A 109,298-nucleotide genomic window follows, 5' to 3' on the forward strand; every position below is an offset into this window, starting at 1 on the left:
CACCGTCCTCGCGCGCCTCGCGACCGGCGAGGACGTCCACGCGCTCGTCGTCACCGACGGCGCGCAGGACGAGTCGGTCATCCCGGTCATCCGCTCGCGGATCCCCATCGACGGCGTCCGGCGCGTCGTCGTCCGACAGGCGCAGGACCTCGAATCGATGTACTACACGATCAAGCAGGTCCTCGACGACCCGGAGACCCGCGGCACTATCCTCGTCCCGATGGGGATCCTGCTGCTCATCTACCCGATGCTCGAACTCGCAGACCGGCTCAACATGCCGGGCGCGACCTTCGGCGTCGTCAGCGGGCTGCTCGGTCTCTACCTGCTTCTGCGCGGACTCGGGGCCGAACGCACGGTCGATCGGGCCGTCGAGCGCGTCCGCACCGGCCTCTACACCGGACGAGTCACGATCATCACCTACGTCGTCGCCGCCGCGCTCATCGTCATCGGCGGCGCGGACGGGATCGAGGAGGTCGCCCGCGCCGGCCGGGCGATGCCCATCGCGGGGACCGCCGGGGCCGCGAACGCGCTCGCCGCCCTCGTCTACGGGGCAGTGCAGTGGTTCGCCGCCGCGGGCGTCGTCGCCAGCCTCGGCCGCATCACCGACGAGTACCTCCACGACAGCTTCGAGTGGCGCTACTGCAACGCGCCCTTCTACGTCCTCGCGATCGCCGCCGTCCTCCACGGGATGAGCGCCTACTTCCTCGGCCTGCAGGGGGCGTCGTATCTCGCCGCCGCCCTCACCGTCGGGACGCTCCTCGGGGTGGTGAGCACGCTCGTGTTCGCCATCGCGGAGGCCCGGTTCCCCCGCGAGGCGGACGCCGCCGCCTGAATCCGGCCGCGTGATCGCGCGCCGGCCGTCCGGTGACCGCGTGGTGACCGCCTGATGATCGCGTGGTGGATCCCCGGACGCCGAGGTCGCGTCACTCCTCGACGTAGCGGAACCACTCGTCGTGGTCGTCGACGCGGCGCTCGACGAGGTCGAAGAAGACCGACTGCAGCTCCTCGGTGACGGGTCCGCGCGTGCCCTCGCCGATGGCGTTGTCGTCGACGGTCCGGATGGGCGTCACCTCGGCGGCGGTGCCCGTGAAGAACAGCTCGTCGGCGGTGTACAGTTCGCCGCGGCTGATCGTCGCCTCGTCGTGGACCGCGTAGCCCCGCTCGCGGGCCAGTTCGATGACGGTCTTGCGCGTGATGCCGTCGAGGATGGACTCCGCGAGGCCGGGCGTGTAGATCTCGCCGTCGTTCACCACGAAGATGTTCTCGCCGGGGCCCTCGGCGACGTTGCCCTCCTTGTTGAGGAGGATGGCCTCGACGTAGCCGTTCGAGCGGGCCTCCTCGCCGGCGAGGAGGCTGTTGATGTACGGCCCGGTCGCCTTCGCGTTCGTGGGGATCTGGCTGGAGGCGTGCTTGCGCCACGAGGAGACCATCACGTCGACGCCCTCCTCCAGCGCCTCGTCGCCGAGGTAGGTCCCCCACGGCCAGCAGGCGATCACCGTGCGCGTCGGGCACCCCCCGGGCGAGACGCCGAGGCTGTCGTACCCGTAGAACGCGAGCGGTCGGATGTAACACGACTCGAGGTCCTGCCGGCGGATGAGTTCGACCGTCGCCTCGGTCAGCTCTTCCCGCGAATGCTCGATCTCCAGTCCGTAGGGCTTCCCGGAGGCGTAGAACCGGTCTAAGTGCTCCTCCCAGCGGAAGATCGCCGGGCCGCGCTCGGTGTCGTAACACCGAACGCCCTCGAAGATACCCGTCCCGTAGTGCAACCCGTGGCTCAGGACGTGCACCTGCGCGTCGTCCCAGTCCAGGAACTCACCGTCCATCCAGATGGTGTCGACGTCCATGTCGGCGAATGCCATATGGGCCACTCCGTGCCGGTGGTATTGAGTCTTGGCGATTATTGCTCCGTTCGGAATCGCGGCGGGTCCACTCGATCCACTGCGTCTCGTTTCCTCACCGAACCTCGCGAACGCTCCGCGTTCGCTCAGTTCCGGCGAAACCGACCGACTCGATGGCGGACGGCCGCGCGGTATTACGCCATCGGGAAACGAGCATAACAAGGTTCAGGGCCGTCGCCTTCCTCCGTTCTGATATGTTCGACGGCTCGCTCTCGGTCTTCCTCGGCGCGGTCGTGCTCGGGCTGATCCACGGTGCCGAGCCGGGACACGGCTGGCCCATCGCCGCCGCGTATGCGCTCGACCGACGGCGGAAGTGGCTCGCTGGGCTCGCCGCGGGCGTCGTGATCGGCGTCGGCCACCTCGTCAGCTCGATCGCCGTCGTCGTCGCCTTCCTGCTGGCAGCGTCGTTCTTCGACCTCGGGAGCCTCGGGTGGGTGCGCTACGCCGCGGGGATACTGTTGATCCTGCTCGGGATCCGCGAGTATCGCCACGGGCAGCACCACGACGGGCACGGCCGCGACCACGGGGAGCACGGTGGCCGCGATCACGATCACGGGTACGACCACGGCCCCGACCACGATCACGACCACGCTCACTCGCACTCACACTCGCACGCTCAAGCACTCGACGCCGACGACGCCCGCGGGCTGTGGGGCATCGCGAGCGCCGCGTTCCTGCTCGGGTTCGCCCACGAGGAGGAGATCCAGATCCTCGGCTTCTGCACCGGCGCGGCCGATCACTGCCTGGGGCTGATGCTCACCTACGCGGTGACGGTCGTGGTCGCGCTCGTCGGACTGACGCTGCTGCTGGTCGCGGGGTTCGAGCGCTACGAGGAGCGCGTCGAGGGCTACGCGGCGTACTTCCCGACGATCTCGGCGGCCGTCCTGATCCTGATGGGGCTCGGGTTCGTCCTCGGCGTGCTCTGACCGCTCTACCCCAGGCGCTCGACGAGCGTCGCGCCCTCGATGTACCGCAGGTCGTGGCGCTCGGCGTAGGCCCGCGCCGCCCGCGGCGGGAGCGCCGCGCCCGTCTCGTCGTCCAGCATCTCGCAGACCACGACGGCGGGCGGCACTCCGGCCTCCCGGGCGAGCGCGATCCCGAGTTCGGTGTGCCCCCGACGGTCGTCGAGGAGGCCCGGGGCGGCCCGCAGCAGGTGGACGTGCCCCGGCGCGCGGAACGCCTCAGCGAAGTCGATCCGTTCGGGGTCGGCGGCGGCGCGGGCGAGTTCCGCGATCGTCAGCGCGCGGTCCTCGTCGGTGACGCCGGTGAACGTCCCGCGGTGGTTGACCGTCAGCGAGAACGAGGAGCGCTCGTCGTAGCGCAGGTCGTGACCGGCGCTCGCGGGGTGGTCGAGCACGTCCTGCATGAACGGGAGGTCGAACGCCTCGCACACGTCGTCGGAGAGCGCGACGCAGACCAGACCGCCCGCGTCGTTTCGCATGCGCGCGACCGCCGCGGCGTCGACGGCTCCGGCGGGGTAGACGAGATCGGTCTCGCCCTCGCGGTCGGCCGCGTCGTGGACGAGCACGGGTTCGCCGCGACGGAACGCCGCGATCACGTCCTCGACGGTGCTGGCTCGCTGCATCTCAGCCGTCCTCCTCCACGCGGACGGTCAGCCGGTCGCCGTCGGCCAGCCCGAGTTGGTCGCGCAGGCGATCCGGGGCGACGAGTTCGACCTTGTCCTGGCCGTGGTGGGTCCGCTCGGGGGCGATGACGTGCGCCCGGCCGTAGGTCGTGCCGTCGGCCTCGACGGTCGCGGGCCAGCAGAACGCCGGCCCGTAGGTGCGATCCTCGTCCTCCCAGCCGTCGATGCGGACGGGATCCAGCGCGTCCATCCCGGCGCGGGCCCGCGTCGAGTCGCGGTCCAGTTCGACGTTGAGCGTCCCCCGAAACGGCTCGTATCCCAGTTTCTCCTCGAACTGACGCATGTAGCCGGGCAGGGAGATGTAGTGTCTCCCCTCGCCCATCCCGCTCGTCACCGTCCCGGTGAGCGAGACAGAGCGGTCCGTCTCGAACAGCCGGCGGTAGTCGGCGTACTCGCGTTCGAGGACGCGCTCGCCCTCGTCGGTGGCGCGCACGAACTGTCCGTCGGCGAGGATCTCCCGCTCGACGAGGTCGGCGTCCTCCAGTTCCTGGAGTCGACGCGAGGCAGTCTGGGTCGACACGTCGAGGCGCTCGGCCAGCCCCGAACACGTGACGTGCGCGCGATCGACGAGCGCCCCCTGCAGCGCGAGGACCTTGAGCGTCTCGCGGGCGTCGGCACCCACCGCGAGCGATGGTTCGGCCATGCGCCCACTCGGGCCGTTATCCGCATAAGTGTACCGAAGGTGGGATTCGTCTCAAAATTGAGATGGTGGCGGGGGAGTGTTGAAACGCGTTTCCGGTCTCACTCCGGCCGGTCGGGTGGTAAGGCTGTCGCCGCACATGTCCGTCGCACGGTAAAGAAACCCCTTTACCGACCGCCGGGCAAGCCGGGGTATGTTCCTTTCCTTCCGCGACGAGGTCCGTACCGTCCTGACGGACGCGCTCTCGGCGCAGGGATACGAGACGGCGGACCTCGGCATCGAGGAACCGCCGGCGGACGTGGACGCCGTCCTGGCCTCGAGCGTCGCCTTCCGGCTGGCTGGCGAGGCGGGCGCGTCGCCGCCGCAGGTGGCCGCCGAACTCGTCGAGGCGATCGACCTCGGCGACTGTGAGTACGTCGACCTCGTCGAGAACCGGGGACCGTACGTCAATTTCCTGCCGAGCGAGGCGTACTTCGCCGGGACGCTCGAGTCGGCGCAGGGCGACGACTTCGGTCGCCTGCCCGACCGCGGGGAGTCGGTCGTCGTCGAGCACACCTCAGCCAACCCGACCGGGCCGGTCCACGTCGGGCGGGCGCGCAACCCGATCGTCGGCGACGCGGTCGCGAACGTCCTCGACTTCGCGGGCTACGACGTCGAACGCCACTACTACGTCAACGACGCCGGCCGGCAGATGGCCGTCTTCACGTGGGCCTACGAGACGTTCGACGAGGCGGACCTGCCCGCCCCCGAGCGCGACCGCGTCGAGTACGACCTCGTGCGCTACTACCGCAGGGGTAACGAGTTCCTGGAGGAGGCCGACCCGGAGGCCGTCGAGGAGGCCGAGGGCGAGATTCGGGAGATCCTACAGGGCCTTGAGGAGGGCGACGAGGCGACCTACGAGCGCATCGGGATGGTCGTCGATCGGGTGCTCTCGGGGATGCGCGAGTGTCTGGAGCGCCTGCCGGCGGAGTTCGACGAGTTCGTCAAGGAGACGCGGTTCATCCGCGACGGCGCGACCGAGGACGTCGCCAGGCGGCTCCGCGAGACCGAGTACGCCTTCCTCGAGGAGGGGGCGTGGCAGCTCGACCTCTCCGAGTGGGGATTCGACAAGGACCTCGTGTTCCTGCGCTCGGACGGCACCTCGCTGTACACGACGCGCGACCTCGCCCACCACGAGTGGAAGTTCGCGAACTACGACCGGGCGGTCACCGTCCTCGGCGAGGACCACCGCCTGCAGGCGGAGCAACTCGACCGGGCGCTGCGGATCCTCGGCAACGACACCGACGAACTCTCGCAGGTGTTCTACGGCTGGGTGAACCTCCCCGACGGCGGGAGCATGTCCACCCGCCGGGGGACGGGCGTGAACCTCGACGACCTGCTCGACGAGGCCATCGCCCGCGCCCGCGAGGAGGTCGAGTCGCGCCTCGACACCCGCATTCGCGACGACGACCTCTCCCCGGCCGACATCGACCGCATCGCCCACCAGGTCGGCATCGGCGCGGTGCGCTACGACATCGTCTCGAAGCAGCCCCAGAAGGCCATCACGTTCGAGTGGGACCGCGCGCTCGACTTCGAGGCGCAGTCCGCGCCGTACGTCCAGTACGTCCACGCCCGCGCCTGCGGCATCGTCGACGAGGCGACCGCGGCGGGCATCGAACCGGCCCTCGACGTCTCGCGGCTCGTGACCGAGGAGGAGCGCGACCTCCTGCGCGTCGTCGCGCGCTTCCCCGGCGCGATCGACCGCGCCGCCGCCGACCTCGAACCCCACCGGATCGCCACCTACACCCGCGAGTTCGCCGAGACGTTCAACGCCTTCTACCGGGAGTGCTCGGTGCTCAACGCCGAGGACGACGACGTGGCGGCGGCGCGGCTGGCGCTCGTCGCCGCCGCGCGCAACACGGTCGCCAACGCGCTCGCCGTGCTCGGCGTCTCCGCCCCGACCTCGATGTAGGTCAGTGGAGGAGAAGGGGGACGAGCGGGAGGAAGACGCCACCGCCGCCACCCCCGCCGCCGGGGAGCAACCCGCCGAGCGCGATGACGGCCGCCGCGCCGACGCCGAGCGCGAACAGGAGGAACAGGACGACCCAGCGCAGTGGCACTCTCTCGTCTGGCATGACACCCGACAGTTCACCAACCACCGCCATAGTGGTGTCGCCGACCGCCCCTTCCCTATCTCCTCCCCGCCGACTGCCCCCCGGCCGACGGTCACCTTCGCGCTGACGATCGCCTCCCCGCCGCCTGCTCTCCCGCCAGCGACCACGAACGACGGGACCGTCGTCCGTCGCGCGAACGACTGACGTATCGCCCCGCTGTGGTGCAAAGGGTACTTACCGCTGATTCGTCTACACTGGGTAATGAGCCAGCAGGAGGAGGAAGCGCAATCCGACCGTCAGAAGTACGAGTTCAAGAAGGTCATCGAGGACCTGAAGGAGTACAAGGGGTCAGGAACGCAACTCGTCTCGATCTACGTCCCCGAGGATCGACAGATTTCCGACGTGGTGGCGCACGTCACACAGGAGCACAGCGAGGCGTCGAACATCAAATCGAAGCAGACGCGCACCGCCGTCCAGGACGCGCTGACGAGCATCAAGGACCGACTGCGCTACTACAAGACGCCCCCCGAGAACGGGATGGTGCTGTTCTCCGGTGCCATCGACACCGGCGGCGGACAGACCGACATGGTGACGAAGGTGCTCGAGAACCCGCCCGAGCCGTTCCAGTCGTTCGTCTACCACTGCGACTCGGAGTTCCTCACCGAGCCGTTAGAGGAGATGCTCGGCGAGAAGGGCCTCTACGGGCTGGTCGTCCTCGACCGCCGCGAGGCGAACGTCGGCTGGCTGAAGGGAAAGCGCGTCGAACCGGTCAAGTCGGCGTCGTCGCTCGTCCCCGGCAAGCAGCGCAAGGGCGGACAGTCGGCCCAGCGGTTCCACCGCCTGCGCCTCGAGGCGATCGACAACTTCTATCAGGAGGTCGCGGAGATGGCGAACGAGCTGTTCGTCCCCAAGCGCCACGACATGGACGGCGTGCTCGTCGGCGGCCCCTCGCCCACCAAGGACGAGTTCCTCGACGGCGAGTACCTCCACCACGAGCTGCAGGACCAGGTGCTCGGCAAGTTCGACGTCTCCTACACGGACGAGTCCGGCCTCTACGACCTCGTCGACGCCGCCCAGGACGTGCTCGCGGAGACGGAGGTGATGAAGGACAAGCGGCAGATGGAGGACTTCTTCAAGCAGCTCCACGACGGCGACCTCGCCACCTACGGCTTCGAGGCCACCCGCAAGAACCTCGTGATGGGGTCGGTCGACCGCCTGCTCATCAGCGAGGACGTCCGCCGCGACGTCGTCACCTACACCTGCCCGAACGGCCACGAGGAGCGCGAGGTGATCGACCGACGCACGGAGACGCCTGACCACACCTGCGGGGAGTGCGGCGAGACGGTCAGCACCGACGAGGCCGAGCGCGAGGACCTCATCGAGCACCTCATGGCGATCGCCGACCAGCGCGGCACCGAGACGAAGTTCATCTCGACCGACTTCGAGAAGGGCGAACAGCTCTACACCGCCTTCGGCGGCATCGCGGGCATCCTCCGGTACGAGACCGGGATCTAAACCGCCACCTTTTGCCGCGGGAGCGGCCTTCGGCCGCTCCCTGGCAAAATCTGGACCAAAACCGCGCCTCACCTCCTTCGGAGGTTCAGCGCGTCCGCTCCTTCACTCGCTCCGCTCGCTCAGTCGCGGCGAGAATCGGAGTGCGACGATGAAAAAACACAGAGCGTCGACGTCTGCGTCTCGTCGTTATCCTCGGCACACTCATCGCGAACGAGTCACTTTCACGATCTTCGTCAGTAGGTCGAATCACGCCGTGAGATAGAGGTAGATACGACCCAGCGTGAAGACGACCGCCAGAACGACGAATCCGAGTGAGGCGACGGCTGGCGCGAACGAGACGAGGAGTCCGAGACCGATAGCGATGGGGAGTGCGGCGACGAGGCGGAGCCGAACACTCGTCCGCCAGCGCTCGCGCCAGACGGGGCGAGCGTGAATCGACAGCACGCGGACGCTCAGAATCGATCCGAGAACGATGCCACCTGCGTACTGCGGTGTCGAGAGGGTAGCGAGCGACTCCCGTGTCGCTCCGATCCCGACCCACCAGAAGAGCGCTGCGAGGACGTACGTGCTCACCGTCGACATCACGAGACCGGTGAGGCTCTCCGGATGCCACGTCCGTTCCGAGAAACTCCCGCTCGTCATCCGGTATCACCCGTACCGTTCGGTGTTTCCCACGGGGCGTAGCCGGACCGATAGAGGAGGACGACGCCGCTGAACGCGACGACGAGAACGGCAATTCTCCGCGCGAGCAACCCCGTTCGCGTCACGGGTTGGAAGCCGCCGTAGTACGCGAGCGCTCCAGCCATGAAAGACGGGGCTAGATGGCTCTCTCGAAAGCGACGCGAGACGCCGAGCAGCACCACGAGGGAGCCACTAGCGGCGAAAAACGCCAGAGTGAGCGGTGATGGGTCGGTGAACGGCCACTGCATCCCCCCGACCCCCAGGACAAAGATCGTGAGGACGGTTTGTGAGTGCCGCTGCAGGGACGTACGGTGGACCATCGTCACGGGCTACTAGCGATCGGAACGACTTAGTTTCCCGTCCGTAGATCCCGGACCCGGGAGAGCAAGCCGTGCGGGTTCTCTCGCCCGGCACGCGGGCGGGAAGTACAGAGTTCTGAGCGTGCTACGGGAACATGAACTGACACACCACGTCGATCAGTCCGACGTCACCCTGGAATACGTCACCCGGAACTGGCTGTAGATCCCGTTAGTTCGCTGCTGTTCTGTCGCTCACCGCTTGGCACGCCGGCGTGCCAAGCGGGCCAAGGAACCCGTGAGAGCCGAAGGCTCGAACGGTGACGCGGGCTTTTGGTCCTGATTTCGCCAGGGAGCGGCCGGAGGCCGCTCCCGCAGCAAAAGGTGGCTTAGATGACGCGGTTCTGGAGGTAGTCCAGGTGCTTCGCGTTGTAGACGATCCTGACCTCGTCGGCGGCGGGCGAGCCGATGCAGGTCAGGCGCACGTTCTTGTCCTCGACCTCCTCGTCGCTCAGGATCTGCTGCATGTCCATCTCGATCTCCCCCTCGAAGAGGATGGCGGCGCAGTTCGCGCAGGCCCCGGCGCGGCACGAGAACGGCCAGTCGTAGCCCTGTGCCTCGGCGGCCTCGAGGATGTACTCGCCCTCGTTTACGTCGAGCGAGCCGTAGTCCTCGTCGTCGAAGCCGGCGTCCGCGGCCTTGTCGAACAGGTCGTCGTCGTTGAGGTCCCAGCCCTGGTCGTCTAGCACTTCGTAGTTGAGGTATTCAACAGTGGGCATCACCGATGCGTTCGACCCCATGGGTGTTAGACCTTGCTGTTGAATCCGACCGCCGCGGGCCGTTAGAACGCGATGCGGTCAGAAGATCGGGAGGAACTCGAAGACGAGGAAGGCGGCTACGGCGGAGATCGTCGGGGTGAGCACCCAGAGCACGACGACCCGCGCGGTCGCCCGCGAGTCGAAGAGGTCGCCCGCGGTGAGCGCGTCGGGGTCCTCCTCGCCGATGCGCGGAATGTCGCTCACGCCCGTCGATCCGCCGCGACCGTCGGCGGCGAGCGCGTCGACCGAGAGCCCGGGGCCGTCCCGTCCCATCGCGGCGCTCGCGGCCTGCGAGGGCGTCATCGTCCGGCTCGCCCGCCCCCAGCCGAGCCCGACGATGCACATCGTCGCGCTCACGGCGAGGCTCGCGGGGATGCCGAGCACGGAGAGGAAGGTGATGATGCTCGCGCTGATCACCTCGACGACGAGCGCCGCGGTGAGCGGCAGATCGGTGAGGTCGTTGCCGACCGTGTCGAGGGTCCGGCGGGCGATGGTGAACGCGCCGAGGCCGATGGCGGCCCCCGCGAGGAGCACGCCGAAGTCGACGGAGATCGCGCCGCTCCCGACCAGCGGCGCGATGGCGTTCGCGGTGTTCGACGCGCCGGCCGAGAACGCCATGTAACAGCCGATGGCGACGACGAGCACCGTCCCCACGCGCTCGCGGAGCGTCACCTCGTCGCCGGGCGAGTCGAGTTGCAGGAAGGCGTCGAGGTAGGGGTAGAGGTAGCGACCGATGACGGCGCAGACCCAGAAGGCGAGGATGGGAGAGACGAGCCACCACGAGACGATCTGGCCCATCTTCGCCCAGTCGAGCGTCCCGGTGGCGACGCCCAGCCCCGCGATCGCGCCGACGGCGGTCATCGACGTCGAGGCGGGGACGCCGAACAGGTTCGAGATCAGCAGCGCGACGCCGACGAAGAAGAGGACGGCGACGCTGGCCGCGAGCGTGAACTGGCTCGACGGGACGATCTCGCCTCCCATCGTGGCGACCACGTTCCGACCCACGGTCCACCCGCCGAGGAGCGCGAAGCCGGTCATCAGCGCGGCGGCGACGATCTTCGAGACCGTCCCGCTCCCGACCGCGGGGCCGAACGCGACGCCCGTCGAGGAACCGCCGATGTTGAACCCGACGAAGACGGCGACCGCGAGACCGACGAGCAGGAGTAGTTCGAACACACCGAGACTTCGCGGCGGCGTGACTTAAACGACCGCTTGTCGTCGGGACGACCGACCCCGGTTCCCGTCGGGCGCGCACCGTCGCGCTTACCCTCGGGCCCCGCGAACCCCCGGACATGTTTCCGGAGTTCGAGGTGATCCCCGCGGTCGACATGCAGGACGGACGGGTGGTCCAGCTGGTCGGGGGGGAGCGCGGAACCGGGCGAACCTACGGCGACCCCGTCGACGCCGCCGAGCGGTGGGTCGGGGCGGGCGCGCGCACCCTCCACCTGGTGGACCTCGACGGGGCGTTCGAGGGAGAGCGGGTCAACGCGGAGGCCGTCGAGCGGATCGTCGAGACCGTCGACGTGGACGTCCAGCTCGGCGGGGGGATCAGGACCGCCGCCGACGCGACGGGTCTCCTCGACCGCGGCGTCGACCGGGTGATCCTCGGCACCGCCGCCGTCGAGACGCCCGAGATCGTCGAGGCGATCAGCGCCGACCACCCCGGGACGGTGATGGTGAGCCTCGACGCGCGCGGCGGCGAGGTCGTCGTCTCCGGCTGGACGGAGGGGACCGGCCTCGATCCGGCCGACGCCGCCGGACGCTACGAGGACCTCGGTGCGGGCGCGATCCTGTTCACCGACGTGGACGTGGAGGGACAACTGGAGGGGGTTCGGACGGCTCCCGTCGAACGCGTCGTGGAGGCCGTTGACGTCCCGGTCGTTGCCAGCGGCGGCGTCGCCACGCTCGACGACGTGCTCGCGCTCCGCGACGCTGGCGCGGCCGCAGTCGTCGTCGGGAGCGCGCTCTACGAGGGCCGATTCACGCTGGCGGACGCGTTCACCGCCGTGGCGTAGCGCCGGCGGGATCTCATCGTCTGGACGTGCGTGGCGATCGACCCCCGATTCTGGTCGTTCCTGCCTCGATCCCGGCACTCGGGTACACACGTGTAAACGTGACGTTATGTCGCGCCGGGTCGATTCCCGGCCATGCGCTCGTACAAGGCGAAGATGGTCGAGCCGATCCGTCTCCCCTCGCGCGAGGAGCGCTCGCGCAACCTGGCGGCGGCCGGGTACAACGCGTTCAACCTCGACGCCGCCGAGGTGTACGTCGACCTCCTCACCGACTCGGGGACCGGGACGATGAGCGACGCGCAGTGGGCGGCGCTCGTCCGCGGCGACGAGGCCTACGCCGGCAGTAAGAGCTTCCACCGCCTCGCGGCCGCCGTCGAGGACGTGATGGGCTTCGAGCACGTGATTCCAACGCACCAGGGCCGCGGCGCGGAGAACGTCCTCTACGGGGCGCTGCTGGAGGAGGGAGACGTGGTCCTCAACAACACGCACTTCGACACGACCCGCGCCCACGTCGTAAACCAGGGCGCTGAGGCCGTCGACTGCCCCGTCGAGGGGGCGTGGGACCGTTCGGTCGAGGGCGACTTCCTCGGGAACTTCTCGGTCGAGCGCGCCCGCGAGGTCGTCGACGAGGTGGGCGCGGAGCGCGTGCCCGTCGTCGTCCTCACGATCACGAACAACTCGGCGGCCGGCCAGCCCGTGAGCATGGCGAACGTCCGCGCGACCGCCGCGTTCGCCGAGGAGGTCGACGCCGCGTTCGTGATCGACGCCTGCCGGTTCGCGGAGAACGCCCACTTCATCGGGGAGCGCGAGCCCGGATTCGAGGATCGCACGCTCGCGTCGGTCGCGCGCGAACAGCTCTCCTACGCCGACGCGATCACGATGAGCGGGAAGAAGGACGGCCTCGTGAACATCGGCGGCTTCGCCGCCGTTCGGGACCCGGACCTCGCCGAGCTGGCCAAGCAGCGCGCGATCCTCTACGAGGGCTTTCCCACCTACGGTGGGATGGCCGGGCGCGACCTCGAGGCGCTCGCGGTGGGGCTGCGCGAGGCCGTCGAACCGCCGTACGTCGCGGAGCGCGTCGAGCAGGTGGCGACGCTCGGCGAACTGCTCTCGGAGGCCGACGTTCCCGTCGTCGCGCCGACCGGCGGCCACGCCGTTTACGTCGACGCGGGCGACCTCTTCCCGGGGATCCCCCCGGAGGAGTTTCCCGGCCAGCGCCTCGTCTGCGAACTCTACCGCGAGGGCGGGGTCAGGACGGTCGAACTCGGTTCCTTCGCCTTCCCCGGCGCGGACCGCCCGGACTACGTCCGCCTCGCGCTCCCGCGGCGCACCTACTGGCGCGAGCACCTCGAACACGTCGCGGAGACGGCCGCGACGGTGCGCGAGCGCGCCGACGAGTACGCCGGCCTGGAGATCGTGAGCGAACCGCCGATGAAGGAACTGCGCCACTTCACGGCGGAACTGCGGCCGCTCTGACTCGGAACGCGCGTTCCGAAACCGCAGAACGGCCCGATCAGGGCACGTCGCCGACGATCTCGCGGTACTCCTCCTCGGGGAACGCCCTGAGCGTCTCGGTGGTGACCGCGCCGCGCTTCCCGAGCGCGAGCGCGAACCGCGCCATGGCGTCGTCGTCGGGCATCTCGATCAGCGCCGCGATGTCGTGTCTGCCCATCGTCATGAAGAACTCCCGCACCTCCCCGTCCATCGACGCCGCGAGTTCGCGGGCGTCGTCGAGGCGGTTCGGACTCTCGGCGACCTCGGCTAACCCCTCGCCGGTCCAGTCGCTCAGTACGAGGTACGTTGGCATAGCACAACGAATATGCGGTCGCCGGCGATGAGCGTTTCGCCAACCGCTCGCGCGTCGTAGCGTCCCGCCAACGGGAGCCTTCCGGCCGTCTAGGTTTCGGGGTCGGCGAACGCGGGCGTGTCGCGGCGGCCGGATCGATTCGCCCGGCTACTCGCCGGCGATACGGTGGCCGACGTAGGCCAGTCCCGCTCCGAGGGCGGCACCGGTCGGCGTCGTCCCGGCGAGCGCGGGAGCGGTTCGCGCCACGGTCGAGAGTACCGACTCGCGGGTTCGAACCATCGTTCGCCGGATCCTGCGTGCGTCGGTCGGAAAAACGTTGTGCAGTCGCTCCGAGGAGCGCCGCCGCCCGACGCGCGATCGACGATCGGGCCGCACGCGTACCGACGCGCGGAGCGCAACGGGTTTGTCCGTGCCCCCGCTGGTCGTGGGTATGACCGACCGGAGCGCCACCGTCGCGCGCGAGACGAGCGAGACGGACGTCGAGGTGACGCTCGCAGTGGACGGCGCGGGCGAGGCGGACGTAGAGACGGGTATCGGCTTCTTCGACCACATGCTCGCGTCGTTCGCCAAGCACGGCCTGTTCGACCTCGCCGTCGCCTGCGACGGCGACCTGCACGTCGACGACCACCACACCGTCGAGGACGTGGCGATCGCGATCGGGCGGGCGTTCGACGAGGCGCTCGGGGACCGGCGCGGCATCGTCCGCTTCGCCGACCGGCGCGTCCCGCTCGACGAGGCCGTCGCGAGCACCGTCGTGGACGTGTCGGGCCGCCCCCTCTTTCGCTTCGAGGGCGCGTTCTCCCAGGAGCGCGTCGGGGAGTTCACCAGCCACATGGCGGAGCACTTCGCCCGCTCGCTGGCGACGAACGCCGGGCTGACCCTCCACGCGACCGTCGAGGGCGAGAACGCCCACCACGAGATCGAGGCCCTGTTCAAGTGCCTCGCGCGGACGCTCGACGACGCGACGCGGATCGACGAGCGCCGGAGCGACACCCCGAGCACGAAGGGGGCGCTCTAAGACCACCTTTTGCCGCGGGAGCGGCCTCCGGCCGCTCCCTGGCAAAACCTGGACCACCGCCGCGTCGCATCGCGACGCGGCGAGCAATCGGAACGCGAAGCGTTCCGATGACAAAACCGCGCCTCACCCCCTCGCTTCGCTCGGGGGATTCGACGCGTCCGCTCGCTCGGCGCTTCGCGCCTCGCTCACGGCCGGCGCTGCCGGCCGTTCGCGGTGTCCACGGGACTCGGAGAGTCCCGCGCTCCTCACGGGTGCTGCGCTGGTGCCGGCGATGGCGGTCGAGGATCCGGATCGTTCGGGCTATTCGCCTGGTCCGTACCTTTATAATAGAGGACGGGACCAGAGGCCCCGTGACCTGACGCTTGTCGCGGGGTGGCTGCGGTTGCGCGACGCCACGCCCCGCGAGCCGCCCGCGGCGTCGCCTGCACGCCCACGTTTTGCCGCGGTCGCTCGCTGCGCTCGCTCCCTGGCAAAACCTGGACCAAAACCGCGCCTCACCCCCTCGCTCCGCTCGGGGGATTCGACGCGTCCGCTCGCTCCGCTCGCGGTGCGAAACGGGATGTTCACGGTGGGCGGCCCGGCCGTAGCTCCGCGGTCGGTCCACGTATCCTCGCGCCCGACGCCCGGATGGGTACACCTTTCGCGGCGGGGGGACAACCGATGGTAGAGAAGGCGATCAGGGAGTGACTGGGAGACTATGACGAGCGATTTCGAGGGGATCATGGAGAAGTTCGAGAACAGCCCGAGCCAGCAGGCTGTCATCCGCCTGCTGCTCGAACGCGGGTTCTCCGTGAACGACGACGGCCGGGTCGTCTCCGGCGGCATCGGGATCCCGAACACGGGCATCGCCCGTGAGATCGACGTGGACCGGCGGGTCGTGGACGCGACGACGAACGCCATCCTCGCCGACGAGGAGCTGCGGCGCATCTTCCAGAACATCTCGGCCATCCCGAGCCTGAAGGACCTCGCGCCGGTGCTCGACCTGACCGTCCTCACCGTCTACGTCGACGACGCCGACGCGCCCGGCATCGTCGCCGAGGTGACCGGCCTGCTCGCCGACGCGGGCATCAGCATCCGCCAGACCATCAGCGAGGACCCGGAGTTCACCGACGAACCGAGCCTCACCGTCATCACCGACGAGGCGCTCCCCGGCGACCTCATCAACCAGGTCCGGGCGCTTCCGTTCGTCCGGAAGATCGAACTGGAGTGACTACGTCGCCGACCGCCGCGTGAGAGCGACGTAGGCGGCCCCACCGACCAGAATCGCTGCCGATGCGTCCGCCGGGATCCCGACGAACAGCGACGGCCACGCCCGCGTCGCGAGCAGTTCCGTCACGACGACGGTCGCCGCGAGGGAGGCGACGACCGCCATCGCCGCGCTCGCCAGGACCGACGTGTCGTCCACACGTTGTCGTCGTCGTGAACGGCCAAAAGGTCGTTCGACGCGCCCGCCGACACTCCCCGCCGGGCGCGAAAGCCGTTTCACCGCCCCCGTCGAAACCCGACCGTGCCAGGATCGTTTCGCACGCTCGCCGGTGCGGGCGAGGCGTCGTTCGTCGTCCGCGGTTCCGAGTTCATCGGCCACGCCGCGCCCGCGGACGACGTAGCCGAGGCCGAGGCGTTCGTCGAGGCGATCCGCGATCGCCACCCCGACGCGACACACAACGTCCCGGCCTACCGCGTTCGCGTGGGGGACCGCGCGGCGTCGAGCGCCGCGGATCGGACGGGCGGGCAGCGCCCGCGCGACGACACCTCCGGATCGGCGATGCTCCGCGAGTACCAGAACGACGACGGCGAGCCCTCCGGCTCCGCGGGTAAGCCGGTGCTGAACGTCCTGCAGGGACAGGACCTGGAGAACGTCGCCGTCGTGGTCACGCGCTACTACGGCGGGACGAACCTCGGCGTGGGGGGTCTCGTCCGCGCCTACTCCCGCGCGACGAAGGACGCGGTGGCGTCGGCGGGCACCGTCGAGTCGGTCCCCCACCGACGGGTGCGCGTGACCGTCGACTACGACGACTCGGGGACCGTCCGGGGGATCCTCGAGAGCGAGAGCGAGCGCGAGCGTGCGAGCGTCCAGTTCGACGCCGCCTACGAGGAGCGGGTGACGTTCGACGTGCGCGTCCCGGTCGCCGACGCCGACGCGCTCGTCGATCGGTTGCGAAGCGCGACGAGCGGACGCGCCGAGGTCGAGTGACGCGCCGGGATCGGTTCAGTATCCGCCGCCCTCGCCTTCGCCCTCGCCTTCACCGCCGCTTTCTCCCTCACCTTCGCCTTCGCCGCCGCCCTCACCTTCGCCGCCGCCCTCACCGCCCCCTTCACCCTCCCCTTCTCCCTCACCCTCTCCGCCGGGGGTGGTACAGCCGGCGAGCCACGCGAGCCCTCCCGTGCCCGCGAGCGCGACCCCGCGGAGCAGTCGTCGTCTGTCCATGTCTCCGTACACGTACCCAGCGTTCATAATGGTACAGTCTGTCACTCTGTGGCGCTCCCTCCCGCTCGCCACTGCTCCCGTCATCTATGGAGACGAACGGTGGTCGGTTTCGTCACGGGCGCGTGCGCCCTCGAATCGATCGCTCACCGGCGGTTTCCACCCGAAGCGAGAGGGTTCGGATTCGAACGCGAACTCAGTCGGTGCCGAACGCACGGTCGCCCGCGTCGCCGAGGCCGGGGACGATGTAGCCGTTCTCGTCGAGGTGATCGTCGATGGCGACCGTGAGCAGGTCTGCCTGGGGGAACTGCTCCGCCACGCGCAGGAGGCCGTCGGGCGCGCTCACCGCCGAGAGGACGAACAGCTTCGCGGGGTCGGGCTGGTCCGAGAGGACGTGATCGAGGACGACGCACATCGTGCTCCCCGTGGCGAGCATGGGATCGGCGACGATGACGGTGTCCTCGGGCGTGATCTGGGGGAGCTTCACGTAGTCGATGGTGATGGGGAACTCCCCGCGCTCGTTCATGCCCGCCTCCTCGTCGCGCCCGGCGCTGATGACGCCCTGTCGGGCGCGGGGGAAGGCCTTGAGCAACCCCTCGACGAACGGCGTCGCGGCGCGCAGGACGTTGATGATGACGACGTTCTCCAGTCCGGTGACGCGCTCGCCGGTCATCTCGGTGAGCGGCGTCCGAACGGGGACGTACTCCGTCTCCATCGCGCCGTCGATGATCTCGTAGCCGCAGATGCGGCCGAGCTTCACGAGGCCCTTCCGGAAGGACACCTGCTGGGTCTCCACGTCGCGGATGCGCGAGAGCGTGTCCCGGGCCAGCGCGTGGGTGACGAGCGACGCGTTCGTGCGCTCCTCGATGGTCATGCTTACCCGAAGCGAGTCGCCCCGGCGTAAAAAGTCAGCTATACCGTCGGCTGTAACCTCGCGGAGATGTTCGGCCCCCCGGTGTCGAACGGCCGCGACCGATCTCGGCCGACGGCGGACTTCACGTACTTCGTCCCGCGGTCCCTGGTCCACCCGTGAAGCCCCGGAACCGCCGCGGCACGCCGGTCGATCCGGTGCCGTTCCTGGTCGTGTGCGCGTTCGCCTTCCTGATCAGCTTCGCGATCGGACCGATCCTCTGCTACGAGTACGGCCTGCGCGGCCCCCTCGCGTTCGTCCCCCCGTCGATCGTCTTCCTCGTCGCCGTCGCCGCCGCCTACCACCGCCTCGTCTGGACCGCGCGCCCGTCACTGCTCGGCGAGGTGCCCGTCGAATCGCGCCTCCGGCGGCTGTTCTACGCCGTCCTCGTCGTCTTCCTCCTGCTCGGGGCGCTCTCCATACCGCTTTTGCTTCGCTAGCCCAACTCCGTGCTATGCCCGAGGTCACCGTCTCCCGGTTCGTCCGCGCCCCGCCGCGCGTCGTCCTGCGCCGCCTCACGCCCGGGGCGCTCGTCGCCTACGAGGGGAGCTTCGCCGTCCGCGAGGTCCACGAACGCGACGATGGGCGCTACGATGCGCGCGACGACGGGGGCGCGACGGTCGTCACCGCGGGCGCGCGCGGTCTCGAACTCGCCCTGCGCTTCGAGGAGCGACCGGACGGCTGGTACTACACCCAGGAGGGCGACGCGGGTCCCTTCGACGCGATGGAGACGTGGGTCACGGTCGAGGCGGAGGACGAGGGCTCGCGCGTGACGATGCGCTCCGCCGTGGACCTCGGACTGCCGATTCCCGCCCTCTCGGGGCGGGTGGCGGCCTGGAAGCGACGCGGGGAGCTGAACCGGGCGCTCTCGGCGCTGGCGGCGGACTGCTGACGGGCTATCGGAGCACCAGCGGGTCGTCGCCCGCGTCGGGGAACGGGTTCTCGCCGTACGTCCCCGAGTTCCACTCGTCGTCGGTCACGAGCGCGGCGTCGAGCGCCGCGACGATCGACTCCTCGTCCATTTCCGTTCCGATGAACACCAGTTGGGACTGGCGGTCGCCGTGCTCCTCGTCCCACTCGATCTCGGGGTGCATCCGCCGCTGCATCTCCCGGCGCGACTCGTCGAGGCTGGCGATCCACGCGCCCTGCACCTCGACGCGCGAGGACGGTCCGGCCTGCCCGTAGTGCAGCGAGACCTCGTCCCGCCCTGCGACCCACAGCAGGCCCTTCGACCGGACCACCGAGGAGGGGAGGTCCCGCAGCGCGTCGGCGAGGCGGCCGGGGTGGAAGGGCCTGCGGCGGCGGTAGGCGAAGGAGTCCACGCCGTACCGCGCGGCGGGGTGGTGCTCGGCGTGGTCGCGGTCGGCGTGGTCGGCGTGACCGTGCTCCGCGCTGTCGTCGTGTTCCTGCTCCTCGCCCTCGTCGCGGTGATGCTCCGCGTGTTCGAGCGCGCGCCGCCAGCCGTCGGTTTCGCTCACGGTGTCGAGGTCGAACCGCCCCGTCCCGACGATCGCCTCCGGTTCGAGGTCGCCGTGTACCGTCCTGACGATCCGGGCGCGGGGGTTGAGCGACCAGATCAGTTCCTCCGTCTCCGCCAGCGCCGCCTCGTCCGCGAGGTCGCACTTGTTCAGCACGACCACGCCCGCGCACTCGACCTGCGCGACGAGCAGCTCGGAGAGCGGACGCGGGCCGTCGTCGCCCCCGGCGCTCTCGACGGTTTCGGCGTTTCCGACGTTCTCGACGCGCCCGTCCGCCTCCGTGGTTTCCCTCCCCCCCTCTCCCTCCCCTTCCCCGTCCGCGAGCGTCCGACGGAACGCGGCGGCGTCCACGACCGTCGCGAGCGTGTCCAGTTCGTAGGCGGCGCTCGCCGCGCCGGTCGTGAAGAGCCGGGCGACCGGCGCGGGTTCGCTGATCCCGGAGGACTCGACGACGAGGTGGTCGAAGTCCCGTTCGCGGGCGAGGCGGGAGACCTCGATCTCCAGGTCGTCCCGGAGGTCGCAGCAGATGCAGCCGTTCGAGAGTTCGGCGACGCCGTCGGCGCGCGACTCCACGAGCGCCGCGTCGACGTTGATCTCGCCCACGTCGTTGACGAGGACGGCGAGTCGTCGGTCGGCGTGCTCGAGCAGGTGCGTGAGCGTCGTCGTCTTGCCCGCCCCCAGCGCGCCGCTCAGGACGGTCACGGGGGTTCCGTCGGTCGTGGTCATTGGGTGGGGTTTGTGACCGTTCGCACTTAGCGCATGCGACAGCAGCGTTTCGCGGCTGGTACTGAAATCACGTGATGGCGTGACTGAGGACTGCAAAGCCCTCGGCCCCTACGCTCGTGCGGCTCGCTGCGCGCTCACTCCGTTCGCGTGCTTAGCGGGCGAGACTCGCTCCGCTCGTCTCGCCGCCTTCCGCTCGCTCCGTCTGCTCACGGACGGCAAAGCCGTCCGTTCGCGTGACGCGCGGAACTCCAGAGGAGTCCCGCGCTACTCGCGGAAGCATCGCCGTACTTCGCGTAGGGACCTCGCCCTTTGCGATTCCGCCAGGACCGCCCCTGCCCTCCCCCGGGTCGCGCGGCCCTCGCTCCGCTCGGGCACGCGCTCCCGGCCGCGGTACGAGGTTGTGCCGCACGATGGGCGCGTTTCGTCGACATCCGGAGGGAGGACTGACCGCGCGGGTCCTGGCGGACTGAAAGGGCGTCCCCGTGAGTGAAGCGAGCGCGAGGGCTTTCCTCCCGTTCGGGCTATCGCCACTCTCCCGGCGCTCGCTCCAGCTACCCGACTGAGGAATCCGTCACGCCGCCCCGACACGCTTTTGCGCGCCCGTCCCCGTGATCCGTGCACATGGAACTGTGGGAACGCATCGCGGCCTACCGCGAGGTCGTCGAGGAGTGGCTCCGCGGCCTCTACCACGGGATGATCTCCCACCCGGCCTACGAGAAGATCGAGCAGGAGGCGGAGGACACGGAGGACGCCTTCCTGCTGGCGTGCTTCCCCGACGCCTTCGGCATCCCGAGTCCCGTCTCCTACTACACCGCCGAACTGCTCCCGTACCTCGCGACGGAGTTCGAGGCGTGGGAGCGGCGGATGTGGGACCGCGAGTCGCTGCTCGAACGCAAGGGCCACCAGTACCACTTCTGATGCGCAGGTTCGTCTTCTTCGGCGGGAAGGGCGGCGTCGGCAAGACCACCGTCTCCAGCGCCTACGCGCACGCGTGCGCCGAGGCGGGCCTGGAGACGCTCGTCGTCTCGACCGACCCGGCCCACAGCACCGCCGACGTGTTCGACCAGGCGTTCTCCGACGAACCGCGACCCGTCGAGGGGTACGACTCGCTGTCCGCCATGGAGATCGACCCCGACGAGGAGGTGACCCGCCACCTGATGGGCATCAAGCGGGCGATGGGCGACCAGGTGAGCCCGGCGATCGTCAACGAGATCGACCGGCAGGTCGAACTCGCCCACCAGACCCCCGGCGCGCACGAGGCGGCGCTGTTCGACCGCTTCATCGACGTGATGCGAAACAGCGACGGGTACGACCGCGTCGTCTTCGACACCTCGCCGACCGGCGGCACCCTCCGACTGCTCTCGCTGCCCGAGTACCTCGGCGGGTGGATAGACCGCCTCGTGGAGAAGCGCGAGCAGAGCATCGACCTCTTCGAGAAGGCGGCCATCGGCAACCGGGAACCGCGCCGGACGCAGGTCGGCGACCCCATCGTCGCCCGACTCCGCGAGCGCAAGGAGAACTTCGAGTTCGCGGGCGAGACGCTCCGAAACGAGGCGGCCTTCTTCCTCGTGCTCAACCCCGACGAACTCTCGATCCGGGAGACCCGCCGCGCCGTCGACAGCCTCGACGACTACGGTCTCACCGTCGCCGGCCTCGTCGTCAACCGACTCACGCCCGAACCGGAGGACCACGAGGAGGGCCGGGGAGCGCGGTTCCTCCGTCGGCGCTGCGCGACCGAGCGCGAGCGTCTCGCGGAGGTCCGGGAGTCGTTCGAGCACCCCGTCGCGGGGGTCATCGAGACGCGCGTCGCGGAGGTGAAGGGCGACTTCCTCGCGGACGTGGCCGACGAACTCGAGATCGAGGTGGCGCTCGACGGACCGCACGCGCGGTGATCACCACCTCTCGAAGAGCATCACACAGACACGTGACACGTTCGGACATCGATGTCCGAACGTGTACGACCGTCCCCGTCTCCCGACTGATCGTGCCCGCTCGGACCTATCACCCGCGATAATTGATAGGGAAGGTTTAAGCGTACGAGCCAGGGACCATACGAACTGATACCATGGTTCAGATAATATGGCTCGTCGTCACGGTACTCGCGCTGTTCAGCGTGGGGTACCTCGGGTACTCGCGATACCTGTCGCGGTTCGTGGAACTGGACGACAGCCGCGAGACCCCGGCGCACAAGTACGAGGACGGACAGGAGTACGTCCCGGCGAAGAAGCCGGTCCTCCTCGGTCACCACTACTCGAGCATCGCGGGCGGCGCGCCCATCGTCGGCCCGATCACGGCGGCCGTCGTCTGGGGCTGGCTGCCCGCGCTGCTCTGGATCGCCGTCGGCAACCCGCTGATGGGCGCGGTCCACGACTTCACCGCGCTGTCGGCCAGCCTCCGGCACGAGGGGAAGTCCGTCGGCTACATCATCGGCGAGTACGTCGGCGAGCGGGGCAAGAACATGCTCCTCTGGTTCGCCTTCCTCACCATCATCCTCGTCGTGGCCGTGTTCGCGCTCGTCGTCGGCATCGTCTTCGACGCCTACCCGCAGGCGGCGACCGCGAGCCTGCTGTACATCGGCCTCGCGTTCGTCTTCGGGATCTACCTCTACCAGCTCGACCTGCCGTTTCTCGCGGGGACGGTCGTGTTCGTGGCGGGCGTGTTCGCCAGCGTCTGGGTCGGTATCCAGTACCCGCTCGCGATCACGCCGGCGGTCGGCGAGGCCAGCTACCCGGCGGGCACCATCGTGCTCCTCTCGGGCGCGACGCCCCTCCCGACGGTCATCAACCCCAACGTCTCGGCGTGGATCCCGATCATCATGATCTACGCGGGGCTCGCGAGCGTTCTCCCGGTGTGGATGCTCCTCCAGCCCCGCGACTACCTCTCGTCGTTCCTGCTGTACGCGGGCGTCGGCGGCGCGCTGCTGGCGATCATCGTCGGCACGTTCTTCGGTGCCAGCCAGCCGCTCGTCATCTCCGAGAAGATCCCGGCGTTCGCCGGCTTCTGGGGGACGACCGGCGTGACGCCGCTGTTCCCGCTTCTGTTCATCACCATCGCCTGCGGGACCATCAGCGGCTTCCACTCGCTCGTCTCTTCGGGAACGACGGCGAAGCAGCTGAACCGGGAGTCCGACGCCCGGCTCATCGGCTACGGCGGCATGCTCGGCGAGGGGCTGCTCGCCGCGGTGGCGCTCTCGACGGTCGCCCTCGTCGGCATCACCGTCGAGGGGGGCGGCATCGGCCAGGCGCTCCCCAACTTCGCCACCGGCGGGGGCGTCATCCTCACCGCCTTCGGCATCCCGCCGGAGTTCGGCGCTCCCTTCATGGGTCTCGTGCTGGTGAGCTTCCTGCTGACCTCCACCGACACCGCCGTCCGCCTCGGGCGGTACATGATGGAGGAGATCGTCGGCACGCCCGAGAGCACCGTCGAGGAGGTCGCGGTCAACCGCTACGCCAACGCGGCCATCCAGTCCGTCCCGGCGTACCTCCTCATCACCAGCGGCTCGTGGCTCACCCTCTGGCAGCTGTTCGGCGGCGCGAACCAGCTGCTCGCCGCGCTTGCGCTCCTGACGGCGACCGTCTGGCTCGCGAACTGGGACCGCAGCAAGCAGCTCGTGAGCACCGGCCTGCCGATGGCGGTGATGGTCACGATCACCATCCTCGGTCTCAGTTGGCTCGCGTTCTACACGAACGTCTACCAGAAGTTCCTCGTCGGCAACCCCGCGGACCTGGGGCTGTTCGGCACGCTCTCCGCGTTCGTCCAGATCGCGCTCGCGCTCACTCTCATCGGCCTGGCGCTCTCGCTGGTCTACATGGGGATCGGTAACATCCGCGAGGCCCGCGAGCGGACGGGCCCGGCGGTCACCGACGGCGGCGAGTCGAGCGACGACTGACCGACCGCACGCTCCTTATTCGCGCCGCGCTCGGAGAGCGGCGCGTCCGCCGCCCGTCCCCCTACCGTCGGAGTCGGCCGATCAGCCGGCCGACCAGGCCGGCCGGTTCGGCGTCGGTCCCGTCGGATCGCCACAGCCGGAAGGCGTGTGCCACGTCCGCGTTCGCGCTGGCCGCGATGTCCTCGCGCTCGGGGGCGACGACGAGGAGGTTCACCTCGTAGTGGCCGAAGTAGCCTAACTTGATGAGGGTGCGATCCTTGAACCCCGCGACGAACTCGCGCACGTCGCTCGGGATCTCCGGGACGAGCAGGACGAACGTGAAGTCGGTGCTGAAGTGCTCCTCGTCGGCGTCGATCCACGCCGCCGCGAGGTCGTGGCCGAGGTCGACGAGCCGTTCTACGTCGTCGCGGGTCGCTCCGGTCGCGCGCCGGGCGAACAGGTGCTCGGTCGAGCCGTGGTTCGCGTAGTTGAGCGAGGGGTGGAAGAAGTGCTTCCGGCTCTCGACGCGCATCCGCCCGTAGAGGTCGAAGCGCTCGCCCCGCACGCGGTAGTCGTCCTCGAGGTCGTAGCTGTACATCAACCCGTCCGCGACCCGATCCAGGTACTCGTCGTCCCAGTCGGGGATCCCGAGGTCGGCGCGGGTGGGAGCCCCCCCGTCTGGTCCCCGCTCCGCGCTCGATCCGCGTTCCGGTTCCGGTTTCGATCCCACCTCGGGTTTCGCGTCCTGCTCCCGGTCGGAATCCGTGGGCGCGGTCATGCCCCGTCGTCGGGATCGTAGGCGTGCACGTCGTCCCGCACCGGCGGCGCGCCGATCGCGAGCACTTCCACCGCCTCGTCGGCGTCCTCGGGGTTGTACGCCCGCTGGGGGCTGCCCGGGTCGACGGCGAACAGCGACCCGGCGGGGACGGCGAGCGTCTCCGCCGGCGTCTCGACGTGGAGCGTGCCGCTGAGGACGTAGAACGCCTCCTCCTGTTCGTCGTGGTAGTGGTAGGCGAGGGGGAGCTGTTCGCCCGGTTCGGCGTCGAACCGGTTCACGGCGACGCGTTCGAGCCCCGCCGCCGGCGAGAGGCGACGGAGCGCACACGGGCGGTCCGGTTCCGGTTCGAGGTCGTCCGCACTGACGAGGCGGTAGCCCATACGCGTAGACGAGAGAAGCGAGCGGATAACAGTTACCCCCCGGCGGGCGGTCGTCTCTCGCCGTCCCGGTGGCGCGTGTTCCACCGGCTGAGCACAAAGTTCATGTCGGTGTGATAATTACGAGTTCGTGAATGAGCCATCGGTCGTCCGGTACCGACGGCCCGCTGCGGATCCTCTACGCGAACGCCGACGCGACGTTCGCGGCCCGCGTCGAGGCGTCGGTTCGACGCGTCGACGAGGACGTCCGGTTCGTTCGCGTCGACTCGGCGGATGCGGGGCTCGCGACGCTCGACGACGGACGGATCGACTGTGTCGTGGGATCCGATCGGCTGGCCGACTGCGACGGCGTGGCGTTCCTCCGGCGTGTCCGCGAGCGCGACCCGGAGGTCCCGTTCGTGTTGTTCCCGAAACGGGGGAGCGAGGAACTCGCGAGCGCGGCCATCGCCGCCGGTGTCTCCGGCTACGTCCCCGCCGGCGACGAGGACTCCTTCGATCTCCTGGTTCGCCGCGTACGGGCGCTGACGACGGCGTCGGGCGACGACGACCGAACCGCGCGGAACGGCGGGCGATTCGATCGGGCGCTCTCGCGCACCACCGACGGGGTGTACGCGCTCGACCCCGACTGGCGGATCACCCTCTGGAACGACCGTATCGTGGAGCGGACGGGTCGCCCCGCCGAGGAGGTGATCGGGGAGAACGTCTGGGAGGAGTTTCCGAGCGTCGCCGGCACCGAACTGGAGTCGCGCTACCGGGCGGCGATGGAGCGCGGCGAGCCGACGACGTTCGAGCAGTACATCGGCGGTCCGTACGACTACTGGGCGGAGATCCGGGCCTTCCCGGACGAGTCGGGGCTGTTGATCTACTCCCGGGACATCACCGAGCGCAAGCGGCGGGAGCACCGACTCCAGCGGTACGAGACCATCGTCCAGGGTATCCGCGACCCGACGGTCGTCGTCGACGAGCGCGCCCGGGTTCGCTTCGCCAACCGCGCCGCCGCGCTCCACCTGGACAGTGACCACGACGACGTCGTCGGGGCCTCGCTCGTCGCGTTCGTCCGTCGGGTGGCCGACGAGGAGACCGCGGAGCGGATCGAAACCGCGCTCCGACGGACGCTCTCGTCGGAGCGGACCGCCGGCGACGCGGGCGGCTTCTACGAGGAGCAGGTGTCTGCCGAACTCTCGCTCCCCCGCGGGACGGTCCACGCCGACTTCCGCTTCGCGCCGTTCTCGGTCGACGGGGCCCCCCGTGCCCTCATCGTCGTCCGGGACGTGAGCGAACGCGAGCGGGCCCAGCGGAGCCTTCGCCGCGAGCGGGAGTTCCTCCGAACGTTCCACCGGATCACGACCGACGCCGACCGCGAGTTCGACGAACAGATCGACGCCCTGCTGGAGCTGGGATGCGTACAGTTCGGGTTCGACAGGGGCGTCCTCTCCCGGATCGAGGGGGGTCGATACGAGGTGCGGGCCGTCCACGGGTCCCGCGGCGACGTCACGGCCGGGGCGACGTTCGACGTCGAGGACACCTACTGTCGACGCGTCGTCGCGACCGACGGGCCGAAGTGGTTCACGGACGCGGACGAGGTGGCGGTGATCGACTGGTTCACGAGCGCGGACGAGGTGGTGATGGGCGGCCCCTCCGTCCACCGGGCGTTCGATCTCAAGTCGTACCTCGGCGTTCCCGTCCGCCTCGGCGGCGAGTGCTACGGGACGCTCAGCTTCTCCAGCCCGTCGCCTCGGTCGGTCCCGATCGACGAGGACGAGGTGACGCGCGCGCAGCTGGTAGCCGAGTGGCTCGGCCGGGAACTGGCGCGAAAGCGCGCCGAACGGGACCTGCGGCGGACGAACAGCCGCCTCGAACGGCTCATCGAGACGACCCCGCTCGCCGTGATGGTCGTCGACGGCGACGGCATCGTGACCCTCTGGAACCGCGGTGCCGAGGAGCTGTTCGGCTGGCGGAAGGACGAGGTGATCGGCGAGTTCAGTCCGCTCGTGCCGGCGGAGAAGCTCGACGAATTCGCCGACCACCGACGGGAGGTCGCCGCGGGCAAACAGCACCGGGATCGGGAGATCGAGCGCCGGACGAAGGACGGCGAGACGCTCGATCTGCTCCTCTCGACGGCTCCCTTCCACGGCCCCGACGGCGACGAGGGGGTGCTCGCGGTGTTGACCGACATCACCGATCGCAAACGGTTCGAGCGCCGCCTGCGCGCGCTCCAGGAGACGGCGCGGCGGCTGAACGTCGCGTCGGACGCGGCGGCCATCGCCCGCCTCGCCGTCGAGGCCGCGGCCGACGTCCTCGACCTCGACAACTCGGGGTTCTGGCGGTACGACGAGCGCGCGGACGCGCTCGTCCCGGACGCGGTGACCGACGCCGCGAGCGCGTCCGTCGAGACGGTCCCCGCGTTCGAACGGAACGAGGGTCTCGCGTGGACGGCGTTCGAGTCGGGCGAGTTCGCGCTCTACGACGACGTCTCGACGGTCGAGGGGCGGTACAACGAATCGACCGCGTTCTGCGCCGAGATCATCGTACCGGTCGGGGAGTACGGCGTGATGTGTACCGGCGATACCGTCCCGAACGGGTTCGACGAGACCGACGTCGAACTGTTCCGGATCCTCGCCGCGGCCACCGAGGCGGCGCTGATCCGGGCGGATCGTGAGGCCGAACTCCGCCGGCAGAACGAGCGCCTCGACGAGTTCGCGAGCGTCGTCGCCCACGACCTCAGAAACCCCCTGTCGGTCGCGGTCGGGTACCTCGACATCGCCCTCGAGACGGGCGAGGAGACGCACTTCGACCGCGTCGAGGCGGCGTTACACCGGATGTCGACGCTCATCGAGGACGTCCTGACGCTGGCGCGGGGTGCCGAGACGGTCGCGGACGCGACCACGGTCGACCTCGAGCCGGTCGCCCGCGAGGCCTGGGACGCCGTCGGCCCGCCGGACGGTGTCGACCGGCTGGCGGTCGAGGGCGAACTCGGGAGCGTGCGCGGCGACGCCGGTCGGCTCTCACAGCTGTTCGGGAACCTGTTCCGGAACGCGGTCGAGCACGGCGAGGCGTGCTGGGCCTACCTGGACGAGCACCGCGCCGATCCGCCGGCGCTCGTCGTCCTCGACGTCATGATGCCGGGGCTCAACGGCTTTCGCGTGCTGCAGCGCATCGAGGCCGACGCGGACTTCGATCGCCTGCCGGTCGTCATGTTGACCTCCCGAGGGCAGGAAGACGACGTCGTTCGCGCGCTCGAGAGCGGCGCGACGGACTACGTGACGAAGCCCTTCGCGCCGAGCGAACTCCTCGCGCGCATCGAGCGGATACTCGGATGACGGCTCCCGCCGACGCGACGGTGACCTGGGGGGTACTCCTCCTCGGCGCGCTCCTGGTCTCGATGGGCGGTCTCACGCTCGCGCGCAGCGCCGCCACCGCCTCCGCGGCCCGCCGACGCACTCGCGCCGCCGCCGCCGTTCGGACGGACCTCCTCGATCGGTTGAACCGGGACGAACCGGCGTGGGACGAGTGGGTGGCGACGCTCGATCGGACCGAGCGGACGGCGCTCGAGGAGCGCCTCCTGGCGTTCTTCCGGCGATTGAGCGGCGGGGACAGGGAGCGACTGCGCGCGCTCGCCCGCGAACTGGACCTCGACGAACGGGCCGAACGGGCCCTCCGGGGCGGGACGCGAACCGAGCGGCTCCGCGGGTTGACGTGGCTCGCGTACCTCGACGTGGAGGTCGATCCCGAGGAGTTGCGGGCGCGCTGCGGCGATCACCCGACGACGCGCGCGGCCGCCGCGCGCGTCCTCCACGAGCGGGAGCACCCGGCGGCCGCCGAGGTCGGAACGGACCTGCTGCTCGGGGCCGGCGAACCGCTCCCGGTCCTCGGAATCGACACGCTGTATCAGCTTCACAAACTCGACCCGGAACGACTCGTGGACTACGCCGCGTCGCGGTACGGCGCGTGGTCGGAGTCGCTGCTCATCCAGGTCCTCGACGTCCTCGCGGAGTGTGACCCGGTCCCCTCCCCCGTCTCGCTCGACTGGGTGGCCGACTGCCTCGACGCGTCCTCCCCGCGGATTCGCGAGGCCGCGCTCCGCGCGCTGGCCGACTACGGCTGGCGGGCGGACGTCAGGCGGGCCGCCAACGTGGGGGTCCTGACCCGCGATCCGGCACCGAACGTCCGGATCGCGGCCTACCGTCTGCTCGGGGAGTGGGAGCCCGAGATCGCGGCCTCGCGCCTCGCGGACGGGTTGGCGACGGACGCGGACGCCCGCGCGCGCCTCGCCGCCGCGGAGGCGCTCTACGGGGCGCGCGAGGTCCGGGAGGACGGACGGCGCGGTGCGGAGCGCCCCGCGATCCCCGCCGGGGTCGAGGCCTGGGCGTGGGTCGTCGCGACCGAGGGGGGACGGTCGTGATTCACCGCGCGGTCGAGACGCTGCTCGTCGCGTCGGGCGCGTTCGTGCTCGGCTACTACCTGCTCGTCAACGGGACGTACCTCCTCGTTCACCTCGCGGCGCTGTTCAAGCTCCGCGACGACCTCCGCGATCGACGCTGGGGGCCGATGTACCAGCAGTTCTCCTCGCCGTTCCTGCCCGGAGTCGCGGTCGTCGTTCCGGCGTACAACGAGGCACCGGTCATCGTCGAGAGCGTCCAGTCGCTGCTGAACCTGAACTACCCCGACGTGGAGATACTCGTCGTAAACGACGGCTCCGACGACGGGACGCTGGACCGGCTCGCGTCGGCGTTCGACCTGACGGCGCTGGGGTCAGAGCCGCCGCTCGACGTCCCCACGGCTCCGATTCGAACCGTCTACCGCTCCCGGGATGCGGACGAACTGCTCGTCCTCGACAAGGAGAACGGCGGGAAGAGCGACGCGCTGAACGCGGGCGTCTGGCTCACCGACCAGCCGCTGTTCTGTGCGATCGACGCCGACTCGATCATCGAACGCGACGGGCTGCTCCAGGTCGTCCAGCCGTTCCTCGAACACCCCGAGGAGACCGTGGCGACCGGCGGCACGGTCCGCGTCGCGAACGGCTGTCGCATCGAACGCGGTCAGGTCCACGACGCCGGACTTCCGTCCGCGGCGCTCGGGCGGCTCCAGGTCGTCGAGTACCTCCGCGCGTTCTACGCCGGTCGGCTCGGCCTCGATCGGCTCGGCGGGCTGTTGCTCATCTCCGGCGCGTTCGGCGTGTTCCGCACGGACGTCGTCCGCGAGATCGGCGGCTACAGCACGGCGTGCGTCACCGAGGACTTCGAACTCGTGGTCCGCCTCCACCGCCGACTGGTCGAGACCGGGCGGTCATACCGGGTGCACTTCGTCCCCGAACCGGTCGTCTGGACGGAGGTGCCCGGCACGCTCTCGCAGCTCGCTCGCCAGCGCGCCCGATGGTATCGCGGCCTCGTCGACACGCTCTGGACCCACCGGACGCTGTTCGGCAACGCGCGCTACGGACGGGTAGGGCTGTTCGCCGTCCCGGCGTTCCTCCTGGTCGAGCTACTCGGTCCGCTCATCGAGGGAACCGGGTACGTGCTCGTCGCGGTCGGCCTCGCCCTGGGCCTCGTCGACCCCTCGTTCACCGCGACCTACCTGCTGGTGACGATCGGTCTCGGCCTCGTCCTCTCGTGGCTCGGCGTCTACAGCGAGGTCTGGAGCTTCCGGCGCTACGACGAACCGCGGCAGGTACTGTCGCTCCTCGCGGCCGGCGTTCTCGAGAACTTCGGCTACCGCCAGTGGAAGACGTTCGTCGCGTGGCGCGGTCTGGTGGAGTATCTCCGCGGCGTCGAGTCGTGGGGCGACCTGTCGCGCCGGGGGTTCGAGTGAGGCGGCTCGCCCCGTGCGAACGCTTAACCCGCTGGCGTCCGCACGCGTCGTACATGGGTGGAAAGAAGACGGAGGCGTGCGGCCGGTGTGCGATGACGTCCGTCGTCTCGGTCACGCTCGAGGACGAGGCCGACGACCGGGAGCGCGTCCGCGATCCCTTCGGCGACGCGCGCATCGAGGTCGACGACCGGGAGGCCCGCCTCGTCTCGCCCGGCGCGTGGCTCGGCGGGCTGAAGTCGCGACTGGACGAGGCGGCGACGCGACTCACGTACGGTCGGTAGAACCGCGTCGGCCGGTGCCGGGAGAGGTTTTTTATCCTCCACCGCGTAACCCCGTCCACTGATGGAAGAGAGCGTTTCGGGCTTCAGCGTCCGCGGTTCCTGGGGCGACGTCGTCGAACACGGCGAGCGCGTCTCCCGGGCGCTCATCGAACTCGGCCGCGACGGCGCGGACTTCGAGGAGTGGGACGACTGGCGACCGAAGAGTCACGAGCGCCTGGACGAGGACGTGAACGAGAAGACCGCAGAGCAGGCGAGCGTCGGCGAGGGGAAGGGCGAGCGGGCCGGGAAGGACCCGGACGAGGACCTCAAGACCGCCGGCGAGAAGCTCACCGAGTCCTACGAGCGCCTCGCCGACGACACCGACGAGGCGATGGACAAGTGGGGCGAGTCCATCGACTACGTCGCGCGGGCGGCCGACTCCGCCAGTCGGAAGGCGATTCGCCGGGTCGAGGGGGCCGTCTACCGGAACATGATGACGCAGATCGCGCCGTACTACTTCGACAACGACCTCGTCAGCGCGAACCTCCAGCGGGTCGGCCGCGGCGACGAGCGAACCTACGCCTTCGAGGTGAACGTCAACGACGACGACCTGAAGGAGCAGGTGTCGGATCGACTGGCCGACTACGAGGAGTCGGTCGACCGCTGGCACGTCGACACCGAGAAGGAGACGGAGGCGCTCGAGACCGTCGAAGGGGGCGACGGAGTGGACCTCCCGGAGAGCCCCGACGACGCGCGCCCGACGGCGAACTGATACCGTCCCGATCCCGGTTTCGAGCCTCCACTCCGGATCCGCACCGTACTCGCCGGCAAGCGAGGCCTTCATCACGGCATAGCGAGTAGACCGCTCAGATAGATGGTCTCCGCGCTCGTCGTCGTCACGCTCGTCGTCGCAAGCGTCGCCAGCCTGTTCATGGCGTGGGCCATCGGGGCGGGGTCCTCCGGATCGACGCCGTTCGCCCCGGCGGTCGGCGCGAACGCCATCTCGGTGATGCGGGCGGGGTTCGTCGTCGGCCTGCTGGGCCTGCTCGGTGCCGTCCTGCAGGGGGCGAACGTCTCCGAGGCGGTCGGACGCGGGCTCATCAGCGGCGTCACGCTCAGCCCGCTCGCGGCCACCATCGCCCTGCTGCTGGCGGCGGCGCTCGTCGCCATCGGCGTCTTCACGGGCTACCCCATCGCCACGGCCTTCACCGTCACCGGTGCGGTGATCGGCGTCGGCCTGGCACTGGGCGGCGACCCCGCCTGGGCGAAGTACCGGCAGATCGGGACCGTCTGGGTGCTCGTGCCGTTCGTCGGGGGCGGCGTCGCCTACGCGACCGCCCGCCTGCTCCGCAACGAGTCGGTCTCAGAGCGGGTCGCGATCCCCCTGCTCGGGGCCCTCGTGGGCGTCGTCCTCGCCAACATCCGCTTCACGATACTCGGCTCGTCCGGATCGCCGGCGTCGCTCGCGCAGGCGATCGGTTCCCGACTCGCCGTCCTCCCGGCGACCGCCGGCGAGGTCGCCGTCACCCTCCTCGTCGCCGCGCTGTTCGCGCTCCTGCTCGCGCGCGACCTCAGGAACGACGAGCTTCGGGGACAGCGTCACTTCCTGCTGACGCTCGGCGCGCTCGTGGCGTTCTCCGCCGGCGGGAGCCAGGTGGGGCTCGCCATCGGTCCTCTCCTCCCGCTACTCGAACAGTCCAGCGTGACCGTCTCGCTGATCCTCGTGCTCCTCTTCGGCGGGTTCGGCCTCCTGCTCGGGTCGTGGACCGGCGCGCCGCGGATGATCAAGGCGATCGCGCAGGACTACTCCTCGCTCGGCCCGCGGCGGTCGATCGCCGCGCTCATCCCCTCGTTCGTCATCGCGCAGGTGGCGGTCTTCCTCGGCGTCCCCATCTCGTTCAACGAGATCATCGTCAGCGCCGTCGTCGGGAGCGGCTACGCGGCCGGCGGCTCGGGCGTGAGCAGGGCGAAGATGGGAAAGACGGTCCTCGCGTGGCTGGTCTCGCTCGCCGGGGCGATCGCGCTCGGGTACGCGGCGTACGTCGTCGCCGAGGCCGCGCTGAGCGCGCTATTCGGGTGAGACGCCCTCCGGTTCGGGTTCCTCGTGCTCCGAGTCCTTCGAGAGGCGCGCCTTCATGATCCGGGTGTTGTCGACCTGTTCGACGCGGATGGTGACGTTCCGGTAGCTGATCTCCTCGCCCTCCTCGACGAGGCGGCCCGCGCGGTTGAAGATGAACCCGGCGATCGTCTCGAACTCCTCGCCCTCGGGGAGTTCGATCTCAAGGGCGTCGTTCACCTCGTCGATGTTGACCTCGCCGCGGACGAGCGCCGTGTCCTCGTCGACGAACTCGATCGGCTCCTCCTCCTCGCCCTCCAGGATCTCGCCGACGATCTCCTCGGTGATGTCTTCCATCGTCAACAGCCCCTCGGTCGTGCCGAACTCGTCTATGACGATCACCATGTGCATCCGGTTCTCGCGCATCTCGCGCAGGAGTTCGTCGACGTTCTTCGACTCGGGGACGTGGAGCGTGGGCTGGATGAGGTCGTTCAGGTCGAGCGTGCGCACCTCCCCGTAGTTGAGGTCGCGCACGAGGTCGCGGATGTGGACGACGCCCGCGACGTTGTCGAGGGAGTTCTCGTACACCGGGATGCGGGCGTGGCCGCTCTGGATGCACGTCTCGATCGCCTCCTCGATGGTCGCGTCCTTCGCGATGGCGGTCATGTCGAGCCGCGGGGTCATCACCTCCTTGGCGATGGTGTCGTTGAAGCGGAGGGTCCGCTGGAGCATCTCGCGTTCGTCCTCGTCGAGGACGCCCTCGCGCTCGCCCGTCTCGATGATGTCGCTGATCTCCTCGCGCGTGATGTAGGAGGTCTCGATGGCCGCCCGACCGCCGGTGACGCGGTTGACCGCCCGCGTCAGGAAGTCGAACGTCACGACCAGCGGTAGGAGGACGTACTCGCTGAGCTTCAGCGGCTGGGCGACGCGGAGCGCCCAGCTCTCCGTGTTCTCGATCGCGTAGGACTTCGGCGCGCTCTCGCCGAACAGCAGGACGACGGCGGTGATGGCGACCGTCGCGACGGCGACCGCCGCCCCGCCCGTGAGATAGAGGCCGAGCAACCCCGTCGCGATCGACGACATGGCGATGTTGACCAGGTTGTTCCCGACGAGGATGGTCACGAGCAGGCGGTGGGGGTCCTCCTTGAGTTGCTTGACCGTTGGCGCGCCCGGCCGCCCGTCCTCCGCGAGCTTCTCCACGCGGTGGGACGCGAGCGAGAACATGGCGATCTCCGACGACGAGAAGAACGCCGAGAGGACGATGAGCAGTACGATGACGCCGACACCGAGGAGGGTGAACTGGGTCTCGGACAGCACCACCGGTCCGATGTCGACCTGCAGGGCGGGGGTGAGAGAGAGGACTCCTGACGAACGATGGCCCATTGACGAATGCCCTTCTGTCCCATCGAGATTAAGCATTGTCATGGTCCGTCGAAGGGCTTAGGACGCCCACGCCCGAACGAACGGTCATGTCAGAACCGGCGATCACGCTCTATCGGCTCCAGGCGTGTCCGTACTGCGAGCGCGTCGTACGCGTCCTGCACGACCTCGATCTCCCGTACCGCTCGCGGTTCGTCGAACCGATGCACTCCGACCGAAACGTCGTGAAGCGGATCAGCGGCAAGCGCACCGTCCCGGCGATCGTCGACGAGAACACGGGCGTCACGATGTCCGAGAGCGCGAACATCGTCGAGTACCTCGAAACCGAGTACGGCGATCGGAGGGCCGCCTGATGGTGGACTTCGACGTGGTCGAACTCGGTCCCGCCGACCACCCCTCCGTCGGGGAGGAGGCCCCCGACTTCACCCGCCCGCTCGTCGACGACGAGTACTGGGAGGACGCCTCCCTCTCCGACCTCTACGCCGAGGGTCCCGTGCTGCTCGTCTTCCACACGATGGACGGCGCGTTCCCCTCGACGTACGTCTGGAACGAGATCCGCGACCGCGGCTGGGAGGAGCGGGTCGAGGTCGTCGGGTGCTCGATCTCCTCGCCCTACGAGCACAAGACGCTGATCGAGGAGCGCGGGATCGACTCGCGGCTGTTCAGCGACCCGCAGAACGGCGTCGCAGAGCGGTACGGCATCGCCAACGACCTCGACGGGATGGCCGGCGTGAGAGAACCTCGCCCCGCCGTCTTCCTGATCGACGGGGAGGGGACGATCCGGTACGCCTGGGTCGCGAGCGAGTGGCCGGACTTCCCCGACTACGACGAGGTCGAGGAGGCCATCGACTCGCTCGTCGGGTAGGCGAACCCGTCACGCTTTTTCGCGCCGCGCGCTCACCTCCGCCCGATGAGCGACGTGTCCGATTCCGACCTCGACGCGGCGGCCGCCGCCGTCCGCGACGGCGAGCCCGCCGTCTACCCCACGGAGACGGTCTACGGCCTCGGCGCGGACGCGCTCGACGCCGACGCCGTCGAGCGGGTGTTCGACCTGAAGGGGCGCGCCCGCGATAGGCCCGTCTCGCTGGCCGTCCCCGACGTGGCCGCCGCTCGCCGGTACACGCGCCCGACCGAGCGCGAACTGGCCTTCATGCGCGCGTTCCTCCCCGGCCCGGTGACGGTCGTGGTAGAGCGCCGCGCCGCTGTGCCGGACGCCCTCACCGCCGGTCGCGAGCGCGTCGGCGTGCGGATCCCCGACCACCCGGTGGCGCTCGACCTGCTCCGACGGGTCGCGCCCACGCCGATCACGGCCACGAGCGCGAACCGCAGCGGCGCGGGGAGCGCCCGGCGCGTCGCGGACGTCCACCCGACCGTCCGCGAGGGCGTCGCCGTCGTCCTCGACGACGGGGAGACGCCGGGGACCGAGAGCACCGTCGTGGACGTCTCCGCCGGGACGATCCACCGGCGCGGGGCGAACGCCGACGCGATCGAGGCGTGGCTGGCCGACCACCGGGGGTAGCGGTACCGCGCTACGGGTCGCGCGGCGCTCCTCGTCGGGACACGACCGCGGCGCTGGTCGCGTCGCGTCGTCTCGCGTCACCGCACGTCGCCCTACGCCGCCTCACGGCGCGTCGGACCGTCCCGCGAGCGACCGCAACGATCTGAGCGACCGCAACGATCGGGTTCGGACGCCACACTCCCCGCGGTGCTCGCAGGGCGTGCACTTATCCCGGTTGCGCGTCCGCGGCGGCGGTCCGTCGAGGCTCGCGGCGGTGCGCACCGCCCGCCGGTACAGCCTCGTGCGGCGGGCCGTCAGTTCCACCTCGCGGACCACCCCGTGGGTCGGGTACTCGACGTAGGCGCGCTCGACCGTCGTCTCGCGTTCCCAGGCGAGCGCCTTCGCGGCGGCCACCGCCCGGACGGTCTGTGGTCGCCAGACGCCGCGCTCCGGCGGCACGCCCGCCGAGACGACGCTCGGTGCGAGCGGCTCCTCGATCACCTTGTGGGCGATCCCGCGCGCACGCCGTCCTTCGAGGAACGCGTCCCGGACCGGGGGGTCAGCGAGCGCCTCGAACGCGTCGATCCGTGCCTTCGATCGCCCGAGCGCGATGCGGTAGCGCGTCGGCGGGACGGCGATCGGCTCCGCCGTGAGGTCGGTCGCCGGGTCCAGCAGTTCCTCGTACCGAAACGCCAGCGCGTGGCGCTCGTCGCGCTCGGGCGGGTCGGTGCCGTCCCGCCGGCGGTAGTACAGCTTCCGCGGGCAGTAGGCGGCCAGCGCGAGGTCGGTGAACGCGTGCACGGGGCTATCTGGTCCCGTTCCGGTACTTGAACCTACGCCGCGATCGCGTCGCGCCGGTCGGGGTCGTCGACCTCGTCCCGGACGCGACTGTCGCTATCGCGTCGCGTCGCATCGTCCCGAGTCGTCGCGCGAGTAGCGCGGGACTCGAAGAGTCCCGCGGACACCGCGAACGGCCGGCACTGCCGGCCGTGAGCGAACGAAGTGAGCGAGCGGACGCGCCGAACCCCCCGAGCGAAGCGAGGGGGTGAGGCGCGGTTTTGATCGAGCTTTTACCAGCGGATCGCCCGAAGGGCGATCCGCGCAGCAAAAGGTCGGCTAGAACGAAACGTCCGTCTCCATCCCGTCGGTCGCCTCCTCGAGGCCGTCCTCCTGGACCTCCTCGGTGTGGCCGGCGAGGTCGGCGTCGGTGAGCAGTTCCTCGAACTCGCTCCGGAAGCGGTCGTTGACGCTCCGCATCTCGATCCGCGTCTCCGCGACCGTCCGGTACTCTCGGACGGTCTCCTCGGAGACGTCGAGTTCCTCGGCGATCTCGGCGACGGTGTGCTCCTCGTCGACGAGTTCGCGCAGGCGGGGGAGTTCGAAGGGGACGTCCGTCTCGCGCTCGTGCAGGAGGTGCAGGTCGTGGCGCGCGCGCACGAGCGTCTCGCCGTCGACGCCGACGCTGTCGGCGAGCTGAGCGTCGTCCTCGCCGTCGAAGAACCCCCGGACGATCCGCCTGAGGTCGTCGGTCGAGAGGTCCGTCTCGAACGTGAACTGCTCGCGCATGCGCGCGATGAGTTCGCGCAGGCGGTCGTCGATTCGCTCCTCGTCCTCCGTCAGCGACCCGCGCGCCGCCTCCTGTTTCTCGGTCACCGTCTCCCCGTCGGTGACGTCGATGAAGATGTCGCGCAGTTCTGCGGTCTTCTCGTTCATTAGTGGCTAAAACGGAATGCTTGTGTGGTACTTGAATCTACTGCCTACCCGAGGTCGGTAAACCGACGAGTTAAATGCCGTTGACGGAGACGTGGGGGACGACATGGACACGAGAGACGAAACGGTGGACCTCGTCCCGGACGCGACCGTCGAGAACGTCGCGCGGGCGGCGCTGCTGGCGGCGCTCACGGGCGCGTTCGCCTACGTCGCGTTTCCGAACCCGGTGTCGCCGACCGACATCACGCTCCAGGTGCTCGGCGTGTTCCTCGCGGGGATCCTCCTCGGTCCCGTCTGGGGCGGTATCTCGATGACGCTGTACCTCGTCGCGGGGTTACTCGGCGCGCCCGTCTTCCTCGGCGGGTCGTCGGGCCTCGGGGCGTTCGTCGGCCCGACCGGCGGCTACCTCCTGTCGTACCCGATCGCCGCCGCCGCGATCGGGGCGATCGTCCACGGGGGGAGGGCGGCGCGCGACCCGAGTGCGGTCGGTCTGGCTCGCCTCGTGGGCGCGATGGTCGTCGGCACGGCGATCATCTACGCGCTCGGGACCATCGGGTTCGCCGTCGCGGCGAACGTCGGCCTCTACGAGGCGTTTCTCGTCTCGGCGGTGGCGTTCATCCCGGCGGAGGCGCTGAAGATGGCCGCCGCGGTCGGCGTGGTCAGGAGCGACGCCATCGCGGCGTCGTGAGCGCGTGATCCGAACCCGCGACCTCGTCCACCGCTACGGCGAGGCGCGCGCGCTCGACGGCGTCTCGCTCGCGATCGACGACGGCGAGTTCGTCGTCCTCGCGGGGGCCAACGGCTCCGGCAAGACGACGCTCGTCCGGCACTTCAACGGCCTGCTCGAACCCGATTCCGGGACGGTGTCAGTGAACGGTCGCGCCGTCGCGTCGGACGTGGTCGCCGCCCGCACCGCCGTGGCGATGGTCTTCCAGGACCCCCGCGAGTCGTTCGTCGCGGCGACGGTCGGCGCGGACGTTGCCTTCGGCCCGGAGAACCTCGGCCTGCCGCGCGAGGAGGTCGACCGCCGCGTTCGCGAAGCCCTCTCGGCGGTGCGGATGGACGGTCGGGACGACGAGCGCATCGACGCCCTCTCGGGTGGGGAGCAGGCCCGGGTCGCCATCGCCGGCGCGCTCGCCATGGAGCCGGACCACCTCGTGCTCGACGAACCGTTCGCGGGGCTAGACTGGCCGGCGCGCGAGGCCGTCCTCGACCGACTCGTCGCCCTCCACGCGGACGGGACGAGCGTCGTCGTCGTCACCCACGACCTCCGGGACGTGGCCGCGCACGCGGACCGCGTGGTGGCGCTCTCGGCGGGCCGCGTCGCGCTCGACGGGCCGCTCGACGCGGTCCGCGACCGCCTCGCCGACGTCGGCGTCAGACCGCCCTCGCGCCGGTCGCCCGCGGAGCCGTGACGACGTACGCGCCGGGCGCGTCGCTCGCCCACCGCCTCGATCCCCGGACGAAACTCGTCGTCCAGGCGGGCTTCGCCGCCGCCGCGGTCGCGCACACGACGCCGCGCGGGCTGGCGATCTGTACGGCGATCGCCGCGGTCGCCCTGGCGGCCGCGCGGCTCTCGCCGCTGGCCGCGCTTTCGGATCTCCGGGCGCTCCTCCCGCTCCTCGTCCTCGCGCCGCTGGTGCAGGCGCTCGCGCTCGGCCCGCCGTGGTTCGTCCCGGCGGACGCCTACGCCCCGGCGCTTGCGAGCTATCGCGTCCTGCTCGTCGTGCTCGTCAGCGCCGCCTACGTGCGGACGACGCCCGTGCGCGAGTCGCAGGCCGCGGTCCAGTGGCTGGTGCCCGGCAACCCCGGCCGCGTGCTCGCGCTGGGGGTCGGCCTCGTCTTCCGCCACGTCGCCGTCCTGCGGGGCGACCTCCGGCGGTCGCGGCGGGCGATGGCGGCCCGTCTCGGGAGCGAGCGACCGCTGTCGGATCGCATGCGCCTGCTGGCGACGGCCGGCCTCGCCCGGTCGCTGGATCGAACCGACGCGCTCTCGCTCGCGATGCGGGCGCGCTGTCTCTCGTGGAACCCCACGCTCCCCCCACTCGGCCTCGGCCCGCGCGACGTCCCCGCGCTCGTCCTCGCGTGTGGACTGTTCACCTGGGCGATCGTCTGAGGTAACGTCGGAAAAAAACTCGACGCGACGCGAATACCGTTGGTAAGACTTAACCCCGTGCTTCGTTGCTGATAGGGTATGACACACCCGTTACAGGCGGGGACGGAGGTGACGCGCGAGACCTTCTGGCTCATCGGGCCGGTCGGGGAGCTGCTGTTCTACTATCTCGCCGTCCTCACCATCGTCGTGTTCCTCTGGGGCGTCTACCGGCGCTTCGACCGCTACTCGCGGGGGAGCGCGGACGCCGTCGACCGCCTGAACGACCTGCCGGGGCGCGTCGCGCGCGCCGCGAAGGTCGTCGCGTCGAACGAGAAGCAGTTCAACCGCGACTTCGTCGGCGGGGTGATGCACGCGTTCGTCCTCTGGGGCTTCCTGACGCTGCTCATCGGGACGACCATCCTCGCCGTCGACATGGACCTCTGGACGAAGCTCCTCGGGCAGGAGTCGTTCTTCGTCGGTGACTTCTACCTGTCGTACTCGCTGGTGATGGACGCCATGGGCTTCCTGTTCGTCGTCGGCCTCGGGGTCGCCCTCTACCGCCGCTACGTGGTCACCATGGACCGCCTCTGGGGCAAACACACGAGCTGGGAGGACGACTTCCTCGTCTGGACGCTGTTCCTCCTCGGCGTCGGCGGCTACGTCGTCGAGGGGATCCGCATCCTGGGAACTGGCTTCCCGTCGTTCGAGACGGTGAGCTTCGTCGGCTGGTTCGTCGCGCTCTCCTTCCAGGGCGTCGGCGTGGACGGTGCGCTGGCGCGGGCGGTCTACCCCGTCGCCTGGTGGTCGCACGCGCTGCTGGCGTTCGTCTTCATCGCCGCGATCCCGTACGCGAAGCCGTTCCACATGATCTCGAGCTTCGCCAACGTGGTGACGCACGACGAGCGGGCGGGGAAGCGCCTGCCCGGCATCCCCGTGGACCTGGAGCACACGAACGCGGAGGACATCGACGACTTCAGCTGGAAGGAACTGCTCGACCAGGACGCCTGCACGAAGTGCGGTCGCTGTTCGTCGGTCTGCCCGGCGAAGGCGTCCGGCCGCCACCTCGACCCGCGCGACGTGATCCTCGACCTCAAGAGCTACCGCGAGTCCCTCGACGCGGGCGGCGAGGAGAAGCCGATCATCGCGGACGGCGGCGGCGTCATCGAGACGGAGACGATGGAGTCCTGCATGGCCTGCATGGCCTGCATGGACGCCTGCCCGGTGGACATCGAGCACCTCAACTCCTTCACCCGGCTGAACCGCCAGATGACCGACGAGGGGGCGATCAAGCCGAGCATGCAGGACGTCTTCCAGAACGTGATGCAGAAGGGCAACACGTTCGGCGACCCCGCACGCAAGCGCGCCGACTGGACCGAGGACCTCGACTTCGAGATCGCCGACGCCCGCGAGGAGGCCGTCGAGTACCTCTGGTACGTCGGCGACTACCCGAGCTTCGACGAGCGCAACAGGCGGGTCGCCCGGTCGCTCGCGACCCTCTTCGAGCACGCGGACGCCTCCGTCGGCATCCTCTACGACGACGAGGTGTACGACGGCAACGACATCCGGCGGGTCGGCGAGGAGTTCCTCTTTCTCGAACAGGCCGGGACGCTCGTCGAGTCCTTCGAGGCCTGCGAGTTCGAGACGCTCGTCTGCACCGACCCCCACTCCTACAACACGTTCAAGAACGAGTATCCGGACGTCGACTTCGAGGAGTTCGCGGACGACCCCATGATGGACTTCGACGTCGACGGGCGCTGGAACGCTGACGGCGAGGTCGAGGTCTATCACTACACGCAGGTCGTGGCGGAACTCGTCGCCGAGGGGCGGCTCCCCCTCGACGGGACGGAACTCGACTACACCGTCACCTACCACGACCCGTGTCACCTCGGCCGGTTCAACGACGTCTACGAGACCCCGCGAAACCTCGTCCGGGCGACCGGCTGCGACCTCCACGAGATGCCGCGCAACCGCGCCAACTCCTTCTGCTGTGGCGGCGGCGGCGGCGGCCTCTGGATGGACTTAGAGGAGGACTCGAAGCCGAGCGAGGAGCGCCTGCGCGAGGCGCTCTCGGACACCGACGCCGGCGCGGCCGTCGAGAAGTTCGTCGTCGCCTGTCCGATGTGCATGACGATGTACGAGGACGGACGCAAGACCGGCGGCTTCGAGGACGAGATCGAGATCGTCGGCCTCTCGGAACTGCTCGCGGAGGCCGTCTCGACGCACGACGGGGCGACCGCCGCCGACACGGAGGCGGACCGGTCGGCCGCGCCCGCCGACGACTGATCTCCCCGCCGTCGTTCGTCGCTCGGCCGCTACGACCGTCGGCGTCGGAGCACAGCGCCCGCGAGGACGCCGAGCAGGAACGCGCCCGCGAGACGCCGACGGTCCGCGAAGCGCACGAACCGCACCCCCTCGTCGGTCACCTCCACGACGCCCAGCGGTGTCACGCTGACGCCCCCGCCGCCGCCCCACCCCTCGACGGGAGTGCCCGCCGCGTCGCCTGCCGTCCCGCCCTCGCCGTGGTCCTCCCTCTCCCTCTCTCCCTCGCTACCGTCCCGTCCGCGCGTCGGCCCGTAGCCGCCGCCGAAGCCGAATACGACGCGGGCCACGGGGATGACCGTCCGGTCGCCGACCTCCACGGGGTCGGCGTAGACGGCCCTCGCGGTCGCCGAGTCGCTCAACCGTTCGACGAACCCGTCCAGGCGTTCGCGCAGGTCGGTCGCGCTGTCGCCCGCCGCGCTCCCCCTCTCTCCCATTCGTCATCTCACCGACGTGAATTGGCGGAGCCGACGGAAAACCGTTGCTCGACGGTGCCGATTCCCGTTCGGTCGCCTGTACCACCGGTCGAACGTACTGACGTACCCGACTTCGACACGTATCGTTCGTCGGTAACGTTTTGCCCGGACGAATCTATCGCTCTACCGATGACTGCCCTCCCGAGCGGTGATCGCGGACTACTCCTCCGGTTCGCGTCGTCCATCGCGATCGATCGACGTTCCCTCACACCGCCTCGACGAGCGACCGCACGCGCGAGGCGACCCTGATGCTGTCGTTCGTCGACCGCCTCGCGGCCGGCTGGGAGGACGCCCGAGCACACCTGCCGCTCGCGCTCGTGCCGTTGCTCACGGCGCTGCTTCACACGGACAAGATCGCCGCCGTACTCGCCGCCGACGGCACGCACTTCGGCGTCCGGCTCGGATTGCCCGCCACGGTCGTCGATCTCTGGGGGTTCGTGAGCGTCCCGAACGAAGGGGTGAACGTCGACCTCGGCGGGCCGGTGGGATTCCCGCTCGCGCTTATCGTCCTGCCGCTCGCCCTCGCGATCCGCGCCGGACTGGCCGCCGGCTACTTCGGGAGCGTTCGTGACGCGCTCGCGACCGGGTCGTACGACTTCGCCGCGAACGCCCGCCGGTACTTCGTCCCGTTCCTGGTGTACACGTTCGTTCCGGTGTTGCTCCTGCTCCCGCTGGTCCTGCTGGGGCTGAGCGGGGCGCGGGGGGTGCTCCTGCCGCTGGTCGTCGTTCTGGTCCCGGTCGTCGCCGTCGTCACGTACCTCTTCTACGCGACGCCGTACATCCTCGTCCTCCGGGAGACGGACCTCGTGTCCGCCGCCCGCGCCTCCTACGCGCTCGCGCTCGCCGGCGGCCCCTACCTGTACTTCGCGGTGGGATTCGCGGCGTTCGTCCTCCTCGTCTCGGCGGTCGCGACTGCCGTCGTGGTGAACCTCGGTGCCGTCGGAGTCGCGCTCGGCGCGATCGTCGCGGCCCCCGTCGGACTCGCGGCGAACGCGACCGCGATGCGGTTCGTCGCCGACGTCGATCCCGAATCGCCGCCGTTCGGAGCCGAGGCGTGAGGCAGGGCTAGCCCAACGCGCGACGCATGCGATAACGGCATGTTCCGGGAGCGTCGAGTTCCCTCATGGACCTCACCCGCCGGCCGCGCCGACTTCGCACAGACGGCGTCCGATCGCTGGTGCGCGAGACGACCCTCTCGCCGAGCGACCTGATCGCGCCCGTCTTCGTGGACGCGACGACCGACGAGCGCGTCCCGATCGACTCGATGCCCGGCCACGAGCGCGTCCCGGTCGAGGAGGCGGTCGCGCGCGTTCAGGAGATCCGGGAGACTGGCGTCGAGGCGGTCGTCCTGTTCGGCATCCCGGAGTCGAAGGACGCCCGGGGGTCGCGCGCGTGGGCCGAGGACGGCGTCGTCCAGCGTGCGGTCCGCGCGATCGGGGAGGAGACCGACGCCTACGTCATCACGGACGTCTGTCTCTGTGAGTACACGGACCACGGGCACTGCGGCGTCGTGGAGGCGTCCGCACGGGAGGACCCCACCCTCACCGTGCGGAACGACGAGACGCTCGATCTGCTCTCGCGGATCGCCGTCTCCCACGCCGAGGCGGGCGCGGACATGGTCGCGCCCTCTAGCATGACCGACGGGATGGTCGGGGCCAGCCGCGAGGGCTTGGACGGGGCGGGATTCGAGCGCGTGCCGATCATGAGCTACGCCGCGAAGTTCGAGTCGGCGTTCTACGGCCCGTTCCGCGACGCGGCGGACGGCGCACCCGCGTTCGGCGACCGTCGGCACTACCAGGTGGATCCCGCGAACGCCCGCGAGGCGATGCGCGAAGTGCGCCTCGACGTCGACCAGGGCGCGGACGTGCTGATGGTGAAACCCGCGCTCCCCTACCTCGACGTGGTGAGCGCGGTCCGACGGGAGTTCGACCACCCCGTCGCGGCCTACAACGTCAGCGGGGAGTACGCGATGCTCCACGCCGCCGCGGAGCGGGGCTGGCTCGACCTCGACGAGGTCGCCCGCGAGTCGCTGCTGTCGATCAAGCGCGCCGGTGCGGACCTGATCCTGACGTACTTCGCCGAGCGGATCGCGGAACGACTCCCCGCCGACCGCCGGCGGTAACGCGCGGCCGAGGCGAGCGGGGTAATCCCGGCGCGCGCGACCGCGAACCGACCGTCTGGCAATATTTGCGTTCGACGTTCGTTCGGAATTCTGGCCGACGAACGACTACTTTCTGAACGAAAGACAGCCTATTATCGATAATATTATTGGTAATTTTGGACGATCGTCCTCGACAACGGGGATAATTTTCCATATATCAAGCAAGCGTTTATGTATCGTGATTCCGTGTCACTTCAACGTGAATTCGAATCACGTATTCGCGGAATACGCGGCAAAGTTGGACGAAAGTCAACTCGGTAGTGCGGGGGTGATCGAATGACGCTCCTCCTCCAGGCCGACCTGGCGACGATCGCCGAGAGCGTCAACGGGATCTGGGTGCTGACGGTGACCTTCCTCATCTTCTTCATGCACGCGGGCTTCGCGATGCTGGAGGCGGGGCAGGTCCGCTCGAAGAACGTCGCCAACCAGTTGACGAAGAACATGCTCACGTGGTCGGTCGGCGTCACGGTGTTCTTCCTCGTCGGCCAGGGCGTCGCGAACGTCGTCGGCGCGGCGGGCGGCTTCGAGTACGTCAACGACCCGAACGCGTGGGTCGGCTGGCTGTTCGGCGCGGTGTTCGCCATGACGGCCGCCACCATCGTCTCGGGGGCGGTCGCGGGCCGCATGAAGCTCCGCGCGTACGTCACCTACACCGTCGTACTGGCGGCGGTCATCTACCCGGTCGTCCTCGGCTTCACGTGGGCCGGCGACGGCCTCCTCTCGGCGACCGGGGCGCTCGGCTTCGGTGTCGGCTTCTCCGACTTCGCCGGCGGCATGATCGTCCACGGCATGGGCGGCGTCGCCGGGCTCACCGCCGCGTGGATCCTCGGTCCCCGGATCGACCGCTACAACGCCGACGGAAGCGCGAACGTCATCCCCGGTCACTCGATCACGTTCGCGGTGCTGGGGACGCTCATCCTCTGCTTCGGCTGGTACGGGTTCAACGTCGGCACCCAGGCGACCGTCCTCGACGCCGCCAGCGGCGAGTACCTGGGCGCGGCGCTCGGTCGCGTCGCTCTCACGACCACCCTCGGGATGGCCGCCGGTGCCATCGGCGCGAGCGCCGTGTCGCTCGTCCGGACCCGGAAGGTCGACACGCTGTACGTCGCCAACGGGATGCTGGCGGGGCTCGTCGGCATCACGAGCAACACCGACGCCATCGTCTGGTGGGCCGCGCCCCTCATCGGGCTGCTCGCCGGGGCGCAGCTCCCCCTCGTCTTCGAGTTCGTCGAGAAGCGCCTGAAGATCGACGACGTGTGCGCCGTCTTCCCGGTCCACGGGAGTTCCGGCATCCTCGGCGCGCTCCTCCTGCCGTTCTTCACGGTGGGCGAGGCCGGCGGCTGGGTCGTCAGCACCGAACTCATCGTCCCGCAGGTCGTCGGCGTGGCCGTCATCGCCGGGTGGACGTTCCTCGCGACGGCGCTTGTCTTCGGCGGGCTGAAGGCGATCGATCAGCTCCGGGTCACCCGCGAGCACGAGATCGACGGCCTCGACATCTCCGAGCACGGCGTCGAGACCTACCCCGAGTTCAGTCTGGGCGACGAACCCGTCGTGGCCGACGGCGGACGGATCCGCACCGACGGCGGCGCGCTCCCGAACGACGGCGGCATCAAGCTCGTCATGGCGTACATCCGGCCGGACAAACTCGCCGACGTGAAGCGCGCGCTCGCCGAGGTGGCGGCCCCATCGCTCACCGTCACCAACGTGAGCGGGCGCGGCTCCCAGCCGGCGCGAAAGAGCCAGTGGCGCGGCGAGGAGTACGTCGTCGACCTCCACCAGAAGGTGAAGGTGGAGTGCGTCGTCGCGGAGATCCCCGCGGAGACGGTCGCGGAGGCGATCCGCGACGCGGCCCGCACCGGCGAACCCGGCGACGGCAAGGTCTTCGTCCTGCCCGTCGAGGACGCCTACCAGATCCGGACGGGCGAGACGGGCGTCGACGCAGTCTAAAGACCCACCGCTCACCACCCACCTTTTGAACTGCCACCTTTTGCTGCGCTCGTTCGCTTCGCTCACTCGCTGGCAAAATCTGGACCAAAACCCTCGTCACTCCCACCGCCGGACTCGCGGTGCTCGTCCGGCGTGCTCCCGCTCGCCGCCGGCTCGCGGGAACTCCGGTCGCTCCTCGGTCCGCTCCCTCGCTCACTGCGTTCGCTCGGTCGCGGCGGGGAATCGGAGTGCGACGGTGGAAATCGGGTCCGTCATCGCCGGACTGAATTTTTCGGTGTCGCCAGCGCGCTCATCGCGAGCGACCAGAGCGAGCGGACACACCGACCCCCCGGCGCTCCCACGAGCCGAATCCGAGCGGGAACACGTCTGATTTGTAGTCCTCGTCCGGCGGAGAACGTGAAACGCGATCCCCGTGCAGTGTTGCAACGCGCCGCCACTGACCGCGAAGCGTGTCGCTGACAAGCGCGCAGCAATACGGCCTAGCGAACAGGCGACGCCGCGCCGATGCTCGCGGGGCGTGGCGTCGCACAACCGCGAAGCGCCCCGTGACAAGCGTCAGGTCACGGGGGCCTCTGGTCCCGCTCTCGGATATAAAGGTACGCGACGGCAGACTATTTTTACCACCGCCGACGCCAGTGCGCTGTCCCGCGAGCGAACGTAGTGAGCGAGCGGACCGACGAACCCCCGAAGGGGGTGAGGAGGGTTTTGGTCCAGATTTTGCCAGCGGGCGGCGAAGCCGCCCGCGCAGCAAAAGGTGGTGGGGCAACGTCTTTCCCACCCCCGTCCGAATCCCCAGCTATGAACCGTGAGACGTCTCGTGACCTCTACGACCGGGCGCTGTCGGTCATGCCCGGCGGCGTCAACTCCTCCGTGCGAGCGATCCAGCCGTACCCGGCGTTCGTCCGGCGCGGCGACGGCGCACACGTCATCGACGTGGACGGCAACCGCTACGTCGACTACGTGATGGGCTACGGCCCGCTGCTGCTCGGCCACGACCTGCCCCAGCCCGTGGAGGCGGCGATCCAGCGCGCCGCGAGCGAGGGACCGATGTACGGCGCGCCGACCGAGGTCGAGGTCGACCTCGCGGAGTTCGTCGTCCGGCACGTCCCGAGCGTCGAGATGATCCGCTTTGTCAACTCCGGCACCGAGGCGACCGTCTCGGCCGTGCGCCTCGCGCGCGGGTACACCGGGCGGGACAAGATCGTCGTCATGCAGGGGGGCTACCACGGCGCACAGGAGTCGACGCTCGTCGAGGGCGACGCCGAGCACCCGCGACCGTCCACCAGCGGGGTGCCGGCGGCGTTCGCCCGCGAGACGATCCCCGTGCCGTTCAACGACGAGGAGGCCGCCCGGGAGGTGTTCGAGCGCCACGGCGAGGAGATCGCAGCGGTGCTCGTCGAGCCGATCCTCTGTAACACCGGCATCGTGATGCCCGTCGACGGCTACCACGCGACGCTGCGGGACCTCTGTGACGAGTACGGCTCGCTGCTGGTCTTCGACGAGGTGATCACCGGCTTCCGCGTCGGCGGCCTCGGGTGCGCCCAGGGGACGTTCGGCGTCACGCCCGACCTGACCACGTTCGGGAAGATCGTCGGCGGCGGGTTCCCCGTCGGCGCGATCGGCGGCCGCGCGGAGGTCGTCGAGCACTTCTCGCCGGCGGGTGACGTCTTCCAGTCCGGCACCTTCTCGGGGCACCCGGTCACCATGGCCGCCGGCCTGGAGACGCTGAAGTACGCCGCCGCCCACGACGTGTACGATCACGTGAACGCGCTCGGCGAGCGGCTGCGCGAGGGGCTGACCGAGATCGTCGCCGATCACGCGCCCGAGTACACCGTCGTCGGCACCGACAGCCTGTTCAAGGTGATCTTCACGCGCGCGAGCACGCCCGCCCAGGACCAGGCGTGCACCGCGGGTTGCGCGCAGGATCCCGACTGCGCCCGCTACGAGCAGTGCCCCAAGACCGGCGGCGACGTGCGCCGCGCCGAGACCGAGCGGTGGGAGCGCCTCTTCCGCCCGTTCATGGCGGAGCGCGGGATCATGCTGACGGCCAACCAGTTCGAGTCCCAGTTCGTGAGCTACGCCCACACCGAGGAGGACGTGGAGGAGACGCTCGCGGCGTACAGGGCGTTCTTCGAGTAGTCAGGCGAACAGCCTGAAGGGACGGGCGGCTCGACGGGCCGCGCGCACCGGCAGGCGTGCCAGTCCCCGACCGCCATCGCGGACGAACGCCCACGCTCCGAGCTTCGCCTCGTCGACGACGTAGCGATCGCCGCGGCGGTGGACGATACCGCCCGCCGCCGCCTCGAGCGCCTCTTCGACGCGCGACTCGGTGAGATCGCACGCCGCGGCGAGTTCCTCGATCGTTCTCGGCCCCCGCCGCAACTCCTGCACGACGAGGTTCGCGTGCGTCGCGTAGAGCATGAACTCGGACTGATCCACGTCGTCCAACGCGGACCGCCGCGAGCGGTCACGCGGACCGTAACGACGGTCGCACGCGGCGTCGAGGAGCAGCCAGAGCCCTCCCAGCGTCGTCAGGACGGGGAACCACGCTGCGCCGTCGCCGCCGCGCGCGACGTCGTACCCCATCACGGCGCTCCCGGCGAGGACGAGGACCCCGACGCCGACTTTCTCCTTCCACGGCGTCGGGTCCACGGTATCCCGGACGAGGAACCACAGTTCGATGCCGACGATCGAGATACCCAGCGTCGCGAGCCTGTCGATCGAGAAGTCGAACGCGAGGCGACAGACGCCGAGGACGGCGACGTAGCCCGCGAGATGGCGGAGCGTGTAGCGCTCGCGGACGGTGCGGAGGAGGGCGGCGAGCATACGGAAACGTACTTGCTGTGGAATAAGTAGGTTCGGATGGTCGAGTCACCAACACTTATCGCCTCGGAAGCGAGTGCTACCGATATGGAGCATCCCGTCAGGACCGCCGAACGCGCGACCGTTGAGTCGCGCTGGTGGCTCGTCGTCGCCGCGGCCGCCGTGTTCTGGGTACTCGCGTTCGTCGTCGGCGTGCTCGCCTTCCTCGTCGGCATGGCGGCGTTCGTCGGCGGGTTCTTCCTCGACCCGTCGTTCTTCCTGCCCGGCGCGTTCGGCCTCGCGTTCCTCGTCGTCGTCCCCCTCGTCCTCCTCGGTCTCGTCCTGGCGGTGGCGCTGCCCGTCGCGCTGTACTTCGACGCGAAGGCCGTCCGCGAGGCGGCGATCGGCTGGGAGCCGGATCCCGTGCTCTACGCGCTCGTCGCCGTCGTCGGGCTGTTCGCGCAGGGGGTGCCGATCCAGCCCGCGGTCGCGCTCTACTACCTCTACCGCCGACACCAGCACGTCGGCGAGCCGTAGGCGAGCGAGGACCGCGCCCCGAGGCGGTCATAGAACCGCTTTTCCCTCCCGACGGCCGAGAGACGGGTATGACTACACGCGGCCAGACGCTCCGCCTCGCCACGCGCGGGTCGACGCTCGCGCTCCGACAGGCGGGGGAGGTACGGGCCGCCCTCGAATCCCCTCGACGGACGGTCGAACTCGTCGAGGTGGAGACGCGGGGCGACCAGATCCGGGACGAACTCATCCACCGCCTCGGAAAGACCGGCGCGTTCGTCCGCAGCCTCGACGAGGAGGTGCTCGCGGGCGAGGTCGACGCCGCCGTCCACTCGATGAAGGACATGCCGACCGAGTTCCCCGAGGACCTCGTCGTCGCGGGCGTCCCTGCCCGGGCGAGCGCGCGCGACGTGCTCGTGACGCCGGACGGCACCGCGCTCGCGGACCTCCCCGACGGGGCGACCGTCGGGACGGGGAGCCTCCGTCGGAAGGCGCAACTGCTCGCCGCCCGACCGGACCTCGACGTGCGACCGCTCCGGGGCAACGTCGACACGCGCGCCGAGAAGTTGCTCGCGCCGTCGCTCCAGCGCGAACACGAGGCGCGCCTCGAAGCCGAGGAGGCGGAGGAGGGAGAAGAGGCGGACGGCACCGACGAGCGAACCACCGAGGAGTGGTTCGACGGTCTCTCCGAGCTGGAGCGGCGGGCGCTCGGCCGCGAGGTCGAGACGGCGTTCGACGCCGTCGTCCTGGCCGAGGCGGGGCTGTACCGCTCGGGGCTGACGAACCACCTCTCGTTCCAGCAGCTCTCGCCCACGACGTTCGTTCCGGCGGCGGGGCAGGGCGCGCTCGCCGTGACGGCCAGCGATCCGGACGTGATCGGACGCCTCCACGACGCGCTCGACCACCCGCCGACGCGCGTGACGACGACCGTCGAGCGCACGGTGCTGAAACACCTCGGCGGCGGCTGCATCGCCCCTATCGGCGTCCACGCGCGCCTACAGGGCGAGCACGTCGCCGTCGTCGTGCGCGTGCTCGCCCCCGACGGGAGCGAGGAGGTGCGCGAGACGCGATCGCTCTCCGTGGAGAAACACCCCGAGGAGGCCCGCCGCTTCGCCGAGGCGCTCCGCGAGCGCGGCGCGGCCGACCTGATCGAGGACGCCCGCCGGACGACGGCGGGCACCCGCGAGGAGTGAGATGAGCGACGATCCCCACGAACCCGACGCAGTCGGCCGCGTCTACCTCGTCGGCAGCGGTCCCGGCGACCCCGACCTGCTCACGGTGAAGGCCCGCCGACTACTGGAGGAGGCCGACGTCGTCCTCCACGACAAGCTACCGGGACCCGACGTGATCGACCTGATCCCCGAGGGACGGGACGAGGACGTCGGCAAGCGCGCCGGCGGCGAGCGCACCGCACAGGAGTACACCAACGAGCGACTGGTCGAACTCGCCCGCGAGGGGAAGACCGTCGTCCGGCTGAAGGGCGGCGACCCGTTCGTCTTCGGGCGCGGCGGCGAGGAGGCAGAGCACCTCGCGGCCAGCGGAATCCCCTTCGAGGTCGTCCCGGGGGTCACCAGCGCCGTCGCCGGGCCGGGGGTCGCGGGTATCCCCGTCACCCACCGCGATCACGCCTCGTCGGTGACGTTCGTGACGGGCCACGAGGACCCGACCAAGGCGGAGTCCGCGGTGAACTGGGAGGCGCTCGCGGCGACCGGCGGGACGCTCGTCGTGCTGATGGGCGTCGGGAGGCTCCCCGACTACGTCGGCGCGCTCCGAGCGGCCGGGATGGCCCCCGAGACGCCCGTCGCGCTGATCGAGCGGGCGACGTGGCCCGACCAGCGCGTCGCCGTCGGCACGCTCGCGACGATCGTCGAGGTGCGCGATCGCGAGGGGATCGAACCGCCCGCCATCACCGTCGTCGGCGAGGTCGCGGCGACCCGCGAGCGCGTTGCCGACTTCCTCGAAAACGAGGTGAACGATCGATGAACGCGCCGCTTGAACGAGTGAAGGAGCCGGGAGAGAGATCGAGAACGCCTTCGAAGCCCTCGCACTCTCGACTCGTGCGCCTCGCTGCGCGCGCTCGCTCGCTACGCTCGTTCGCGTGCTTGCGTCGGCGTACTTCGCCGAGAGCGCTCGCCCTTCGAGTCCGCCAGGGGTGCCGGACGCGGGGGATCGTACTGGCGGATGGCACGCCCGAGGTGATGTCCCGTGCATAGGGTAGCTGTCTTCCGACCCAACGACGAGCGTCTCGCGCGGGCGTGCGACCTCCTGTGCGACCTCGACGCCGTGCCCGTGGCCGATCCGATGCTCGCGGTCGAACCGACGGGCGCGACCCCCCGCGAGGACGCCGACTACGTCGTCCTCACGAGCAAGACCGGCGCGGAACTGGTCGCCGAGGCGGGGTGGCGTCCGGCCGACGACGCGACGGTCTGCGCCATCGGCGAGCGGACCGCCGACGCGCTCCGGCGGGCGGGCTACCGCGTCGACCTGGTCCCCGAGGAGTTCTCCTCCTCGGGCCTGGTGGCGGCGCTGCGCGACCGCGCGGCGGGGGCGCGCGTCGAGGTCGCCCGGAGCGACCACGGCTCGCCGGTGCTCACCGACGGCCTGAACGACGCCGGGGCGTACGTCCACGAGACGGTCCTCTACCGCCTCGTCCGACCCCCCGGATCGGGCGACTCGGCGGAACTCGCCGCCGCGGGCGACCTCGACGCGGCGCTCTTCACCTCCTCGCTCACCGTCGCGCACTTCCTCGACGCCGCCGCGGAGCGCGGCGTGCGCGAGGCGGCCGTGGCGGGCCTGAACGAAGCCGTCGTGGGGGCGATCGGGGAACCGACCCGCGACCGGGCCGCGGCGGCGGGCGTCGAGGTCGACGTGGTGCCGGAGACGGCGACGTTCGCCGCCCTCGCGCGCGCGGCGGTGGAGCGCCTCGACGGAGACGGGAACGCGGACGCGGACGCGGACGCGGGCGGCGCGTGAGGAACCCGCTACCGGGCGACCGCCGGAACTCGCCAGGGTTATCGGGCGGCGCTCTGTATCGGCGAGACGAGGTGTTTCTGGACTCCCGTGTCGGGTGAGGGTAGCTGGCGTTCGGTCGCGGCCGTGGCGGGGTGGCAGACCGCCGCGAGCCTCTGTTACTACAGCATATTCGCCGCGACGGGGTTCGTCCGCGAGGCGTTCGACCTCTCGGCGGCGCTCGTGGGCGTCTTCCTGACGGCGGCGCTGGTCGGGTACACGGTCGCGCTCTTCCCCAGCGGCGCGGCCGTCGACGCGCTGGGCGAGAAGCGCGTGATGCTCGTCGGGCTCGCGGGACTGGCGGTCGCCGCCGTCGGCGTGTCGTTCGCGCCCTCCTACGCGCTGTTGCTCCTCGCGGGCGCGGCGCTCGGCTCGGCCTACTCGACGGCGATGCCCGCCTCGAACCGAGGGGTCGTCGCCAGCGCGCCCGCGGGCCGCGAGAACCTCGCCATGGGGCTGAAGCAGGTCGGCGTCACCGCCGGGAGCGGGGCGGCCTCGCTGGTCGTCACCGGCGTCGCGGCGGTCGCGGCGTGGCAGGCGGGCTTCTGGGTGATCGCGGCGCTCGCGGGCGGCTACGCGCTCGGCTTCCTCGTCCTCTACGACGGAAGCGACGGGTCGGGTACCGTCGCGCCGCCCGACCTCTCGGGGCTGGGCGCGAACCGCGCGTACGTCCTGCTCGTCCTCGCGGGGTTCTTCGTCGGCGCGTCGATCTTCACCACCCTGGGGTACGTCATCCTCTACGTGGAGGACGTAGTCGGCGGGAGCGTCGCCGCGGGCGGGGTCGTCCTCGCGCTCGCGCAGGTGACCGGAAGCCTGGGCCGCGTCGGCGCGGGGGGCCTCGCCGACCGACTCGGCGGCGCGCGCGGGGCGGCCACCGTCGCGCTCGCCCAGGTCGGAGTCGCCGTCGGCCTGTTCACCCTTCTCGCGCTCGGGGTTGACTCGCTCCCCGTCGCGGTCGCGCTGTTCGCGGGTATCGGCGTCTCCGTCCTCGGGGCGACGGGCGTCTTCTACTCCTGCATGAGCGACCTCGTCGAGATCGACGACATCGGCGCGGCGACCGCGGGCGGCCAGACGGCCGTCAACGTCGGCGGCATCGTCGCGCCCCCGGCGTTCGGACTGCTCGCCGACTCCGCGGGCTACGCGGCGGGGTGGAGCCTGCTCGCCGGGTGCGCCCTGCTCGCGGCGCTGCTGCTCGCGGGCGTCCGACGGCGGACGTGAGACGCCCTGATCCCCCCGCTCGACGCGTGCGGGCGCATCGACCCACTCGCCGACTCCACCCGCGCGGACACGGTCGTCGGAACGAGAGTTTAAATCGGAGACGGGTCGTACCTCCTACCGTGACCGGTCCCGTCCCCGAACTCGCAGACCGCGCCGCCGCGTGCGCCGACCGACTGCGCGAGGCCGACTCGGTCCTGCTGGCCTCCCACATCGACGCCGACGGACTCACGAGCGCCGCGATCGCGAGCACCGCGCTCGCGCGGGCGGGCATCGACTTCGAGGCGGTGTTCAAGAAGCAACTCGACGCCCACGAGATCGCCACCATCGCGGCGGCCGACTACGACACCGTCCTGTTCACCGACTTCGGGAGCGGACAGCTCGACGACGTCGTCCGCCACGAGGAGCGCGGGGACTTCACCCCCGTCGTCGCGGACCACCACCAGCCCGCGGACGCGGACACCGAGTTCCACCTCAACCCGCTGCTCTTCGGCATCGACGGCGCGAGCGAACTCTCCGGGGCGGGCGCGGCGTACGTGCTCGCGCGGGCGCTGGGCGCATCGTCGTCCGGCGCAGGCTCGCCGACCGCCGCGCACCCGCCGACCGCCGCGCACCCGCCGAACGCTGACCTCGCCGCCCTCGCCGTCGTCGGCGCGGTCGGCGACATGCAGGCCGCGGACGGCGCGCTCTCCGGTGCGAACGAGGCAATCGTCCGCGAGGGCGTCGAGGCGGGCGTGCTGGGTGAGGCGACCGACCTCGCGCTCTACGGTCGGCAGACCCGTCCCCTCCCGAAGTTACTCGAGTACGCCGACGTTCCCATCCCCGGCATCGCCAACAGCCAGTCGGGCAGCGTCGCCTTCCTCTCGGATCTCGGGTTGGACCTGAAGGAGGACGGCGAGTGGCGGACGTGGGCCTCGCTCGACGACGAGGAGCGACGGACGGTCGTGAGCGCGCTGGTTCGCCGCGCCGTCACGCGCGGCGTCCCCGCCCACCGGATCGACGGACTCGTCGGCACCTCCTACACGCTCCTCGACGAACCGACGGGGACGGAACTCCGCGACGCGAGCGAGTTCTCCACGCTCCTCAACGCCACCGCGCGCTACGAACGCGCCGACGTGGGCCTCGCGGTCTGCCTCGGCAACCGGGACGGCGCGCTCGACCGCGCGCGCGACCTGCTTCGCAACCACCGGCGCAACCTCTCGGAGGGCCTGCGCTGGGTGCAGAACGAGGGCGTCACGCGCGAGGAGCACGTCCAGTGGTTCGACGCGGGCACGCGGATCCGCGAGACGATCGTCGGCATCGTCGCCGGGATGGCCGTCGGCACGGACGGCGTCGACCGGGACGTCCCTATCGTCGCCTTCGCCGAGAAGAGCGACGAGGAGACCAAGGTCTCCGCCCGCGGCACGCACGCGCTCGTCCGCCGGGGACTCGACCTCTCGCGCGCCATGAGCGAGGCGAGCGCGTCCGTCGGCGGCAAGGGCGGCGGACACGACGTCGCGGCGGGCGCGACGATCCCCGCAGGGAGCGAGCGGGCGTTCGTCGAGTGTGTGGACCGCGTCGTCGGCCAGCAACTCGAGTAACGACGCAGAGCGCCGATTCGAGCGATCCGTTTTCCGTGACCTCTCGAGAGGCGGTAGAACGATATAAATTACATTACGCTATATGGAATCGGAATTGTACCGGGTCAATCGAGCTAACTCGACAGTACCGTCGAAACGTACGCGGTATTTCTGAATACGTTACACCGGGACCGACGTTCGATGGACAACGTATCGGTGATGGCACGGATTACGCGCCGATACTTGCATATTCGGGGCGAGGCTTACCCGCGCCAGGGGCCAACCTACGTCCATGGCAACGAACGACTTCGGCACGCTCGGATGGTTCTCGGTCGCGGGAGCGATCATCATGGGTACGCTGTACGTCCTCGACGTGACGAACGTCGCCGACTCGATCCTGGCCCCGACGCTGACGCTCATCGTCGCGATCGTCGCGGCGCTCGGAGCGTTCCTGTTCTGGGTCGGCAACGATCCCTCCGCCGACTCGGACGCGGACTCCACGGAGACGATGTAACGACCGGGCAGAAACGATCGAACCGCCGATTCTCGGCCGAGACGTCTTCCCGTCGGAGAGCTACGCGTCCGGGTCGACGACCGACTCGCCGAGCCACTGCTGGGCCCACGCCTCGATTTCGTCGAAGACGGGACAGAGCGACCGTCCCTTCTCGGTGAGGCTGTAGTAGGTCGCGATCGGCGCGTCCTCCTCGATTCGGCGGTTGACGAACCCGAGTTCCTGGAGGTCGTCGAGCACGCGCGAGAGCGTCCGCGAACTCGCGCCCGTCGAACGTTTCAGTTCGTTGAACCGCTTCTCGTCCTCCTGGAGGTCGTGAAGGACGATCAGACGCCACTGCGAACCGATCTGCTGGAGCGAGTCGATCACGAAGCACGCCTCCTCGCTGTATCGTTCCTCTCTACCCGATGGCACGGACGTCACCTGGTGACGGCTACGTCCGCGAACGCATATAGCGGTTCGGATACGTATCTGGTAACGTCGTGAAACTACTCGCCGGCGCTACGCCGGCGAACGACGCATTAGATCCATCAGATCCATCATGACCGATACGATCCCTGGAATCCATCACGTGACGTCCATCGCGAGCGACCCGCAGGCGAACGTGGACTTCTACACCGAGGTCCTCGGCCTCCGACTCGTGAAGCGGACTGTCAACTTCGACGATAAGTTCACCTACCACCTGTACTACGGCGACGAGACGGGGACGCCGGGGACGATCCTGACGTTCTTCCCGTTCGTCGGGGCGACGAAGGGGAGCGTGGGGGCGGGACAGACGACCGCGACCGCGTTCGTCGTTCCGCCCGACGCGATCGACTACTGGCTCGATCGACTCGACGACCTCGGCGTCGACCGCGACGACCCCGAGGAGCGGTTCGGCGAGACGGTGCTCCCGTTCCGTGATCACGACGGCCAGCCGCTCGAACTGGTCGCCGGTGAGTCGCCCGTCGAACCGTGGGCCGAGGGCCCCGTCCCGGCTGAGTACGCGATCCGGGGATTCCACGGCGTGACGCTCCACACGACCGACCCCGAGTCGACCGCCGCCGTCCTCGAGACGATGGGGTTCGAGCGCGAGGCGGCCGACGGCGATCGAGTGCGGTACCGCGCGTCCGGCGACCGGGCGAGCGTCGTCGACCTGCTCGCGCGGGAGGGACCGCGCGGCCGCCAGGGCGTCGGTACCGTCCACCACGTCGCTTTCCGCACCCCCGACGACGAGCGTCAGCGGGCGTGGCGCGAGCGGCTGACCGACGCCGGGCTGTCCGTCACGCCGGTGAAGGACCGTCAGTACTTCCGGTCGATCTACTTCCGCGAACCCGGCGGCGTCCTCTTCGAGATCGCCACCGACCCGCCGGGGTTCACCCGCGACGAGGACGCGGCGGAACTGGGCTCCGCCCTGAAGCTCCCGCCGTGGCTGGAGGAGGAGCGCGAGATGATAGCGGAACAACTCCCGCCGATCTCGACGCCGGGTGAGACGGCGTGAGCGACCCGCCCGGTCCCCACCAGCGCCAGCCGCTCGCCAGCGGGGGCGCGCCGCTCGACGCCGCGGACGCCGCGGTCGTGCTCGTCCACGGCCGCGGGGCCACGGCCGAGAGCATCCTGGAGATGGCGGGGGAGTTCCAGGCTCGCGGCGTCGCCTACCTCGCGCCGCAGGCGGCGGGCAACAGCTGGTACCCCTACTCCTTCCTCGCGCCCACGGAGGAGAACGAGCCCGGCCTCTCGTCGGGACTGCGGGCGGTCGGGGACGCGGTAGAGACGGCGGCGGACGCCGGAATCCCGGCGGGGCGCGTCGTCCTCGTCGGGTTCTCCCAGGGGGCCTGCCTCGCCTCGGAGTTCGTCGCCCGAAACGCCCGGCGGTACGGCGGTCTCGCGGTCCTGAGCGGCGGGCTCATCGGTCCGGAGGGCACGCCGAGGGACTACGACGGCTCGCTCGACGGCACGCCCGTCTTCCTCGGTTGCAGCGACGCCGACCCGCACATCCCCCTCGAACGGGTGAAGGAGACGACGCGCGTCCTCGAGAGCCTGAACGGGGACGTGACGGAGCGCATCTACCCCGGAATGGGCCACGGGGTAAACCGGGAGGAACTCGACGCCGTGGGCGAGTTGGTCGCAGGCGTCGCCCCGGACTGAGTCCCTCCCTCACGAACTGGGAACGAGATGTACGATCACTTCCGCGAGAAGTCGTCTGCTTTCAACACTACCAGGGAATCTCCCTCACACGTTCCATCTTCGCCATCGCTATCGCCGGACTGGACATACCATTCATAATAATTGCCGTGATATTTAATATACGGCTTCTTGTCTGTCTCCTCGAGGAGAGCGACATCTGAGTCACAGTAGCCTACCTGTTCGATAGCTGATCTCACCTCTCGCTGGGCTTCCGGTGAGAGTTCGTCGAAGCGTAATCACTTTGTCCGGTTGTGGGGTCGCTTCACTCGGCGAGGTACCGATACAGCCACTCAGGAGGATAGACGTGATGACAAACATAAATACACTATCACGCATAGATTTGAATTGTTCCTCGTTCTAAATAGATCTCTGGGATGATCGTTGTAGACGATCGACCCCTCGCTTAGCGGCAGGTCAGGGTCGTGCACGGATTCACCGGCGTTCACGACTCCACGACCTCGGCGTTTGGCCGGGTAATGCGCGCCTTCTTTTCACGCTGTTCACGATGAATTAGGTCACGTCTGTCCTTTCTCCCGTCGAACAATCCCCCACATATCTCGCCGGTAGGCGCGCATCAGGGCCTTACCCTCCGAAACTGTGGGACTCCGACTGGGGGATTTCCTATAGCGACATACGATACACAGCGGGCGACCGCCCGGTTTTTATCCCTCTCCGGACGACCATCCGCCATGACCGAGTTCGACCCGGAGCGGTTCGAGGACAAGTACGTCCACTACATGACGGAGTTGCAGGAGGCGTACAAGCGGGCGTTCGACGTGATGAACGAGGAGTACGACTCGACGCTCGTCCACGCGATCGACCAGCAGATCCTGAACGAGTCCGAACCGTTCTACCGGGACGGCGAGTTCCGCATCGAACTCCCGCCGAACCCTCACGATCGCGTGCACGGGGTCGTCGTCGAGCCCGACCGCCTCGACGCCGTCCTCGACCGCTACGTCGAGGAACTGCGTGCGCAGCTCCGGCGGGTGTTCGGACTCGAGGAGCGATAGCGCGGGACGGCCGTCGCGGTCCAAAGCCCTAAGGCGATAGACCCGATACGGAGAGGTATGAGCACGGAATCCGCCAAGACCGAGGACGACCTGCGCGAGGAGGTAACGAACTTCCTGCGGCGCAACTTCCCGCAGATTCAGATGCACGGGGGGAGCGCGGCCATCACGAACCTCGACGTGGAGTCGGGGTCGGTCTCCCTCCAGCTCGGCGGGGCCTGCAGCGGTTGTGGCATCTCGCCCATGACGATCCAGGCGATCAAGACCCGCATGACGAAGGAGATCCCCGAGATCACCCAGGTCCACGCCGACACCGGGATGGGCGGCGGAGGCGGCATGGGCGGCACGTCCCCGTCGTTCCCCGGCGAGTCGCGGGGGGGCGACCTCGACAGCGACGACGACGAGGGACCAAAGGCCCCGTTCTAAACGACCGGTTCTCACCTTCTCGCGTTTTTCTCGCCGGTAAGCTCCGGCTACCGCAGTCCGCGCTCCCGCTCCCACGCCCGCACGAGCGCCGCGAGCGTCGCGTTCACGGGCGCGTCGACCCCGGCGACGACCCCGTTGATGTGATCGACCTCCGTCCGTCGTCCGCGCTCGACGTCCTGGAGCATCGAGGAGGCGTTTCCCGCGGTGTCCGCCGCGACGCGCTCGACGCTCGCGACGGCCGTCTCGTCCGCGAGGTCGACGCCCCGCCGACGGGCCGCCCGGGCGACCTCGCGGGCGGCCGTTCGCATCGCCTCGCGGGCGGGACCGTCCAGCAGCGCGCCGTTGGGAATCCGGGCGAGCGCGGTCGGGGCGTTGATGCCGGCGTTCACCGCGAGCTTTTCCCACTGACGTCGCGGCATGTCGTCGGCGACGACCGTGACGAGTCCCGCCCGCTCGAACGCCTTCCCGACCCGATCGGCGAGCGCGGAGCGCCCCCCCTCGCGAGGGCCGAGGACGATCTCGCCGACCCCGGTGCACTCGACCCGGCCGGATTCGAGGAGGCGCGCGCCGTAGGTGCACGTCCCGGCGAGGACGGGCGCGTCGAGGTGCTCGGCGAGCGTCTCCTCGTTGCCGAGGCCGTTCTGGAGTGAGAGCGCGCCGCCGAGGTCGCAGGCGGCGAGCGCACGTCCGGCGTCGTCGGTGTCGAACGCCTTCACCGTCACGACGGCGAGGTCGGCCCGCCGGGGCGGACTCGTGTCGGCCGCGGGGGAGACGCTCGCCTCGACGGCCCCCTCGATCCGGAGGCCGGCGTCCCTGACCCGTTGGACGTGCGGGTCGCGTCCGACCAGCGTCACGCGGTGCTCGCGTGCGAGTAGCCCGCCGACGAGGCTCCCGAGGCTCCCCGCGCCGAACACGACCACGTCCATGCTCCCCCTTTCCGAGGTGGACACATCAGTACTCCGTCCTTGCGCCCACCGTCCTTACGTCCGCCGCCCTCGCGTCCGACGTGCACCGCGTGCGACGTGCGAGGACGCCACCGACCACCGGTCACCGGGCGTTCGCGGTGCCCCGCTTCTCCGCCGGGCGTGGAGGTCTCGGGCGACGATCGCGTTGCGGGAACACCCCATCGTTATAGTGGAGGCGTTCGTACCTGTACGTATGCCGGAATGCCAGAACTGCGGTTCCTTCGTGACGACTGCGTACGCGCGAGTCTTCACCCCGGACGGTGTCGAGAACCCGCGGGTCTGCCCCAACTGCGAGGACAAGATCCGCGAGGGTGCGGGCGTCCGCGAGGCCCGGTCCACCCGTCGCGCCTGACGTCCCGTTAGAGCAGTTCCCTCGCCTCCTCGAAGACCTCCTCCGTCCGTTCCTCGTCGCGGGCCTCGGCAGTGACGCGCACCAGCGGCTGGGTCCCGCTGGCCCGGAGGAGGAACCAGGCGTCCCCGAGGTCGACGCGCACGCCGTCGAGCGTCGTCACGTCGTCGTAGCGGGCCGTCACCCGCTCGCGGACGTCGTCCATCGTCGCCCGCTTGTCCGCGACCTCGACGCTCGCCCGGCGGATCGGGTAGCTGGGGACGTCCGCGACGCGCTCGCTCAGGGGGCGCTCGGCGGCCAGTTCCGCGAGGCGGAGGGCGGCGAGCGGACCGTCGGGACAGAGCGTCTGCTCCGCCCAGATCCACGCCCCGCTGGGCTCGCCGCCGAAGGTCACGTCGCCGCCGAGGGCCTCGGCGACGTAGACGTCGCCCACGGGCGTACGCTCCACGCCCACGTCGTGCTCGGCGAGGTAGTCCTCGACCGCCAGGCTGGTGTCGACGGGGAAGGCCACGCGCTCGCCCGGCGCGGCGCTCTCGACCGCCAGCAGCGCGAGCAGGGCGTCCTTCGGGACGAAGGTCCCCGTCTCGTCAACCGCGACCATGCGGTCTGCGTCCCCGTCGTGGGCGACGCCGAGGTCGGCGTCGGTCGCCCCCACGAGCGCGCACAGCGAGGTGAGCGTCTCCTCGTTGGGTTCGCTCGGCCGACCGGGGAAGCGCCCGTCCGGCTGGGCGTTGAGCGTCTCGACGGAACAGCCCTGCTCGAGCAGCGCGTCGATCGTGACGCCGCCCGCGCCGTTGCCGAGGTCGACGACGACCGACAGCGGCGTCTCGATCGAGACCGCGTCGGAGAGCGCCTCGACGTGTCGTGCGTCGGCGTCGGACACGGCGGTTCGCGTTCCCTGTCCGTCCCACGCCCGGAGGTCGACCTCGTCGGCGCGGACGCGCTCCTCGACGGTCGCGCGCATGTCCTCGTCGAACGCCTGCCCGCTCGGTTGCCAGAGCTTAAGCCCGTTGTCCTCCGCGGGGTTGTGGCTCGCGGTGACCGCGACGCCCGCGTCGGCGTCGTACCACCCGACGCCCCGGGCGACCGTCGGCGTCGCCGCGCCGCCGAGGTCGATCACGTCCGTCCCCACCTCGCGCAGGCCCGCGGAGAGGGCGTCGACGAGCAGGCGGCCGCTCTCCCGTGGATCGCGACCGACGACGACGCGCTCCGCGTCGACGCCCACCGCGCGCCCGACGGTGAGCGCGAGTTCCGCCGTCACGACGTCACCGACCGGTCCTCGAATACCGCTGGTGCCGAACATATCTCAGCAGAGAGCGACCTGGATAATAGCTACTGCGACCGCGCCGGCTCCCGACCTGCTCCGACCCGACCCGAGCCGACCCGACACAAACGGAGACACACCGATCCGGCTCGGTCTGATTCGACTCGTCCTACCTGGGCTGGATCGATTCGATTCGATTCGATTCGATTCGATCGTTCCCGTCCGACCGACTCGACTTGCCCCGGTCGGATTCCGGTCCGGACCGCCCGGATCGGACTGCTCCGCCGATCTTCCCCGGACACCGGATCGCCCGGGGATCGGAGGAACGCGCTTTTGTCCCCCCTCGCTGAACCCCCGCGCATGAAGGCAACGGACGGGAGCGACGAGGCGAAGCGTCGGGCCGGCGAGTCCGCCGCCGAACTCGTCGAGGACGGCGCAGTCGTCGGACTCGGGACCGGGAGCACGACCGCCCACGCGATCCGCGCACTGGGTGAGGCCGTCGCCGAGGGCCTGGACGTTCGGGGCGTCCCCACGTCCTACCAGTCGGGCGCGCTCGCCCGCGAGGTCGGCGTCCCGGTCGTCGCCCTGGCGGACGCGACGCCGGATCTCGCCATCGACGGGGCGGACCAGTTCGCGGGCGGCGACCTCGTGAAGGGAGGCGGGGCCGCCCACGCGCGCGAGAAGGTGATCGACGCGAGCGCCGCCCGGTTCGTCGTCGTCGCCGACGAGACGAAGCGCGCCGACGCGCTCGACCGCCCCGTCCCCGTGGAGGTGCTCCCCGACGCCGTCCCCGTCGCCGAGGCGCGGGTTCGCGACCTCGGCGGCGATCCGACGCTCCGCGACGCCAACCGCAAGGACGGGCCCGTCGTCACGGAGAACGGCAACCTCGTGCTCGACTGCGCGTTCGGGCGGATCGACGCGCCCGCCGACCTCGCGGCGACGCTCTCCGCGGTGCCCGGCGTCGTCGAACACGGGCTGTTCGTCGGTCTCGCGGACGAGGTGCACGTCGGGAGCGAGACGGGCGTCTCGGTCGAGCGGTTCTGAGCCGCGGCGAGCGGCGCACGCCGGCGTAATCACTCGCGAGCGAAAAACAAAGAGGAACGTGAAGCCGTCAGCCCGTCTGCCTTACAGGTCGCGGGGCTGGACGGTCTTTCGGTCGTTCTCGGATGCACGACGTGCAGCGTCGTCGAGCAGTTCCTGGACTTCCTGATCGAGCGCGTCGTAGAAGTCCGAGGCGACGTTCATGTCCTGCAGCGAGTCCTTAACGGCCGCTTTGACGATTAGGTCTGCCATGCAAGAGGCCCGTTCTCGGACATACTTTATAAACTTTCTCAATATTGGCCCCTCTCGGCGGGGTTCTCGGGCTTTTCAGGCCGATAGATTCATGAGAGAAAGTCGCGAGGTGCGGTGACGTGAGGTAAATGGTGCCGATTCGATGGGTACGTGAGGCTCGGGCGCGGAGGCGGCCGTATGCGCGAACTACTGGAAGCGGTCGCGGCCGGGGACCTCTCGGTCGACGCCGCCGAGGCCGAAGCCGTCGGGTACGTGACCGGTGAAGCGGGGCGCTTCGACGCCGCCCGTACCGACCGCGTCGGCGTTCCCGAGGGCATCCTCGCCGCTGGAAAGACGCCGGAGGAGGTGGCGGAACTCGTCTCGCTCGCCGTGGAGACGACGGGTCACGCGCTCGTCACACGGTCCGACGAGCGGACCGTCGACGCTGTCCGCTCCCGCGTCGACGAGGCGTTCCCCGAGGCGACCGTCACCGCAGACGACCGCGCGCGCACCGTCGTGGTCCACGGATCGGCGTACGAACCGCCGTCGCTCGACGCGCGCGTGGGCGTCGTCACCGCCGGCACCTCCGATGCGATGCCGGCGGGGGAGGCGGCGGTCGTTCTCCGGGAGTCCGGGGTGTCGGTGACGCGGATCGACGACGTGGGAGTCGCGGGACTCGCTCGACTGGTCGATCAACTGGAGACGCTGCGCGCGCAGGACGCGCTCGTCGTCGCGGCGGGGCGCGAGGGCGCGCTCCCGACGGTGCTCGCCGGACTGGTCGACGTCCCCCTCATCGGCGTCCCCGTGTCGACGGGGTACGGCTACGGCGGCGAGGGCGAGGCGGCGCTCGCGGGGATGCTCCAGTCCTGCGCGCCGATCGCGGTGGTCAACATCGACGCCGGGTTCGCCGCCGGCGTACAGGCGACGCTCGTCGCCCGGGGGATCGACGCGGCCCGAACCGGGGAGGGCAGTTAATTTCTCTCCCCAACCCGATGGTCTAATGACGAGAGTATATTATCGCCGAGTGAGTACCGACCCGTGCCGACACGTCGCTTGTCGGTAGAGCAATGGCCAAGTGCGACCACTGTAAGGCGCACGTCTCGGAGCGCTTCGCGCGCGTCTTCGCCGACGAATACGACCGGATCCTCGCGTGTCCGAGTTGTTCGGCGAACGCCGGCATCGCGGAGGCCTCTCGAGACCGCGCCCGTGACCCGTGATGGCGATGGACCATCGGACCGTGGCGTAACCACCACGCGAAGCCCACTTTCGCCCCATGACCGACTGCCACTACGTCTACGTGCTGCGCTGCGGCGACGGGACGCTCTACACCGGCTACACGACCGACGTCGAGCGCCGCCTGCGCGAGCACCGGGCGGGGCGGGGCGCGAAGTACACCCGCGGTCGGGGACCGCTCGAGGTCGTCCACGTGGAGACGCACGGGAGTAAATCCGCGGCGATGTCCCGCGAGTACGAGATCAAACGGTTCTCTCGCGCCCGCAAGGAGCGCCTCGTCGGGTGACCCGTTCCCGTCGCCTCTCGTCCCCTCGAGGCACGGGGCCTGTTGGTTTTTTACTCTCCGCCGTCGCGCCTCACGTATGGAGCACATCTCGTTCGGCACCGACGGCTGGCGGGCGACCCTCGAGACGTTCACCGAGCCCCGCGTCCGGATGGTCGGGCAGGCGGTCGCAGATCACCTCCACGCCGATGGGCGGGAGGGGACCGTCGCCGTCGGCTACGACGCCCGCGACACGTCGCGCGGGTTCGCCGACGCGGTCGCCGAGGTGCTCGCGGACAACGGGTTCGACGTCCTCGTGAGCGAGCGGGACTGCCCGACGCCGGTGCTCGCGTGGACCGTCCGCGACCGCGGTCTCGACGGCGGCCTCGTGATCACCGCGAGCCACAACCCGCCGGAGTACAACGGCGTGAAGTTCCTCCCGAGCGCGGGCGCGCCTGCACTCCCGGACGTGACCGGCGACCTCGAAGCGCGCCTCGCGGAGCCGACGGCACGCCCCGCAGCCGAGCGCGGCACCGTGCGCGAGGACACGTTCACGACCGCCTACTGTCAGCACGCGCTCGCGTTCACCGACAACCCGGACGTCTCGGGTATCCGGATCGCCTACGACGCGATGCACGGGAGCGGCCGCGGCGTCACCGACGACCTCCTCGAAGCCGCCGGCGCGACGGTCGAGTCCCTCCGGACGGAGCGCGACCCGGAGTTCGGCGGCACCCCCCCGGAGCCGACGGCCGAACGGCTCCAGTCGCTCGTCGAGCGGGTCACCGAGGGCGGCGCGGACCTAGGGTTCGCCAACGACGGCGACGCGGACCGCCTGGCGGTCGTCACGCCGGGGCGGGGGTACCTCGATCCGAACCTCCTCTACGCGGTGCTCTACGACTACCTCCTCGAATCCGGCGAGGGACCCGCCGTGCGCACCGTCTCGACGACGTTCGTCGTCGACAAGCTCGCGGCCGCCCACGGCGAGGCGGCCGTGGAGGTGCCCGTCGGATTCAAGTGGGTCGCCGAGGCGATGCGCGAGCACGACGCGCTCGTCGGCGGGGAGGAGTCGGGCGGCTTCGGCATCACCGAGCACCTCCGCAACAAGGACGGCGTCCTCCTGGCGCTCGTGCTCGCCGCCGCGCACGCGGAGCGGCCGCTCGACGAGCGCGCCGACGCAATCGAGGCCGAGTACGGCGAGATCCACCAGGGGCGCACGAGCCTCGACTGTCCCGAAGACCGGAAAGCGGCCGTCCTCGACTCGCTCGACGGGGATCTCCCGGAGACGGTGGCGGGCGTCGACGTCGTCGACGTCGGTACCGAGGACGGGTTCAAGGTCTTCCTGGAGGACGGGACGTGGCTCCTCGTCCGTCCGAGCGGCACGGAGCCGAAGCTCCGCGTCTACGCGGAGGCCACCAGCGCCGAGCGGGTGGAGGAGTTGCTCGCGGCCGGACGCGACCTCGTCGACCCCCGGATCTGAGCACCGTCTCTCCCCTCCCTCTCCGCCCCCCAACTCTGCGAACCTTTTTATCGGAGGGCGGGACCAGCGTCCCCGTGCGCTGACTCCCGCCACGGGTCGTCCTGCGGTTGCGCGGCACAGCGGCCCGTGGAGCGACCGTGCCGCCTGTTCGCCCTTCACGCTTCGCGTTCGCTTTCGCCCGCCTCGTCCTCGCCGCGGACGCCCCACAGCCGGCCGTCGCGCTCCTCGACGGCGAAGCCGAGCGTCTCGTAGAACGGTCGCACCTCCGCTCGGAAGTCGGCGGTCAGCCGCCCGCGGCGCTCGCTCGCCGCCTCGACCAGCGCCGTTCCGATCCCCCGTCCGCGCCGCCGTCGCCGTACGGCCACCGCCTCGACGCGGTCGCCGTCGAGCACGAGCGCGCCGAGCACCCGCTCCGTCTCGGTCGCCCGGCACTCTCGCCCCGCCTCGACGGCGACCAGCACCTCGCCGCGGTCGATCGCCGTCGCCACGTCGCCGACCTCCAGGAGCGCCGCGTCGAGCACGCGCCGCACGGCGAGGTGATCGTCGGGTCGCGCCGTCCGTACCCCCACGTTCACCACGGCGCTCACCCGCCCTTGATGAGCCGCAGCACCCGCACCGACTCGGCCTCGACGGGGGCGTCCTCGGGCACGGGTCGACCGTCGACCAGCACTGACGCCTCGTGGTGGTTCAGTCCGACCTCGCACAGGAGGTCGCCGTAGGTGGATTCCGTGGGATCGTCCAGTTCGACGGCGTGGGTCCCCTCCCCGACGACCTCGACGGTAACGCGCATATCCGAGGGAGGGGAGAACGGGCTTTCAGCCTGTCGAGGTCCTCTCGCCGTTCGGCGCTCGGTTTCAGACTGCGCCGGGGCGCTCCTCGCCCTCCGGCTCCGCCGGTGGGCCGGTCGCCTCGCGTTCCTCGCCGCGACCGCGGTAGGCGGCGTAGGCGACGAGCGCGAGCGCGCCCAGCCCGAGCAGCGCGACGACCGCCCGAACGATGCCGCCGAGGACGGGCACGAGCGTCAGCAGGCCGACGACGACGAACCCGACGAGCAGCGCCGCCCAGCGGTTCTCCACGTCGGCGTACCGCAGCAGCCACGCGCCGACGGCCACGCGACCGTAGACGCTTCCGATCCAGACGGCGAACGCGAACAGCAGCGCCCCCAGGATCGTGATCGGGATGCCGACGACGGTGACGGCGAACAGGACGAGGACGACGGGAACCGCGATAAGCGCGAGCAGCCCCGTACCGCCCGATCGGAGGGGTTCGGCCACGGCGGTCGCCGCGACTCGATCGGAGATTCCGGGCAGGACGAGCAGCAGGACCGCACCGAGCAGCAGCGACGCGAAGAACGCGTAGACCGCGCCGGCCGTACCGAATGCCCGCGGATCGACGGGCCCCGCGTCGACGTTCGGCTCGTCGGTCTGCGTGACGGTCCCACCGACGCTCGCACCCTCTGCGCGTTCGAGCGTGCCGTCGTACTCCAGGTTGCCGCCGATGACCGCGCCCTCTGTCAGGCGGATCGTCTCCGCGCCGACGGTCGCGTCGCCGGCGACTCGCCCGGCGACGGTCACCTCCCCGCCGGCCGCGTCGAGGTTCCCGCCGACGACCGCGTTCGGGCCGAGGTCGACGGTACCCGCGAAGGCGTTCACGTCGCCGCCGACCTCGCCGTCGATCAGGACCGACCCGGCGAAGGCGTTCACGTCACCGGTGACGGTGCCGCGGACGACCGCCGACCCGGCGAAGACGTCGAGGTCGCCCCGGACGACCTCGCCCTCTGCGACGACGACGGAGCCGCCGGTCCGGGTTTCGGCCGCGGCGAGGCCGGGGAGCCCCGCCAGCAGGACGACGAGCGCGAGGAGCACCGCCGCTGTCCGTCTCTGTGAGAGGTGGTGCATGACGGTAGCTCTAAGAGTGTCAACGGTATTAAACGTGGACACGGGTCCCGCGAGGAGAGAGTCGGGTCGGGGGACGCTCGATCCGGGCGGATCGGGGGTAGGACGGATCGCAGCGAACCGCCGTCGGTCGCACTGCTCTCGCGGTAGTTAAGTGACGAGGGGGACTGGTGTCGGTATGAGCGAGGCCGAACCGCAGGAGCGCGGGCGCGAGGTCTGGATCGAGAAGTATCGGCCGCAGTCGCTCGACGAGGTCTTCGGCCAGGAGGAGATCGTCAGCCGACTGCAGAGCTACATCGCGAAGGACGACCTGCCGCACCTTCTTTTCTCTGGCCCGGCGGGTGTAGGGAAGACGACGTCGGCCACGGCCATCGCCAAGGAGATCTACGGCGACGACTGGCGGGAGAACTTCCTCGAACTGAACGCCTCCGACGAGCGCGGCATCGACGTGGTGCGCGACCGAATCAAGAACTTCGCGCGCTCGTCGTTCGGCGGGCACGACTACCGCGTTATCTTCCTCGACGAGGCGGACGCGCTCACGAGCGACGCCCAGTCCGCGCTCCGGCGCACGATGGAGCAGTTCTCCAACAACACGCGTTTCATCCTCTCGTGTAACTACTCGAGTCGGATCATCGACCCGATCCAGTCCCGGTGTGCGGTCTTCCGGTTCGCGCCGCTGGCCGACGAGGCGATCGCGGGTCAGCTCCGCGTCATCGCCGAGAACGAGGGCATCGAGGTGACCGAGGACGGCCTCGACGCGCTCGTCTACGCCGCCGCGGGCGACATGCGAAAGGCCATAAACGGGTTGCAGGCGGCGAGCGTGCTCGGCGGGACGGTCGACGAGGAGGCCGTCTTCGCCATCACCTCCACCGCCCGCCCGGAGGTGATCGAGGAGATGGTCCGCACGGCCCTCGACGGCGACTTCATCGCCGCCCGCTCGAAGCTCGACACCCTGCTCACCGAGGAGGGGATCGCCGGGGGCGACGTCATCGACCAGCTCCACCGCTCGGTGTGGGAGTTCGGCCTGTCCGATCGCGAGGCCGTGCGCCTGATGGACCGCATCGGGGAGGCCGACTACCGCATCACGGTGGGCGCGAACGAGCAGGTGCAACTGGAGGCGTTGCTCGCCTCGTTGGCGTTAGAGAACGAGTAACGACGCTTCGTAGGACCGGCAACGCCGCGCTTCGAGCGGCGTTCGGACGTGACTCCGTCGCGTCTCTTTTTCGTGGAGGGTTTTACCGCGAGTGGCGGCCGCAGCGAAGCGAGGACACCCGAGCGGTAAAACGGTCCACGTCAGCAGGTGCAGCTGGAGGCGTTGCTCGCCTCGTCGGCGTTAGAGGGTGAGGACTGAGATCGAGTTCTGGCTTTCGGTTATCTTGGTGGAGTACGAGGGATTTGGTTTCGTATAGACGTCTGGAATTTTTTTCGTGTACAATCGGAGAGACAGTGACCACCTCGAAAGCCCTCGGGCGGACGACTCGCGCGAACCACGCTGCGCTCCTCGGCTCGCTCCCACCGCTGGACTCGCTGCGCTCGTCCAGCGTGCTCCCGCTCACTTCACTCGCGGGAACTCCGGTCGCTCGCCTGCGGTGCTTACGGGTTCGTGCCTCGCGAGACTCGCGTCGCTCGTCTCGCTGGCCTCCGCCCTCGCCCTTTCAGTCCACCAGGAGACTCATCCTACTCGGTTCCTGAGCCCCCGCTCGCTCGCCTGACGGCTCGCTCACGGAGACGCCAGGCGACCGCACCTCGCCGTCCCGCACAGTACGCCTGCCGTCCCCCGGATCGGGCGACGAGACGCCCTCTCGGCCACGCGGCTGGGCGCGCTTCTATGCGCGCCCGACGGAGTCGGGTAGGCAGCCTGGCGGACTGAAAGGGCGAGCGGTCTCGGGGAAGTCCGACACCGCAAGCACCGGAGCCGAGCGAGCGGCGCGAGCGAGGTGAGGAGCGCAGCGTGTGGCGCACGACCCGAGACCGCGAGGGCTTTCGAGGTGCTCTCGATACCGTTCACAGCGTGTTGAGGGCGTTCGGGGGAGTCTTGAAGGATTTCGTAGCGCCCGAGGGCGTTCGAGCTATCCTCAGTGGTGTTCGTAGCGCACGAGTGTTGTCGAGACGATCACGCCCCTCCTAGCGTCAGTTCAGCACCCAGAACCCGTAGTTCAGGTACGTGGCGAACGCGACCCACGCGAGGTAGGGGACCATGAGGTAGGTCGCGCGGCGGTCGATGCGCCAGAACGCGCCCATCGTGGCGACGATGGCGAGCAGCAGGGCGACGATGACGGCGAGCGCGCCGAGGATCTCCCCCGCGCCGAAGAAGACGAACGACCAGGCGAAGTTGAGCGCGAGCTGGAGGGCGAACAGGCCGACCGCGACGGTCCGCGCGCGACCGCGCCCGTTGCGCCAGGCGAGCCAGACGGCCGCGCCCATCAGCGCGTACAGCGTCGTCCAGACCGGCCCGAACACCCAGTTCGGCGGGGCGAGGTCGGGGCGGACGAGCGACTGGTACCACGTACTGAGGCCGGTCTGCGTGAACACCGCGGCGGTGATGCCGACGAGTTCGCAGACGAGGACGGCGACGAGGAGGCCCACGATCGACCGGAGGTCGGGCAGCCGACGGGAGGAGATCGCTTCCATATCGGTGGGAAGGAGTCGCATCCGGATAACGCTAGTCCACGACCTCCATCGGGGATAAACGGCGATCGTGACTGTCCGCTCGGAGTTCGAACCCGTTCGTTCGGAAGGGTTTTAGGCGCACGTTGGCCAAAGTGAAGGCAATGAGCGAACTCGACGAGGAGTACCGACTTGCGTACTTCGAGGAGGAGGGATTCACGCGACGGGAGTGCCCCTCCTGCGGGGCGCACTTCTGGAGTCGCGACCCCGACCGCGAGACCTGCGGCGAACCCCCCTGCGCGGAGTACGACTTCATCGACGCGCCGGGCTTCGACGGGGAGTACACGCTGGAGGAGATGCGCGAGGCCTTCCTCTCGTTCTTCGAGGAGCACGGCCACGAGCGCATCGACCCCTACCCCGTCGCGGCGAACCGCTGGCGCGACGACGTGCTGCTCACGCAGGCGTCGATCTACGACTTCCAGCCGCTGGTGACCTCGGGGCAGGCCCCGCCGCCGGCGAACCCGCTGTGCATCAGCCAGCCGTGCATCCGCATGCAGGACATCGACAACGTCGGCAAGACGGGCCGGCACACGATGGCCTTCGAGATGATGGCCCACCACGCGTTCAACACCCGGGAGGACGCCGAGGGCTACGCCTACCACGGCGAGGTCTACTGGAAGGACCAGACGGTGCGCTACTGCGATCAGTTCTTCGACTCGCTGGGCGCGAACGTCGAGGAGATCACCTACATCGAGGACCCGTGGGTCGGCGGCGGCAACGCCGGGCCCGCCATCGAGGTCATCTACCGCGGCGTCGAACTGGCGACGCTCGTCTTCATGTCGATGGAGCAGGACCCCGACGGCGAGTACCTGATGAAGGACGGCAACCGGTACTCGAAGATGGACACGTACATCGTCGACACCGGCTACGGCCTGGAGCGCTGGACGTGGGTCAGCCAGGGGACGCCGACGGTGTACGAGGCGGTCTACCCCGACACCATCGCGTTCCTCAAGCGCAACGCCGGGATCGAACTGACCGACGACGAGGAGCGCCTCGTCCACGACGCCGCCAAGCTGGCGGGCAACCTCGACATCGACGAGGCCGAGGACATGGAAACTGCGCGCGCGGACATCGCGGCGCAGCTCGGCGTCGATTCCGACGAACTCGAGGCGCTGATGGAGCCCCTGGAGACGATCTACGCCGTCGCGGACCACTGCCGGACGCTCGCGTACATGCTCGGCGACGGCATCGTCCCCTCCAGCGTCGGCTCGGGCTACCTCGTGCGGATGGTCCTGCGCCGGACCAAGCGCCTCGTGGACGAGGTGGGCGTGGACGCGCCGCTCGACGAGCTGGTCGACATGCAGGCCGAGCGACTGGGCTACCGCAACCGCGACACCATCCGCGACATGGTGCGCACCGAGGTGGGGAAGTACCGCGAGACGCTCGAGCGCGGCGGCCGCCGGGTGCGGCAACTGGCCGACGAGTACGCCGACCGCGACGAGCCGATCCCGCTCTCCGCGGTCATCGAGCTGTACGACTCCCACGGCATCCAGCCGGACATGGTCGAGGAGATCGCCGCGGAGCGGGGCGCGCGAGTCGACATCCCGGACGACTTCCACGCGCAGGTGGCCGCGCGCCACGGCAGCGAGGACGCGGGCGCGCCCGAGCGCACGGAGGCGGACGAGCGCATCGCCGGCCTGCCGGAGACCGACCGGCTCTACTACGACGACCAGGATCGCACCGAGTTCGAGGCGGTCGTCCTCGACGTCATCGAGCGCGAGGGGGGCGAGGCCTACGACGTCGTCCTCGATCAGACGATGTTCTACCCCGAGGGCGGGGGTCAACCCGCCGACTACGGGACGCTCTCGACGGACGACCGGACGGCCGAGGTCGAGGACGTCCAGCGACAGGACGGGGTGATCCTCCACCGCACGGACGAACCGCTCGGGAAGGGCGAGTTCGTCCGCGGCCGGATCGACGCGACGCGACGCCGACGCCTGATGGCCCACCACACCGCGACCCACATCGTCGTCCACGCCGCCCGGCAGGTGCTCGGCGAGCACATCCGCCAGGCCGGCGCGCAGAAGGGCGTCGACAGCTCCCGCATCGACGTCCAGCACTACGAGCGCATCTCCCGCGAGCAGGTGCGACGCATCGAACTCGTCGCGAACTCGATCGTGACCGACAACACGCCGGTCCTCCAGGAGTGGCCCGACCGCCACGAGGCCGAGGAGAAGTACGGCTTCGACCTCTACCAGGGCGGCATCCCGCCGGGGACGAACATCCGGCTGATCCACGTCGACGAGGACGTCCAGGCCTGCGGAGGGACCCACGTCGGGCGGACCGGCGACGTGGGCGCGATCAAGATCCTCTCGACCGAGCGTGTCCAGGACGGCGTCGAGCGCATCGTCTTCGCCGCGGGCGACGCGGCCATCGAGGCCACCCAGCGCACCGAGGACGCCCTCCGCGAGGCGGCAGAGGTGCTCGACGTTTCACCGATGGAGGTACCTGACACCGCCGCGCGCTTCTTCGAGGAGTGGAAGGACCGCGGCAAGCGGATCGAGGACCTGAAGGAGGAACTCGCCGAGGCCCGCGCCGAAGCCGGCGGCGGCGAGGAGGTCGAGGTCGGTGACAGCGTCGCCGTCGTCCGGCGGCTCGACGCCGACATGGACGAACTCCGCGCGACGGCCAACGCCATCGCCGAGGAGGGCAAGATCGCCGTGCTCGGAAGCGGTCGCGGGAGCGCGCAGTTCGTCGTCGCGGTCCCCGACGGCGTCGCCGTCAACGCGGGCGAAGTCGTCGGCGAACTCGCGGGCCGCGTCGGCGGCGGCGGCGGCGGCCCCGCCGACTTCGCGCAGGGCGGCGGCCCCGACGTGGACGCGCTCGACGACGCGCTCGACGACGCCCCCGAGGTCCTCCGGCACGTGCTGAACGCCTGAGGACCGACGTCCGTTTCACCGACCGGCTGTCGTTCGCAACGGGCAACGGGCAACGACGAGCCGCGTCGAGGCGTCTCGACGCGGCTACCGACAGTTCTATGAGGTCCGTCCGTGGCCCACGACCGTGAGCCGCGACTACGACAAGCTCGTGCGCGACCGGATCCCCTCGATCGTCGAGGAGAACGGCGAACGGCCGGTCACGCACGTCGCCGATCGAGCGGAGTACCGACGACGGCTACACGCCAAGCTCGACGAGGAGGTCCGCGAGTTCCACGAGGACGAATCGCCCGAGGAACTCGCGGACGTGCTGGAGGTCGTCTTCGCGCTCGCCGCGACGCTCGACGTGGACGAGTCGGATCTGCGGCGACTGCGGGAGGCGAAGGCCGCCGACCGCGGGCGGTTCGCGGAGCGTATCGTCCTCGACCGCGTCGAGGACGGGTCGGAGTAGCTACCCGCCGATCCGCCGAGGCGTACGCCCCCGCCGGGATCGAGCGAACGCTTCGGATTCGCGGGGGGCGGCGTCGCCAGCGGAGCGGTTTCGCCCTTCGGCATCGAACTGGGGATACCGGCGTCTCACCGACCGACAGGGATCTCGTGACGTGAGAGGGGTCGAACGGGGAGAGCGCGATCCTACGCGCGGACCGTCGTGTCACGAGATAACTACAATCGGTCGTGGATCCAACGGCCGTTCATGTCCCACCGGAACACCTCCAACCGGACCGAAACCGACGTAGAAGTCACGACGACCGCAACCCCTCACCCGGACGTGCAGGCGATACTCGATGGGCGGGCGGAACTGGGGATACCGCGCCTGAGTTCGCTGTCGGTCGGCGGGATGCGACAGCTCCTCGAGGAGCTGTGGGCTCCGCCCGCGGATCCCGAACCCGTCGCGGCGGTGCGGGACGTCTCGATCGACGGTCCCGCCGGCGACGTTCCGATCCGGATCTACACGCCCGACGGCTCCGGACCGTTTCCGGTCCTCGTCTACTTCCACGGCGGGGGCTGGGTAGCGGGCGGCATCGAACTCGACGACGGGATCTGCCGCGCGCTGACGAACGCGGCCGGGTGCGCGGTCGCCTCGATCGGGTATCGCCACGCGCCCGAACACCCGTTCCCGGCACCCCTGGAGGACTGCTACGCGGCGACGGAGTGGGTCGTCGAGCACTCCGAAGTCGCTCACGGCGATCCCGATCGGATCGCGGTCGTCGGCGAGAGCGCGGGCGGGAACCTGGCCGCCGCGGTCGCGCAGGTCGCCCGGGATCGCGGCGGCCCGGCCCTGGCCCATCAGGTGCTCGTCACCCCCGTCCTCGATCGCTCGTTCGACAGGCCGTCGTACGACATCGATCCGTCGCAACTCGTGATAACGAGAGCGGACGTGGAGTGGGTCTGGGATCGCTACCTCGAGAGCGACCTCGACGCCAACAACCCGTACGCGTCGCCGCTGCGGGCGCGCGACCTGAGCGGGCTTCCGTCCGCGACGATTGTGACCGCCGGCTTCGACGTGCTGCGCGACGAGGGACTCGCGTACGCGGAACGGCTCGAGGACGCCGGCGTTCGGGTCACGTACCGCGAGTACGACGACGTGATCCACGGCTTCCTCGGCATGCTCGACGATCCGGCGCTCGAACGGGCGCGCGAGGTGATCGACGCCGTCGCCCGGGACCTGCGAGACTCGTTCGGGGGGTAGTCGTTCGATCACATTCGTCGCGGACGACCCGCCGTCCCGTCGCGCGACACCGGTCGATTCGCCGAGTGCCATCCCCGGTCGAAGTAGCTAACCGCTCCCCGACCCGACCGACGGGTATGCCCTTCGCCGAGAACGACGGCGTCGCGCTCCACTACGAGGCGGTCGGTTCGGGTCCGACCGTCGCGTTCCTGAACGAGGTCGGGTACGGCGCGTGGCTCTGGGGGTGGCAGCACGCCGCCCTCGCGGGGCCGTTCGAGGCGCTCGTGCTCGATCCGCGAGGCACGGGCCGGTCCGACGCCCCGCCGGGGCCGTACGCCGTCGAGACGCTGGCGGACGACCTCGAGGCCGTCCTCCGCGAGCACGGGGCGCGCCGCGCCCACCTCGTCGGGGCCGGCCTCGGGGGGATGGTCGCGCTCGACTACGCCCGGCGGTACGGTCGCGCCCGCTCGCTCGTCCTCCTCGGGACGGCCCTCGACGGCGGGTCGGTGGACGCGGAGGCGCTCGACGCGATGGGAGGACGAGGCCCCCGGTCGCTGTCGCCGTGTCTCTCGCCGGACTTCGTCGAGCGTCAGCGCGAGGTCGTCGAGGGGATCCGGTCGTGGAGAGAGACCGACGACGCCGCTCCCGAGGCGCGGGCGGCGCAGGCGGCGGCGATGCTGGCCTTCGAGTGCGACGCCCCCTACGAGGTGACGGCCCCGGCGCTCGTGTTGCACGGCGCGGACGACCCGGTCGTTCCCCCCGCGGCGGGCGAGGCGCTCGCCGAGGCGCTCCCCCGGGGGCGGTTCCAGGCGCTCCCCGGCCGCCACCTCGCGTTCGTCGAGGCGTCCCGTCCGGCGAACGACGCCATCGTCGGCTTCCTCGAGTCGGTCGAGTGAAGGGTTCGGGTTCGGATGACCATCTGCGATCGCCCACCCTCACGAGACCGGAAGTACCCCACCCGTCTTACTGTACGTATCTCGATGTTTTCAGCTCGTCCTTACACTAATAGTCTCCGAATAACCCGGCTCCGTCCGCTGGTTTCGATTGTCATCCCGGACGGACGGTTTCGGCCGACTGACCCTCTCGAATATGATTCATAACTAACACCCTTCGTTCTGATTACAGAATCGTATGGTCTTGAGAAAACTATCGTCGAAAGACGATGCGCAATTCACAGCACAGCTGTATCGCACGGAAAAGCCATGAGACGGGGACTCCTCGCGGTGTTCGCCGTCTTCCTGGTGCTCACCTCCTCGGTCGCCGTCGCGGGCGTCACGCTCGCGCCGTCGGGCGTGGCGAACGCCCAGGAGGGGGTCGCCCCCGAGACGGCGTCCGGTCTGACGCTCACGGCGGTCTGCACCGACCAGGCGAACGGTACCGCCACCTACCGTATCGATAGCGAGCGGGAGAACGACACGGTCGTCGCCTTCCTCGCGCTCGAAACCAACGAAAACGGTGCCGTCACCGTCCCGGCCGGCGGTAGCGCGACGTTCACCGTCGACCTGAACCCCGACGGGTCCACCACGGTCGTCGCGGCCCTGCAGTCCGAGGCGGTCGTCGGAATCGCACCCGCGGCCGACGAACCGTGCGCGGACGACGGTGACGGGGCTGACGAGGGCGACGAGAACGAGACGGACGAGAACGGTACCGACGAGAACGAGACGGACGAGAACGGTACCGACGAGAACGAGACGGACGAGAACGGTACCGAGGGCGATCTCCCCGGCGACCTCCCCGACCTCCCGGTCAACGAGGAGGTGACGATCTGTGAGGAGACGAAGAACAGCGCAGAGCAGCTGTTCGTTCCCGGTCAGTACTCCGTCGACGGGTTCACGCTCAACGTCAGCGGGACCCTCGACGACGGCACCGTCGAGGTCGTACAGGACGGCACCGTCGTCGCGGTTCTGACCACCTCGTTCGACGAGGACTCCGGTACCGTCACGCTCGAGTACCAGGGTAGCACCGTCGCGACCGTCGACGTCACGCTCGTCGACTGTGACGAGGGCGACAACGGTGACGGCGACGATGGCGACGAAGGAGACGAAGGCGATGAAGGAGACGAGGGAGACGACGGTACCGACAACGGTGACAACGGTGCCGAACAGCCGATGGACGCCTACCAGGTCGACCTCGTCTTCGGCGAACCCATCGAGAACCTGGGCGACTCCGAGGACGCCTTCTACGGAACCCAGGGTCGGCTCATCGCGGCCGCCTCGATGACCGAGGACGGCGAACTCACTCGCACGTTCAAGACGGCTCACGGCGAGCACCGTACGGTCGAACACGGCGAGTGTTCGGTCTCCTACGGCGAGTACGAGTACGACCCGGAGACGGGCGTCCTCACCGTGGACGTCTCGGTCGCCGAGGACTGCGGTTGCGGCTGTGACGGCGTGACGCTCTCGCTCGCGGGCTACGAACTGCCCGACGGGACGCAGGAGTTCGTCCGCGACCGCGCGGACGAACAGCAGCTCGTCGACAGTCGGACGGTCGAACTCGACGCGGGCGAGAACGCCACGCTCGAGATCGATCTCGACGGCTAGACGTCGACATCGACCGCTCGACGAACGACGTTTTCCGCTTTTTCTTCGCCGTGCCGGCAGGGATCTCGCCGAACGTAATCCACAAAGGGTCGACCCGCGTAGGTCGAGCAATGGCACGGTTGCGGCTCGCGTTACTGAACGCGTCGCTCGATGGCACGCGAGCGGACACCAGCAGGAACTTCCGACGGGAACTGAACGCCGACCTCGCCGAGTTCACGGTCAGCGACGGGCGGTTCCCGCCGCCGGTCGGCGTCGAGGGCTTCGATGGCGTCGTCGTCACGGGGTCGGGCGCGTCGACCTACTGGGACGCCCCGTGGATCGACGAGGTTCGCGAGTGGCTCCGGGAGGCGTACGAGCGGGGCCTCCCGATCCTCGGCGTCTGTTTCGGACACCAGTTGCTCGCGAGCGCCCTCGGCGGCACTGTCGAGGCGATGGGCGACTTCGAGATCGGCTACCGGGAAGTACGGCACGTCGGGGAGACGCCGCTGTTCGAGGGGATCGACGAGCGGTTCACCGTCTTCACGACCCACGGCGACACCGTGACCGCGCTCCCCGAGGGCGCGACGGTCATCGCGGAGAACGACTACGGACTCCACGGCTTCCGTATCGGGCACGCCTTCGGCGTGCAGTTCCACCCCGAGTACGACGCGGAGACCGCCAGTACGGTGACGCGCTCCAAGGAGTTCCTCGGCGAGGAACGCATCGAGCGGGTGCTCGCCGGGATCACCGATGAGAACTACGCCCGCGCCTGCGAGGCCAAGCGGCTGTTCGAGAACTTCACCGAGCACGTCCGGCGGGTGCGCCCGCGGGCGTAGCGGGACGGGGAACGCGGACGTTCGCCCCGAGTTTGAAGTGGGGTTACGTGGTATCGATACGCGTGGTGTACGAGACGATCCTCGTTCCGACGGACGGGTCCGGAGGGGTCGCGCCGGCGATCGAGCACGCCCTCCAGCTCGCGACCACGTACGGTGCGACCGTCCACGCGCTGTACGTCGTCGACGAGACCGAGAGCGGCGCGGCCATCATCGGATCGGACGCCGGCGGAGGGACCCGTCGTCAGCGGGAGTCGATCGGCACGGAGGCGACGGAGGCGATCGCCGACGCCGCAGACGACGCAGGCGTCGAGTGCACGCAGGCGGTCCGCGAGGGGACGCCGTACCGGGTCATCACGCAGTACGCCGACGAACACGACGCGGACGTCGTCGTCATGAGCACGCGCGGGCGAACCGGCGTCAGCCGAGTGCTCCTCGGGAGCGTCACGGAGCAGGTTGTCCGGACGACCGACCGTCCCGTGCTCGCGGTCAGCCGCGGTACGGAAACGTAAGTCAGTACTGCCCGCCCCTCCGACCCGGCGGTAATGAACCGTCGGCAGTACTATCGACTCCTCGTCGTCGCCGCCGTCCTCGGCGTCCTCGTCGGTCTCTTCGCGACGGTCTTCCGCCTGACGTGGAACGCGGCCGACCACTTCCTCTGGTCGACGCTCGACGAGCGGTACTGGCGCGTCGTCGTCAGCACCGTCGCGGGGGTCCTCATCGGCGGCATCATCTACGCGACGTTCTACCCGGGTACGCTCTCGACGCTCGTCCGACAGTTCCACCTCGACGGGGCGGTCCCCGCGGACGACAACATCCCGGTCATCCCGTCGGGACTCGTCGGTCTCGTGGCCGGGCAGAGCGCCGGACCGGAGGGAGTGATGAGCGTCGTCGGTGGCTCGGCCGGCACGAAGATCGCGTCACTCCTCGGCGTGGAGGACGCGACGCGGTTGCTCACCCTGGCCGGGATGGGTGCCGGGTTCGGGTCGATACTCGGCGCGCCGATCGGCGGGGCATTGCTCTGGCTGGAACTCCCGCACGACCGGGGGATCGAGTACTACGAGGCGATCATCCCGACGCTCGTGGCGAGCTTCGCGGGCTACCTCACGATGGTCTCGATCGGCGGACTCTCGCTGTTTCCCATCTGGAAGGCTTCCCCCACCTTCCCGCTGACGACGACCCACCTGCTCGTCGCCATCGGCGTCGGGTTACTCTGTATCCCGTTCGCGCTCCTCTACACGCAAGTGTTCGGTCTCGTCGGCGCGCTGTTCAACCGCTACTCGCCCCGTCCGTTCGTCCGGACGACCGTCGCGGGACTCGGTATCGGCCTGCTCGGGTTCTACCTCCCGCTGACGTACTTCTACGGCGGAAAGCAGATAAACGAGGTGCTCGCGGGCGAGTTCACGCTCGCGGCGCTCCTCGCGCTCGTCGTCGGGGAGATGCTCGCCGCCGCGCTCACGATCAACGGGAACTGGCAGGGCGGGCTCATCATCCCGCACATGTTCATGGGGGCGGCGATCGGCCGCGCGGCCGCGCTGGTCGTCCCCGGGGTCGATCCGGTACTCGCCATGCTCGGCGGGATGGCGGCGTTCAATTCCACCGTCACGGGGACGCCGCTCTCGTCGGCGCTCATCGCCATCGCGCTCACCGACGGCGCGAGCGTCGTACCGGTCTTCCTCGCCAGCCTCTGTGCGTTCGTCGCAAGCCCGGTCGTCCGCTTCGTCGAGACGACCGCCTCGCGGACGGAGCCTGCGGGGTTCTACCTCGGTGAGAGCGACGACTGACCACGACGCGGTGGCGTTCGAATCTCGGGCGTGCCGTCGTCGAGGGGAGTGCTTTTACCCTCACACTCCGGAACACTATCATGCTCGATTACGTAGAACTCGAAGCCGACCTCGCGGGGGAGGAGCGGATGATCCGGGACACGGCGCGGGAGTTCGTCGAGGAACAGGTGCGCCCCGGCATCGGCGAGCACTGGATCGAGGGGACGTTCCCCACCGACCTGATCCCCGAACTGGGCGAGATGGGTTTCTATGCGCCGAATCTGGAGGGCTACGGCCTGCCCGGCGTGAGCGAGACCGCCTACGGCCTCCTCATGCAGGAACTCGAGGCCTGCGACTCGGGGCTGCGCTCGATGGCCAGCGTCCAGGGCGCGCTCGTGATGTACCCGATCCACGCCTTCGGCTCAGAAGCGCAGAAGGAGGAGTGGTTGCCGGCGCTCGGTGCGGGCGAGGCGGTGGGCTGTTTCGGCCTCACGGAACCCCAGCACGGCTCGAACCCCACCGCGATGGAGACGCGCGCCGAGCGCGACGGCGACGGGTACGTGCTGAACGGCTCGAAGACTTGGATCACCAACTCGCCGATCGCGGACGTGGCGATCGTCTGGGCCAGGGACCGCTCGACCGACGAGACGCCCGTCCGGGGCTTCCTCGTCGAGACGGACCGCGACGGCGTCAGCACGAACGAGATCGAGGAGAAGCTGTCGCTCAGGGCGTCGATCACGGGGGAGATCGGCCTGAACGACGTCCGCGTCCCCGAGGAGAACGTCCTGCCAGGCGTGAGTGGGATGAAGGGGCCGCTGTCGTGTCTCACCCAGGCGCGCTACGGCATCGCCTGGGGGGCGATCGGCGCGGCGCGCGACTGCTTCGAGACGGCGCGGCAGTACGCGCTCGATCGCGACCAGTTCGGCGGTCCCATCGCCCGCTTCCAGCTCCAGCAGGCGAAGCTCGCGGAGATGGCGACCCAGATCACGACCGCCCAGCTGCTCGCCCACCGCCTCGCCGAGCTGAAGGAGCGCGGCGACCTCCGCCCGCAGCACGTCTCGATGGCCAAGCGCAACAACGTGCGGATGGCGCGCGACCAGTCGCGGATCGCCCGCGAGATGCTCGGCGGTAACGGGATCACCGCCGACTACTCGCCGATGCGCCACATGGCCAACCTGGAGACGGTCTACACCTACGAGGGCACCCACGACATTCACACCCTCATCCTCGGGCAGGATCTGACGGGGATCCCCGCCTTCGAGTGACCGTGACCGTCCGAGGCCGTATGTGTCGGTTTCGTCGGCGTTCCCCGCCGCCGCTCGATAGGCTCCGCTCGCGTGCGTCACGGAGGACGGCACGAGTCGGCGAGACCCCCCCCGCCGGCGACGAGACGTTCCGCCGCTCTCCTCCTCGTTCGCACCGCTCCGGGGAACGCTCGCGTCCACCTGCCGGAACACCGAACACCGAACGCACGGCTCGCGGACGTTTTCACCGCCACCGTCGGCGGAGCGACGGCGCGACGTTCGTGGCGTGCAGGCGACGCCGCGGCGGGATCTGGTTCGCGGGGTGTGGCGTCGCACACTCGCTGAGCGCCCCGCGACGGCTCTCACGTCACACGGACGCTGGTCCCGTTCTCCGGTATAAACGTACGGACGGTAGACCCGACAGCCACCGCCGGCACCAAGTGCGGCACCCGCGAGTAGCGCGGACAACGCGAACGGCCGGCGTTACCGGCCGTGAGCGAGTGTAACGAGCGAGCGGAGCGAGCGCGCCGGCATTCCCGCGAGCCGGAGGCGGGCGAGAGCACGCCGGACTCGCGGTGCTCGTCCGGCAGTGGGAGCGACGAGGGTGGTAGTCCTTCCAGACCCGCGCGGCGGTTCTGGAAGCCTGCGAGACGCGAAGCGTCTCGCAGTGCAGGTTTTGCCAGGGAGCCGCCGGCGACCGCGAAGCGTGTCGTCGCCATGCGACTGCGGCAAAACGTGGTGGTCCAAAAAGTGAGTCGTTAGACCGCGCGGCGCTCCTTCGCCTTCGGGCGGAGGTGCTTGTAGCCGCACTTGCGACAGCGCTTCGCGCGCGGCGAGTTGCGGGCGTTACAGCGCATACAGATCTGCTTCTGGAGGAGCCGCTTCTCTGCTTCCGGGAAACTGGCCATGTGCGAACGTCTCGATACTCGCGGTTAAGGATTGCGAGTCGCCCCACCGACCGGACGTGGCCAGCTAAGGGGCTGGACGCCGTCCCCACGGTATGGCGCTGTTCGACCGTCTCGCCGACCTTTCGCTGGTGATCGAGGACCACGACCGCTCGACGCGGACCCGGGCGACCTCGTCGGGGTTCGACCGCACGACGACCACGTTCGCGCTCCGCGGCGGCGGCGAGACGGGGATGGGCGAGGACGTGACCTACGACGCCGAGGACCACGAACGCCTCTCCGAGCGAGGCCTCGACGCGGACTTCACGGGCGAGTACACGTTCGCGGAGTTCTCCGCCTCGCTCGACGACGAGGCGCTCTTTCCCGAGCCGCCGGAGCGGGAGACGGGCTATCACTACCGCCGGTGGGCGGTCGAGAGCGCGGCGCTCGACCTGGCGCTCCGGCAGGCCGACACCGACCTGGCGAGCGCGCTCGACCGGACGTACGCCCCGGTCCGGTTCGTCGTGAGCACCCGCCTCGGCGAACCGCCCTCCGCCGCCCGCGTCGAGGCCCTCCTCGACGCGTATCCCGACACGGAGTTCAAACTCGACCCGACGAGCGACTGGGGCGACGACCTCGTGGACGCGCTGGCGGCCACGGGGCGGGTTCGCATCGTCGACCTGAAGGGGCAGTACCACGGGACGGAGGTCGATCAGACGCCGGACCCGGCGCTCTACCGGCGGGTGGTCGAGGGGTTCCCCGAGGCGGTCGTCGAGGACCCGGCGCTCGTCGAGGGGACGGAGCCCATCGTGCGGGACGCCGCGGACCGCGTCTCGTGGGACGCGCCGATCACGGGCGTCGAGAGCGTCCGCGACCTCCCGTTCGAACCCTCGTGGCTCAACGTCAAGCCCTCCCGGTTCGGTACCGTCGAGTCGCTGCTCGACACCGTCGAGTACGCCCTCGACCGGGAGATGGCGCTCTACGGCGGCGGGCAGTTCGAACTCGGCGTGGGGCGCGGGCAGGTGCAGGCGCTCGCGTCGATCCTCTACCCCGACGGGCCGAACGACGTCGCCCCCGGCGCGTACAACGACCCCGACGTTCCCGGGGGCCTGCCGACCAGCCCCCTCGCGCCGCCCGACGAGCCGAGCGGCTTCCGGTGGTAGCCCGGCACTCCCCGAAATCGCCGCCGATTGGCGGCCTATCGGCGGTATGCCGGCGGTGCGTTCATATCCGCGAGCGCCGTATCTCTGGTATGAGTATCGACGCCAATCTAGATTCTTCCTCGCGCATCGAGGAGGTCATCGGCGAGGTCTCCCGCTGGCCGGGGATCGCCGTCGCCGACCACCGCTACGGCGGCCGCGAGTTCCGCCTCGGCGCGCGCGAGGTCGGACACGTCCACTACACGGGGATCGTCGACATCGCCTTCCCGAAGCTCGTCCACGACGCCCTCGTGGACGCGGGCTGGACCGAGCCCCACCACGTCGTCCCGCACTCGACGTGGACCACGTTCCGCGTTCGGTCCGACGCCGACGTCGAGCGCGCGCTCCACCTCCTCCGTCTGTCGTACCTCTACCACGCGCTGAGCAGGATCGATACGCCCGAGGGTGCGGCGGCGCTCGAGGCCGTCGACTTCGACGCGGAACTCGACCGCATCGCCCCACCGAAGGCCGTCCGCGGGCGCTTCGCCGCCCTTCGCGAGCGGGCGGGGTACTGATCCCGGCCCCCTTCCGCGGTTCGCTATCGCTCCTCGCCCGCCGCCAGGTACTCCCCTTGCACCGCCACCACCTCCGAGGAGTCCGCACAGTCGGCGTAGCGTCGGAGGGGTTCGTCGTTGAGTTCGAGGAAGGTGTGCCCCCATCGGAACTTCGAGAGGATCCGCTCTGCGTGCTCGCGCTCGCCCAGGATACACAGCGCGCCGGCGAACGCCTCGACGGTGTTGAGGCGGAAGGGCGTCCCGTAGCTGACGGGGTTCGCCGCGACGAGGAAGGGGAGCGCGCGGTGGTCGCCGCGCAGTCGGAACGCCTCCGCCTCGGCCGTCTCCCAGGAGCAGTCGAGCGCGACGAGGGTCGGACCCTCGTCGGCGGGCGAGAGCGCCCGCTCCGCGAACGGGTTCAGGACGACGCCCGGGGGCGTGTCGCGCGAGGAGCGGTGTAACTCGGCGAGGTCGAAGCGCGCGAGCTTCCGCGCGCTGCACTTGTCCGGGTCGTCGTCGCCCTCGTAGCGGACGTGGAGCTGCACGTCCCGAGGTAGCGAACGGGGGGAGAAAAGCACCCCGTCCGGGCGTCGGGCCGGCTCGCGTTCGACGAGTCGGGCCCCCCTCGCCCCGACGAGCCCCCGGATTCATCACTCGGGGGGTCCTTCCGCGACCATGGACGCCGCCGACCTCGCCCGCGAATACTACCGCGCCATCGACGAGGCCGACTACGACGCGCTCGCGACCGTCCTCGCCCCAGATTTCGTCCACGACCGCCCCGACCGGACCATCGAGGGGCGCGACGCGTTCGTCCGGTTCATGCGCGAGGAGCGTCCCGACCCGGACACGACGCACGAACTCGACGCGGTCTTTCTCGACGGGGAACGGGACGAACGTGAGGAGGGACGCGACGCGCGCGGGGAGGGACGCGACGGGCGAGAGAAGAGACACGACGGGCGCGGGGCGGGCGTCGCCTGCGAGGGGCGCGTCCTCCGCGCCGACGGCGGGGAGTGGTTCCGCTTCGTGGACGTGTTCGCGGTCGAGGACGGTGCGCTCGCGGGGCTGACGACGTACGCGCGGTAGCGCGTCACGCCGTCCACGGGCAGCGCGGGAGGTCGGCGACGGCGACGTCCGCCTCCAGTCCGCCTCCGGTGACGAACACGTTCGGATCGCCCCACCGCTCCCCGACGTGCCACCGGAACGTCCCCTCGAAGCCGTCCTCGCCGCGCACGCGGAGCGTGTAGGTCCCGATGGCGCTCTCCTGAAACGACGTGATCGCCCCGGGTTCGACGGCCGTCGGGCCGGCGACGACGCGGCCGTCCTCGAGGAGGGAGACGGTGATCGGCTCCTCGCGGCCGTTGTTGACGGTGAGCGTCCGGCCGGTGGGGAGCGTCGGGCGCTCCTCGACGACGACGCGCAGGATCGCCTTCCCGGACTCCTGGCGCACCACCGGGCGGTAGTAGGTGCCGTCGCGTTCGACGTACGAGACGGAGGGATCGAGCGCCTGGACGAGCAGGAGCGGCCCGTCGGTCACGTACGGTCCGTTCCGTAGCGCGGCGTCGAACTCCGCGCGAACGTCGGCCGGGAGGGATTCGTACGCGACGGCGACCCGGTCGCACCGCTCGTACCGTCGCGTCGGGCTGACGCCGCTCGCGTTGGCGGTGTCGTTCGATCCCCCCGTCGACCCGCTCGACTCCGGCGTCGCGTCCTCGCCACCCGCCCCGTCGAACAGCCCGTCGAGACACCCGGCGGTCGCGCCGGCGACGAACGTAGCGAGAAAAGTGCGGCGGCGCATACCCCGGACCTCTCCGTCGACCGGTAAGTACTTTCTACCCGGACGGCCCGCGCGAGGACCGTCGAATCGGTCCGGGTCGGGAATCGATCCGGGTCGGGAATCGATCCGGGGCCGGGAATCAGTCCGGGCCGGCCGGATCAACCGGGCCGGTCCGGGTCGGCTACGCGCCGCCGAGGCGTTCCCGGCGGCGCTCGTACTCCTCGTCGGTGAGGTCGCCGCGCGCGTACGCGCGCCGGAGTTCGACGAGCGCCGAATCCTCGCCCTCCCCGCCCGCGCCGCGGAGCACGCCGGACGCCAGGGCGACGACGGCGATCAGGCCGAGCAGCCAGAGGAGGCCGCCGAGCCACCACCACGCACCGCCACCGCCGGTGCCCATCATCCACCCGCCGGGGCCGCCCCAGCCACCGCCGGGACCCATCATCCATCCACCCGTCGTCGGCCAGCCGCCGAGCAGCATCGCGAGCAGCATCACGACCAGCGGCGCGAGCAGGAGCACCGCGAGCGCGACGAGCGCGAGGCGGACGAGCCTGTCTGTCGTCTCGTTCATGTGTGAAGATAGCCCGCGCCCGGCTATCTCCCTGTCGGCGATTCCCCCGCGGCGGGGACGGCTCGTTGGCTCGCCGACTCGTCTACTCGCCGTTCGCGCCGAGCGCGCTCTCGCCGACCGGCTCGTGGCCCTCGATGACCGCCCGGCCGCCTATGTACGGGCGCAGCGCCTCGGGCACCGTGACCGTGCCGTCGTCGTTCTGGTAGTACTCGAGGACGGCGACCATCACCCGCGGGAGGGCGAGCCCCGAGGCGTTGAGGGTGTGGAGGTACGCCGCCGACTCGTGGCGCTCGGGGCGGTAGCGCAGGCCGGCGCGTCGGGCCTGGTAGTCCTCGAAGTTCGAGACCGACGACACCTCGAGCCAGCGGCCGCCCTCCTCCGGACCGTCGGCCATGTCGTCGCCGGGTGCCCACACCTCCAGGTCGACCTGCTTCGACTGCTTGTCGCCGATGTCGCCCGCGCAGATCTCGAGGACGCGGTAGGGGAGGCCGAGCCGTCTGAGGGTCTCCTCGGCCTCGTCGAGGAGGCCGTCGAAGCGGTCGTAGCTCTCCTCCGGTTCGACGAAGTTGACGAGTTCGACCTTGTTGAACTGGTGGACGCGGACGATCCCCCTGGTCTCGGTACCGTGCTCGCCCGCCTCGCGGCGGAAGTTCGGCGTGTACGCCTGGTGCTTGAGCGGGAGGTCCTCGCGCAGGAGGATCTCGTCCGCGTACATGTTCGTGACGGGCACCTCCGCCGTCGGGCAGAGCCAGAGGTCCTCGCCCTCGAGCCGGTAGGCGTCCTCCGCGAACTTCGGCAGTTGCCCCGTACCCGTCATCGACTTCGAGTTGATCGGGATCGGCGGGAAGACGTCGACGTAGCCCTGCTCGCGGTGGAGGTCGAGCATGAACTGGATCAGCGCGTGCTCGAGGCGCGCGCCGTCGCCCGTCAGGAAGTAGAAGCCGCTCCCGCTCACCTTCGCGCCGCGCGCCTCGTCGATGATCCGGAGGCGCTCGCCGAGTTCGTAGTGCGGCACGACGGGGTCGGGGAGGTCGCGCAGGTCGTCGAACCCCTCTCGACGGAGTTCGACGTTGTCCGCCTCGCTCTCCCCCGGCGGCACGCTCTCGTGGAGTACCTGTGGCAGTTCGAGGAGGGCGGCCTCCAGGTCGGCCTCGAGTTCGTCGGAGCGCGCCTCCACCTCCTCCAGTTCCGCCTTGAGCTCCTGCGAGCGGTCGATGGCCTCTTGCGCCGCCTCCTCGTCACCCTCGCGCTTGAGGTCGCCGATGCGCTGGCTGACCTCGTTGCGCTCGTGGCGGAGGTCGTCGCCGCGCGCCTTCAGCGAGCGCCACTCCTCGTCGATCGCGAGGATCGCGTCGAGGTCCACCTCGTCTTCCATCCCTCGCTTCTCGAGGGTCTCGCGGACGACGTCCGGGTGGTCCCGGACGAACTGCCTGCTCAACATGCCCCTCGATTCCCCCGGACGCGACTAAGGCGTGTCGCATCCCCGCCTCCCTCTCGCACGGCGCGCCTCGCAGCGGCGCGTTTCTTGTCGCTGGGGAACCAAGTCCGGGCGACCATGACGGCACTCCCCGACCTGTTCGATCTGACGGGCAAGACGGCGTTCGTGACCGGTGCGGGCAGCGGCATCGGCCGCGCGTACGCGGAGGGACTCGCGGAGGCGGGCGCGTCGGTCGCGTGCGTCGACGTCGACGGGAACGCGGCGACCGAGACCGCCGACTCACTCCCGACCGACGCCGTCGCCGTCCCGGCGGACGTCACGAGCGAGGAGGACGTCGCCGCCGCCGTCGAGCAGACGGCGAACGAACTCGGCGGTCTCGACGCGGTCTTCCCCAACGCGGGGGTCGGCGGCGCGATCGCGCCCCTCGCGGAGCACGACCTCGACGACTGGCGGCGGGTCGTCGAGGTGAACCTCACGGGCGTGTTCCTCACGGCGCGCGCGGCGGCCCAGCATTTCGTCGAATCGGAAGAGGGCGGCACCATCACGAGCACGGCCTCGATCTACGGGCTGGTCGGGAGCTTCAACGGCGCGTCGCCGGCGTACACCGCGGCCAAGGGCGGCGTGGTCAACCTCACGCGCGACATGGCCGTCTCGCTCGCACCTCACGGCGTCCGCGTGAACGCCATCGCCCCCGGCTTCGTCGAGACGGCGCTGTTCGCCAACGCCGACGTCTCGGAGGAGGAGATGGCCGCGTTCACGGAGGAGATCGAGCGTCGGACCCTCCTCGGGCGGCTCGCCCGGTCGGCGGAGCTGAAGGGGATCGCGGTGTTCCTCGCCTCGGACGCCGCGAGCTACGTCACCGGGCAGACGTACCCCGTCGACGGCGGCTGGCTCTCGGTCTGAGCCCCGCCGAACCGCTTTTGCCCCGCCGGGACGCCCCCTCACGTATGGCGATCGGCGACCTGCACGAAGTCGGAGCGGCGGGGTGCGAGGACTGCTATTACGTCGACGTGGGAATGTACGACACGCCGGAGTACGGCGCGGTCTACCTCGTCGACGCGGAGCGCCCCGCGGTCGTCGACACCGGCATGGGGACGCGCTACGGGGACGTCCTCGCCGCGTTGGAGCGCGTCGGTATCGCGCCCGAGGACCTCGCGGTCGTCGCGCCGACGCACGTCCACCTCGACCACGCGGGCGGCGCGGGCTACCTCGCCCGCGAGTGCCCGAACGCGACGGTCTACGTCCACGAGATCGGCGCGCCGCACCTGATCGACCCGGAACGACTCGTCGAGGGGACGAAGCGTGCCGTCGGCGACCAGTGGGAGTTCTACGCCGAACCGGTGCCCGTCCCCGAGGAGCGCGTCGCGACGCTCGCCGACGGCGACGCGATCGACCTCGGCGACCGCGAACTGCGCGTCCACCACGCGCCGGGACACGCCCCCCATCAGGCGGTGTTCGAACTCCCCGACGCGAGCGCCGTCTTCACGGCCGACGCCGCCGGTATCTACGTCCCGGCGATCGACGCGGTCGAGCCGACCACCCCGCCGCCGAACTTCGACCTGGAGCGGAGCCTCGCCGACGTGGCGACGATCGAATCGCTCGACCCCGATACGCTGCTCTACGCCCACTACGGTCCCGCCCCGGCCGACGACCGCCTCGCGGCGTACGCCGACCTGCTGGCCGAGTGGGCGGCGGAGGTCGAGGCGGTCCGCGCGGACCTCGGCGACGACGCGGCCGTCGTCGAGCACTTCGCCGACGCGACCGCGGCGCGCATGGGCGACGTCTGGGGCGAGCGCAAGGCCCGGGCGGAGGGGAAGCTGAACGCGCGCGGCGTCCTCCGGTACCTCAACGTTCGCGACCGGTGAACCGCCGGTCCGATCGACGCGCCCCCTCGAACCGACCGCGACCGGCCGTCGCGCGCCATGACGGTCAGCGGCGATCCGTGACGATGACCGACCGTACTCGGGCTCGACTGGCATAGTGTTTGTGAATGTAATCGTTTTACGCGCTATTGTGGCGACGGATCGGTGTTCTTTAAGCGTATGGGAACATCAGCCGCTCGTAGAGAGGACACCGTGTCGAGCGAGCTAATCCCACTTGTAGCGGTCATCATCACCGTCGGCGTGGTCGCCCAGATACTCGGCGATCGGTTCCGAATACCCAGCATCATCTTCCTCATCCTCGCCGGTATCCTCCTCGGGCCCGAGGGGATCGGGTTCATCTCCCGGGGGGCGTTCGGCGACGCGCTCCCGGCCATCGTCGGCCTCTCGGTCGCGATCATCGTCTTCGAGGGGGCGTTCCACCTCCGCGTCGAGAAGCTTCGCGAGGCCCCGCGGGAGACGATACGGCTCGTGACCGTCGGTGCCGTGATCGCCCTGGTCGGGACGGCGCTCGTCGTCCGCTACGCGCTCGCGGCACCCTGGGACGTCTCCTTTCTCATCGGGGCGCTGCTGGTCGCGACGGGACCGACGGTCATCACGCCGATCCTGGAGGTGGTGCCCGCGCGCGACCGGGTCGAGGCGGCGCTCGAGACGGAAGGGATCGTCAACGACGTGACGGCGGCCATCGTCGCCGTCGTCGTCTTCGAGGCGGTCGTCCTGGAGGACGTCACGCGAACGGCGCTGCTCGAGGACTTCGTCGTCCGCCTCGGGGTGGGCGTGCTCGTCGGCATCGCCGTGGCCGGGTTGCTCTGGGTCGGCCTCCGGTACGTCGACCTCTCGCCGGGGAACGCCCCGCAGAACGCCCGACTGCTCGTGCTCTCGGGGGCGCTGGTCGCCTTCGGCGTGGCCGACGCCGTCCGCAGCGAGGCGGGCATCGCGGCGGTCGCGACCGCCGGCATCATCCTCGGGAACCTCGACGTCCCCTACGAGGAGGACATCGCCGCGTTCAAGGGCGACATCACCCTCCTGGTCCTGTCGTTCGTGTTCATCGCGCTCGCGGCGCTGCTGCGGTTCGACGACATCGCCCAGCTCGGGCTGGGCGGGATCGCCGTCGTCGCGGCGGTCGCGCTCGTCATCCGACCGGCGCTCGTGTTCCTGTCGACGATCGGCGGCCGCTTCACCACGAACGAACGGGTGTTCATGAGCCTCGTCGGGCCGCGGGGCATCATCCCGGCGTCGGTCGCCACGCTGTTCGCGGTGCAGTTGCAGGCGGAGGGGCAGGCCGGCGTGGCGACGCTCATCGCCGGCACGGTCTTTCTCGTCATCCTCGCGACGGTCCTCTTCGAGGGGGGACTCTCGCGGTACATCGCGGAATACCTCGACATCATACCCATGCGCGTACTCATCATCGGCGGCGGGACCGTGGGCCGTGCGCTCGCGGACCGCCTCGAAGACAGGGGAGAGAACGTCATCGTCATCGAACAGGACGAGGAGATGGTCGAACGCGCCCGAAACGCGGGCCACACCGTCCACATCGGCGACGGCACCGACACCGACGTCCTGCAGGCCGCGGGTGCCGGAAACGCGAAGACGCTCGTGGCCGCGACCGGCGACGACGACGTGAACCTCCTCGTGGCACAGCTCGCCAACTCCCGCTTCGAGATCGAGACGGTCATCGCCCGGGTGAACAACCCGAACAACGTCGAGGCGTTCGAGGACCTCGGGGTGAAGACGATCTCCCCGACCATGGCGACGGCGCAGGCGCTCGACGACCTCATCGAGCGGCCCGCGCTCGCCAACTGGATCTCCGGCATCGGCGACACGGGTGACGTCCAGGAGATCGAGGTGACCGCGGACGAACTCGTCGGCCGGACCGTCCGCGAGGTCGGCCCCGAACTCCCCGGCGGCTGTCTCATCGCACTGGTCAGCCGCGACGGCGACGCCCAGGTGCCGGACGCCGACTTCGAACTCGAGTACGGCGACCGGATCACGCTCCTCGGCGGACACGACGCCGTCCGCGAGGCGATGACGTTCTGCCACCCGGACGAGCGCTGAGATCGGCGTCGCCTACGCCCTCGCGGACACCGTCGCCGGAGCGGCCGTCGTGGAACTCACGGAGTCGGTGACGCCGACCATCGACATGCGCTCGACTACCTCACATCCGCCACGGGCGAGCGACTGGTCGCCGAGGTCCGCGGCGTCTACGAGACCGGCGACGTGACCGACGAGACGCCGTGGACCGCCGGCGTCGAGGAGGCTCAGTCGAGGATCGACCGGTAGAGGGCTTCCTCCCGGTCCGCGAGCGCCTCGATGGCCTCGCCCGCCGCCGCGAGCCCCCTCGATAGCTCCGCCTCGTCCGCCTCGCTCGCCTCCCGAAGCGTCAGGGCCGCGTCGGTCCAGGCGTCCGCGATCGCGGCCGTCTCCTCGGTCACGTGCTCGCCGTATGGGTGCCCGACGGTCCGGAGGAAGTCGCGCTGGAGGCCGCGGAACGCCCCGCCGCCCGTGCCGCGCCGCTCGACGTTCTGGTAGGCGAAGCGCGTCGTCCAGGCGGGATCGGGGAGCGCGGTCCACCCCGGGAGGTCGGCGGCGAGCGCCCGGACGCCGTCGAGTCCGTGGACGCCGAACGCGCCCACGTCGTGGACCGCGTCGCGCGGGTCGAGCATGTAGCGCGCCGTCGCCTCCGTGGCGGTCGCGACGGCCTCCTCGACGGGCACCCGGATCTCGGGGTCAGTCACGACGAGATAACGGTTGCGAGTCGGGTAACTCAGGTCGGGCGGGACGGTCATCGCCGCCCGCAGGGACTCGACGGGCACGCGCTGCGGTTCCGGAAATTCGCTGTCGGAGAGGACGACGTACTCCGTCCCGCTCCCGTGGCTCCCTCCGTCACCCTCCTCGCTCCCGTGGCCCCCTCCGTCTCCCTCGCTCCCGTCACCCTCGTCTTCCGCCCCCTCCTCCTCTCTCTCGCGCTCGTACTCACGCCCGTATCCCACGACGAGCAGCGCGTGCGGCGAGAAGTGCGTGTCCGTCCCGAAGTAGTCGAGGTGGTAGATGTCGGCGAAGACCAGCGCGGGGTCGCCCGCATCCACGCGCGCCCGGATCTCGCCCCACGCCGTCGCCCAGTCCTCGCCCGACCGCTCCTCGTACCCGATCCCGAGGTTCTCGAAGAACGCGCGTTCGAGGTACGGCGGTCGGCCGAAGAACGCGCGGTGCGGCGGGTTCGGCAGTTCGAAGTAGGTGAACCCGAGCCCCGAGGCGAGGCCGAAGCAGGTCGGCTCGTCGAACCCCCAGCCGTAGTAGGTAGCGAGGTTGCGCAGGGACGTAGAGCCGCAGTGGCGTCCCGGCGCGTGCTCGTAGTCGGGGATGTGCATGGCCGTCCATGCGGCGTCGTCGGAGTAAGTCGTTCCGTCCGGGCGACGGACGCGGCGAGCATTCGGGCGTTCCCGGCGACCGCTCGCCCGTACGCTACGCCCCCTCGCCGTCCTCGATCTCCTTCAGCTGCTCGGCCTCGGTGAAGACGTACTTCCCGATCAGGAGGCTGCTGGTCATGCTCGTCAGGCCGCCCGCGCCGAAGATCATCGCCATGATGACGAACTGGTAGAGGGCGGCGTAGATCGGGTTCTCCCCGCCGAGGATCATCCCGGCCATGATCCCCGGGATCCACACCCATCCCAGGCTCTTCAGCGAGTCGACGACGGGGATGAGCGACGCCCGGACGCCCGTCTCGACGTGCCGGGAGATTACGGCGGCGGGCGGCGCGCCGAGGGCGAGGCCCGCCTCGATCTCGGCGCGGTTGGACGCGATCTCGCCCTTGAACCGATCGAGCGCGAGCGAGTTGATCTGCATCGCGTTCGCGATGATCATGCTCCCGACGGGCACGAGGTTGCGGACCGTCGCCTCGATCGCGCCCGCGAGCGTCATCGTCACGATCACCAGCCCCGAGCCGAGGGCGATCGCGACGAAGGAGACGCGGACCACGCCGGGGAGCCCCTCGCCGCGCTCCTTCGAGATCCACGTCGCCCCGCCCATCATGAACAGCAGGACGAGGCCGCTCCAGACGAGGTCGACGGTCAGCAGGATCCCGACGATCGACCCCATCGCGACGATCTGCACCAGTCCCCGGGCCAGCGCGACGCCGAGTTCGCGCTCCAGCGCGAGCCCGCGGAATCGCGAGATCCCGACGACGATCGCCGCGAGCGCGCCCGCGGCGGCGACCTGCGCCACCCCGGTGAGGAGCACGGGATCGGAGAGCTGTTCGAGGAGCCGCTCGACGACCGCCTGCATCACGGGAGCACCTCCTCGACCGGGCCGACCCGCTCGAGGCGTCCCGCCCGCAGCACCATGGCGTGGTCGCCCATCCGTCGCGCCTGGTCCTCGTCGTGGGTGACCATCACGACGGTGAGGTCGAGGTCGGCGATCAGCTCCGAGAGGAGCGATTCGACGCGCGCTTCGGCCGCCGAGTCGAGGTGGGAGGTCGGCTCGTCGAGCAACAGGACGTCCGGGTCGTTCAGCAGGGTGCGGGCGATCGCGACCCGCTGTTTCTCGCCGCCCGAGAGGTCCTCGACGTCGCGGTCGCAGTACCCGGCGAGGCCGAGGCGCTCGAGGAGTTCCTCGACGTGCGCTTCGTCTATCGGGTCGCCTCGAAGCCGCGGGCCGCGGGCGACGTTCTCGAACACCGTGCCGGGGACGAGCGCGGGGTCCTGCGGGACGAGGCCGACCCGCCTGCGGAGGTCCCGTGGCGGGATCGCCCGGTAGTCCTCGCCCTCGATCAGCACCGTCCCCTCGGTCGGCTCGTCGAGCCGGTCGAGCAGGCGGAGGAACGACGACTTCCCGGACCCCGACGGCCCGACGACGACGAGCACCGTCGACTCGGGGATCGCGACGGAGACGTCGTCGACGATGCGCTCGCCGTCGACGGTCCGCGAGAGGTTTCGCGTCTCGAGTATCGGCGTCATCTTACTACAGGTAGGACACCTGCACTGTTCACTCCGACTATCGAAAGTACTTCTCATCAAGAAACGGGCAGCCGAGGACGGTTCGAATCGAACTGTGCGTATTCGGAACACTGTTCACGTTAGGAAACGCGCGTCGTCGCTCCCGTCGGAGCGCTCACTCCGTTCGCGCTCCGGTGGTCGCTCCTCGGCCCGCTCGCTCCGCTCGCGGTACGACGAAAAGATAGAGGAGTGAGGGTGTCTATCGGAAGAACTCGATCGCCGCACCCTGCCCGAAGCCGACGCACTCGGTGGCGATGCCCGCGTTCGCGTCCCGCTGCCCCATCTCGTGGACGAGCGCGACGGGGAGGCGCGCGCCGCTCGCGCCGAGCGGGTGGCCGATGGCGATCGCGCCGCCGTTGACGTTGTACCTCTCGTCGTCGATGCCGAGTTCGCGCTGGCAGTAGAGCGTCTGGGAGGCGAACGCCTCGTTGAGTTCGACGAGGTCGTAGTCGTCGATCGTGCGGTCGGTGCGTTCGAGCAGCTTCCGGACGGCGGGGACCGGGCCGATCCCCATGACCGTCGGATCGACGCCCGCGACGCTGTTGTTGCCCACCTCGGCCATGATCTCGAGGCCGCGCTCCTCGGCGAAGGCCTCGCTCGTGACGAGCAGGCCCGCCGCGCCGTCGGAGATCTGCGAGGCGTTGCCGGGCGTGACCGTGCCGTTCGACTTGAACACCGTCGGGAGTTTCCCGAGGGCCTCGAGCGAGGTGTCGCGTCGGATTCCCTCGTCCTCCGTGACCAGTTCCTCGCCGTTGTCGATCGGGACGATCTGGTCCTCGAAGCGCCCGGAGTCGGTCGCCTCGGCGGCGCGCCGCTGGCTGCGCAGGGCGTACTCGTCCTGCGCCTCGCGGGAGATGTCGAACTCCTCTGCGACCTTCTCCGCGGTCATCCCCATCGAGAGTTCGGCGACGTTGTAGTACTCGTTCATCCGGGGGTGGACGCTCCCCGTGTTCTCGCCCATCTTCACGCGGGACATGTTCTCGACGCCGCCCGCGATGATCGCGTCGCGCTGGCCGGCGCGGATGGCGTCGGACGCGCTGATGACCGCCTGCGCGGAGGACGCACACCAGCGGTTGATCGTCGTGGCCGGGACGGACTCGCCGAGGTCCGACAGGAGCGCGATGACCCGCGCCAGGTTGTTGCCCTGCTCGCCGCGCTGCTGGGCGCACCCCCACATCAGGTCGTCCACGTCCTCGCCGGAGAGGCCCGTCTCGGCGAGTATCTCGTCGACGAGCGGGATCGAGAGGTCCTCGCTGCGGACGTCGGCGAAGACGCCGTCTTCCTTCCCCTGCGGGGTGCGGTACGCGCGGACGACGACCGGTGTCGAATCTGCCATACTCGAACGAGTGGCTTCACAGTGTTAAACTTCACCGTACGAATTGCTAACAACTGCTGACCACCGGCGAGGCGTTTGTGTCCCTCGAATCGGAACGTGGACGCTCAGACGGTCTTCGACGGTCTTATACCCCTCGCAGATCAAATAATCGGGAAATGACCGGCCCGGCGCTCGACATTGTCGAATTCATGCTCACCGCGCGTGTCTACTCCGACAACCGTGAGCTCGACCCCGGTGACCTGCCCCCGCCCTATCGGCGCGCCTTCTGGAACGCCGACGCCGAGCCAGACGAGTCGACGGGCCGGCCAGCGCCCGGCGGCATCGAACGGCCGCTCACGGTCACGGCGACGACCATCACGGAGGCGACGGGCTACGGCCACCCGTGGGACGCCATCTCCGGACTGATGTTCACCGGGAAGAAGGACTTCTCCGGGGCGATCGAGTTCACGGACCTCGGGATGGCCGAGAAGTGGTACCGCGAGCGGACCTCCGCCGAGCGGTTGCTCGACAACCCGACGCTCGCGCTCTACTTCGAGGAGGACTTCGAGGGCGTCGACTACGAGACGGCCCGCGCGCGCAACCGCCCGATCCACGCCGACCGCGTCTGGATCGACAGCCTGCTCGAACAGATGTTCGACGAGGAGGACGAGGAGATGCTCGACCTCGTCGAGGTGCGCGCGCCCGAGGAGGTCGAGATGACCCTCGACGACCTCGTGCTCACCGCCGACCAGGAGGGGGAGATCCTGAAGATCGTGAAGGCCATCGAGCACCGCGACTACCTCGCCAGCATCGGCCTGCGCGAGATCGGGAAGCTGCTGTTCGTCGGCCCGCCGGGGACCGGGAAGACGACCAGCGCCCGCGCGCTCGCCCACGACCTCGACCTGCCGTTCGTCGAGGTGAAGCTGTCGATGATCACGAGCCAGTACCTCGGCGAGACGGCGAAGAACGTCGACAAGGCCTTCGAGGTGGCCAAACGGCTCGCCCCCTGCATCTTCTTCATGGACGAGTTCGACTTCGTGGCGAAGACGCGCGCCTCTGACGAGCACGCGGCGATCAAGCGCGCCGTCAACACGCTGCTCAAGAGCATCGACGAGATCTCGCTCATCCAGGACGAGGTGCTCCTCATCGGCGCGACGAACCACCCCGACCAGCTCGACGCGGCCGCCTGGCGGCGCTTCGACGAGATCGTCAACTTCCCGAAGCCGGACCACCAGATGCGCGCCGACATCCTCCGGGTCATCACCCGGCAGATGGAGATCGTGGACTTCGACCCCGAGGCGCTGGCCGACGAGACGGAGGGGCTCACCGGCAGCGACCTCCGGCTCGTCCTCAGGGAGGCGGTCCTCGACGCGCTCACCGAGGAGCGCACGACGCTCACCCAGGGGGACCTGGAGGACGCCGTCGCCGGGTTCGAGGAGCGCGACAACCTGAAGAACATGGACATGATGAACGGCGACCCCGACGCGCTCATCGCGGGTAACGGCCACGACGCCGGCGGACGCTCCCACGATCACGATCACGATCACGATCACGACCACGACCACGACCACGCGCACGATCGCCCCGCGGACGGGGTCTGACGGATGCGCGTCACCCTCCTCGGGACGGGCGACACCACCGGCACCCCGACGGTCGGCTGCGCGTGCGATACCTGCGAGGCGGCCCGCGAGCGCGGCGTCGAGCGCTCGCGCTTCTCCGTCCACGTCGAGAACGAACGGCGCGGCGAGTCGCTGCTCGTCGACGCGAGCCCAGACTTCCGACACCAGTTTCTCACCCAGGAGACGCCGCTTCCGGACGCGGTCGTCGTCACGCACGTCCACTTCGACCACCTCGACGGCCTCGGCAACGCCTACCGCCTGCTCGGCGACCTCCCGGTCCACGCCGCGGACGAGACGGACCCGGAGACCGGCGAGAGCGTCGCCGAGACGGTCGCCTCGAAGTTCGACTACCTCGACCAGCTCGACGTGCACCCCGAGACGCCGTTCGAGCCGTTCGAGGCGTGCGGGCTCCGGGTGACGCTCGTCCCGGTTGACCACCCGCCGCTGCTGTGCTACGGCCTGGCGATCGAGGACCCCGAGACGGGCGCGAAGCTCTCGCTGTCGGGGGACACGAGCTACGGGATCCCCGACGACTCCCGCGCGGTGCTCGCCGACCCCGACCTCCTGCTCGCGGACGCGATCGTCCCCGCCCGCCTCTGCGAGTACCACCCTATCGGCGGGAGACACGAAGACGAGGAGGGGGTGTCGCGCACGTTCGGCACGAAGCACATGACCACCGAGGGGGCGCTCGCGCTCGCCGACGACCTCCGGGCGGACGAGGTGCGCCTCGTCCACGTCTCGCACTTCCCGACCCCGGAGGAGGCGTTCGGCGACCCCGCGGCGGTCGACGGCGAGCGGTACGTGCTGTAGACGATGGACTACGCGTACTACTACGAGCGTATGAACACCGAGGCCGTCGGCCGCTACGACGTGAGCCCGCTGCTCGCCGACGGGGACGTGTTCGCGAATCTCGTCGCGGACCTGCTCGACCCGCTCGCCGACGACTACACCCGCGTCGTCGGTATCGAGGCGCTCGGATTCGTCCTCGGCGGTGCCGCCGCCCGCGAGGCCGGCGTCGGCTTCGTCCCCGTTCGGAAGGGCGGGAAGCTACCGCTCCGCGACGACGAGGTGCTCCGGCGCGAGGTGACGGACTACTCCGGGGAGGGGAAGACGCTCGAACTCGCCGTGGGCGCGCTCAACGGCGATGATCGGGTGCTCGTCGTCGACGACTGGATAGAGACCGGCGCGCAGATGCGCGCAGCGTGCGATCTCGTGGAGTCGGCGGACGGCGAGATCGCGGGAGTCAGCGTCCTCCGCGCGCACCGCGACGAGCGGACGCGCGACCTCTTCGAACGGTACGACGTGTACTCGCTCGGCTGAACGGCTACGAGAACCGATCCAGCCCCGCCTGCTCGCGCCGCGCGCCAGCCGGGTCGCGCACCCACGGCGAGTGTTCGTCGCGGTGGGCGTCGAGGTCGACGTTGGGGACCGCGACGCTCCCGGCCTCGCCGCTCCCGCCTTCGCCCTCGCCCTCCGCGCAGTCGCAGGGGTTCGACGGGCCGACGACGCGCCCCTCGCGGGCGCAGTACGGGATCCCACCGACGCCCGCGATCGGTCGGTCCTCGACGTGCGGGCAATCGGGGAAGGTGACGCGCCAGCCCTTGCCGTAGGCGCGCTCGGCGAGGCGGCGGCGCAGGCGAGCCTTCTCGGCGGCGCTGACGACGCGCACCCGCGTCCGGCTCGGGCGCTCTTCCAGCACGTCGATCCCGTCCTCGGAGGCGGCGAGCGGCGTCGGCTCGCGCACCACCTCGTACGCGCCGGTCTCCCCATGGACCCGCCAGACGCCCACCGCCTCGGGGATGCGGTTGAGGTGCGCCCGCGTCACGTAGGACTCGGTGGCGAGGACGATCTCGTCCACGACGGCGAGGCTCACGTCCTTCCGGAGTTGCGTCTCCAGGTCGCCGGGTCGCCCGAGGTCTGGCTTGTTCTCGATCCCGACGAGGCGCGAGAACCAGTCGGGGTAGCGCGCGGTCTGTCTGACGTACGTGCGCCCCGAGCGCCGCTCGCGCTCGAAGAAGCCGACCTCGCAGGCGCGCTCGACGGCGCTCCGCGCGCGGTCGGGGTGACAGTCGAAGCAGTCCTTCCAGTAGCGGGCGCGCCCGGTGCCGACGTCGGCCTCGATGGCCGCGTCGGGGATGCGATCGGGCGTGATGCGCGTCCGGGCGTCGAACTCGGGGCCGGGTTCGACGAGCAGCGCGTCGAGCACGCGCCGGCCGCGCGTGCTCGTCCCGAGCTGTCGGCTGACGAGGTGCCCCCCGCTCTCCAGGCGGGCGCACAGCGCCATCTCGAACGCGAACTCGCGCACGGTCGTCGTTGGACGAGCGACGAGAAAAGTCACGCGGGCGCGGTGCTCGCGGTCGCTCTACCTACCGTCGGCGGTCGTCGCGACCGAACGTCGACGCTCGGGCCCCCCTCGACCGGGGGCGGCCGGCCGGCGGCGTCACTCCTCTCGCTCCTCCGTGACGGGGATCTCCCGGCCGTCGAGGTCGTCGCGCGACGAGCGACGGGTCAGCCCGGCCAGGTTCGTGACGAGCAGGTCGGGGAGGTGTCGCCAGCGTAGCATGGCGCGAACGTCGGGGAGCGCCGGTAAAGGCGTTTCGTAGCCGTCTGACGGTCGTTCGACGCGCGTCAGCCGTCGACTCGCCCGCGGCGCGCTACCGTGAGCGGTGCGCGCGGGAGACCCGCGCGCAGGGCGGTCGTCCGCACGTGGGCCCCCTATCCTACGCGGGGGGTTTCCTGCTCGCGGGTGCCTCCGAGGAGGCGTCGCCCGCGACCACGGTCTGGACGTACTCGATCCCCGTGCCGTACGCCCCGCTGTGCTCCTTGACGACGTCGAGCGTCGCGGCGTACGTCTCCTCGCGCGCCCAGTCGCGCTGGAACTCGAGGAGGACCTGCTGCCAGGTGACCGGGACGACGCCCGCCTGGATCATGCGTTCGACCGCCATCTCGTGGGCCTCTTTCGTGGTTCCGCCACACGCGTCGGTGACGACGTACACGTCGTAGCCGTCCGCCAGCGCGTCGAGCGCCGGGTAGCAGACGCACACCTCGGTCCACAGCCCCGCCAGCACGAGCTTCCGTCGACCGGTGGCGGTCACGGCGGCGACGAAGGCCTCGTCCTCCCAGGGGTTCATCGTCGTCCGCTCGATCGGCTCGGCGTCGGGAGCGGCGGCCGACAGCTCCGGCCAGAGGTCGCCGCTGTACGCCGGGTTGATCGACGTGAGGACGACGGGCACCTCGAACGCGCGCGCCGCCTTCGCGAGCGCGATCGTGTTGTTCTTCAGCGTCTGCCCGTCGATCGAGCCGATCCCGAACACCATCAGGGGCTGATGGTCGACGAACGCGACGGTGCAGTTGTCGGGGGCGAGGAGTTCGAGCCTCGTGTCGAGTGACGACATAGCACGTACCCGTACGCCCCCCGAACGCATAACGAAGTCGACAGTTCGGTCCGCGCGCCGACCGGTCTCGGAACGGGGCGGACGGGCGTGGGTGGCGTCGGCGGCCGGATTCACGTCCTGCCGCCCGTCGCTCTGTGGACGCGTTTCCGTCGTTCGCGCGGCGGCGATGGGTTCGGAGTCGGCGTTCGACCGGGTCGGGAGGAGGGCGAGCGAGCGAGGCGCGGTGAACCGCCAAGGTTAAATCCGCGACGCGGCGATATCACGCTATTACTTCATGACAGGGAACCACCGTCAACCGGAGGTGAATATCGGACTCGTCGGCCACGTCGACCACGGCAAGACGACGCTGGTCCAGGCGCTCAGCGGCGAGTGGACCGATCAGCACTCCGAGGAGATGAAGCGGGGTATCTCCATCCGTCTCGGCTACGCCGACGCGACGTTCCGGCAGTGCCCTGGCATGGACGCGCCGGAGTGCTACACCGTCGAGGAGACGTGTCCCGACGGGTCAGAGAGTGAGGTGCTCCGGACCGTCTCGTTCGTGGACGCCCCAGGACACGAGACGCTGATGGCGACGATGCTCTCGGGCGCGGCGATGATGGACGGTGCCGTCCTGCTCGTCGCGGCGAACGAACCCGTCCCGCAGGCCCAGACCGCGGAGCACCTGATGGCGCTCGACATCATCGGCATCGAGAACATCGTCATCGCGCAGAACAAGGTCGACCTCGTGAACGCCGATCGCGCCCGCGAGAACTACCGGGAGATCGAGGACTTCGTCGAGGGGACCGTCGCGGAGGACGCGCCGGTCGTCCCGATCTCGGCCCAGCAGGAGGTCAACATGGACCTCCTCATCCAGGCGATCGAGGAGTCCATCCCGACGCCCGAGCGCGACCCCGACGCCGACGCGCGCATGCAGGTCGCGCGCAGCTTCGACGTCAACCGGCCGGGCACCACCTTCGACGGGCTGATGGGCGGCGTCCTCGGGGGGAGCCTCACGCAGGGTCGCCTGCGCGTCGGCGACGAACTCGAGATCCGCCCCGGCCGACGGGTCGAGGAGGGCGGACAGGCGGAGTACCTGCCCGTCTCCACCTCGGTTCGGTCGCTCCAGGCGGGCGGCGAGATCGTCGACGAGGTCTCGCCCGGCGGCCTCCTCGGCGTCGGCACCGGGCTCGACCCCTCGCTGACGAAGGGCGACTCGCTGGCCGGACAGGTCGCCGGACCGCCCGGCAGCCTGCCGCCGACGTGGCACCAGTTCACGATGGAGGTCGAACTGCTCGACCGGCTCGTCGGCAGCGAGGACGACATCGAGCCGATCAACACGGGTGAGCCGCTCATGCTCACCGTCGGCACGGCGACGACGGTGGGCGCGGTCACGAGCGCCCGCGACGACGAGTGCGAGGTGAAGCTGAAGCGCCCCGTCTGCGCCGAACCCGGGGCGATCATCGCGATCAACCGGCGCGTCGGCACGCGCTGGCGGCTCATCGGAATCGGGACGCTCGCCGAGTGAGCGCGAGCGTCGAGTGAACGCCGAATGAGAGTCGCCATGGACACCAGCGCGCTGATGATGCCGGTCGAGTGCGGCGTCCGCGTCTTCGACGAACTCGACCGCCTCCTCGGGGAGTACGAGTGTATCGTCCCCCGTGCGGTGCTCCTGGAACTCGAGGGACTCGCGCGAGGGAGCGGGACGGAGGCGACCGCCGCCGCCGTCGGCCGCGACCTCGCCGAACGCTGTACGACGGTCGGAACGGACGCGACGTACGCGGACGACGCGCTCGTCGAACTCGCCGAGCTCGGGGCGTGCGACTACGTGGTCACGAACGATCGGCCCCTGCGTGACCGCCTCTCCGTCGGAGTAATCGGTATAAGGGGGCGAAACAAACTCGCAATCCACTGAACATGTACAAGAGGGTCAGACTACGCGACACGGTCGAGGTGCCCCCGCGGTTCCTCGACGACGTCTCAGAACAGCTGGTCAAGGAACTACTGCAGGACAAACTCGAGGGGCGGATGGACGAGGAGGTCGGCTCCGTCGTGAGCGTCGTCGAGGTCGTCGACATCGGCGAAGGGACCGTCCTCCCGAACCGCCCCGGCGTCTACTACGAGGCGGAGTTCTACGCGGTCACGTTCGACCCGCAGATGCAGGAGGTCATCGACGGCGAGGTCGTCGAGGTGGTCAACTTCGGCGCGTTCGTCGGGATCGGTCCCGTCGACGGCCTGCTGCACGTCTCTCAGATCTCCGACGAGTACCTCGCGTTCGACGAGGAGGGCCAGCAGCTCGCCTCACGGGAGTCGAACCAGGCGCTCGGGGTCGGCGATGCCGTCCGCGCGCGCATCGTCACCAAGAGCATCGACGAGCGCAACCCGCGGGACTCGAAGATCGGCCTGACCGCGAAGCAGCCCGGCCTCGGAAAGCACGGCTGGCTCCGCGAGAAACACGAGCAGGCCGCGGCGGGTGAGTGAGCATGGCGAAGCGACTCGTCTGTCGCGAGTGCCACCGCGTCCAGGACGCCGGCGAGGAGCAGTCCTGCGTCGTCTGCGGCTCGACCTCCCTCTCCGAGGACTGGGCGGGATACGTCATCATCGCCCACCCGGAGAAGAGCGAGATCGCCCGGGAGATGGACGTGGCGGAACCGGGCGCGTACGCGCTGAAGGTGCGCTGAACGGGCGATGCTCCGCCTCCCCGACGCGCTGCGCGCCGACCTGAAGGACCCCGTCGGGCCGATCTACACCGATCCGTCGACCCTCCTCGCCGACGCGGGCGACGGGCCGTTGATCGCCGTCGGCGACGTCGTCACCGAGCACCTGCTCCGCGAGACGGTGCCGGACGTGGCGCTCGTGGACGGACAGACGAAGCGCACGCCACTCGACGAGCGCGTGGACCTCTCGCCGTTCGACCGCGAGGTGCGCGTCGAGAACCCCGCGGCGACCCTCTCGCGGGACCTGCTCGTCGCGCTCCGGGAGGGGCTCGCGGGCGGGGAGACCGTCGCCGTCGTCGTCGACGGCGAGGAGGACCTCGCCGCCGTCCCCGCCATCGCCGTCGCCCCCCTCGGCGCGACCGTCGTCTACGGCCAGCCCGACGAGGGGATGGTCCTCGTCGTCGTGGACGAGACGGTCCGCGCCGACATGCGGGAGTTCCTCGGACGGATGGAGGGGGACGTCGTCGCGGCGGAGGCGGCGCTCGGGTTCGAGTCGTAGTTCGCACCGACGACGCCCGCCAGCGCTGGTCTCGGTGCATCGTCGCTGTCGAGCCGAAGCCGACGGCGCGCCCAACTAGTTTCGTGACCACGCGCGGTAAGGTGACGAACGCTCCGAGTAGGGGGACGAGAAACCGATTTTCAGCATACGAGAGGGAGGACTCGGACCGAGAAGAGGGGAGTACCGGACGAAATTAGACGACAGGTTCGACGACGACGTGGTCGTGCTTGAGGCGAGGAGCTTTCGCCCGACCCTCCTCTACGTACTCGACGACGTCGATGCTGGCGAGCTTCCGGAGATCACGGCTGACCACGCCTTTGTCGTAGCCCAGTTCGTCGGCGAGCGCGCGAACGGAGCGCGGTTCGTGTTCCTTCAGGTAGTCGAGGATCTCCAGGCGCCGTTCGTGGAAGACACTCTCGGCTCGTTCACGAGCGAGCACGAGCGTGTCAGGGAACCCGTGCTGAGTCAGCGCCTCCGAGAAGGAACTCCGGAAGTCCAGACGGGGATCCACTTCGGCCTCCTCGAACTCGAACTCGTTCGGGTCGGGGATCGGGGAGTGCCGGTCCTCGAATTCGGGCATTATTCTGTCCTCCTAACCGTTGTTAGGGATGCAACATAGAAAAGCCTTCGGAAGCTCGGATACTCGATGATCCGGTCCCTGTGCAGAGGAACGTATCGTACAGAAAATGTTAACTTTCGCCATTACTTGACAATAAACGAGATAGCATCCATCACGCTTCGCCGAAATTTGAACCTCTCGCCGGGAACGGTCTCCAAGTCGTGAGCCACCGTCCAGAGGGCGCACCGAACTGGTCGTGGCGGCGTAGCAACGGTGGTGACTCCGACGGTGTACAGACGATGAACGTACCTGGCACGCCCCGAACACGTACTCGAAATCTGTAATGTATAGTTTCGAATCGATCGACCTCGGTACGTACCGTGGTGACGACTACTTCTTGCTGGGCTTCGTCGAGCCCGAACCGTTCGAGGGCGAAGACTACGACCCCGACGAAGACGCGGAAAACTACGGTGTCACGTTGGTGCGAGAGGGGACGTACCCTCTCGAGGAGAACGTCGAGATCGTCCGTATGGACACCGCGCACGGACGACCGCACATGGATCTGGTCTATCTCCCGGACGACGCCGACGAGGATCGAAAGGTCTGGCTCGAGGACGGGTACACGTACGAACGGATGAAGCGATACCTCCTGGTGCACTGGGAGACGTTCGCTGATCGCTACATCCGGTACAACGAGTAGCAGTTCGGGTCGGAAAGATGGGTGTCCGGAGTGCCAACTACGCCGATGCGAAGGGTTCCGAGTCCTCGTGCGCGTCAGCCCGATCTCGACCTCGCGAGGATGGAGGGGGACGTCGTCGCGGCGGAGGCGGCACTCGGGTTCGAGTCGTAGTTCGCGGGAACAGCGGAGGCCGCACGCGACCTCGTTTCGTAAACAGCGTTACTGTCATCAGCGCAGTACGCTTTTCTATCAGCTATCCCTAATCGCGGGAACGGCGTTCGCCGTCGTCCGCCCGGGGGCGGTGATCCGGGGGGACACGGTGGCAGCCGCGCTCATCATGGACGAACTCACCGACCCCGAGACGCTGCGCGAACGTGACGACGCCGAGTTCATCGATGCCCCCCCGGAAGCGCACCAGGGGCACTTCGAGGTGTACGAGCCCATCGCGGGGATGGCCATCTCGGGCGTCACCGACGCCGACGGTCGACTCCTCCTGCTCCGGCAGGAGGACGAGCGAATTCCGGTTCTGCCGTACGGTCAGGTGTCTCTCGACGGCGACTGGGTGACGGCCGCCCGCGAAGCGGTGGCCGTCACGACCGGCGTCGCGGTTACCATCGACGGGGTGGTCCGGGTCCGCCGCGCCGCCTACCGCTCCGAGACGGGTGCGGAGACGACCGGCTACGACGTGGTGTTTTCGGCCACGCCGGTGGGCGACCTCGACCTCTCGGATGCGACGGGGTTGAGCTGTCGCCACGAGTGGAGCGCTACGTGGAACGCCCCCGACGCGATCGAGCTTCCCGACGACGAGGACAACGACGTGGTGAGCGATATTCGGTCGTTCCTCTGAGCCTCCCTGTTCCGCCCGTTCTGTCCCGTCTCGTCCTGTCTCCTCCGATGTATCCCGTCCCGGCGCGCCGTTTCACGGCCGCCGGGGCTCGTATTCCCACCGACTGACGGCTTCGAAATCCTTTTAGCCGGCTCGGGAGGAAATACGGGCAACGAACCATGGACATCGAAATCATCGAGGAGGAGGCGAACCCGATGCTGCACCGCTCGGACGTGCGCTTCGTGGTCGTCCACGACGAGGCGACCCCCTCCCGTCTCTCCGTCCGCGACAGTCTCGCCGCGAAGTTGAACAAGGACGCGGACGAGGTCGTCATCCACGAACTCGACACGAAGTACGGCATGCGAAAGACCCTCGGGTACGCGAAGGCCTACGAGACGCCCGACGACGCCCGCGACGTGGAGCAGGCGTACATGCTCGACCGCAACAAGATCGGCGCGGACGAGGAGGGCGACGCCGAAGCGGAGGCGGAGGAGGCGTAGATGCCCCGCCACGAGTACTACGGCGAGGACGGAACGGCAGAGAAGGAACAGTGCCCCCGCTGCGGGGACACCTTCCTCGCCGAGCACGAGGACCGCAAGCACTGCGGCAAGTGCGGCTACACCGAGTGGCTGTAAGCTGACGTGCGGGTCCTCGGCATCGAAGGGACGGCCTGGGCGGCGTCCGCAGCCGTCCACGACGCCGACTCGGACGAGACCGCGATTTTCACCGACGCCTACCAGCCCGAGAGCGGCGGCATCCATCCGCGCGAGGCCGCAGAGCACATGCGCGGGGCCATCCCGCAGGTGGTCCGGGAGGCGCTCGACCACGCGGCTGCCGAGGTCGATGGCGAGGCCGGAGGTGACGCCGCCCCGTCGATCGACGCCGTCGCCTTCTCGCGCGGTCCCGGGCTCGGTCCCTGCCTCCGGATCGTCGGCACCGCCGCGCGGGCCGTCGCGGGCACGCTCGACGTGCCCCTCGTCGGCGTCAACCACATGCTCGCGCACCTGGAGATCGGTCGCCACCGGGCGGGCTTCGACTCGCCGGTCTGCCTGAACGCCAGCGGCGCGAACGCGCACCTGCTCGGCTTTCACGACGGTCGCTATCGCGTGCTCGGGGAGACGATGGACACGGGCGTCGGCAACGCCATCGACAAGTTCACCCGCCACGTCGGCTGGTCGCACCCCGGCGGGCCGAAGGTCGAGGCCGCCGCGAAGAAGGGAGAGTACGTCGACCTCCCGTACGTCGTGAAGGGGATGGACTTCTCCTTCTCGGGGATCACGAGCGCGGCGAAGGAGGCGTACGACGACGGCACGGCCGTCGAGGACGTCTGCTTCTCGCTGCAGGAGCACGTCTTCGCGATGCTCACCGAGGTCGCGGAGCGCGCGCTCTCGCTCACGGGCAACGACGAACTCGTCCTCGGCGGCGGGGTCGGGCAGAACGCCCGCCTGCGGGGGATGCTCGGCGAGATGTGCGCCCAGCGCGGCGCGCGCTTTCACGCCCCGGAACCGCGCTTCCTCCGGGACAACGCGGGGATGATCGCCGTCCTGGGCGCGAAGATGGCCGCCGCGGGCGATACGATCCCCATCGAGGAGTCCCGCGTGCGCCCGAACTTCCGCCCGGACGAGGTGCCCGTCACCTGGCGCGCCGGCGAGGACGTCGCCCGCGCCGAGGACCCGACGGACGCCGGAACGCAGCGGGGCGCGGAGGCGACCGTCGCGGTCTCCGACGCCGTCGTGAAGCGCCGCGAGCCGAAGGCCTACCGTCACCCGGACCTCGACGCGCGCCTCCGTCGGGAACGCACCCGGGGCGAGGCGCGCCTGCTCAACGACGCGCGTCGGCTGGGCGTTCCGACGCCGGTCGTCCGCGACGTCGACCAGCGCGAGGCGACGCTCGCGATGGAGCGCGTCGGCGACTGCGACCTGCGCGACCGACTCACCGAGGCGCACGTCCGGGCGGTGGGTCGCCACCTCGCCACCCTGCACGGCGCGGGCGTCGTCCACGGCGACCCCACGACGCGGAACGTCCGCGTGGACGGTCGGACGTGGCTCATCGACTTCGGCCTCGGCTACCACTCCGCGCACGTCGAGGACTTCGCGATGGACCTCCACGTCTTCGAGGGGTCGCTCGCGGGCACCGCGGACGGTCCCGGTCCGCTGCTCGACGCGTTCGAGTCCGCCTACCGCGAGGCGGGCGACCCCGCGGTGATCGAGCAGTTGCGTGAGGTCGAGGGGCGCGGGCGGTATCAGTAGCGCGGCCGGTCCCCGTCGGTCGCGACAGCGCGATGGCGGTGGCAA

119 protein-coding genes and 1 pseudogene (1 of these 120 running past the window's edge) are annotated in these 109,298 nt (G+C 69.8%); 77 read left to right on the plus strand and 43 right to left on the minus strand.

Annotation, left to right across the window (positions count from 1 at the left end):
- Positions 1-832: the 3' portion of a DUF373 family protein gene (locus tag NKI68_RS04410; protein ID WP_254545479.1), read on the plus strand. 263 nt of this gene lie to the left of the window's left edge; the window shows 832 of its 1,095 coding nt (coding positions 264-1,095); the start codon falls outside the window, past its left edge; it ends in the stop codon at positions 830-832.
- A 91-nt stretch (positions 833-923) separates the two neighbouring features.
- Here NKI68_RS04410 and NKI68_RS04415 read toward each other — a convergent pair whose 3' ends face one another.
- Entirely contained in the window at positions 924-1,859 is a 936-nt protein-coding gene (locus NKI68_RS04415; protein ID WP_254545480.1) for a branched-chain amino acid transaminase, read from the minus strand.
- 233 nt (positions 1,860-2,092) lie between these two features.
- Here NKI68_RS04415 and NKI68_RS04420 point away from each other — a divergent pair, with 233 nt between their 5' ends.
- On the plus strand, positions 2,093-2,824 hold the full coding sequence (locus NKI68_RS04420; protein ID WP_254545481.1) for a hypothetical protein: 732 nt from the start codon (positions 2,093-2,095) through the stop codon (positions 2,822-2,824).
- Positions 2,825-2,829: 5 nt separating this feature from the next.
- On the opposite strand, the gene ribB is transcribed toward NKI68_RS04420, so the two are convergent.
- Positions 2,830-3,483, minus strand: coding sequence for a 3,4-dihydroxy-2-butanone-4-phosphate synthase (gene ribB, locus NKI68_RS04425; protein ID WP_254545482.1), 654 nt, complete (start codon positions 3,481-3,483; stop codon positions 2,830-2,832).
- 1 nt (position 3,484) lies between these two features.
- Positions 3,485-4,186 (minus strand): DUF120 domain-containing protein, encoded by a 702-nt coding sequence (locus NKI68_RS04430; protein ID WP_254545483.1) that lies wholly within the window; start codon positions 4,184-4,186, stop codon positions 3,485-3,487.
- A 190-nt stretch (positions 4,187-4,376) separates the two neighbouring features.
- Here NKI68_RS04430 and argS point away from each other — a divergent pair, with 190 nt between their 5' ends.
- Positions 4,377-6,134: an arginine--tRNA ligase gene (argS, locus tag NKI68_RS04435; RefSeq protein ID WP_254545484.1), complete on the plus strand. Its 1,758-nt coding sequence runs from the start codon at positions 4,377-4,379 to the stop codon at positions 6,132-6,134.
- 1 nt (position 6,135) lies between these two features.
- Here the strand turns inward: argS and NKI68_RS04440 are convergent, their stop codons facing one another.
- Entirely contained in the window at positions 6,136-6,297 is a 162-nt protein-coding gene (locus tag NKI68_RS04440; RefSeq protein ID WP_254545485.1) for a hypothetical protein, read from the minus strand.
- A 240-nt stretch (positions 6,298-6,537) separates the two neighbouring features.
- On the opposite strand from NKI68_RS04440, the gene prf1 reads away from it, so the two are divergent.
- On the plus strand, positions 6,538-7,791 hold the full coding sequence (gene prf1, locus NKI68_RS04445) for a peptide chain release factor aRF-1 (RefSeq protein WP_254545486.1): 1,254 nt from the start codon (positions 6,538-6,540) through the stop codon (positions 7,789-7,791).
- A gap of 246 nt (positions 7,792-8,037) precedes the next feature.
- On the opposite strand, the gene NKI68_RS04450 is transcribed toward prf1, so the two are convergent.
- The 4 genes from NKI68_RS04450 to NKI68_RS04465 all read right to left on the minus strand — a co-directional run bounded on the left by NKI68_RS04450 (position 8,038) and on the right by NKI68_RS04465 (position 10,762).
- Positions 8,038-8,433: a hypothetical protein gene (locus tag NKI68_RS04450; protein ID WP_254545487.1), complete on the minus strand. Its 396-nt coding sequence runs from the start codon at positions 8,431-8,433 to the stop codon at positions 8,038-8,040.
- The gene (locus NKI68_RS04455) at positions 8,430-8,597 is read right to left on the minus strand and encodes a hypothetical protein (protein WP_254545488.1); all 168 of its coding nucleotides are present in this window, start codon (positions 8,595-8,597) and stop codon (positions 8,430-8,432) included. The genes NKI68_RS04450 and NKI68_RS04455 overlap by 4 nt, the downstream gene beginning before the upstream one ends.
- Positions 8,598-9,157: 560 nt before the next feature.
- On the minus strand, positions 9,158-9,547 hold the full coding sequence (fer, locus tag NKI68_RS04460; RefSeq protein ID WP_254545489.1) for a ferredoxin Fer: 390 nt from the start codon (positions 9,545-9,547) through the stop codon (positions 9,158-9,160).
- Between the two features lie 78 nt (positions 9,548-9,625).
- Positions 9,626-10,762: an inorganic phosphate transporter gene (locus tag NKI68_RS04465; protein WP_254545490.1), complete on the minus strand. Its 1,137-nt coding sequence runs from the start codon at positions 10,760-10,762 to the stop codon at positions 9,626-9,628.
- A 116-nt stretch (positions 10,763-10,878) separates the two neighbouring features.
- Here NKI68_RS04465 and hisA point away from each other — a divergent pair, with 116 nt between their 5' ends.
- Positions 10,879-11,601 (plus strand): 1-(5-phosphoribosyl)-5-[(5-phosphoribosylamino)methylideneamino]imidazole-4-carboxamide isomerase, encoded by a 723-nt coding sequence (gene hisA / locus NKI68_RS04470; RefSeq protein ID WP_254545491.1) that lies wholly within the window; start codon positions 10,879-10,881, stop codon positions 11,599-11,601.
- A gap of 132 nt (positions 11,602-11,733) precedes the next feature.
- Positions 11,734-13,074, plus strand: coding sequence for a tryptophanase (locus NKI68_RS04475; protein WP_254545492.1), 1,341 nt, complete (start codon positions 11,734-11,736; stop codon positions 13,072-13,074).
- A 37-nt stretch (positions 13,075-13,111) separates the two neighbouring features.
- Here NKI68_RS04475 and NKI68_RS04480 read toward each other — a convergent pair whose 3' ends face one another.
- Positions 13,112-13,405: a GYD domain-containing protein gene (locus NKI68_RS04480; RefSeq protein ID WP_254545493.1), complete on the minus strand. Its 294-nt coding sequence runs from the start codon at positions 13,403-13,405 to the stop codon at positions 13,112-13,114.
- 147 nt (positions 13,406-13,552) lie between these two features.
- Complete coding sequence (locus tag NKI68_RS23515) at positions 13,553-13,684, minus strand: hypothetical protein (RefSeq protein ID WP_256562671.1); 132 nt, start codon at positions 13,682-13,684, stop codon at positions 13,553-13,555.
- A gap of 151 nt (positions 13,685-13,835) precedes the next feature.
- On the opposite strand from NKI68_RS23515, the gene hisB reads away from it, so the two are divergent.
- Positions 13,836-14,423 (plus strand): imidazoleglycerol-phosphate dehydratase HisB, encoded by a 588-nt coding sequence (gene hisB / locus NKI68_RS04485; protein WP_254545494.1) that lies wholly within the window; start codon positions 13,836-13,838, stop codon positions 14,421-14,423.
- Positions 14,424-15,120: 697 nt separating this feature from the next.
- Positions 15,121-15,633, plus strand: a complete 513-nt coding sequence (gene trpY / locus NKI68_RS04490) for a TrpY family transcription regulator (protein ID WP_254545495.1) — start codon at positions 15,121-15,123, stop codon at positions 15,631-15,633.
- On the opposite strand, the gene NKI68_RS04495 is transcribed toward trpY, so the two are convergent.
- Positions 15,634-15,828 carry a DUF8147 domain-containing protein gene (locus NKI68_RS04495; protein ID WP_254545496.1) on the minus strand — a complete coding sequence of 65 codons (195 nt, stop codon included), beginning with the start codon at positions 15,826-15,828 and terminating at the stop codon, positions 15,634-15,636.
- 102 nt (positions 15,829-15,930) lie between these two features.
- Here NKI68_RS04495 and NKI68_RS04500 point away from each other — a divergent pair, with 102 nt between their 5' ends.
- Positions 15,931-16,617 carry an IMPACT family protein gene (locus tag NKI68_RS04500; RefSeq protein ID WP_254545497.1) on the plus strand — a complete coding sequence of 229 codons (687 nt, stop codon included), beginning with the start codon at positions 15,931-15,933 and terminating at the stop codon, positions 16,615-16,617.
- 15 nt (positions 16,618-16,632) lie between these two features.
- Here NKI68_RS04500 and NKI68_RS04505 read toward each other — a convergent pair whose 3' ends face one another.
- Positions 16,633-16,851 carry a hypothetical protein gene (locus NKI68_RS04505; RefSeq protein WP_254545498.1) on the minus strand — a complete coding sequence of 73 codons (219 nt, stop codon included), beginning with the start codon at positions 16,849-16,851 and terminating at the stop codon, positions 16,633-16,635.
- Positions 16,852-17,044: 193 nt separating this feature from the next.
- Positions 17,045-17,722 carry a uracil phosphoribosyltransferase gene (upp, locus tag NKI68_RS04510; RefSeq protein ID WP_254545499.1) on the minus strand — a complete coding sequence of 226 codons (678 nt, stop codon included), beginning with the start codon at positions 17,720-17,722 and terminating at the stop codon, positions 17,045-17,047.
- Between the two features lie 155 nt (positions 17,723-17,877).
- On the opposite strand from upp, the gene NKI68_RS04515 reads away from it, so the two are divergent.
- Together NKI68_RS04515 and NKI68_RS04520 are read left to right on the plus strand one after the other, a co-directional pair.
- A complete protein-coding gene (locus tag NKI68_RS04515; RefSeq protein ID WP_254545500.1) occupies positions 17,878-18,198 on the plus strand; it encodes a hypothetical protein in 321 nt (106 codons plus the stop codon).
- A 14-nt stretch (positions 18,199-18,212) separates the two neighbouring features.
- The gene (locus NKI68_RS04520; protein WP_254545501.1) at positions 18,213-18,650 is read left to right on the plus strand and encodes an SRPBCC family protein; all 438 of its coding nucleotides are present in this window, start codon (positions 18,213-18,215) and stop codon (positions 18,648-18,650) included.
- A 4-nt stretch (positions 18,651-18,654) separates the two neighbouring features.
- Here the strand turns inward: NKI68_RS04520 and NKI68_RS04525 are convergent, their stop codons facing one another.
- Entirely contained in the window at positions 18,655-19,962 is a 1,308-nt protein-coding gene (locus NKI68_RS04525) for a CobW family GTP-binding protein (protein ID WP_254545502.1), read from the minus strand.
- Between the two features lie 621 nt (positions 19,963-20,583).
- Between NKI68_RS04525 and NKI68_RS04530 the strand changes: the two genes are divergently transcribed.
- From NKI68_RS04530 to NKI68_RS04540, 3 genes are all read left to right on the plus strand, one after another.
- A complete protein-coding gene (locus NKI68_RS04530) occupies positions 20,584-20,880 on the plus strand; it encodes a DUF7990 family protein (RefSeq protein ID WP_254545503.1) in 297 nt (98 codons plus the stop codon).
- Positions 20,880-21,854, plus strand: a complete 975-nt coding sequence (locus tag NKI68_RS04535) for an ArsA family ATPase (protein WP_254545504.1) — start codon at positions 20,880-20,882, stop codon at positions 21,852-21,854. The genes NKI68_RS04530 and NKI68_RS04535 overlap by 1 nt, the downstream gene beginning before the upstream one ends.
- A gap of 173 nt (positions 21,855-22,027) precedes the next feature.
- Positions 22,028-23,851 (plus strand): carbon starvation CstA family protein, encoded by a 1,824-nt coding sequence (locus tag NKI68_RS04540; RefSeq protein WP_254545505.1) that lies wholly within the window; start codon positions 22,028-22,030, stop codon positions 23,849-23,851.
- Positions 23,852-23,912: 61 nt separating this feature from the next.
- Here NKI68_RS04540 and NKI68_RS04545 read toward each other — a convergent pair whose 3' ends face one another.
- Positions 23,913-24,608, minus strand: a complete 696-nt coding sequence (locus NKI68_RS04545) for a DUF8052 family protein (protein WP_254545506.1) — start codon at positions 24,606-24,608, stop codon at positions 23,913-23,915.
- The gene (locus NKI68_RS04550; RefSeq protein WP_254545507.1) at positions 24,605-24,988 is read right to left on the minus strand and encodes a cupin domain-containing protein; all 384 of its coding nucleotides are present in this window, start codon (positions 24,986-24,988) and stop codon (positions 24,605-24,607) included. Before NKI68_RS04550 ends, NKI68_RS04545 begins: the two co-directional genes overlap by 4 nt.
- Positions 24,989-25,119: 131 nt before the next feature.
- On the opposite strand from NKI68_RS04550, the gene NKI68_RS04555 reads away from it, so the two are divergent.
- The 6 genes from NKI68_RS04555 to NKI68_RS04580 all read left to right on the plus strand — a co-directional run bounded on the left by NKI68_RS04555 (position 25,120) and on the right by NKI68_RS04580 (position 33,133).
- Positions 25,120-28,305 carry a PAS domain-containing protein gene (locus NKI68_RS04555; protein ID WP_254545508.1) on the plus strand — a complete coding sequence of 1,062 codons (3,186 nt, stop codon included), beginning with the start codon at positions 25,120-25,122 and terminating at the stop codon, positions 28,303-28,305.
- The gene (locus NKI68_RS04560) at positions 28,302-29,387 is read left to right on the plus strand and encodes a HEAT repeat domain-containing protein (protein ID WP_254545509.1); all 1,086 of its coding nucleotides are present in this window, start codon (positions 28,302-28,304) and stop codon (positions 29,385-29,387) included. The genes NKI68_RS04555 and NKI68_RS04560 overlap by 4 nt, the downstream gene beginning before the upstream one ends.
- Positions 29,384-30,793, plus strand: a complete 1,410-nt coding sequence (locus NKI68_RS04565; RefSeq protein ID WP_254545510.1) for a glycosyltransferase family 2 protein — start codon at positions 29,384-29,386, stop codon at positions 30,791-30,793. Before NKI68_RS04560 ends, NKI68_RS04565 begins: the two co-directional genes overlap by 4 nt.
- A gap of 53 nt (positions 30,794-30,846) precedes the next feature.
- Positions 30,847-31,074, plus strand: coding sequence for a DUF8007 family protein (locus NKI68_RS04570; protein WP_254545511.1), 228 nt, complete (start codon positions 30,847-30,849; stop codon positions 31,072-31,074).
- A gap of 61 nt (positions 31,075-31,135) precedes the next feature.
- Positions 31,136-31,825, plus strand: coding sequence for a DUF5828 family protein (locus NKI68_RS04575; protein WP_254545512.1), 690 nt, complete (start codon positions 31,136-31,138; stop codon positions 31,823-31,825).
- Between the two features lie 102 nt (positions 31,826-31,927).
- Positions 31,928-33,133: an inorganic phosphate transporter gene (locus tag NKI68_RS04580; protein ID WP_254545513.1), complete on the plus strand. Its 1,206-nt coding sequence runs from the start codon at positions 31,928-31,930 to the stop codon at positions 33,131-33,133.
- Here NKI68_RS04580 and NKI68_RS04585 read toward each other — a convergent pair.
- On the minus strand, positions 33,122-34,492 hold the full coding sequence (locus NKI68_RS04585; protein ID WP_254545514.1) for a hemolysin family protein: 1,371 nt from the start codon (positions 34,490-34,492) through the stop codon (positions 33,122-33,124). The genes NKI68_RS04580 and NKI68_RS04585 overlap by 12 nt on opposite strands.
- An 86-nt stretch (positions 34,493-34,578) precedes the next feature.
- Between NKI68_RS04585 and NKI68_RS04590 the strand changes: the two genes are divergently transcribed.
- The 3 genes from NKI68_RS04590 to NKI68_RS04600 are packed head-to-tail and all read left to right on the plus strand — an operon-like array spanning position 34,579 to position 36,008.
- Complete coding sequence (locus NKI68_RS04590; protein WP_254545515.1) at positions 34,579-34,842, plus strand: glutathione S-transferase N-terminal domain-containing protein; 264 nt, start codon at positions 34,579-34,581, stop codon at positions 34,840-34,842.
- Entirely contained in the window at positions 34,842-35,354 is a 513-nt protein-coding gene (locus tag NKI68_RS04595) for a redoxin domain-containing protein (protein WP_254545516.1), read from the plus strand. Before NKI68_RS04590 ends, NKI68_RS04595 begins: the two co-directional genes overlap by 1 nt.
- A gap of 45 nt (positions 35,355-35,399) precedes the next feature.
- Positions 35,400-36,008 (plus strand): L-threonylcarbamoyladenylate synthase, encoded by a 609-nt coding sequence (locus NKI68_RS04600; protein WP_254545517.1) that lies wholly within the window; start codon positions 35,400-35,402, stop codon positions 36,006-36,008.
- A gap of 102 nt (positions 36,009-36,110) precedes the next feature.
- Here the strand turns inward: NKI68_RS04600 and NKI68_RS04605 are convergent, their stop codons facing one another.
- On the minus strand, positions 36,111-36,788 hold the full coding sequence (locus NKI68_RS04605) for a CRISPR-associated protein Cas4 (RefSeq protein ID WP_254545518.1): 678 nt from the start codon (positions 36,786-36,788) through the stop codon (positions 36,111-36,113).
- A 315-nt stretch (positions 36,789-37,103) separates the two neighbouring features.
- Complete coding sequence (locus NKI68_RS04610) at positions 37,104-37,700, minus strand: helix-turn-helix domain-containing protein (RefSeq protein WP_254545519.1); 597 nt, start codon at positions 37,698-37,700, stop codon at positions 37,104-37,106.
- Positions 37,701-37,803: 103 nt separating this feature from the next.
- On the opposite strand from NKI68_RS04610, the gene NKI68_RS04615 reads away from it, so the two are divergent.
- The 4 genes from NKI68_RS04615 (at position 37,804) to NKI68_RS04630 (ending at position 42,075) form a co-directional block, all read left to right on the plus strand.
- The gene (locus tag NKI68_RS04615) at positions 37,804-38,385 is read left to right on the plus strand and encodes a biotin transporter BioY (protein ID WP_254545520.1); all 582 of its coding nucleotides are present in this window, start codon (positions 37,804-37,806) and stop codon (positions 38,383-38,385) included.
- 4 nt (positions 38,386-38,389) lie between these two features.
- Entirely contained in the window at positions 38,390-39,112 is a 723-nt protein-coding gene (locus NKI68_RS04620; protein WP_254545521.1) for an energy-coupling factor ABC transporter ATP-binding protein, read from the plus strand.
- A complete protein-coding gene (locus NKI68_RS04625) occupies positions 39,109-39,813 on the plus strand; it encodes an energy-coupling factor transporter transmembrane component T family protein (protein ID WP_254545522.1) in 705 nt (234 codons plus the stop codon). Before NKI68_RS04620 ends, NKI68_RS04625 begins: the two co-directional genes overlap by 4 nt.
- Before the next feature lie 78 nt (positions 39,814-39,891).
- Positions 39,892-42,075, plus strand: a complete 2,184-nt coding sequence (locus NKI68_RS04630; RefSeq protein WP_254545523.1) for a heterodisulfide reductase-related iron-sulfur binding cluster — start codon at positions 39,892-39,894, stop codon at positions 42,073-42,075.
- Between the two features lie 29 nt (positions 42,076-42,104).
- On the opposite strand, the gene NKI68_RS04635 is transcribed toward NKI68_RS04630, so the two are convergent.
- Positions 42,105-42,548, minus strand: a complete 444-nt coding sequence (locus NKI68_RS04635) for a GerW family sporulation protein (protein ID WP_254545524.1) — start codon at positions 42,546-42,548, stop codon at positions 42,105-42,107.
- 287 nt (positions 42,549-42,835) lie between these two features.
- Here NKI68_RS04635 and NKI68_RS04640 point away from each other — a divergent pair, with 287 nt between their 5' ends.
- The 4 genes from NKI68_RS04640 to hemL all read left to right on the plus strand — a co-directional run bounded on the left by NKI68_RS04640 (position 42,836) and on the right by hemL (position 48,834).
- A complete protein-coding gene (locus NKI68_RS04640; RefSeq protein ID WP_254545525.1) occupies positions 42,836-43,645 on the plus strand; it encodes a hypothetical protein in 810 nt (269 codons plus the stop codon).
- 65 nt (positions 43,646-43,710) lie between these two features.
- On the plus strand, positions 43,711-44,709 hold the full coding sequence (gene hemB / locus NKI68_RS04645; protein ID WP_254545526.1) for a porphobilinogen synthase: 999 nt from the start codon (positions 43,711-43,713) through the stop codon (positions 44,707-44,709).
- A 315-nt stretch (positions 44,710-45,024) separates the two neighbouring features.
- On the plus strand, positions 45,025-46,695 hold the full coding sequence (locus NKI68_RS04650) for an ammonium transporter (RefSeq protein WP_254545527.1): 1,671 nt from the start codon (positions 45,025-45,027) through the stop codon (positions 46,693-46,695).
- Positions 46,696-47,493: 798 nt separating this feature from the next.
- The gene (gene hemL, locus NKI68_RS04655) at positions 47,494-48,834 is read left to right on the plus strand and encodes a glutamate-1-semialdehyde 2,1-aminomutase (protein ID WP_254545528.1); all 1,341 of its coding nucleotides are present in this window, start codon (positions 47,494-47,496) and stop codon (positions 48,832-48,834) included.
- Here hemL and NKI68_RS04660 read toward each other — a convergent pair whose 3' ends face one another.
- Entirely contained in the window at positions 48,835-49,521 is a 687-nt protein-coding gene (locus NKI68_RS04660; RefSeq protein ID WP_254545530.1) for a hypothetical protein, read from the minus strand.
- Positions 49,522-49,605: 84 nt separating this feature from the next.
- Here NKI68_RS04660 and NKI68_RS04665 point away from each other — a divergent pair, with 84 nt between their 5' ends.
- From NKI68_RS04665 to NKI68_RS04695, 7 genes are all read left to right on the plus strand, one after another.
- Positions 49,606-50,034 (plus strand): hypothetical protein, encoded by a 429-nt coding sequence (locus NKI68_RS04665; RefSeq protein ID WP_254545531.1) that lies wholly within the window; start codon positions 49,606-49,608, stop codon positions 50,032-50,034.
- Between the two features lie 68 nt (positions 50,035-50,102).
- Positions 50,103-51,203, plus strand: coding sequence for a hydroxymethylbilane synthase (hemC, locus tag NKI68_RS04670; protein ID WP_254545532.1), 1,101 nt, complete (start codon positions 50,103-50,105; stop codon positions 51,201-51,203).
- 1 nt (position 51,204) lies between these two features.
- On the plus strand, positions 51,205-51,993 hold the full coding sequence (gene cobA, locus NKI68_RS04675) for a uroporphyrinogen-III C-methyltransferase (RefSeq protein ID WP_254545533.1): 789 nt from the start codon (positions 51,205-51,207) through the stop codon (positions 51,991-51,993).
- A gap of 222 nt (positions 51,994-52,215) precedes the next feature.
- Positions 52,216-52,983, plus strand: coding sequence for a uroporphyrinogen-III synthase (locus NKI68_RS04680; RefSeq protein WP_254545534.1), 768 nt, complete (start codon positions 52,216-52,218; stop codon positions 52,981-52,983).
- Positions 52,984-53,070: 87 nt separating this feature from the next.
- On the plus strand, positions 53,071-54,237 hold the full coding sequence (locus NKI68_RS04685) for an MFS transporter (protein ID WP_254545536.1): 1,167 nt from the start codon (positions 53,071-53,073) through the stop codon (positions 54,235-54,237).
- Between the two features lie 119 nt (positions 54,238-54,356).
- Positions 54,357-55,814: a RecJ family nuclease gene (recJ, locus tag NKI68_RS04690; RefSeq protein ID WP_254545537.1), complete on the plus strand. Its 1,458-nt coding sequence runs from the start codon at positions 54,357-54,359 to the stop codon at positions 55,812-55,814.
- 271 nt (positions 55,815-56,085) lie between these two features.
- Positions 56,086-56,307, plus strand: coding sequence for a hypothetical protein (locus NKI68_RS04695; RefSeq protein WP_254545538.1), 222 nt, complete (start codon positions 56,086-56,088; stop codon positions 56,305-56,307).
- Positions 56,308-56,367: 60 nt separating this feature from the next.
- On the opposite strand, the gene NKI68_RS04700 is transcribed toward NKI68_RS04695, so the two are convergent.
- Positions 56,368-56,718 (minus strand): winged helix-turn-helix transcriptional regulator, encoded by a 351-nt coding sequence (locus NKI68_RS04700; RefSeq protein WP_254545539.1) that lies wholly within the window; start codon positions 56,716-56,718, stop codon positions 56,368-56,370.
- A 124-nt stretch (positions 56,719-56,842) separates the two neighbouring features.
- Between NKI68_RS04700 and NKI68_RS04705 the strand changes: the two genes are divergently transcribed.
- Positions 56,843-57,784, plus strand: a complete 942-nt coding sequence (locus NKI68_RS04705) for a ring-cleaving dioxygenase (RefSeq protein ID WP_368410970.1) — start codon at positions 56,843-56,845, stop codon at positions 57,782-57,784.
- Positions 57,781-58,431 (plus strand): alpha/beta hydrolase, encoded by a 651-nt coding sequence (locus NKI68_RS04710; RefSeq protein WP_254545542.1) that lies wholly within the window; start codon positions 57,781-57,783, stop codon positions 58,429-58,431. The genes NKI68_RS04705 and NKI68_RS04710 overlap by 4 nt, the downstream gene beginning before the upstream one ends.
- Positions 58,432-58,466: 35 nt before the next feature.
- Here NKI68_RS04710 and NKI68_RS24030 read toward each other — a convergent pair.
- Positions 58,467-58,691 (minus strand): annotated as a pseudogene (locus NKI68_RS24030) (hypothetical protein); the annotation flags it as partial.
- Positions 58,692-59,159: 468 nt separating this feature from the next.
- On the opposite strand from NKI68_RS24030, the gene NKI68_RS04715 reads away from it, so the two are divergent.
- Together NKI68_RS04715 and NKI68_RS04720 are read left to right on the plus strand one after the other, a co-directional pair.
- A complete protein-coding gene (locus tag NKI68_RS04715; protein ID WP_254545543.1) occupies positions 59,160-59,480 on the plus strand; it encodes a DUF5783 family protein in 321 nt (106 codons plus the stop codon).
- A 57-nt stretch (positions 59,481-59,537) separates the two neighbouring features.
- The gene (locus NKI68_RS04720; protein ID WP_254545544.1) at positions 59,538-59,903 is read left to right on the plus strand and encodes a NifU family protein; all 366 of its coding nucleotides are present in this window, start codon (positions 59,538-59,540) and stop codon (positions 59,901-59,903) included.
- Positions 59,904-59,950: 47 nt separating this feature from the next.
- Here NKI68_RS04720 and NKI68_RS04725 read toward each other — a convergent pair whose 3' ends face one another.
- Positions 59,951-60,829: a ketopantoate reductase family protein gene (locus tag NKI68_RS04725; protein ID WP_254545545.1), complete on the minus strand. Its 879-nt coding sequence runs from the start codon at positions 60,827-60,829 to the stop codon at positions 59,951-59,953.
- Between the two features lie 232 nt (positions 60,830-61,061).
- Here NKI68_RS04725 and NKI68_RS04730 point away from each other — a divergent pair, with 232 nt between their 5' ends.
- A complete protein-coding gene (locus tag NKI68_RS04730) occupies positions 61,062-61,220 on the plus strand; it encodes a DUF7563 family protein (protein WP_254545546.1) in 159 nt (52 codons plus the stop codon).
- Positions 61,221-61,227: 7 nt separating this feature from the next.
- Here the strand turns inward: NKI68_RS04730 and glmM are convergent, their stop codons facing one another.
- A complete protein-coding gene (glmM, locus tag NKI68_RS04735; protein WP_254545547.1) occupies positions 61,228-62,520 on the minus strand; it encodes a phosphoglucosamine mutase in 1,293 nt (430 codons plus the stop codon).
- 321 nt (positions 62,521-62,841) lie between these two features.
- Here glmM and rpiA point away from each other — a divergent pair, with 321 nt between their 5' ends.
- Entirely contained in the window at positions 62,842-63,525 is a 684-nt protein-coding gene (rpiA, locus tag NKI68_RS04740) for a ribose-5-phosphate isomerase RpiA (RefSeq protein ID WP_254545548.1), read from the plus strand.
- Positions 63,526-63,606: 81 nt separating this feature from the next.
- Here rpiA and NKI68_RS04745 read toward each other — a convergent pair whose 3' ends face one another.
- The gene (locus NKI68_RS04745; RefSeq protein ID WP_254545549.1) at positions 63,607-63,774 is read right to left on the minus strand and encodes a DUF1931 domain-containing protein; all 168 of its coding nucleotides are present in this window, start codon (positions 63,772-63,774) and stop codon (positions 63,607-63,609) included.
- A 177-nt stretch (positions 63,775-63,951) separates the two neighbouring features.
- Between NKI68_RS04745 and larB the strand changes: the two genes are divergently transcribed.
- The 4 genes from larB (at position 63,952) to NKI68_RS04760 (ending at position 66,725) form a co-directional block, all read left to right on the plus strand.
- Positions 63,952-64,728 carry a nickel pincer cofactor biosynthesis protein LarB gene (larB, locus tag NKI68_RS04750; RefSeq protein ID WP_254545550.1) on the plus strand — a complete coding sequence of 259 codons (777 nt, stop codon included), beginning with the start codon at positions 63,952-63,954 and terminating at the stop codon, positions 64,726-64,728.
- A gap of 92 nt (positions 64,729-64,820) precedes the next feature.
- Positions 64,821-64,970, plus strand: coding sequence for a DUF7563 family protein (locus NKI68_RS23915; RefSeq protein ID WP_438267799.1), 150 nt, complete (start codon positions 64,821-64,823; stop codon positions 64,968-64,970).
- Between the two features lie 56 nt (positions 64,971-65,026).
- A complete protein-coding gene (locus tag NKI68_RS04755) occupies positions 65,027-65,272 on the plus strand; it encodes a GIY-YIG nuclease family protein (RefSeq protein ID WP_254545551.1) in 246 nt (81 codons plus the stop codon).
- Positions 65,273-65,348: 76 nt separating this feature from the next.
- On the plus strand, positions 65,349-66,725 hold the full coding sequence (locus tag NKI68_RS04760) for a phosphoglucomutase/phosphomannomutase family protein (RefSeq protein WP_254545552.1): 1,377 nt from the start codon (positions 65,349-65,351) through the stop codon (positions 66,723-66,725).
- Positions 66,726-66,880: 155 nt separating this feature from the next.
- On the opposite strand, the gene NKI68_RS04765 is transcribed toward NKI68_RS04760, so the two are convergent.
- The 3 genes from NKI68_RS04765 to NKI68_RS04775 form a co-directional block, all read right to left on the minus strand.
- Positions 66,881-67,300, minus strand: a complete 420-nt coding sequence (locus NKI68_RS04765; RefSeq protein WP_368410929.1) for a GNAT family N-acetyltransferase — start codon at positions 67,298-67,300, stop codon at positions 66,881-66,883.
- Positions 67,301-67,308: 8 nt separating this feature from the next.
- Positions 67,309-67,515: a ubiquitin-like small modifier protein SAMP2 gene (gene samp2 / locus NKI68_RS04770; protein ID WP_254545553.1), complete on the minus strand. Its 207-nt coding sequence runs from the start codon at positions 67,513-67,515 to the stop codon at positions 67,309-67,311.
- Positions 67,516-67,579: 64 nt separating this feature from the next.
- The gene (locus NKI68_RS04775) at positions 67,580-68,623 is read right to left on the minus strand and encodes a bactofilin family protein (RefSeq protein ID WP_254545554.1); all 1,044 of its coding nucleotides are present in this window, start codon (positions 68,621-68,623) and stop codon (positions 67,580-67,582) included.
- Between the two features lie 175 nt (positions 68,624-68,798).
- On the opposite strand from NKI68_RS04775, the gene NKI68_RS04780 reads away from it, so the two are divergent.
- On the plus strand, positions 68,799-69,773 hold the full coding sequence (locus tag NKI68_RS04780) for a replication factor C small subunit (RefSeq protein WP_254545555.1): 975 nt from the start codon (positions 68,799-68,801) through the stop codon (positions 69,771-69,773).
- Positions 69,774-70,750: 977 nt separating this feature from the next.
- Here NKI68_RS04780 and NKI68_RS04785 read toward each other — a convergent pair.
- The gene (locus NKI68_RS04785; protein WP_254545556.1) at positions 70,751-71,251 is read right to left on the minus strand and encodes a TspO/MBR family protein; all 501 of its coding nucleotides are present in this window, start codon (positions 71,249-71,251) and stop codon (positions 70,751-70,753) included.
- A gap of 140 nt (positions 71,252-71,391) precedes the next feature.
- On the opposite strand from NKI68_RS04785, the gene alaS reads away from it, so the two are divergent.
- From alaS to NKI68_RS04830, 9 genes are all read left to right on the plus strand, one after another.
- A complete protein-coding gene (gene alaS / locus NKI68_RS04790) occupies positions 71,392-74,166 on the plus strand; it encodes an alanine--tRNA ligase (protein WP_254545557.1) in 2,775 nt (924 codons plus the stop codon).
- Between the two features lie 124 nt (positions 74,167-74,290).
- Positions 74,291-74,614 carry a nucleoside triphosphate pyrophosphohydrolase gene (locus NKI68_RS04795; protein WP_254545558.1) on the plus strand — a complete coding sequence of 108 codons (324 nt, stop codon included), beginning with the start codon at positions 74,291-74,293 and terminating at the stop codon, positions 74,612-74,614.
- Between the two features lie 243 nt (positions 74,615-74,857).
- Positions 74,858-75,853 carry a LipP1 family hormone-sensitive lipase gene (gene lipP1, locus NKI68_RS04800; protein ID WP_254545559.1) on the plus strand — a complete coding sequence of 332 codons (996 nt, stop codon included), beginning with the start codon at positions 74,858-74,860 and terminating at the stop codon, positions 75,851-75,853.
- A 116-nt stretch (positions 75,854-75,969) separates the two neighbouring features.
- A complete protein-coding gene (locus NKI68_RS04805; protein WP_254545560.1) occupies positions 75,970-76,728 on the plus strand; it encodes an alpha/beta fold hydrolase in 759 nt (252 codons plus the stop codon).
- Between the two features lie 306 nt (positions 76,729-77,034).
- The gene (locus NKI68_RS04810) at positions 77,035-78,372 is read left to right on the plus strand and encodes a hypothetical protein (RefSeq protein ID WP_254545561.1); all 1,338 of its coding nucleotides are present in this window, start codon (positions 77,035-77,037) and stop codon (positions 78,370-78,372) included.
- A 110-nt stretch (positions 78,373-78,482) separates the two neighbouring features.
- Positions 78,483-79,187: a type 1 glutamine amidotransferase gene (locus NKI68_RS04815; protein WP_254545562.1), complete on the plus strand. Its 705-nt coding sequence runs from the start codon at positions 78,483-78,485 to the stop codon at positions 79,185-79,187.
- Positions 79,188-79,252: 65 nt separating this feature from the next.
- Positions 79,253-79,696 (plus strand): universal stress protein, encoded by a 444-nt coding sequence (locus NKI68_RS04820; protein WP_368410971.1) that lies wholly within the window; start codon positions 79,253-79,255, stop codon positions 79,694-79,696.
- Between the two features lie 33 nt (positions 79,697-79,729).
- On the plus strand, positions 79,730-80,968 hold the full coding sequence (locus NKI68_RS04825) for a chloride channel protein (protein WP_254545564.1): 1,239 nt from the start codon (positions 79,730-79,732) through the stop codon (positions 80,966-80,968).
- 80 nt (positions 80,969-81,048) lie between these two features.
- Positions 81,049-82,212 (plus strand): acyl-CoA dehydrogenase family protein, encoded by a 1,164-nt coding sequence (locus NKI68_RS04830; RefSeq protein ID WP_254545565.1) that lies wholly within the window; start codon positions 81,049-81,051, stop codon positions 82,210-82,212.
- A gap of 737 nt (positions 82,213-82,949) precedes the next feature.
- On the opposite strand, the gene NKI68_RS04835 is transcribed toward NKI68_RS04830, so the two are convergent.
- Positions 82,950-83,099: a 50S ribosomal protein L40e gene (locus NKI68_RS04835; protein WP_254545566.1), complete on the minus strand. Its 150-nt coding sequence runs from the start codon at positions 83,097-83,099 to the stop codon at positions 82,950-82,952.
- Between the two features lie 92 nt (positions 83,100-83,191).
- On the opposite strand from NKI68_RS04835, the gene NKI68_RS04840 reads away from it, so the two are divergent.
- Positions 83,192-84,238, plus strand: a complete 1,047-nt coding sequence (locus tag NKI68_RS04840) for a hypothetical protein (RefSeq protein ID WP_254545567.1) — start codon at positions 83,192-83,194, stop codon at positions 84,236-84,238.
- Between the two features lie 89 nt (positions 84,239-84,327).
- Positions 84,328-84,789 carry a luciferase domain-containing protein gene (locus tag NKI68_RS04845; protein WP_254545568.1) on the plus strand — a complete coding sequence of 154 codons (462 nt, stop codon included), beginning with the start codon at positions 84,328-84,330 and terminating at the stop codon, positions 84,787-84,789.
- 23 nt (positions 84,790-84,812) lie between these two features.
- Here the strand turns inward: NKI68_RS04845 and NKI68_RS04850 are convergent, their stop codons facing one another.
- Entirely contained in the window at positions 84,813-85,313 is a 501-nt protein-coding gene (locus NKI68_RS04850; protein WP_254545569.1) for a DUF367 family protein, read from the minus strand.
- A gap of 130 nt (positions 85,314-85,443) precedes the next feature.
- Between NKI68_RS04850 and NKI68_RS04855 the strand changes: the two genes are divergently transcribed.
- Positions 85,444-85,851, plus strand: a complete 408-nt coding sequence (locus NKI68_RS04855; RefSeq protein ID WP_254545570.1) for a nuclear transport factor 2 family protein — start codon at positions 85,444-85,446, stop codon at positions 85,849-85,851.
- 4 nt (positions 85,852-85,855) lie between these two features.
- Here NKI68_RS04855 and NKI68_RS04860 read toward each other — a convergent pair whose 3' ends face one another.
- From NKI68_RS04860 to serS, 3 genes are all read right to left on the minus strand, one after another.
- A complete protein-coding gene (locus tag NKI68_RS04860; RefSeq protein ID WP_254545571.1) occupies positions 85,856-86,563 on the minus strand; it encodes a DUF7979 domain-containing protein in 708 nt (235 codons plus the stop codon).
- A gap of 160 nt (positions 86,564-86,723) precedes the next feature.
- Positions 86,724-87,110, minus strand: a complete 387-nt coding sequence (locus NKI68_RS04865) for an SHOCT domain-containing protein (RefSeq protein ID WP_254545572.1) — start codon at positions 87,108-87,110, stop codon at positions 86,724-86,726.
- An 82-nt stretch (positions 87,111-87,192) separates the two neighbouring features.
- Positions 87,193-88,551 carry a serine--tRNA ligase gene (serS, locus tag NKI68_RS04870; protein WP_254545573.1) on the minus strand — a complete coding sequence of 453 codons (1,359 nt, stop codon included), beginning with the start codon at positions 88,549-88,551 and terminating at the stop codon, positions 87,193-87,195.
- Positions 88,552-88,665: 114 nt separating this feature from the next.
- On the opposite strand from serS, the gene NKI68_RS04875 reads away from it, so the two are divergent.
- The 3 genes from NKI68_RS04875 (at position 88,666) to NKI68_RS04885 (ending at position 92,483) form a co-directional block, all read left to right on the plus strand.
- Positions 88,666-89,451, plus strand: coding sequence for an SDR family NAD(P)-dependent oxidoreductase (locus NKI68_RS04875; protein WP_254545574.1), 786 nt, complete (start codon positions 88,666-88,668; stop codon positions 89,449-89,451).
- A 44-nt stretch (positions 89,452-89,495) separates the two neighbouring features.
- Entirely contained in the window at positions 89,496-90,413 is a 918-nt protein-coding gene (locus NKI68_RS04880; RefSeq protein ID WP_254545575.1) for an MBL fold metallo-hydrolase, read from the plus strand.
- Between the two features lie 177 nt (positions 90,414-90,590).
- Entirely contained in the window at positions 90,591-92,483 is a 1,893-nt protein-coding gene (locus NKI68_RS04885; RefSeq protein WP_254545576.1) for a cation:proton antiporter domain-containing protein, read from the plus strand.
- Positions 92,484-92,686: 203 nt separating this feature from the next.
- Here the strand turns inward: NKI68_RS04885 and NKI68_RS04890 are convergent, their stop codons facing one another.
- The 4 genes from NKI68_RS04890 to NKI68_RS04905 all read right to left on the minus strand — a co-directional run bounded on the left by NKI68_RS04890 (position 92,687) and on the right by NKI68_RS04905 (position 96,755).
- Positions 92,687-93,796 (minus strand): BtrH N-terminal domain-containing protein, encoded by a 1,110-nt coding sequence (locus NKI68_RS04890; RefSeq protein WP_254545578.1) that lies wholly within the window; start codon positions 93,794-93,796, stop codon positions 92,687-92,689.
- Positions 93,797-93,890: 94 nt separating this feature from the next.
- Positions 93,891-94,709, minus strand: coding sequence for an ABC transporter permease (locus NKI68_RS04895; RefSeq protein ID WP_254545579.1), 819 nt, complete (start codon positions 94,707-94,709; stop codon positions 93,891-93,893).
- Entirely contained in the window at positions 94,709-95,380 is a 672-nt protein-coding gene (locus NKI68_RS04900; RefSeq protein ID WP_254545580.1) for an ABC transporter ATP-binding protein, read from the minus strand. The genes NKI68_RS04895 and NKI68_RS04900 overlap by 1 nt, the downstream gene beginning before the upstream one ends.
- A 238-nt stretch (positions 95,381-95,618) precedes the next feature.
- Positions 95,619-96,755, minus strand: a complete 1,137-nt coding sequence (locus tag NKI68_RS04905) for a thiolase family protein (RefSeq protein WP_254545582.1) — start codon at positions 96,753-96,755, stop codon at positions 95,619-95,621.
- A 155-nt stretch (positions 96,756-96,910) separates the two neighbouring features.
- Between NKI68_RS04905 and NKI68_RS04910 the strand changes: the two genes are divergently transcribed.
- From NKI68_RS04910 to NKI68_RS04920, 3 genes are read left to right on the plus strand one after another with little or no spacing between them, the layout of a single operon-like run.
- On the plus strand, positions 96,911-98,335 hold the full coding sequence (locus NKI68_RS04910; protein ID WP_254545584.1) for an ATP-binding protein: 1,425 nt from the start codon (positions 96,911-96,913) through the stop codon (positions 98,333-98,335).
- Between the two features lie 3 nt (positions 98,336-98,338).
- Positions 98,339-99,163: an MBL fold metallo-hydrolase gene (locus tag NKI68_RS04915; protein WP_254545585.1), complete on the plus strand. Its 825-nt coding sequence runs from the start codon at positions 98,339-98,341 to the stop codon at positions 99,161-99,163.
- A 3-nt stretch (positions 99,164-99,166) separates the two neighbouring features.
- A complete protein-coding gene (locus tag NKI68_RS04920; RefSeq protein WP_254545586.1) occupies positions 99,167-99,673 on the plus strand; it encodes a phosphoribosyltransferase family protein in 507 nt (168 codons plus the stop codon).
- Between the two features lie 4 nt (positions 99,674-99,677).
- Here NKI68_RS04920 and NKI68_RS04925 read toward each other — a convergent pair whose 3' ends face one another.
- The 3 genes from NKI68_RS04925 to NKI68_RS04930 all read right to left on the minus strand — a co-directional run bounded on the left by NKI68_RS04925 (position 99,678) and on the right by NKI68_RS04930 (position 101,748).
- A complete protein-coding gene (locus NKI68_RS04925) occupies positions 99,678-100,658 on the minus strand; it encodes a DUF5787 family protein (protein WP_254545587.1) in 981 nt (326 codons plus the stop codon).
- Between the two features lie 135 nt (positions 100,659-100,793).
- Positions 100,794-100,916 carry a hypothetical protein gene (locus NKI68_RS23520; protein ID WP_256562672.1) on the minus strand — a complete coding sequence of 41 codons (123 nt, stop codon included), beginning with the start codon at positions 100,914-100,916 and terminating at the stop codon, positions 100,794-100,796.
- A 157-nt stretch (positions 100,917-101,073) separates the two neighbouring features.
- Positions 101,074-101,748 (minus strand): hydrolase, encoded by a 675-nt coding sequence (locus NKI68_RS04930; protein ID WP_254545589.1) that lies wholly within the window; start codon positions 101,746-101,748, stop codon positions 101,074-101,076.
- 274 nt (positions 101,749-102,022) lie between these two features.
- On the opposite strand from NKI68_RS04930, the gene NKI68_RS04935 reads away from it, so the two are divergent.
- From NKI68_RS04935 to NKI68_RS04955, 5 genes are read left to right on the plus strand one after another with little or no spacing between them, the layout of a single operon-like run.
- A complete protein-coding gene (locus NKI68_RS04935; RefSeq protein ID WP_254545591.1) occupies positions 102,023-103,252 on the plus strand; it encodes a translation initiation factor IF-2 subunit gamma in 1,230 nt (409 codons plus the stop codon).
- Positions 103,253-103,288: 36 nt separating this feature from the next.
- Complete coding sequence (locus tag NKI68_RS04940) at positions 103,289-103,639, plus strand: PIN domain-containing protein (RefSeq protein ID WP_368410930.1); 351 nt, start codon at positions 103,289-103,291, stop codon at positions 103,637-103,639.
- Positions 103,640-103,641: 2 nt separating this feature from the next.
- On the plus strand, positions 103,642-104,205 hold the full coding sequence (locus tag NKI68_RS04945; protein ID WP_254545594.1) for a DNA-directed RNA polymerase: 564 nt from the start codon (positions 103,642-103,644) through the stop codon (positions 104,203-104,205).
- 2 nt (positions 104,206-104,207) lie between these two features.
- Positions 104,208-104,405: a transcription elongation factor subunit Spt4 gene (gene spt4 / locus NKI68_RS04950; RefSeq protein WP_254545595.1), complete on the plus strand. Its 198-nt coding sequence runs from the start codon at positions 104,208-104,210 to the stop codon at positions 104,403-104,405.
- Positions 104,406-104,412: 7 nt separating this feature from the next.
- Entirely contained in the window at positions 104,413-104,940 is a 528-nt protein-coding gene (locus NKI68_RS04955; protein ID WP_254545596.1) for a GTP-dependent dephospho-CoA kinase family protein, read from the plus strand.
- Between the two features lie 193 nt (positions 104,941-105,133).
- Here NKI68_RS04955 and NKI68_RS04960 read toward each other — a convergent pair whose 3' ends face one another.
- Positions 105,134-105,520, minus strand: coding sequence for a winged helix-turn-helix domain-containing protein (locus NKI68_RS04960; RefSeq protein WP_254545598.1), 387 nt, complete (start codon positions 105,518-105,520; stop codon positions 105,134-105,136).
- Positions 105,521-105,842: 322 nt separating this feature from the next.
- Between NKI68_RS04960 and NKI68_RS04965 the strand changes: the two genes are divergently transcribed.
- From NKI68_RS04965 to NKI68_RS04985, 5 genes are all read left to right on the plus strand, one after another.
- Positions 105,843-106,199, plus strand: coding sequence for a DUF7718 family protein (locus NKI68_RS04965; protein ID WP_254545599.1), 357 nt, complete (start codon positions 105,843-105,845; stop codon positions 106,197-106,199).
- A gap of 298 nt (positions 106,200-106,497) precedes the next feature.
- Complete coding sequence (locus tag NKI68_RS04970; RefSeq protein ID WP_254545600.1) at positions 106,498-107,025, plus strand: hypothetical protein; 528 nt, start codon at positions 106,498-106,500, stop codon at positions 107,023-107,025.
- A gap of 158 nt (positions 107,026-107,183) precedes the next feature.
- Complete coding sequence (locus NKI68_RS04975; RefSeq protein ID WP_254545601.1) at positions 107,184-107,504, plus strand: 30S ribosomal protein S24e; 321 nt, start codon at positions 107,184-107,186, stop codon at positions 107,502-107,504.
- Complete coding sequence (locus NKI68_RS04980; protein ID WP_254545602.1) at positions 107,505-107,639, plus strand: 30S ribosomal protein S27ae; 135 nt, start codon at positions 107,505-107,507, stop codon at positions 107,637-107,639. It abuts the gene before it with no gap.
- Between the two features lie 6 nt (positions 107,640-107,645).
- Complete coding sequence (locus tag NKI68_RS04985) at positions 107,646-109,253, plus strand: bifunctional N(6)-L-threonylcarbamoyladenine synthase/serine/threonine protein kinase (RefSeq protein WP_254545604.1); 1,608 nt, start codon at positions 107,646-107,648, stop codon at positions 109,251-109,253.
- Positions 109,254-109,298 lie beyond the last annotated feature (45 nt).

The organism is Halomarina pelagica (assembly GCF_024228315.1).
Taxonomy (GTDB): Archaea; Halobacteriota; Halobacteria; order Halobacteriales; family Haloarculaceae; genus Halomarina; species Halomarina pelagica.

Excerpts from the sequence above, each read along its gene's own strand:
- NKI68_RS04810 (WP_254545561.1), top strand. The coding sequence starts at position 77,035 with ATGAGACGGGGACTCCTCGCGGTGTTCGCCGTCTTCCTGGTGCTCACC.
- NKI68_RS04975 (WP_254545601.1), top strand. The coding sequence starts at position 107,184 with ATGGACATCGAAATCATCGAGGAGGAGGCGAACCCGATGCTGCACCGC.
- NKI68_RS04695 (WP_254545538.1), top strand. The coding sequence starts at position 56,086 with ATGGCAACGAACGACTTCGGCACGCTCGGATGGTTCTCGGTCGCGGGA.
- NKI68_RS04980 (WP_254545602.1), top strand. The coding sequence starts at position 107,505 with ATGCCCCGCCACGAGTACTACGGCGAGGACGGAACGGCAGAGAAGGAA.
- serS (WP_254545573.1), bottom strand. The coding sequence starts at position 88,551 with ATGTTGAGCAGGCAGTTCGTCCGGGACCACCCGGACGTCGTCCGCGAG.
- NKI68_RS04575 (WP_254545512.1), top strand. The coding sequence starts at position 31,136 with ATGGAAGAGAGCGTTTCGGGCTTCAGCGTCCGCGGTTCCTGGGGCGAC.
- NKI68_RS04930 (WP_254545589.1), bottom strand. The coding sequence starts at position 101,748 with ATGTCGTCACTCGACACGAGGCTCGAACTCCTCGCCCCCGACAACTGC.
- NKI68_RS04570 (WP_254545511.1), top strand. The coding sequence starts at position 30,847 with ATGGGTGGAAAGAAGACGGAGGCGTGCGGCCGGTGTGCGATGACGTCC.
- NKI68_RS04430 (WP_254545483.1), bottom strand. The coding sequence starts at position 4,186 with ATGGCCGAACCATCGCTCGCGGTGGGTGCCGACGCCCGCGAGACGCTC.
- NKI68_RS04945 (WP_254545594.1), top strand. The coding sequence starts at position 103,642 with ATGTACAAGAGGGTCAGACTACGCGACACGGTCGAGGTGCCCCCGCGG.
- NKI68_RS04660 (WP_254545530.1), bottom strand. The coding sequence starts at position 49,521 with ATGCTCGCCGCCCTCCTCCGCACCGTCCGCGAGCGCTACACGCTCCGC.
- NKI68_RS04780 (WP_254545555.1), top strand. The coding sequence starts at position 68,799 with ATGAGCGAGGCCGAACCGCAGGAGCGCGGGCGCGAGGTCTGGATCGAG.
- NKI68_RS04420 (WP_254545481.1), top strand. The coding sequence starts at position 2,093 with ATGTTCGACGGCTCGCTCTCGGTCTTCCTCGGCGCGGTCGTGCTCGGG.
- NKI68_RS04960 (WP_254545598.1), bottom strand. The coding sequence starts at position 105,520 with ATGCCCGAATTCGAGGACCGGCACTCCCCGATCCCCGACCCGAACGAG.
- samp2 (WP_254545553.1), bottom strand. The coding sequence starts at position 67,515 with ATGCGCGTTACCGTCGAGGTCGTCGGGGAGGGGACCCACGCCGTCGAA.
- NKI68_RS04890 (WP_254545578.1), bottom strand. The coding sequence starts at position 93,796 with ATGCACATCCCCGACTACGAGCACGCGCCGGGACGCCACTGCGGCTCT.
- NKI68_RS04585 (WP_254545514.1), bottom strand. The coding sequence starts at position 34,492 with ATGGGCCATCGTTCGTCAGGAGTCCTCTCTCTCACCCCCGCCCTGCAG.
- NKI68_RS04855 (WP_254545570.1), top strand. The coding sequence starts at position 85,444 with ATGGACGCCGCCGACCTCGCCCGCGAATACTACCGCGCCATCGACGAG.
- hemB (WP_254545526.1), top strand. The coding sequence starts at position 43,711 with ATGGACCTCACCCGCCGGCCGCGCCGACTTCGCACAGACGGCGTCCGA.
- NKI68_RS04595 (WP_254545516.1), top strand. The coding sequence starts at position 34,842 with ATGGTGGACTTCGACGTGGTCGAACTCGGTCCCGCCGACCACCCCTCC.
- NKI68_RS04630 (WP_254545523.1), top strand. The coding sequence starts at position 39,892 with ATGACACACCCGTTACAGGCGGGGACGGAGGTGACGCGCGAGACCTTC.
- larB (WP_254545550.1), top strand. The coding sequence starts at position 63,952 with ATGCGCGAACTACTGGAAGCGGTCGCGGCCGGGGACCTCTCGGTCGAC.
- NKI68_RS04455 (WP_254545488.1), bottom strand. The coding sequence starts at position 8,597 with ATGGCTGGAGCGCTCGCGTACTACGGCGGCTTCCAACCCGTGACGCGA.
- NKI68_RS04535 (WP_254545504.1), top strand. The coding sequence starts at position 20,880 with ATGCGCAGGTTCGTCTTCTTCGGCGGGAAGGGCGGCGTCGGCAAGACC.
- NKI68_RS04555 (WP_254545508.1), top strand. The coding sequence starts at position 25,120 with ATGAGCCATCGGTCGTCCGGTACCGACGGCCCGCTGCGGATCCTCTAC.
- NKI68_RS04905 (WP_254545582.1), bottom strand. The coding sequence starts at position 96,755 with ATGGCAGATTCGACACCGGTCGTCGTCCGCGCGTACCGCACCCCGCAG.
- NKI68_RS23915 (WP_438267799.1), top strand. The coding sequence starts at position 64,821 with ATGGCCAAGTGCGACCACTGTAAGGCGCACGTCTCGGAGCGCTTCGCG.
- NKI68_RS04550 (WP_254545507.1), bottom strand. The coding sequence starts at position 24,988 with ATGGGCTACCGCCTCGTCAGTGCGGACGACCTCGAACCGGAACCGGAC.
- alaS (WP_254545557.1), top strand. The coding sequence starts at position 71,392 with ATGAGCGAACTCGACGAGGAGTACCGACTTGCGTACTTCGAGGAGGAG.
- NKI68_RS04615 (WP_254545520.1), top strand. The coding sequence starts at position 37,804 with ATGGACACGAGAGACGAAACGGTGGACCTCGTCCCGGACGCGACCGTC.
- NKI68_RS04525 (WP_254545502.1), bottom strand. The coding sequence starts at position 19,962 with ATGACCACGACCGACGGAACCCCCGTGACCGTCCTGAGCGGCGCGCTG.
- NKI68_RS04775 (WP_254545554.1), bottom strand. The coding sequence starts at position 68,623 with ATGCACCACCTCTCACAGAGACGGACAGCGGCGGTGCTCCTCGCGCTC.
- NKI68_RS04725 (WP_254545545.1), bottom strand. The coding sequence starts at position 60,829 with ATGGACGTGGTCGTGTTCGGCGCGGGGAGCCTCGGGAGCCTCGTCGGC.
- NKI68_RS04545 (WP_254545506.1), bottom strand. The coding sequence starts at position 24,608 with ATGACCGCGCCCACGGATTCCGACCGGGAGCAGGACGCGAAACCCGAG.
- NKI68_RS04845 (WP_254545568.1), top strand. The coding sequence starts at position 84,328 with ATGAGTATCGACGCCAATCTAGATTCTTCCTCGCGCATCGAGGAGGTC.
- NKI68_RS04450 (WP_254545487.1), bottom strand. The coding sequence starts at position 8,433 with ATGACGAGCGGGAGTTTCTCGGAACGGACGTGGCATCCGGAGAGCCTC.
- NKI68_RS04530 (WP_254545503.1), top strand. The coding sequence starts at position 20,584 with ATGGAACTGTGGGAACGCATCGCGGCCTACCGCGAGGTCGTCGAGGAG.
- NKI68_RS04560 (WP_254545509.1), top strand. The coding sequence starts at position 28,302 with ATGACGGCTCCCGCCGACGCGACGGTGACCTGGGGGGTACTCCTCCTC.
- NKI68_RS04840 (WP_254545567.1), top strand. The coding sequence starts at position 83,192 with ATGGCGCTGTTCGACCGTCTCGCCGACCTTTCGCTGGTGATCGAGGAC.
- NKI68_RS04505 (WP_254545498.1), bottom strand. The coding sequence starts at position 16,851 with ATGGACAGACGACGACTGCTCCGCGGGGTCGCGCTCGCGGGCACGGGA.
- NKI68_RS04835 (WP_254545566.1), bottom strand. The coding sequence starts at position 83,099 with ATGGCCAGTTTCCCGGAAGCAGAGAAGCGGCTCCTCCAGAAGCAGATC.
- NKI68_RS04440 (WP_254545485.1), bottom strand. The coding sequence starts at position 6,297 with ATGCCAGACGAGAGAGTGCCACTGCGCTGGGTCGTCCTGTTCCTCCTG.
- NKI68_RS04590 (WP_254545515.1), top strand. The coding sequence starts at position 34,579 with ATGTCAGAACCGGCGATCACGCTCTATCGGCTCCAGGCGTGTCCGTAC.
- argS (WP_254545484.1), top strand. The coding sequence starts at position 4,377 with ATGTTCCTTTCCTTCCGCGACGAGGTCCGTACCGTCCTGACGGACGCG.
- NKI68_RS04540 (WP_254545505.1), top strand. The coding sequence starts at position 22,028 with ATGGTTCAGATAATATGGCTCGTCGTCACGGTACTCGCGCTGTTCAGC.
- ribB (WP_254545482.1), bottom strand. The coding sequence starts at position 3,483 with ATGCAGCGAGCCAGCACCGTCGAGGACGTGATCGCGGCGTTCCGTCGC.
- NKI68_RS04860 (WP_254545571.1), bottom strand. The coding sequence starts at position 86,563 with ATGCGCCGCCGCACTTTTCTCGCTACGTTCGTCGCCGGCGCGACCGCC.
- NKI68_RS04815 (WP_254545562.1), top strand. The coding sequence starts at position 78,483 with ATGGCACGGTTGCGGCTCGCGTTACTGAACGCGTCGCTCGATGGCACG.
- NKI68_RS04830 (WP_254545565.1), top strand. The coding sequence starts at position 81,049 with ATGCTCGATTACGTAGAACTCGAAGCCGACCTCGCGGGGGAGGAGCGG.
- NKI68_RS04415 (WP_254545480.1), bottom strand. The coding sequence starts at position 1,859 with ATGGCATTCGCCGACATGGACGTCGACACCATCTGGATGGACGGTGAG.
- NKI68_RS04900 (WP_254545580.1), bottom strand. The coding sequence starts at position 95,380 with ATGACGCCGATACTCGAGACGCGAAACCTCTCGCGGACCGTCGACGGC.
- NKI68_RS04785 (WP_254545556.1), bottom strand. The coding sequence starts at position 71,251 with ATGGAAGCGATCTCCTCCCGTCGGCTGCCCGACCTCCGGTCGATCGTG.
- trpY (WP_254545495.1), top strand. The coding sequence starts at position 15,121 with ATGACGAGCGATTTCGAGGGGATCATGGAGAAGTTCGAGAACAGCCCG.
- NKI68_RS04745 (WP_254545549.1), bottom strand. The coding sequence starts at position 63,774 with ATGGCAGACCTAATCGTCAAAGCGGCCGTTAAGGACTCGCTGCAGGAC.
- lipP1 (WP_254545559.1), top strand. The coding sequence starts at position 74,858 with ATGTCCCACCGGAACACCTCCAACCGGACCGAAACCGACGTAGAAGTC.
- NKI68_RS04475 (WP_254545492.1), top strand. The coding sequence starts at position 11,734 with ATGCGCTCGTACAAGGCGAAGATGGTCGAGCCGATCCGTCTCCCCTCG.
- NKI68_RS04520 (WP_254545501.1), top strand. The coding sequence starts at position 18,213 with ATGCCCGAGGTCACCGTCTCCCGGTTCGTCCGCGCCCCGCCGCGCGTC.
- NKI68_RS04895 (WP_254545579.1), bottom strand. The coding sequence starts at position 94,709 with ATGCAGGCGGTCGTCGAGCGGCTCCTCGAACAGCTCTCCGATCCCGTG.
- hemL (WP_254545528.1), top strand. The coding sequence starts at position 47,494 with ATGAACCGTGAGACGTCTCGTGACCTCTACGACCGGGCGCTGTCGGTC.
- cobA (WP_254545533.1), top strand. The coding sequence starts at position 51,205 with ATGAGCGACGATCCCCACGAACCCGACGCAGTCGGCCGCGTCTACCTC.
- NKI68_RS04805 (WP_254545560.1), top strand. The coding sequence starts at position 75,970 with ATGCCCTTCGCCGAGAACGACGGCGTCGCGCTCCACTACGAGGCGGTC.
- NKI68_RS04965 (WP_254545599.1), top strand. The coding sequence starts at position 105,843 with ATGTATAGTTTCGAATCGATCGACCTCGGTACGTACCGTGGTGACGAC.
- hemC (WP_254545532.1), top strand. The coding sequence starts at position 50,103 with ATGACTACACGCGGCCAGACGCTCCGCCTCGCCACGCGCGGGTCGACG.
- NKI68_RS04580 (WP_254545513.1), top strand. The coding sequence starts at position 31,928 with ATGGTCTCCGCGCTCGTCGTCGTCACGCTCGTCGTCGCAAGCGTCGCC.
- NKI68_RS04880 (WP_254545575.1), top strand. The coding sequence starts at position 89,496 with ATGGCGATCGGCGACCTGCACGAAGTCGGAGCGGCGGGGTGCGAGGAC.
- prf1 (WP_254545486.1), top strand. The coding sequence starts at position 6,538 with ATGAGCCAGCAGGAGGAGGAAGCGCAATCCGACCGTCAGAAGTACGAG.
- NKI68_RS04875 (WP_254545574.1), top strand. The coding sequence starts at position 88,666 with ATGACGGCACTCCCCGACCTGTTCGATCTGACGGGCAAGACGGCGTTC.
- NKI68_RS04910 (WP_254545584.1), top strand. The coding sequence starts at position 96,911 with ATGACCGGCCCGGCGCTCGACATTGTCGAATTCATGCTCACCGCGCGT.
- fer (WP_254545489.1), bottom strand. The coding sequence starts at position 9,547 with ATGCCCACTGTTGAATACCTCAACTACGAAGTGCTAGACGACCAGGGC.
- NKI68_RS23520 (WP_256562672.1), bottom strand. The coding sequence starts at position 100,916 with ATGCTACGCTGGCGACACCTCCCCGACCTGCTCGTCACGAACCTGGCC.
- glmM (WP_254545547.1), bottom strand. The coding sequence starts at position 62,520 with ATGTTCGGCACCAGCGGTATTCGAGGACCGGTCGGTGACGTCGTGACG.
- NKI68_RS04955 (WP_254545596.1), top strand. The coding sequence starts at position 104,413 with ATGCTCCGCCTCCCCGACGCGCTGCGCGCCGACCTGAAGGACCCCGTC.
- NKI68_RS04885 (WP_254545576.1), top strand. The coding sequence starts at position 90,591 with ATGGGAACATCAGCCGCTCGTAGAGAGGACACCGTGTCGAGCGAGCTA.
- hisA (WP_254545491.1), top strand. The coding sequence starts at position 10,879 with ATGTTTCCGGAGTTCGAGGTGATCCCCGCGGTCGACATGCAGGACGGA.
- NKI68_RS04760 (WP_254545552.1), top strand. The coding sequence starts at position 65,349 with ATGGAGCACATCTCGTTCGGCACCGACGGCTGGCGGGCGACCCTCGAG.
- NKI68_RS04755 (WP_254545551.1), top strand. The coding sequence starts at position 65,027 with ATGACCGACTGCCACTACGTCTACGTGCTGCGCTGCGGCGACGGGACG.
- upp (WP_254545499.1), bottom strand. The coding sequence starts at position 17,722 with ATGACCATCGAGGAGCGCACGAACGCGTCGCTCGTCACCCACGCGCTG.
- NKI68_RS04715 (WP_254545543.1), top strand. The coding sequence starts at position 59,160 with ATGACCGAGTTCGACCCGGAGCGGTTCGAGGACAAGTACGTCCACTAC.
- spt4 (WP_254545595.1), top strand. The coding sequence starts at position 104,208 with ATGGCGAAGCGACTCGTCTGTCGCGAGTGCCACCGCGTCCAGGACGCC.
- NKI68_RS04865 (WP_254545572.1), bottom strand. The coding sequence starts at position 87,110 with ATGAACGAGACGACAGACAGGCTCGTCCGCCTCGCGCTCGTCGCGCTC.
- NKI68_RS04730 (WP_254545546.1), top strand. The coding sequence starts at position 61,062 with ATGCCGGAATGCCAGAACTGCGGTTCCTTCGTGACGACTGCGTACGCG.
- NKI68_RS04940 (WP_368410930.1), top strand. The coding sequence starts at position 103,289 with ATGGACACCAGCGCGCTGATGATGCCGGTCGAGTGCGGCGTCCGCGTC.
- NKI68_RS04665 (WP_254545531.1), top strand. The coding sequence starts at position 49,606 with ATGGAGCATCCCGTCAGGACCGCCGAACGCGCGACCGTTGAGTCGCGC.
- NKI68_RS04650 (WP_254545527.1), top strand. The coding sequence starts at position 45,025 with ATGACGCTCCTCCTCCAGGCCGACCTGGCGACGATCGCCGAGAGCGTC.
- NKI68_RS04610 (WP_254545519.1), bottom strand. The coding sequence starts at position 37,700 with ATGAACGAGAAGACCGCAGAACTGCGCGACATCTTCATCGACGTCACC.
- hisB (WP_254545494.1), top strand. The coding sequence starts at position 13,836 with ATGACCGACCGGAGCGCCACCGTCGCGCGCGAGACGAGCGAGACGGAC.
- NKI68_RS04600 (WP_254545517.1), top strand. The coding sequence starts at position 35,400 with ATGAGCGACGTGTCCGATTCCGACCTCGACGCGGCGGCCGCCGCCGTC.
- NKI68_RS23515 (WP_256562671.1), bottom strand. The coding sequence starts at position 13,684 with ATGGTTCGAACCCGCGAGTCGGTACTCTCGACCGTGGCGCGAACCGCT.
- NKI68_RS04915 (WP_254545585.1), top strand. The coding sequence starts at position 98,339 with ATGCGCGTCACCCTCCTCGGGACGGGCGACACCACCGGCACCCCGACG.
- NKI68_RS04920 (WP_254545586.1), top strand. The coding sequence starts at position 99,167 with ATGGACTACGCGTACTACTACGAGCGTATGAACACCGAGGCCGTCGGC.
- NKI68_RS04480 (WP_254545493.1), bottom strand. The coding sequence starts at position 13,405 with ATGCCAACGTACCTCGTACTGAGCGACTGGACCGGCGAGGGGTTAGCC.
- NKI68_RS04825 (WP_254545564.1), top strand. The coding sequence starts at position 79,730 with ATGAACCGTCGGCAGTACTATCGACTCCTCGTCGTCGCCGCCGTCCTC.
- NKI68_RS04935 (WP_254545591.1), top strand. The coding sequence starts at position 102,023 with ATGACAGGGAACCACCGTCAACCGGAGGTGAATATCGGACTCGTCGGC.
- NKI68_RS04640 (WP_254545525.1), top strand. The coding sequence starts at position 42,836 with ATGCTGTCGTTCGTCGACCGCCTCGCGGCCGGCTGGGAGGACGCCCGA.
- rpiA (WP_254545548.1), top strand. The coding sequence starts at position 62,842 with ATGAAGGCAACGGACGGGAGCGACGAGGCGAAGCGTCGGGCCGGCGAG.
- NKI68_RS04720 (WP_254545544.1), top strand. The coding sequence starts at position 59,538 with ATGAGCACGGAATCCGCCAAGACCGAGGACGACCTGCGCGAGGAGGTA.
- NKI68_RS04635 (WP_254545524.1), bottom strand. The coding sequence starts at position 42,548 with ATGGGAGAGAGGGGGAGCGCGGCGGGCGACAGCGCGACCGACCTGCGC.